Origin of the sequence: Salinimicrobium flavum, from assembly GCF_042684505.1 — a bacterium.
Classification (GTDB): Bacteria; Bacteroidota; Bacteroidia; order Flavobacteriales; family Flavobacteriaceae; genus Salinimicrobium; species Salinimicrobium flavum.
Window position 1 is genome coordinate 461,370 of record NZ_JBHULT010000005.1, and the last position, 115,343, is coordinate 576,712.

113 protein-coding genes (2 of these 113 cut by a window edge) are annotated in these 115,343 nt (G+C 42.4%); 43 read left to right on the top strand and 70 right to left on the bottom strand.

What is annotated here, in order from left to right; genetic code table 11:
- Window positions 1-390, top strand: partial view of a pyridoxal phosphate-dependent decarboxylase family protein gene (locus ACFSTG_RS02510; RefSeq protein ID WP_380748424.1) — the 3' end only. It extends 987 nt beyond the left edge of the window; only the last 390 of its 1,377 coding nucleotides appear in the window; its start codon lies off the left edge, out of view; it ends in the stop codon at window positions 388-390.
- Here the strand turns inward: ACFSTG_RS02510 and ACFSTG_RS02515 are convergent, their stop codons facing one another.
- On the bottom strand, window positions 391-924 hold the full coding sequence (locus tag ACFSTG_RS02515; protein WP_380748129.1) for a DUF2071 domain-containing protein: 534 nt from the start codon (window positions 922-924) through the stop codon (window positions 391-393).
- Window positions 908-1,057, bottom strand: a complete 150-nt coding sequence (locus tag ACFSTG_RS02520) for a DUF2071 domain-containing protein (RefSeq protein WP_380748130.1) — start codon at window positions 1,055-1,057, stop codon at window positions 908-910. Before ACFSTG_RS02520 ends, ACFSTG_RS02515 begins: the two co-directional genes overlap by 17 nt.
- A gap of 223 nt (window positions 1,058-1,280) precedes the next feature.
- Here ACFSTG_RS02520 and ACFSTG_RS02525 point away from each other — a divergent pair, with 223 nt between their 5' ends.
- Entirely contained in the window at window positions 1,281-1,427 is a 147-nt protein-coding gene (locus tag ACFSTG_RS02525; RefSeq protein WP_380748132.1) for a hypothetical protein, read from the top strand.
- 42 nt (window positions 1,428-1,469) lie between these two features.
- On the opposite strand, the gene ACFSTG_RS02530 is transcribed toward ACFSTG_RS02525, so the two are convergent.
- Window positions 1,470-2,195 (bottom strand): SIMPL domain-containing protein, encoded by a 726-nt coding sequence (locus ACFSTG_RS02530; protein ID WP_380748133.1) that lies wholly within the window; start codon window positions 2,193-2,195, stop codon window positions 1,470-1,472.
- 85 nt (window positions 2,196-2,280) lie between these two features.
- Here ACFSTG_RS02530 and guaA point away from each other — a divergent pair, with 85 nt between their 5' ends.
- Genes guaA through ACFSTG_RS02550 form a run of 4 tightly spaced genes read left to right on the top strand, consistent with a single transcriptional unit; the run spans window position 2,281 to window position 6,736 of the window.
- The gene (guaA, locus tag ACFSTG_RS02535; protein WP_380748135.1) at window positions 2,281-3,810 is read left to right on the top strand and encodes a glutamine-hydrolyzing GMP synthase; all 1,530 of its coding nucleotides are present in this window, start codon (window positions 2,281-2,283) and stop codon (window positions 3,808-3,810) included.
- A 10-nt stretch (window positions 3,811-3,820) separates the two neighbouring features.
- Window positions 3,821-5,752, top strand: a complete 1,932-nt coding sequence (locus ACFSTG_RS02540; protein WP_380748137.1) for a LysM peptidoglycan-binding domain-containing protein — start codon at window positions 3,821-3,823, stop codon at window positions 5,750-5,752.
- Complete coding sequence (locus ACFSTG_RS02545; protein WP_380748139.1) at window positions 5,753-6,154, top strand: OsmC family protein; 402 nt, start codon at window positions 5,753-5,755, stop codon at window positions 6,152-6,154.
- Window positions 6,155-6,184: 30 nt separating this feature from the next.
- Entirely contained in the window at window positions 6,185-6,736 is a 552-nt protein-coding gene (locus ACFSTG_RS02550; RefSeq protein ID WP_380748141.1) for a DUF922 domain-containing protein, read from the top strand.
- Here the strand turns inward: ACFSTG_RS02550 and ACFSTG_RS02555 are convergent.
- From ACFSTG_RS02555 to ACFSTG_RS02575, 5 genes are all read right to left on the bottom strand, one after another.
- On the bottom strand, window positions 6,733-7,674 hold the full coding sequence (locus ACFSTG_RS02555) for an NAD(P)H-dependent flavin oxidoreductase (RefSeq protein ID WP_380748143.1): 942 nt from the start codon (window positions 7,672-7,674) through the stop codon (window positions 6,733-6,735). The two genes, ACFSTG_RS02550 and ACFSTG_RS02555, sit on opposite strands and share 4 nt — an antisense overlap.
- A gap of 13 nt (window positions 7,675-7,687) precedes the next feature.
- Window positions 7,688-8,875 carry a tRNA 2-thiouridine(34) synthase MnmA gene (gene mnmA, locus ACFSTG_RS02560; RefSeq protein ID WP_380748145.1) on the bottom strand — a complete coding sequence of 396 codons (1,188 nt, stop codon included), beginning with the start codon at window positions 8,873-8,875 and terminating at the stop codon, window positions 7,688-7,690.
- Window positions 8,876-9,049: 174 nt separating this feature from the next.
- Window positions 9,050-9,439, bottom strand: a complete 390-nt coding sequence (locus tag ACFSTG_RS02565) for a lipocalin family protein (protein ID WP_380748147.1) — start codon at window positions 9,437-9,439, stop codon at window positions 9,050-9,052.
- 370 nt (window positions 9,440-9,809) lie between these two features.
- Window positions 9,810-10,208 (bottom strand): lipocalin-like domain-containing protein, encoded by a 399-nt coding sequence (locus ACFSTG_RS02570; protein WP_380748149.1) that lies wholly within the window; start codon window positions 10,206-10,208, stop codon window positions 9,810-9,812.
- Between the two features lie 45 nt (window positions 10,209-10,253).
- Window positions 10,254-10,961: a toxin-antitoxin system YwqK family antitoxin gene (locus tag ACFSTG_RS02575; RefSeq protein WP_380748151.1), complete on the bottom strand. Its 708-nt coding sequence runs from the start codon at window positions 10,959-10,961 to the stop codon at window positions 10,254-10,256.
- Between the two features lie 119 nt (window positions 10,962-11,080).
- Here ACFSTG_RS02575 and ACFSTG_RS02580 point away from each other — a divergent pair, with 119 nt between their 5' ends.
- Entirely contained in the window at window positions 11,081-12,058 is a 978-nt protein-coding gene (locus tag ACFSTG_RS02580; RefSeq protein WP_380748153.1) for a fasciclin domain-containing protein, read from the top strand.
- 96 nt (window positions 12,059-12,154) lie between these two features.
- Here the strand turns inward: ACFSTG_RS02580 and yidC are convergent, their stop codons facing one another.
- From yidC to ACFSTG_RS02595, 3 genes are all read right to left on the bottom strand, one after another.
- Entirely contained in the window at window positions 12,155-14,008 is a 1,854-nt protein-coding gene (gene yidC / locus ACFSTG_RS02585; protein ID WP_380748154.1) for a membrane protein insertase YidC, read from the bottom strand.
- An 83-nt stretch (window positions 14,009-14,091) separates the two neighbouring features.
- Window positions 14,092-15,729, bottom strand: coding sequence for a CTP synthase (locus tag ACFSTG_RS02590; protein ID WP_380748156.1), 1,638 nt, complete (start codon window positions 15,727-15,729; stop codon window positions 14,092-14,094).
- Between the two features lie 145 nt (window positions 15,730-15,874).
- The gene (locus tag ACFSTG_RS02595) at window positions 15,875-16,108 is read right to left on the bottom strand and encodes a DUF3820 family protein (RefSeq protein WP_380748157.1); all 234 of its coding nucleotides are present in this window, start codon (window positions 16,106-16,108) and stop codon (window positions 15,875-15,877) included.
- A 144-nt stretch (window positions 16,109-16,252) separates the two neighbouring features.
- Here ACFSTG_RS02595 and ACFSTG_RS02600 point away from each other — a divergent pair, with 144 nt between their 5' ends.
- Window positions 16,253-17,785, top strand: a complete 1,533-nt coding sequence (locus tag ACFSTG_RS02600; RefSeq protein WP_380748159.1) for a GH3 family domain-containing protein — start codon at window positions 16,253-16,255, stop codon at window positions 17,783-17,785.
- A gap of 59 nt (window positions 17,786-17,844) precedes the next feature.
- Here ACFSTG_RS02600 and ACFSTG_RS02605 read toward each other — a convergent pair whose 3' ends face one another.
- Entirely contained in the window at window positions 17,845-18,441 is a 597-nt protein-coding gene (locus tag ACFSTG_RS02605; RefSeq protein WP_380748160.1) for a hypothetical protein, read from the bottom strand.
- A 222-nt stretch (window positions 18,442-18,663) separates the two neighbouring features.
- Here ACFSTG_RS02605 and ACFSTG_RS02610 point away from each other — a divergent pair, with 222 nt between their 5' ends.
- From ACFSTG_RS02610 to ACFSTG_RS02640, 7 genes are all read left to right on the top strand, one after another.
- Window positions 18,664-19,449, top strand: a complete 786-nt coding sequence (locus ACFSTG_RS02610; protein ID WP_380748162.1) for an Fpg/Nei family DNA glycosylase — start codon at window positions 18,664-18,666, stop codon at window positions 19,447-19,449.
- Window positions 19,446-20,165 carry a DUF72 domain-containing protein gene (locus ACFSTG_RS02615; protein ID WP_380748164.1) on the top strand — a complete coding sequence of 240 codons (720 nt, stop codon included), beginning with the start codon at window positions 19,446-19,448 and terminating at the stop codon, window positions 20,163-20,165. Before ACFSTG_RS02610 ends, ACFSTG_RS02615 begins: the two co-directional genes overlap by 4 nt.
- 266 nt (window positions 20,166-20,431) lie before the next feature.
- Entirely contained in the window at window positions 20,432-21,202 is a 771-nt protein-coding gene (locus ACFSTG_RS02620; RefSeq protein ID WP_380748166.1) for an outer membrane lipoprotein-sorting protein, read from the top strand.
- Window positions 21,202-22,422, top strand: coding sequence for an ABC transporter permease (locus tag ACFSTG_RS02625; RefSeq protein ID WP_380748426.1), 1,221 nt, complete (start codon window positions 21,202-21,204; stop codon window positions 22,420-22,422). The genes ACFSTG_RS02620 and ACFSTG_RS02625 overlap by 1 nt, the downstream gene beginning before the upstream one ends.
- A gap of 2 nt (window positions 22,423-22,424) precedes the next feature.
- Entirely contained in the window at window positions 22,425-23,642 is a 1,218-nt protein-coding gene (locus ACFSTG_RS02630) for an ABC transporter permease (RefSeq protein WP_380748168.1), read from the top strand.
- Window positions 23,643-23,646: 4 nt separating this feature from the next.
- Window positions 23,647-24,345 (top strand): ABC transporter ATP-binding protein, encoded by a 699-nt coding sequence (locus tag ACFSTG_RS02635; RefSeq protein WP_380748170.1) that lies wholly within the window; start codon window positions 23,647-23,649, stop codon window positions 24,343-24,345.
- A gap of 4 nt (window positions 24,346-24,349) precedes the next feature.
- On the top strand, window positions 24,350-25,498 hold the full coding sequence (locus ACFSTG_RS02640; RefSeq protein ID WP_380748172.1) for a hypothetical protein: 1,149 nt from the start codon (window positions 24,350-24,352) through the stop codon (window positions 25,496-25,498).
- Window positions 25,499-25,694: 196 nt separating this feature from the next.
- On the opposite strand, the gene ACFSTG_RS02645 is transcribed toward ACFSTG_RS02640, so the two are convergent.
- A complete protein-coding gene (locus ACFSTG_RS02645; protein WP_380748174.1) occupies window positions 25,695-26,381 on the bottom strand; it encodes an MBL fold metallo-hydrolase in 687 nt (228 codons plus the stop codon).
- A gap of 10 nt (window positions 26,382-26,391) precedes the next feature.
- Window positions 26,392-27,705, bottom strand: a complete 1,314-nt coding sequence (locus tag ACFSTG_RS02650; RefSeq protein WP_380748176.1) for an erythromycin esterase family protein — start codon at window positions 27,703-27,705, stop codon at window positions 26,392-26,394.
- Between the two features lie 140 nt (window positions 27,706-27,845).
- Here ACFSTG_RS02650 and ACFSTG_RS02655 point away from each other — a divergent pair, with 140 nt between their 5' ends.
- Complete coding sequence (locus ACFSTG_RS02655; protein ID WP_380748178.1) at window positions 27,846-28,817, top strand: potassium channel family protein; 972 nt, start codon at window positions 27,846-27,848, stop codon at window positions 28,815-28,817.
- A gap of 47 nt (window positions 28,818-28,864) precedes the next feature.
- On the opposite strand, the gene ACFSTG_RS02660 is transcribed toward ACFSTG_RS02655, so the two are convergent.
- Window positions 28,865-29,332: a DUF4168 domain-containing protein gene (locus tag ACFSTG_RS02660; RefSeq protein WP_380748180.1), complete on the bottom strand. Its 468-nt coding sequence runs from the start codon at window positions 29,330-29,332 to the stop codon at window positions 28,865-28,867.
- Window positions 29,333-29,508: 176 nt separating this feature from the next.
- Window positions 29,509-30,744, bottom strand: coding sequence for a diaminopimelate decarboxylase (gene lysA / locus ACFSTG_RS02665; protein ID WP_380748182.1), 1,236 nt, complete (start codon window positions 30,742-30,744; stop codon window positions 29,509-29,511).
- Window positions 30,745-30,957: 213 nt separating this feature from the next.
- On the opposite strand from lysA, the gene ACFSTG_RS02670 reads away from it, so the two are divergent.
- The 4 genes from ACFSTG_RS02670 to ACFSTG_RS02685 all read left to right on the top strand — a co-directional run bounded on the left by ACFSTG_RS02670 (window position 30,958) and on the right by ACFSTG_RS02685 (window position 33,929).
- Window positions 30,958-31,611 (top strand): LON peptidase substrate-binding domain-containing protein, encoded by a 654-nt coding sequence (locus ACFSTG_RS02670; RefSeq protein WP_380748184.1) that lies wholly within the window; start codon window positions 30,958-30,960, stop codon window positions 31,609-31,611.
- Between the two features lie 107 nt (window positions 31,612-31,718).
- The gene (sucC, locus tag ACFSTG_RS02675; protein WP_380748186.1) at window positions 31,719-32,912 is read left to right on the top strand and encodes an ADP-forming succinate--CoA ligase subunit beta; all 1,194 of its coding nucleotides are present in this window, start codon (window positions 31,719-31,721) and stop codon (window positions 32,910-32,912) included.
- A gap of 170 nt (window positions 32,913-33,082) precedes the next feature.
- Window positions 33,083-33,427: a hypothetical protein gene (locus ACFSTG_RS02680; protein ID WP_380748188.1), complete on the top strand. Its 345-nt coding sequence runs from the start codon at window positions 33,083-33,085 to the stop codon at window positions 33,425-33,427.
- A gap of 172 nt (window positions 33,428-33,599) precedes the next feature.
- Window positions 33,600-33,929 (top strand): hypothetical protein, encoded by a 330-nt coding sequence (locus ACFSTG_RS02685; protein ID WP_380748190.1) that lies wholly within the window; start codon window positions 33,600-33,602, stop codon window positions 33,927-33,929.
- A gap of 50 nt (window positions 33,930-33,979) precedes the next feature.
- Here ACFSTG_RS02685 and ACFSTG_RS02690 read toward each other — a convergent pair whose 3' ends face one another.
- Entirely contained in the window at window positions 33,980-34,669 is a 690-nt protein-coding gene (locus ACFSTG_RS02690; RefSeq protein WP_380748192.1) for a phosphoadenylyl-sulfate reductase, read from the bottom strand.
- 5 nt (window positions 34,670-34,674) lie between these two features.
- Window positions 34,675-34,938, bottom strand: coding sequence for a DUF1456 family protein (locus ACFSTG_RS02695; protein WP_380748194.1), 264 nt, complete (start codon window positions 34,936-34,938; stop codon window positions 34,675-34,677).
- A 218-nt stretch (window positions 34,939-35,156) separates the two neighbouring features.
- On the opposite strand from ACFSTG_RS02695, the gene ACFSTG_RS02700 reads away from it, so the two are divergent.
- The 3 genes from ACFSTG_RS02700 to ACFSTG_RS02710 all read left to right on the top strand — a co-directional run bounded on the left by ACFSTG_RS02700 (window position 35,157) and on the right by ACFSTG_RS02710 (window position 38,270).
- Window positions 35,157-35,600: an Hsp20/alpha crystallin family protein gene (locus ACFSTG_RS02700; RefSeq protein ID WP_380748196.1), complete on the top strand. Its 444-nt coding sequence runs from the start codon at window positions 35,157-35,159 to the stop codon at window positions 35,598-35,600.
- Between the two features lie 432 nt (window positions 35,601-36,032).
- Window positions 36,033-37,646, top strand: coding sequence for a thiamine pyrophosphate-dependent enzyme (locus ACFSTG_RS02705; protein WP_380748198.1), 1,614 nt, complete (start codon window positions 36,033-36,035; stop codon window positions 37,644-37,646).
- Window positions 37,647-37,670: 24 nt separating this feature from the next.
- Window positions 37,671-38,270 (top strand): indolepyruvate oxidoreductase subunit beta, encoded by a 600-nt coding sequence (locus tag ACFSTG_RS02710; RefSeq protein ID WP_380748200.1) that lies wholly within the window; start codon window positions 37,671-37,673, stop codon window positions 38,268-38,270.
- A gap of 224 nt (window positions 38,271-38,494) precedes the next feature.
- Here the strand turns inward: ACFSTG_RS02710 and ACFSTG_RS02715 are convergent, their stop codons facing one another.
- A complete protein-coding gene (locus tag ACFSTG_RS02715; RefSeq protein WP_380748202.1) occupies window positions 38,495-39,712 on the bottom strand; it encodes an aminotransferase-like domain-containing protein in 1,218 nt (405 codons plus the stop codon).
- Window positions 39,713-39,836: 124 nt separating this feature from the next.
- Here ACFSTG_RS02715 and ACFSTG_RS02720 point away from each other — a divergent pair, with 124 nt between their 5' ends.
- Window positions 39,837-41,891, top strand: coding sequence for an acetate--CoA ligase family protein (locus ACFSTG_RS02720; protein WP_380748204.1), 2,055 nt, complete (start codon window positions 39,837-39,839; stop codon window positions 41,889-41,891).
- Window positions 41,892-41,916: 25 nt separating this feature from the next.
- Here the strand turns inward: ACFSTG_RS02720 and ACFSTG_RS02725 are convergent, their stop codons facing one another.
- From ACFSTG_RS02725 to ACFSTG_RS02740, 4 genes are all read right to left on the bottom strand, one after another.
- Window positions 41,917-43,131, bottom strand: coding sequence for a hypothetical protein (locus ACFSTG_RS02725; RefSeq protein ID WP_380748206.1), 1,215 nt, complete (start codon window positions 43,129-43,131; stop codon window positions 41,917-41,919).
- A gap of 95 nt (window positions 43,132-43,226) precedes the next feature.
- Window positions 43,227-45,230 carry an excinuclease ABC subunit UvrB gene (gene uvrB, locus ACFSTG_RS02730; protein ID WP_380748208.1) on the bottom strand — a complete coding sequence of 668 codons (2,004 nt, stop codon included), beginning with the start codon at window positions 45,228-45,230 and terminating at the stop codon, window positions 43,227-43,229.
- Window positions 45,231-45,343: 113 nt separating this feature from the next.
- The gene (locus ACFSTG_RS02735) at window positions 45,344-46,180 is read right to left on the bottom strand and encodes an ABC transporter permease (RefSeq protein WP_380748210.1); all 837 of its coding nucleotides are present in this window, start codon (window positions 46,178-46,180) and stop codon (window positions 45,344-45,346) included.
- A gap of 1 nt (window position 46,181) precedes the next feature.
- Window positions 46,182-47,084, bottom strand: a complete 903-nt coding sequence (locus tag ACFSTG_RS02740) for an ABC transporter ATP-binding protein (RefSeq protein ID WP_380748212.1) — start codon at window positions 47,082-47,084, stop codon at window positions 46,182-46,184.
- 91 nt (window positions 47,085-47,175) lie between these two features.
- Between ACFSTG_RS02740 and ACFSTG_RS02745 the strand changes: the two genes are divergently transcribed.
- Window positions 47,176-48,237, top strand: coding sequence for a hypothetical protein (locus ACFSTG_RS02745; protein WP_380748214.1), 1,062 nt, complete (start codon window positions 47,176-47,178; stop codon window positions 48,235-48,237).
- A gap of 122 nt (window positions 48,238-48,359) precedes the next feature.
- Here the strand turns inward: ACFSTG_RS02745 and ACFSTG_RS02750 are convergent, their stop codons facing one another.
- From ACFSTG_RS02750 to ACFSTG_RS02780, 7 genes are all read right to left on the bottom strand, one after another.
- Complete coding sequence (locus ACFSTG_RS02750) at window positions 48,360-49,418, bottom strand: nucleoid-associated protein (RefSeq protein WP_380748216.1); 1,059 nt, start codon at window positions 49,416-49,418, stop codon at window positions 48,360-48,362.
- A gap of 106 nt (window positions 49,419-49,524) precedes the next feature.
- A complete protein-coding gene (locus ACFSTG_RS02755) occupies window positions 49,525-50,034 on the bottom strand; it encodes an IS1096 element passenger TnpR family protein (protein WP_380748218.1) in 510 nt (169 codons plus the stop codon).
- A 49-nt stretch (window positions 50,035-50,083) separates the two neighbouring features.
- A complete protein-coding gene (locus ACFSTG_RS02760) occupies window positions 50,084-51,097 on the bottom strand; it encodes a COX15/CtaA family protein (protein WP_380748220.1) in 1,014 nt (337 codons plus the stop codon).
- Between the two features lie 48 nt (window positions 51,098-51,145).
- Window positions 51,146-52,558 carry a CCA tRNA nucleotidyltransferase gene (locus tag ACFSTG_RS02765; protein WP_380748428.1) on the bottom strand — a complete coding sequence of 471 codons (1,413 nt, stop codon included), beginning with the start codon at window positions 52,556-52,558 and terminating at the stop codon, window positions 51,146-51,148.
- A gap of 70 nt (window positions 52,559-52,628) precedes the next feature.
- Window positions 52,629-53,198 (bottom strand): L-threonylcarbamoyladenylate synthase, encoded by a 570-nt coding sequence (locus tag ACFSTG_RS02770; protein WP_380748222.1) that lies wholly within the window; start codon window positions 53,196-53,198, stop codon window positions 52,629-52,631.
- Window positions 53,182-54,297, bottom strand: coding sequence for a glycosyltransferase family 4 protein (locus ACFSTG_RS02775; RefSeq protein WP_380748224.1), 1,116 nt, complete (start codon window positions 54,295-54,297; stop codon window positions 53,182-53,184). Before ACFSTG_RS02775 ends, ACFSTG_RS02770 begins: the two co-directional genes overlap by 17 nt.
- A gap of 10 nt (window positions 54,298-54,307) precedes the next feature.
- Entirely contained in the window at window positions 54,308-55,336 is a 1,029-nt protein-coding gene (locus ACFSTG_RS02780; RefSeq protein WP_380748226.1) for a glycosyltransferase family 4 protein, read from the bottom strand.
- A gap of 151 nt (window positions 55,337-55,487) precedes the next feature.
- On the opposite strand from ACFSTG_RS02780, the gene ACFSTG_RS02785 reads away from it, so the two are divergent.
- Window positions 55,488-56,441 (top strand): hypothetical protein, encoded by a 954-nt coding sequence (locus ACFSTG_RS02785; protein ID WP_380748228.1) that lies wholly within the window; start codon window positions 55,488-55,490, stop codon window positions 56,439-56,441.
- On the opposite strand, the gene ACFSTG_RS02790 is transcribed toward ACFSTG_RS02785, so the two are convergent.
- A complete protein-coding gene (locus ACFSTG_RS02790) occupies window positions 56,438-57,538 on the bottom strand; it encodes a glycosyltransferase (RefSeq protein WP_380748230.1) in 1,101 nt (366 codons plus the stop codon). The two genes, ACFSTG_RS02785 and ACFSTG_RS02790, sit on opposite strands and share 4 nt — an antisense overlap.
- Window positions 57,539-57,642: 104 nt before the next feature.
- On the opposite strand from ACFSTG_RS02790, the gene ACFSTG_RS02795 reads away from it, so the two are divergent.
- Window positions 57,643-58,407 carry a lipopolysaccharide kinase InaA family protein gene (locus tag ACFSTG_RS02795; RefSeq protein ID WP_380748232.1) on the top strand — a complete coding sequence of 255 codons (765 nt, stop codon included), beginning with the start codon at window positions 57,643-57,645 and terminating at the stop codon, window positions 58,405-58,407.
- On the opposite strand, the gene ACFSTG_RS02800 is transcribed toward ACFSTG_RS02795, so the two are convergent.
- From ACFSTG_RS02800 to ACFSTG_RS02815, 4 genes are all read right to left on the bottom strand, one after another.
- Entirely contained in the window at window positions 58,404-59,459 is a 1,056-nt protein-coding gene (locus ACFSTG_RS02800) for a CDP-glycerol glycerophosphotransferase family protein (protein ID WP_380748234.1), read from the bottom strand. The genes ACFSTG_RS02795 and ACFSTG_RS02800 overlap by 4 nt on opposite strands.
- A gap of 1 nt (window position 59,460) precedes the next feature.
- Window positions 59,461-60,141, bottom strand: a complete 681-nt coding sequence (locus tag ACFSTG_RS02805) for a phosphocholine cytidylyltransferase family protein (RefSeq protein ID WP_380748236.1) — start codon at window positions 60,139-60,141, stop codon at window positions 59,461-59,463.
- Window positions 60,138-61,226: a glycosyltransferase family 9 protein gene (locus ACFSTG_RS02810; protein ID WP_380748238.1), complete on the bottom strand. Its 1,089-nt coding sequence runs from the start codon at window positions 61,224-61,226 to the stop codon at window positions 60,138-60,140. Before ACFSTG_RS02810 ends, ACFSTG_RS02805 begins: the two co-directional genes overlap by 4 nt.
- A 91-nt stretch (window positions 61,227-61,317) precedes the next feature.
- A complete protein-coding gene (locus ACFSTG_RS02815; RefSeq protein WP_380748240.1) occupies window positions 61,318-62,133 on the bottom strand; it encodes a 2,3,4,5-tetrahydropyridine-2,6-dicarboxylate N-succinyltransferase in 816 nt (271 codons plus the stop codon).
- Window positions 62,134-62,452: 319 nt separating this feature from the next.
- Between ACFSTG_RS02815 and ruvX the strand changes: the two genes are divergently transcribed.
- The 5 genes from ruvX (at window position 62,453) to mazG (ending at window position 65,333) form a co-directional block, all read left to right on the top strand.
- A complete protein-coding gene (gene ruvX / locus ACFSTG_RS02820) occupies window positions 62,453-62,860 on the top strand; it encodes a Holliday junction resolvase RuvX (protein ID WP_380748241.1) in 408 nt (135 codons plus the stop codon).
- Between the two features lie 60 nt (window positions 62,861-62,920).
- Window positions 62,921-63,280, top strand: a complete 360-nt coding sequence (locus ACFSTG_RS02825) for a four helix bundle protein (RefSeq protein ID WP_380748243.1) — start codon at window positions 62,921-62,923, stop codon at window positions 63,278-63,280.
- 53 nt (window positions 63,281-63,333) lie between these two features.
- Window positions 63,334-63,924, top strand: coding sequence for a peptide deformylase (def, locus tag ACFSTG_RS02830; protein ID WP_380748244.1), 591 nt, complete (start codon window positions 63,334-63,336; stop codon window positions 63,922-63,924).
- Between the two features lie 60 nt (window positions 63,925-63,984).
- Window positions 63,985-64,419 carry a DUF5606 family protein gene (locus ACFSTG_RS02835; protein ID WP_380748246.1) on the top strand — a complete coding sequence of 145 codons (435 nt, stop codon included), beginning with the start codon at window positions 63,985-63,987 and terminating at the stop codon, window positions 64,417-64,419.
- Window positions 64,420-64,559: 140 nt separating this feature from the next.
- Complete coding sequence (gene mazG, locus ACFSTG_RS02840; protein ID WP_380748247.1) at window positions 64,560-65,333, top strand: nucleoside triphosphate pyrophosphohydrolase; 774 nt, start codon at window positions 64,560-64,562, stop codon at window positions 65,331-65,333.
- Window positions 65,334-65,407: 74 nt separating this feature from the next.
- Here the strand turns inward: mazG and ACFSTG_RS02845 are convergent, their stop codons facing one another.
- The 10 genes from ACFSTG_RS02845 to ACFSTG_RS02890 all read right to left on the bottom strand — a co-directional run bounded on the left by ACFSTG_RS02845 (window position 65,408) and on the right by ACFSTG_RS02890 (window position 77,647).
- The gene (locus ACFSTG_RS02845) at window positions 65,408-67,804 is read right to left on the bottom strand and encodes a DUF349 domain-containing protein (protein WP_380748248.1); all 2,397 of its coding nucleotides are present in this window, start codon (window positions 67,802-67,804) and stop codon (window positions 65,408-65,410) included.
- 108 nt (window positions 67,805-67,912) lie between these two features.
- The gene (locus ACFSTG_RS02850; RefSeq protein WP_380748249.1) at window positions 67,913-68,653 is read right to left on the bottom strand and encodes a shikimate dehydrogenase family protein; all 741 of its coding nucleotides are present in this window, start codon (window positions 68,651-68,653) and stop codon (window positions 67,913-67,915) included.
- The gene (locus tag ACFSTG_RS02855) at window positions 68,646-69,668 is read right to left on the bottom strand and encodes a DUF368 domain-containing protein (RefSeq protein WP_380748250.1); all 1,023 of its coding nucleotides are present in this window, start codon (window positions 69,666-69,668) and stop codon (window positions 68,646-68,648) included. Before ACFSTG_RS02855 ends, ACFSTG_RS02850 begins: the two co-directional genes overlap by 8 nt.
- Entirely contained in the window at window positions 69,646-70,593 is a 948-nt protein-coding gene (locus tag ACFSTG_RS02860) for a DUF368 domain-containing protein (protein ID WP_380748252.1), read from the bottom strand. The genes ACFSTG_RS02855 and ACFSTG_RS02860 overlap by 23 nt, the downstream gene beginning before the upstream one ends.
- A 32-nt stretch (window positions 70,594-70,625) precedes the next feature.
- Entirely contained in the window at window positions 70,626-72,026 is a 1,401-nt protein-coding gene (locus tag ACFSTG_RS02865) for a tetratricopeptide repeat protein (RefSeq protein ID WP_380748253.1), read from the bottom strand.
- 100 nt (window positions 72,027-72,126) lie between these two features.
- Window positions 72,127-73,308, bottom strand: coding sequence for an aspartate aminotransferase family protein (locus ACFSTG_RS02870; protein WP_380748255.1), 1,182 nt, complete (start codon window positions 73,306-73,308; stop codon window positions 72,127-72,129).
- A gap of 6 nt (window positions 73,309-73,314) precedes the next feature.
- A complete protein-coding gene (locus ACFSTG_RS02875; protein WP_380748257.1) occupies window positions 73,315-75,159 on the bottom strand; it encodes an OstA-like protein in 1,845 nt (614 codons plus the stop codon).
- A gap of 210 nt (window positions 75,160-75,369) precedes the next feature.
- Entirely contained in the window at window positions 75,370-76,329 is a 960-nt protein-coding gene (locus ACFSTG_RS02880; RefSeq protein ID WP_380748259.1) for a hypothetical protein, read from the bottom strand.
- Window positions 76,330-76,382: 53 nt separating this feature from the next.
- Window positions 76,383-76,970 carry a GNAT family N-acetyltransferase gene (locus ACFSTG_RS02885; protein WP_380748261.1) on the bottom strand — a complete coding sequence of 196 codons (588 nt, stop codon included), beginning with the start codon at window positions 76,968-76,970 and terminating at the stop codon, window positions 76,383-76,385.
- Between the two features lie 71 nt (window positions 76,971-77,041).
- Window positions 77,042-77,647 (bottom strand): hypothetical protein, encoded by a 606-nt coding sequence (locus ACFSTG_RS02890; RefSeq protein ID WP_380748263.1) that lies wholly within the window; start codon window positions 77,645-77,647, stop codon window positions 77,042-77,044.
- A 461-nt stretch (window positions 77,648-78,108) separates the two neighbouring features.
- On the opposite strand from ACFSTG_RS02890, the gene ACFSTG_RS02895 reads away from it, so the two are divergent.
- Window positions 78,109-79,503, top strand: coding sequence for a glycosyltransferase (locus ACFSTG_RS02895; RefSeq protein WP_380748265.1), 1,395 nt, complete (start codon window positions 78,109-78,111; stop codon window positions 79,501-79,503).
- A gap of 174 nt (window positions 79,504-79,677) precedes the next feature.
- Here the strand turns inward: ACFSTG_RS02895 and ACFSTG_RS02900 are convergent, their stop codons facing one another.
- The 8 genes from ACFSTG_RS02900 to ACFSTG_RS02935 all read right to left on the bottom strand — a co-directional run bounded on the left by ACFSTG_RS02900 (window position 79,678) and on the right by ACFSTG_RS02935 (window position 89,265).
- Window positions 79,678-80,679, bottom strand: coding sequence for a hypothetical protein (locus tag ACFSTG_RS02900; RefSeq protein WP_380748267.1), 1,002 nt, complete (start codon window positions 80,677-80,679; stop codon window positions 79,678-79,680).
- A gap of 26 nt (window positions 80,680-80,705) precedes the next feature.
- The gene (locus tag ACFSTG_RS02905; protein WP_380748269.1) at window positions 80,706-81,773 is read right to left on the bottom strand and encodes a hypothetical protein; all 1,068 of its coding nucleotides are present in this window, start codon (window positions 81,771-81,773) and stop codon (window positions 80,706-80,708) included.
- Window positions 81,727-82,665 carry a hypothetical protein gene (locus ACFSTG_RS02910; protein WP_380748271.1) on the bottom strand — a complete coding sequence of 313 codons (939 nt, stop codon included), beginning with the start codon at window positions 82,663-82,665 and terminating at the stop codon, window positions 81,727-81,729. Before ACFSTG_RS02910 ends, ACFSTG_RS02905 begins: the two co-directional genes overlap by 47 nt.
- Before the next feature lie 370 nt (window positions 82,666-83,035).
- Window positions 83,036-84,307 (bottom strand): adenylosuccinate synthase, encoded by a 1,272-nt coding sequence (locus tag ACFSTG_RS02915; protein WP_380748273.1) that lies wholly within the window; start codon window positions 84,305-84,307, stop codon window positions 83,036-83,038.
- Window positions 84,308-84,319: 12 nt separating this feature from the next.
- The gene (locus tag ACFSTG_RS02920; RefSeq protein ID WP_380748275.1) at window positions 84,320-84,775 is read right to left on the bottom strand and encodes a Fur family transcriptional regulator; all 456 of its coding nucleotides are present in this window, start codon (window positions 84,773-84,775) and stop codon (window positions 84,320-84,322) included.
- A gap of 24 nt (window positions 84,776-84,799) precedes the next feature.
- A complete protein-coding gene (locus ACFSTG_RS02925; RefSeq protein ID WP_380748430.1) occupies window positions 84,800-87,004 on the bottom strand; it encodes a RelA/SpoT family protein in 2,205 nt (734 codons plus the stop codon).
- Between the two features lie 44 nt (window positions 87,005-87,048).
- Window positions 87,049-88,281, bottom strand: a complete 1,233-nt coding sequence (locus tag ACFSTG_RS02930) for a M48 family metallopeptidase (protein ID WP_380748277.1) — start codon at window positions 88,279-88,281, stop codon at window positions 87,049-87,051.
- A gap of 177 nt (window positions 88,282-88,458) precedes the next feature.
- Window positions 88,459-89,265, bottom strand: a complete 807-nt coding sequence (locus ACFSTG_RS02935; RefSeq protein ID WP_380748279.1) for a TrmH family RNA methyltransferase — start codon at window positions 89,263-89,265, stop codon at window positions 88,459-88,461.
- A gap of 162 nt (window positions 89,266-89,427) precedes the next feature.
- On the opposite strand from ACFSTG_RS02935, the gene ACFSTG_RS02940 reads away from it, so the two are divergent.
- Entirely contained in the window at window positions 89,428-89,853 is a 426-nt protein-coding gene (locus ACFSTG_RS02940; protein WP_380748281.1) for a hypothetical protein, read from the top strand.
- Window positions 89,854-89,955: 102 nt separating this feature from the next.
- Here ACFSTG_RS02940 and ACFSTG_RS02945 read toward each other — a convergent pair whose 3' ends face one another.
- The 3 genes from ACFSTG_RS02945 to ACFSTG_RS02955 all read right to left on the bottom strand — a co-directional run bounded on the left by ACFSTG_RS02945 (window position 89,956) and on the right by ACFSTG_RS02955 (window position 95,420).
- Complete coding sequence (locus ACFSTG_RS02945; protein WP_380748283.1) at window positions 89,956-91,293, bottom strand: amidohydrolase family protein; 1,338 nt, start codon at window positions 91,291-91,293, stop codon at window positions 89,956-89,958.
- A gap of 7 nt (window positions 91,294-91,300) precedes the next feature.
- Window positions 91,301-94,273 (bottom strand): amidohydrolase family protein, encoded by a 2,973-nt coding sequence (locus ACFSTG_RS02950; RefSeq protein WP_380748285.1) that lies wholly within the window; start codon window positions 94,271-94,273, stop codon window positions 91,301-91,303.
- A 73-nt stretch (window positions 94,274-94,346) separates the two neighbouring features.
- Window positions 94,347-95,420, bottom strand: a complete 1,074-nt coding sequence (locus ACFSTG_RS02955) for a DUF3810 domain-containing protein (RefSeq protein ID WP_380748287.1) — start codon at window positions 95,418-95,420, stop codon at window positions 94,347-94,349.
- Window positions 95,421-95,807: 387 nt separating this feature from the next.
- Here ACFSTG_RS02955 and ACFSTG_RS02960 point away from each other — a divergent pair, with 387 nt between their 5' ends.
- A complete protein-coding gene (locus ACFSTG_RS02960) occupies window positions 95,808-97,271 on the top strand; it encodes an aminoacyl-histidine dipeptidase (protein ID WP_380748432.1) in 1,464 nt (487 codons plus the stop codon).
- 198 nt (window positions 97,272-97,469) lie between these two features.
- Here ACFSTG_RS02960 and ACFSTG_RS02965 read toward each other — a convergent pair whose 3' ends face one another.
- The 3 genes from ACFSTG_RS02965 to ACFSTG_RS02975 form a co-directional block, all read right to left on the bottom strand.
- Entirely contained in the window at window positions 97,470-98,591 is a 1,122-nt protein-coding gene (locus ACFSTG_RS02965; protein WP_380748289.1) for a peptidylprolyl isomerase, read from the bottom strand.
- A gap of 7 nt (window positions 98,592-98,598) precedes the next feature.
- Window positions 98,599-99,153, bottom strand: coding sequence for a gliding motility-associated peptidyl-prolyl isomerase GldI (gldI, locus tag ACFSTG_RS02970; RefSeq protein ID WP_380748291.1), 555 nt, complete (start codon window positions 99,151-99,153; stop codon window positions 98,599-98,601).
- A gap of 68 nt (window positions 99,154-99,221) precedes the next feature.
- The gene (locus tag ACFSTG_RS02975; protein ID WP_380748293.1) at window positions 99,222-100,238 is read right to left on the bottom strand and encodes a DHH family phosphoesterase; all 1,017 of its coding nucleotides are present in this window, start codon (window positions 100,236-100,238) and stop codon (window positions 99,222-99,224) included.
- Window positions 100,239-100,389: 151 nt separating this feature from the next.
- On the opposite strand from ACFSTG_RS02975, the gene ACFSTG_RS02980 reads away from it, so the two are divergent.
- Window positions 100,390-100,809, top strand: a complete 420-nt coding sequence (locus ACFSTG_RS02980; RefSeq protein WP_380748294.1) for a nucleoside-diphosphate kinase — start codon at window positions 100,390-100,392, stop codon at window positions 100,807-100,809.
- Window positions 100,810-100,890: 81 nt separating this feature from the next.
- On the opposite strand, the gene ACFSTG_RS02985 is transcribed toward ACFSTG_RS02980, so the two are convergent.
- The 4 genes from ACFSTG_RS02985 to recF all read right to left on the bottom strand — a co-directional run bounded on the left by ACFSTG_RS02985 (window position 100,891) and on the right by recF (window position 103,498).
- Window positions 100,891-101,535, bottom strand: a complete 645-nt coding sequence (locus tag ACFSTG_RS02985; protein WP_380748296.1) for a protein-L-isoaspartate(D-aspartate) O-methyltransferase — start codon at window positions 101,533-101,535, stop codon at window positions 100,891-100,893.
- Window positions 101,536-101,701: 166 nt separating this feature from the next.
- Window positions 101,702-101,998, bottom strand: a complete 297-nt coding sequence (locus ACFSTG_RS02990) for a DUF721 domain-containing protein (protein ID WP_380748298.1) — start codon at window positions 101,996-101,998, stop codon at window positions 101,702-101,704.
- Window positions 101,982-102,422, bottom strand: coding sequence for a lipocalin family protein (locus ACFSTG_RS02995; RefSeq protein WP_380748300.1), 441 nt, complete (start codon window positions 102,420-102,422; stop codon window positions 101,982-101,984). Before ACFSTG_RS02995 ends, ACFSTG_RS02990 begins: the two co-directional genes overlap by 17 nt.
- Complete coding sequence (gene recF / locus ACFSTG_RS03000; protein WP_380748302.1) at window positions 102,419-103,498, bottom strand: DNA replication/repair protein RecF; 1,080 nt, start codon at window positions 103,496-103,498, stop codon at window positions 102,419-102,421. The genes ACFSTG_RS02995 and recF overlap by 4 nt, the downstream gene beginning before the upstream one ends.
- A 148-nt stretch (window positions 103,499-103,646) precedes the next feature.
- On the opposite strand from recF, the gene ACFSTG_RS03005 reads away from it, so the two are divergent.
- The 7 genes from ACFSTG_RS03005 (at window position 103,647) to ACFSTG_RS03035 (ending at window position 109,868) form a co-directional block, all read left to right on the top strand.
- Window positions 103,647-104,417, top strand: coding sequence for a tetratricopeptide repeat protein (locus ACFSTG_RS03005; RefSeq protein WP_380748304.1), 771 nt, complete (start codon window positions 103,647-103,649; stop codon window positions 104,415-104,417).
- Between the two features lie 3 nt (window positions 104,418-104,420).
- The gene (ribH, locus tag ACFSTG_RS03010; RefSeq protein WP_380748306.1) at window positions 104,421-104,918 is read left to right on the top strand and encodes a 6,7-dimethyl-8-ribityllumazine synthase; all 498 of its coding nucleotides are present in this window, start codon (window positions 104,421-104,423) and stop codon (window positions 104,916-104,918) included.
- Window positions 104,919-105,027: 109 nt separating this feature from the next.
- Complete coding sequence (locus ACFSTG_RS03015) at window positions 105,028-105,321, top strand: hypothetical protein (RefSeq protein ID WP_380748308.1); 294 nt, start codon at window positions 105,028-105,030, stop codon at window positions 105,319-105,321.
- The gene (gene mutL, locus ACFSTG_RS03020; RefSeq protein WP_380748310.1) at window positions 105,322-107,172 is read left to right on the top strand and encodes a DNA mismatch repair endonuclease MutL; all 1,851 of its coding nucleotides are present in this window, start codon (window positions 105,322-105,324) and stop codon (window positions 107,170-107,172) included.
- On the top strand, window positions 107,173-107,916 hold the full coding sequence (locus ACFSTG_RS03025; protein ID WP_380748312.1) for a rhomboid family intramembrane serine protease: 744 nt from the start codon (window positions 107,173-107,175) through the stop codon (window positions 107,914-107,916). It abuts the gene before it with no gap.
- On the top strand, window positions 107,917-108,831 hold the full coding sequence (locus ACFSTG_RS03030) for a rhomboid family intramembrane serine protease (RefSeq protein ID WP_380748314.1): 915 nt from the start codon (window positions 107,917-107,919) through the stop codon (window positions 108,829-108,831). It abuts the gene before it with no gap.
- Window positions 108,831-109,868, top strand: a complete 1,038-nt coding sequence (locus ACFSTG_RS03035; protein WP_380748316.1) for an endonuclease/exonuclease/phosphatase family protein — start codon at window positions 108,831-108,833, stop codon at window positions 109,866-109,868. Before ACFSTG_RS03030 ends, ACFSTG_RS03035 begins: the two co-directional genes overlap by 1 nt.
- Here the strand turns inward: ACFSTG_RS03035 and ACFSTG_RS03040 are convergent.
- The 7 genes from ACFSTG_RS03040 to ACFSTG_RS03070 all read right to left on the bottom strand — a co-directional run.
- Entirely contained in the window at window positions 109,854-110,486 is a 633-nt protein-coding gene (locus ACFSTG_RS03040) for a WbqC family protein (protein WP_380748318.1), read from the bottom strand. The genes ACFSTG_RS03035 and ACFSTG_RS03040 overlap by 15 nt on opposite strands.
- 9 nt (window positions 110,487-110,495) lie before the next feature.
- Complete coding sequence (lepB, locus tag ACFSTG_RS03045; RefSeq protein WP_380748320.1) at window positions 110,496-112,064, bottom strand: signal peptidase I; 1,569 nt, start codon at window positions 112,062-112,064, stop codon at window positions 110,496-110,498.
- A 48-nt stretch (window positions 112,065-112,112) separates the two neighbouring features.
- Entirely contained in the window at window positions 112,113-112,808 is a 696-nt protein-coding gene (dapB, locus tag ACFSTG_RS03050) for a 4-hydroxy-tetrahydrodipicolinate reductase (protein WP_380748322.1), read from the bottom strand.
- A complete protein-coding gene (locus tag ACFSTG_RS03055; protein ID WP_380748324.1) occupies window positions 112,808-113,395 on the bottom strand; it encodes a DUF5683 domain-containing protein in 588 nt (195 codons plus the stop codon). The genes dapB and ACFSTG_RS03055 overlap by 1 nt, the downstream gene beginning before the upstream one ends.
- Entirely contained in the window at window positions 113,385-114,284 is a 900-nt protein-coding gene (locus ACFSTG_RS03060; RefSeq protein ID WP_380748326.1) for a ParB/RepB/Spo0J family partition protein, read from the bottom strand. The genes ACFSTG_RS03055 and ACFSTG_RS03060 overlap by 11 nt, the downstream gene beginning before the upstream one ends.
- A 6-nt stretch (window positions 114,285-114,290) precedes the next feature.
- On the bottom strand, window positions 114,291-115,055 hold the full coding sequence (locus ACFSTG_RS03065; protein WP_380748328.1) for a ParA family protein: 765 nt from the start codon (window positions 115,053-115,055) through the stop codon (window positions 114,291-114,293).
- A gap of 205 nt (window positions 115,056-115,260) precedes the next feature.
- Window positions 115,261-115,343: the 3' portion of an SDR family oxidoreductase gene (locus ACFSTG_RS03070; RefSeq protein WP_380748330.1), read on the bottom strand. Its footprint extends 799 nt past the window's final position; the window shows 83 of its 882 coding nt (coding positions 800-882); its start codon lies beyond the right edge, outside the window — the gene reads right to left on this strand; its stop codon occupies window positions 115,261-115,263.

Here is a 115,343-nt window from a genome sequence, read left to right on the forward strand (position 1 = left end):
AATCCGGCAGATTACCAGATACAGTTGACCCGCAGGTTGCGTGGAATGCCTTTGTGGTTCTCGCTCGCCATGCATGGAACCGATAAATACCGGGATTCTATTGAAAGAGGAATTCAGCTGGCACAACTGGCCGCCAAAAAAATAGAGGCTGCAGAGAACCTTGAATTGGTGAGGCCGGCGAACTTGTCGGTGGTACTGTTCCGAAGAAAAGGATGGACTGCCGAACAATACCGGGACTGGACCTACCGAAACCATAAGAGCGGATTGGCATTGGTCACCCCCACAAAATGGAAAGGGAAAAAGGGTGATGAAACCATATCACGCTTCTGTTTTATCAATCCTGAAACCACCGAAGAAGATATCGATCTTATATTAGATACCATGAAATGATCAGGAAGGGATGCGGTGACTCTTGTGGATCTTTACTGTTGAGCCTTCGGCAAGGATCACAGAATGAAGAACCATGTTGTTCAGGATGTTGAAAACGGGGTCGAATTGCCTGGAGAAATCAACATCTATCGAATATTCGTGTACCTTATTGGTATGCCAGGAAGAATGTGAGACCTCAGTTTCATTTGATTCCTTTTCATCTATTTTTCCGTACCCGTATGGCCGGTCGAGAAAGAACGCTGTTTCAGTATTTTCATCATAAGGCGAAGGAATGTTGTTTGTTTTTACCTGCAGGTGTTGCCATTCATTCTCAAACTGCCATGAATACTTTACGTCAAGTTCGGCTTCATTCTCTTTAATTTCCTGTTTTGTGGTATGCAGCCGGTAATCTTCGGAAAGAACGGTATTAGCGAGGAGCTTGAGTGCTACTTTATCAACAATCTCTGCTATGGAAACCACACCTTTCCTCCATTTTGCACCGTCAAATCGCTTCCCGTAGAGCCGCAGACTAATCTCTTCAAAATCTGAATACAAAGGAACTTTGATCCGCAGCTTCCAGATCTTTGAACTGAAATCCTACCAGGCTCACAAAGCAATTCCCGTTCAAATGACCTGGCTTTGTATGTGCCGGTAAATATTTTTCGAGTATTTCATCCTGTACCCGCATAATTGGCAAAAGCCAGTTTTCCCCATTCGCAGTTTAAAGGTGTTTCTATGGGCGGGTTTTTATATCGCAACCGGAATTGATGTTAATAAATTTGCCGCCTTCCGGAAGCTAATTAATTCATAAAGCCGAAATGTTAATAAGTATTTGTGTATTTCATCGATTAAACTTTGCTTCTTGTCGGTTTTAACCGACATTTGAGAGGTTGTAATTTAAATAACTTTCTTTGGAAATATTTTTGCTTGTCCTCTCTTTTTTTCTCTGTATGATCGCCATTGTTTTATTGGTAAGGTCAAGGAAAAGTCTTAGAAGTACCAGGCAACTTATAGCCCGCGAAACCAAAACCCTGGAGAGGATCAAAAAGGCTGCCTGATCGATCGTGCAGCAAAAGAAGGAAGGATTAATTCTTTGGGATCTAATCTATTTCAAACTCCAGCCTCATAGTTACCGAAGCCGTTTTCTTTTTATCGGCAGTATTGTATGCCCCGCCCCAGGTAAAATCTTCCCCACTGTTCTGGCCAATGATCTGGAAGACCCCCAGATCAGCACTTCTAAGGGATCCAAGTTCGCTACCGCTGTTCTCAGCGATCCTTTCAGCGCGTATTCTTGCATCTTCTGTTGCCGCAGAGATCATTTGAATTTTCAGGTCGGCCAGTTTTGTATAATAATACCGTGGGGGAGTAGAGTTGAACTGCACCCCTTTTTGCAAAAGTTCAGTTATTTCACGGGATACCTGTTCGACCAGGGGAACATCTTTTGATTCGATCTTAACAGTTTGCTGCAGTTCATATCCTTTAAAGATATTTCCTACATAATTCCCATTCTGGTACTGCGGTTCACTTTGTTCAAGGGTCTGAACAGAGTTAAAAACGAAATTACCTTCATCAATTCCCTTGGAGATCAAATATTCCCTTACTGTTTCCTTGTCTTCATTAAGCCTGTCATAAGCCGTCTGCAATTCGAGATTCATTTGAGAAAAAGTGCCTTCCCATACAATAAGATCTGAGGTGAAATCTTCACTTCCGGAACCCGTAACAGCGATAACTCCCGGAGGGGTTGCTCTCTTTACATAGGAACTGCCAAGGATATAAGCAGCCAGAACAATGGCTACCGAAAAAACTATTGCAGCAACATGTTTCATAAGACGGGATTGAAAGAGAATTTACTTAAAGATATAAAATAAGTGAGAGCAGGGATAAATTTACCTCAAATTCTTACTTTTGCGCATGCACAACAACGTACTCATTTTAGATTTTGGCTCGCAGTACACGCAATTAATTGCAAGGCGGGTAAGAGAACTCAATATTTACTGCGAAATCCATCCTTACAACAAACCCCCGGAGGATATTACCAACTACAAAGCGGTGATCCTTTCAGGAAGTCCTTTTTCTGTAAGAGGGGAGAATGCGCCACACCCTGATCTTTCAGAGATCAGGAAAAAAGTACCGGTCCTCGCAGTGTGTTACGGGGCTCAATACCTTGCCCATTTTAACGGAGGGAAAGTGGAAGCTTCAGAAATACGGGAATATGGCCGGGCTAACCTTAGTGTTATAAAAGACGAAGAGGCGCTTTTTGAAAACATCAGGGAGAATTCTCAGGTTTGGATGAGCCATAGTGATACCATAAAGGAGCTTCCGGAAAACGGGGTAAGACTTGCCAGTACCCCCGATGTTTTGAATGCGGCATACCGTATAGAAGGAGAAGATACTTATGCCATTCAATTCCATCCTGAAGTTTACCATTCTACAGACGGGAAACAACTACTTGAGAATTTTCTGGTGAAGATCGCCGGGGTAGAGCAGGAGTGGACACCCGAGGCTTTTGTAGATATGACGGTTGCTGAACTCAAAGACAAGATAGGCGATGAGAAAGTGGTTCTTGGTTTAAGTGGAGGAGTAGATTCTACTGTTGCTGCCGTTTTACTTCATAAAGCAATAGGTAAAAATCTCTATTGTATCTTCGTGAACAATGGATTGCTCAGAAAAGGGGAATTTGAGAGTGTTCTTGATCAATACAAGCACATGGGACTCAATGTAAAAGGAGTAGATGCTTCGGCACGTTTCTTGGACGCCCTTGCCGGGATCTCAGATCCTGAAGGCAAACGGAAAGCAATTGGGAAAGCCTTTATCGAAGTTTTTGATGATGAGGCTCATTTGATAAAGGATGTGAAGTTTTTAGCACAGGGAACCATTTATCCTGATGTTATTGAATCTATTTCGGTGAACGGACCTTCTGCAACCATTAAATCCCACCATAATGTGGGAGGTTTGCCAGATTTTATGAAGCTTCAGGTTGTAGAGCCACTTAGGATGCTCTTCAAGGATGAAGTGAGAAGGGTGGGAGCCGAACTTGAGATCGATAAGGAATTGCTGGGAAGGCATCCTTTTCCGGGTCCCGGTCTTGCGATCAGGATCCTGGGGGATATTACTGCTGAAAAGGTGCGTGTTCTTCAGGAGGTAGATGCGATATTTATAAACGGACTCAAGGAATGGATGTTATATGATAAGGTATGGCAGGCAGGAGCTATCCTTTTACCTGTAAACTCAGTAGGGGTGATGGGAGATGAGAGGACCTATGAAAAAGTAGTTGCCCTTCGAGCAGTTGAATCAACAGACGGTATGACCGCAGACTGGGTGAACCTGCCGTATGATTTTTTACAAAAGACCTCAAATACAATAATAAACCGGGTTAAAGGCGTTAATAGAGTGGTGTATGATATTAGCTCCAAACCTCCGGCCACAATTGAGTGGGAATAAAATTTTTTCTATGAGAAACTTACTTGTTCTTTTTCTGTTCTTTCAGATGATGACTACCTCTGCCCTTGCGCAGCAGTACAAATATCACGTTGTAAAGAGTGGTGAAACATCTGCAGAGATAGCAAGGATGTACAATACCACAGTTGAAACCCTTTACCGGTACAATCCCGATGCCCGCAGTGGCATCAGGCCCAATGACAAGCTGGTGGTACCAATAAGTGGACCGGAAAATACCGCACAGGAGAAGGCACAGGAGAAAAACATCAAATTTAAAACCCATCGCGTAAAGCGAAAGGAGACCCTTTTCAGCCTATCCCAACAGTATAATATAAATATCGAGGATATAAAAAGGTTTAATAAACATTTATATTCTGAAGAACTTCGCAGAGGCGAACACATCAGGATCCCGTTGAACCTCCCACTGGAAGTTAAGCGACAACCTGAAGCTGTGGTGGAACGATCTACGTCAAATCCGCTTGACCTTTCTGTAAAAGAACACGTAGTGCTTCCCAAGGAAACCCTTTATGGTATTTCAAGAAAGTACAATATAACCATTGCCGAGTTGCAACGGCTAAACCCGGGGATGGAAACCCTGCAACCGGGAATGATCGTTAAGGTTAGGAATGGCGATGTGGAAAAAGTAGTGGATGTTGAAGGTGATCTGTTCAAGTATTACCTGGTCCAACCACAGGAAACGGTTTTCAGCCTTACCCGCCGCTTCAATATTAGCCGGGACTCGCTTATTACCTTAAACCCTGCTTTGGCTGAGGGATTAAAATCTGGCATGGTTCTGAAAATTCCCAACCTGGAAGGAACTGAAGTGACAGCCTATTCTGAAGCAGCGTTTGTCAATCTTGAAAAAAGGATCAAAAACTATAATACCAAAAATATTGCTGTGATGTTGCCTTTTAACCTGCACAAGGTTGAAAGGAGTGACACCTCATCTAACGCGGCCGAGACCATTAAAAAGGACCAGGTAATGCAGATCTCGCTGGATTTTTATAGCGGGGTATTAATGGCAGTTGATTCTGCCAAATCATTGGGGATTTCTACCAACCTTTCTTTTTATGATACCCAAAGGAATGCAGGTAAGGTGCATGCGATCGTTAATTCGAATGACTTTAGTAATGTTGATGCCGTTATAGGCCCATTATTGCAGTCAACGGCAGAAGCTGCAGCGTCTGGTTTGCAATCAAGGAATATTCCTGTGATCTCACCCCTTACCAAAAGACAGGTGGGTTCTATGCGTAACTTTTTGCAGGCAAGACCTTCAGATGATATGCTGACCAGTGCCATGATCTCTTATATCTCTGAAAATTCTGCCGGAAAGAATCTCATCGTCATAGCAGATGCCGGTTCCGCAGATAAAAAGAGACAATTAATGTCAGCTTTTCCGTCAGCCAGAACAGTTAACCCAAAAGAAGGAAGCTACATTGACCAAAAACAACTTGCTAATACATTGGTGGAAGGACGCCCGAACTGGGTGATCATAGAAAGTGACAAAATTGGGGTGCTAAGCAATGCCACATCCTATCTGAATTCCCTGGCAGGGAAGTTTGATATTACCTTGTTAACGACTGACAGGAACAATTCCTTTGACAGTGATAACATTTCCAACAGTCATCTGGGAAATCTAAAATTTCATTTTCCATCTGTAGACAAGACGGTTTCTGAAGAAAACTCAGGTTTTATCAGGAAGTATGCCGAGAAGTATGGGGTTGAACCAAATACATACGCCGTACGCGGGTTTGATGTGACTTATGATGTGCTGTTGCGCCTGGCTTCATCTAATGATCTGTATACTTCCCTGGAAGAGGAGGGGACAACCCAATATGTGGAAAATAAATTTGATTATATAAGCAGGGCCAATGGTGGGTATGAGAATAAAGCCATTTATATCATGGCTTATGATAAAGGCTTGAATTTAAATGTGGTGCGCTAAATGATCTCAAAAGTAACCTACTTAGGAGATCTCAGAACAGAATGTGAGCACCTTGGCAGCGGCTCAAAGATCATTACAGATGCCCCTCTTGACAATGAGGGAAAGGGAGGATCTTTTTCACCTACAGATACTGTCGCCACTGCTCTGGCGAGCTGCATGTTCACCATAATCGGGATCAAGGCCAGAGATCACGAACTCAATGTGGAAGGGGCTTTTGCCGAAATCACCAAAACCATGGCTTCAGATCCCCGGCGCATTTCAGGGATAAAGGTGGTGATCATTTTTCCTGCGGCATATTCCCAAAAAGAACAAATCATCCTGGAAAGAGCAGCCAGGACCTGTCCTGTGCTATACAGCCTGCACCCCGATATCGACCTGGAGATCAGTTTTGTGTATCCCTAGAAATTGGAACGTTTCTTGTTTGTGGCTGGTATGAGCATAAAGATATTCATTACCTTATTATTCTTTTTCGCAGCCTTTACTGCGGTGGCACAGTTGCCCGACAATCGGATCTCCTGGCAGAAAGATGCCTTGACCTGGGATGATTTTTTGGGCCCGATTGATGGCACAAGTCCTTTTCACGCCAGTACCAATTCCGGGTTATCCTATTCCTGGTCTATGAAGTCCTCTAATGGAAATATTGATTTTAATTACATAGTGGAAACATTTTTTCTGCCCGATAATTCCTGGGTGATCACAGACAAAGCCACCCCGCATCTCCTCTCTCATGAACAGCTTCATTTTGATATTACCGAGTTGCACGGCAGAAAACTTCGGCAAGCAATGAAAGGTTTCGATCCCATGAAGACCAAAGATGTGAAGGTCCATCTTAAAAAATTGTATACAGCCACTGAAACAGGCCGGAAACAAATGCAGGAAAGGTTTGATTTGGAAACAGACCACAGCCGGGACAAAGCCGTCCAGGAAAAGTGGCAGAAATTTTTAGATGCCGAGCTGAAAAAACTGGAAGAATTTAGCGGTTAGAGAAGAGCTACTTCCGCTTTTGCCTGTTCAAATTCGTTTATCATATCCTGCAGGATGATAGCTGCAGGTTTAATGTCGTGGATCAGTCCGGCGATCTGTCCTATTTCCAGTTCCCCTTCTTCAAGATCTCCTTCAAACATACCTTTTTTAGCACGGGCCCTTCCCAGTAATTTTATAAGATCTTCTTTAGACGGGTTTTTGGTGTACAGTTCAGAGATCTGTTCAAAAAACGGATTTTTCAGCAGTCTTACCGGAGCGAGTTCTTTTAAGGTAAGTATAGTATCGCCTTCTCCTGCTTTTACCACCATCTCTTTAAAGTTCTGATGGGAAGATGCTTCATCACTTGCCACGAACCTGCTGCCTACCTGTACCGCATCGGCTCCCAAAACCATAGCTGCCAACATTCCGCGTCCTGTAGCGATCCCCCCTGCGGCAATAAGCGGGATATTTATCTTCTCTCTGACCATTGGAATTAAGGTGAAGGTGGTAGTCTCATCACGGCCGTTATGACCGCCGGCTTCGAAGCCTTCGGCAACCACCGCATCCACTCCTGCCTGCTCTGCTTTTAAAGCGAATTTAACGCTGCTTACCACATGCACTACCTTGATCCCGTTCTCCTGTAAATGAGAGGTCCATGTTTTTGGATTTCCGGCAGAGGTGAAAACGATCCTCACATCCTCCTTTATAATGATCTGCATGATCTCTTCTATATTGGGGTATAGCATGGGAACATTGACTGCGAAAGGTTTGCCGGTAGCTTTTTTACATTTTTGAATGTGCTCCCGTAAAACTTCAGGATACATCGATCCTGCACCAATGATTCCGAGTCCCCCGGCGTTGCTAACTGCGCTGGCCAGTCTCCAGCCACTTGCCCAGATCATTCCCGCCTGGATAAGGGGGTATTTGATATTAAAGAGTTGAGTAATCTTGTTTGCCATGTAAGGGTTTTAATCAGGATATCACGCCGGAGCCTATGAGCTCATCTTCCAGATGCCAGGCCACAAACTGGCCTTCGGTGATAGATGCCTGGGGTTGGTCAAAAACTATATAAAGTCCGTTCTCTTTTTGGTAAAGTGTAGCCTCCTGCAGCGGCTGGCGATAGCGTATGCGCGCCTGTACTTTCATTTCAGCACCTACTTCGGGTTGCAGGTCTGGTCGTACCCAGTGGGTCTCTTCACGGGAAACAAGCAAGGCACGACGGTAGATTCCGGGATGATCTTTACCCTGTCCCGTATAAATAACATTGGTCTCCACATCTGTCTCGATCACGAATAAAGGCTCGGGTGTTCCCCCCACTGCAAGGCCTTTTCGTTGCCCCTTGGTAAAGTAATGAGCCCCCTGGTGTCTTCCTACTATTTTTCCTTCGGAAGGTTCATAAGTATATTTACGGGAAAGGAAATCAAGTTCTTCTTGTTTATTGGTGAAATCAGGTATCAATGTGCTGTATTTTTCTTCGGAAGCCGAAATTTCAACTATGGCACCTTCCTTCGGCTGAAGTTTTTGCTGAAGGAACTCGGGAAGCCGTACTTTTCCTATGAAACAAAGTCCCTGGGAATCCTTTTTTTCTGCAGTGACCAAAGCTTGTTCGGCAGCGATCTTCCTCACCTCGCTTTTCTGAAGTTCACCAATAGGGAAGAGGGTTTTTGAAAGCTGGTCCTGTGATAATTGACAAAGAAAATAAGACTGATCTTTATTCTGATCTTTTCCGGCCAGCAGCCTGTAAACCGTTTCTCCTTCAACGACGGTTTCCCCTTTTCGGCAATAATGGCCTGTAGCCACAAAATCGGCCCCTAAAGAAAGGGCGATCTTCATGAAAACATCAAATTTTATTTCCCGGTTACAAAGTACATCGGGATTGGGGGTGCGTCCTTTTTCATATTCATTGAACATATAATCTACAATGCGCTCCCTGTATTCCTCACTAAGATCAACCGTCTGGAAAGGGATTCCAAGTTTATCGGCCACCAGCATGGCATCATTCGAGTCGTCCAGCCATGGGCATTCCTTAGAAATGGTCACCGAATCGTCATGCCAGTTCTTCATGAAAAGGCCAATAACTTCATATCCCTGTTCCTTCAGCAAATATGCCGCGACACTTGAATCTACTCCCCCCGATAATCCTACAACAACTCGTTTCATAAATCTTCAACAACGCCCTTTTTTGGAGGGCTTTAATAAAGCGCAAAAATACATAAAATATAGTATTTCAAAGAAATCCAAAGGATATAGAAAGGTGAGCTTTAAAGGCGACCGATGGGAAAAAAAGAGGCGACCAAACCTGGCCGCCCTTTGAATCTATTAATTAAACTTTATTTACAACTGTCTTTGGAAAGTAAAGACCACATTTGTCTCACTGGTGAAGACCATACGGTCTGAGCTGGGATAAGAAACGGTTCCTGTGATTGGATCAAATCCGGGGAAATCAAGCGTATAGGATGAAGTTCCCGTTTTCTGCCAGGTGCCATCATCGGTGGAGCCTTCGCATTCATTTTCCGGAAAATAGAAAGTAGCCGTTAAGGTATTGTCACCTTTTATATCCACAATGGAATCAAAGGTACACACCGTAGGGTCAAAAATCTCATTTGGTGCTACACTCTGAAGGATCCATGTGCCTACGATTCGTTCCCCTGTGTCATCATCGTCGCTGCATGATGTAAAGCCCGCGAGGGCAGCCATCATGAAAAGGATAAGATATTTTTTCATAATATATTTTTTTGGTTTCTATTAAAGATAGTGAAAAATAGAATGTTTAAATAACTGGAAAACAAAATATTGAAGCGATGTTTTAAGATTTGGAATAGAACTAATTAAAAATAAGTTTTCTTTATGGGAGGGGGATTTATTGAATTCGAAACCCTTATATAAAATAATAACTTTCTTAGTATGGTGCTATTGCCACCCCTTATAAGGATGTTTCAAAAGATGTCTTACTCAGATATTGCTCTATGTTCATTTGGCGTCAGGAGATCTTTATGATGAGGTCTCTTCTTCAGTAAGGACCGGGTAACGACCTTCTTTCCCTTAAAAACAAAAAGGTGGCCCGTGGCCACCTTTTTAAACAGGATGTTTAATACTATTCCTGGAAAGTGAAGGTCACCGGTACTCCCTGGATGGAAGTAAGAAAGGTGAATTCATTTTGGTTCTTGAAATCAACTGTTCCGTCAAAGCTCTCAAAGCCAGGGACAGATACACTGTATTCTGTAGCAGAATTCTTTTCCCATGTTCCTGATGCTTCTACTGCAGTACAGTCGTTATCTGCATCGTAAAGTGTCCAGTCTGCTGTCCCATTAGCGTTAAAAGTTATAGTGGGCTTTTCAGAACATTCGTCCAGGTTCAAGACAGGTGGATTGATCGATGTAAGGTTCCAGGTGGCCACAATTGAGGCCTCTGCTCCAGCATTATCATCATCATCACTACAGGAGCTAAAAGCGAATAAACCGGCTACTAAAAGTAAAATCAGGTGTTTTTTCATAATATTTTTTTTGGGTTGGAGTAAATATATAAAAATAAAGAGGTATTAGTGGCCGGAGAAGTCTTTTTCCTCTTTCAATTTCCCGTTCTCATAATACTTCCATATACCATGATGCCGGTCTTTTTTGTAATTGCCTTCTGTAAGAAGTTCCCCTTTCCCATTATAAAATCTGGCCGGGCCGTGTAATTCTCCGTTTACATATTGTAAATGTTCCAGCACGACTCCTTTTTCAGAATAAATGATCTTTTCACCCTGCAATTTTCCGTGGGTGTAATTCGCTTTCTCTGCAATATTTCCGTTATCGAAATAGGTGACTTTGGGACCGTGAAGAGAATCGTTCTCGTAGTGTTCGGTCATCATGATCCTGTCAGAATTGTTATGGTAATAGATCCATTCTCCAACTCGCTGTCTATCCATCATTTTACCTTCGCTGATGGTTTTTCCGTTCTGCGCCAGGTATTTCACCTCCACAGTATCTGAACCGGGCCTGAAGAATCTCGTCGCCACCGGATTTTTCTGCTTAGGTTGATAAAATTTGAAGAGGCCTGTTTCTTTGCCGTGTTCAAAGGTTCCTTCATACTTAAGGCTACCGGAATCATTATCATAATAACCTTTCCAGGAGCCATGTCTTTTACCGTTGGCATCATAGGCGTTAAGTCCTTCCTGAGCTATACTCTCTATACTGAACAACACAAAGACTGTCAGAATAAAGGTATTTTCAATGAAGCTGTTTAAATTTAAACTGTATTTCATATATATTAGTTTGGATAATAAGGTTAAAAATTAAATCTGTTTAAATAAGTTTAACTAAATTTAAACAAAATTGAATTGAGTTATGGTGTACATTTGCTTTATAACAAAAATTTATTAATATGAAAACTTATTCAAAATTAGCAAAAATGGCAGTAGTAGGACTGTTGTTTTTCGGATTAACAGCCTGCAGTGATGACGATGATGTGGCAGCAATGCCACAACCAGTGGAAACCAATACCATTGCAGACTTTGTAGCTTCCAATGAGAATTACTCTTCTCTGGCGGCCGCTCTCGAAGTAGCAGGTTTAACTGCCACACTTGACGGAAGTACTAATTATACGGTCTTTGCTCCCGATAATGATGCTTTTGCAGCGTTTCTGACCACCTATGGTTTCGCCGGACTTAATGAAGTACCTGTAGCATTGTTGACCCAGATCCTGATGAATCATGTCCAGGCCGGAGAGATCACCTCAGGAGATCTTACTACAGGTTATATTGAAAGCATGGCTGTAGGGCCAGCTTCTGAAGAAAACCTGAGTATGTACATCAATACCTCAGACGGGGTGAGGATCAACGGGGTAGCCTCTGTTGAAACTGCCGATATTGAAGTAGATAACGGGATCATTCACGCAGTTGATGCTGTCATTGGTTTACCCGATATTGTGACTTTTGCCACCGCAGATCCCACTTTTGAGATCCTGGTTACCGCGCTTTCCCGGGAGGAGGACTTTACATTCGTACCGACTTTAATGATGACAGAAGATCCTGCACCTTTCACAGTTTTTGCACCAACAAATGAGGCATTTATTGCCCTGCTTGGTGAATTGGGGGCAGATAGTCTTGAGGATATATCCTCTGAAGTACTGGCTGCAGCCCTAAGCTACCACGTAGTTACCGGAGCCAATGTAAGGTCCGGAGATCTTTCTGACGGAATGGAAGTAGGAACTCTCCAGGGACAGGACTTTACCGTAAATCTTGGTGATGCGGTTACCATTACAGATGCCAGGGATCGAACTTCTACCGTAGTTGTTGCAGATGTACAGGCTGCCAATGGAGTGATTCATGTTCTGGATACCGTTTTATTACCCCAATTGTAACAGGTTTTCATTTTTAATAGTTAGGTTGGTTAGAAGAGAAAGGCCCGGGATATCCATATCCCGGGCCTTTCATTATTATTCCTTTCAAGAATCAGATTATTTCTTGCCTTTCTTCTGTTGTTGCTCTGCCTGCTCCATCATCTCCTGCATCTTACGGGCAAATTTACCTTGTTTTTTCGGCTTTTGTTTGTTTTCCTGGATCTTCGCATGGATCTTCTCTTCATCAAGAATGAAGTATTTGATCACCAGCATGATCCCTATGGTAATGATATTAGAGGTGAAGTAATATAAGGACAGTCCACTCGCATAGTTGTTAAAGAAGAACAACATCATAAGAGGGGACAGATACATAATGAACTTCATATTTGGCATTCCCGGTTGCTGCGCGTTTTGCATGGTCTGGCCGGTGGTCATCATCATATAAATGAAGATAGCAATAGAGGCCAGGATAGGGAATAAGCTCACATGGTCACCATAGAACGGGATGTTAAAGGGAAGGGTCGCGATGGTGTCATAGCTCGAAAGATCATCTGCCCAGAGAAAACCTTTTTGCCTCAACTGGAAAGCACTAGGGAAGAACTGGAACAGTGCATAGAACACCGGCAGCTGCATTAAAGCCGGTATACAACCGCTCATTGGGCTGGCTCCCGCTTTGCTGTAAAGCTTCATGGTCTCCTGCTGCTTTTTCATTGCGTTGTCCTTATACTTCTCGTTAAGTTCATTGATCTCAGGACGCAATACTTTCATCTTCGCCTGAGACAGATATTGCTTATACTGTACGGGAGAAAGAACAAGTTTGATCAAAATGGTCATCACAATGATGGCGATTCCATAGTTTGGAAGGAATCCGCTTAAAAAGGCAAATAAAGGAATGAAAACATACTGGTTGATCCATCCAAAGATTCCCCAACCCAGTGGCATTATCTCATCCAGGTTCCTGTTGTAGTCATTAAGGATCTTGTAATCACTGGGACCATAGTACCAGTTCATATTGTAGTTCAACTCACCACCTTTTAGCTCAAGCGGAAAAGTAGAGGCAAAGGACTTCGTGTATACGGTATCAACTTCCTCGTCATCCACAAGGTTTTTGGCCCTGAAATTCCCGGTTTCGAAAGGGGTATCTGTAAGAAGGATTGAAGTGAAGAAATGCTGCTTGTAAGCTACGTAGGTAATATCGGTTTCATCGTCTTCCCCGTCCTGCAAGGAGCTGTCACTGCCGCCGTCATATTCGTAAATAAGGTCTGTATACCTATTCTCATATGAGATACTTTTGGCGTGACGGTAACCTTTCAGATTCCAGTTCATGGAGATACCTCCGGAAGGATTGAAAACATCGCTAAGACCCTGAGACCTTATGCTGAAGTCCATCATATATTCCCCGGGCTTCAAAACATAACGGTACTCCAGAAATTCATTTTCAGAAACCTTAAGACGCATGGTGATAATCGTGTTCTCCCCGCTTTCGGTTACCGTTGGTTCAAAATAGAGGTTTTGGGTATCAAGCGTACGGCCGTCTGTTGTGCTGAATTTCAGGTTGAAGGAAGCGTTACCATCCTTTATCATGTAAACAGGGATGGAGTCAAAGGTTTTGAATTCCTTTAAGCGGGCTTCGGTAATATAACCTCCTTTATTGGCAATTTTCAGCTCGAGAAGGTCATTGGAAACAGTAGTGATCTCATCTTTGGCTGAAGCTAAGGTGGCTGAATATCCAAAGGCCCCGAGGCGGCCTTGTGCCTGTGCTATTGCTGCAGAATCTGATGCCTGCAGAACATCTTCCTGAGGCTCACGGGGTTCAATTTGATCAGGAATGGTTTCAACCTGTTCTGTGGTGGTCTCTTCGGGTTCCACTGCATCAGGAGCAGACTGGTTCAGGTATAACATCCATATCAGGATCGCTCCAATTAAAAGGAAACCTATCAGGCTATTGATATCTAATTTTTTTTCTTCCATTATAAGGTGTAAATAATAATCGCGGAACCTTCCGCCTCATTTCCATTAGTCAATTTGGTAGTCAATTTTTCGGCCAATGGGTCTTAATGTGCCAAGGTGGCATTATTTTTTTCTTTAGAATATGTTTTAGCAGCTTTTATAAAGGCAACGAACAGAGGGTGAGGATTTGCCACCGTGCTCTTGTATTCGGGATGGTATTGAACCCCTACAAACCAGGGATGTTCTGGAATTTCCACGATCTCCACCAGTTTTGTCTCAGGATTGATCCCGGTGCTCACCAGTCCGTTAGCTTCCATTTGTACAGCATACCGGTTGTTATATTCGTATCTGTGCCTGTGCCTTTCATGAATGGTGGCAGTCCCGTATACCTCCCGTGCTATAGATCCTTCTTTGAGTTCACACTCCCAGGATCCTAATCGCATGGTGCCTCCCTTATCTGTGATCTCTTTTTGTTCCTCCATAATGTCAATGACAGGATGAGGTGTTGCAGGATCCATTTCAGTGGAATTGGCTTTTTTGAGTTTCAGGACATTTCTGGCAAATTCGATCACCGCCATTTGCATTCCAAGACAAATTCCCAGGAAGGGTAATTTATGCTCCCGGGCAAACTGCACTGCATCTATCTTACCTTCTATACCGCGTTCACCAAAACCTGGTGCTACAAGAATGCCGTCAAGATGTGCTATCTTTTTATTGATGGTAGTTTCGTTGATGAATTCAGAATGTATACTTTCAACTTTCACCTTGATTTCGTTGGCCGCTCCCGCATGTATGAAAGACTCCAGGATGGATTTATAAGAATCCTGAAGCTCCACATATTTGCCAATCAGGCCAATGGTCACTTCATGTTTTGGATTCTTGTGTTTTTTCAGGAATTCATTCCATTGAGTAAGATTGGGGGCAGAGCCTTCAGGAAGGGCCAGTTTTTTAAGGGTAACAATGTCCAGACCTTCTTCGAGCATCATATTAGGAACGTCGTAAATTGTGGAAGCATCGATCGACTGGATCACAGCTTCCTGCTTTACGTTGCAGAAAAGAGCAAGTTTCCTCCTGATGTCATCAGAAAGCTCATGTTCTGTACGGCAAACCAGGATATCGGCTTTGATACCGCTTTCCATCAAGGTCTTTACACTATGCTGGGTGGGTTTTGTCTTGAGTTCCCCTGCCGCAGAAAGGTAAGGAACCAAGGTAAGGTGGATCACCAGGGCATTGTCATCGCCAAGCTCCCATTTCAATTGTCGAACCGCTTCAATATAGGGAAGGGATTCAATATCACCTACCGTTCCCCCAATTTCGGTGATCACGATATCATAGTCGTGGTTCTTACCTAAAAGCTGAATGCGCTCTTTGATCTCATTGGTAATGTGGGGCACCACCTGTACAGTCTTTCCTAGGAATTCCCCTCTGCGTTCTTTCTCGATCACACTTTGGTAAATACGCCCGGTGGTCACATTATTGGCCTGGGAAGTATTCACATTAAGAAAACGTTCGTAATGGCCAAGGTCAAGATCTGTTTCTGCACCATCTTCAGTAACATAACATTCCCCATGCTCATAAGGATTCAAAGTACCGGGATCAATATTGATATAAGGATCGAGTTTCTGAATAGTGGTCTTGTAGCCACGCGCTTGCAGCAATTTCGCCAGAGAGGCAGCAATGATGCCTTTTCCAAGGGAAGAGGAAACGCCGCCGGTGACAAAAATATACTTGGTTTCAGCCATTTCAATAGGGTGTTTGGATGCGTGTTTTATTCAGGGCGCTAAATTACAAAGAAGAATAGAAAAAGAAACCATCTAAGAGGGAATATGTTAGGAAAACTTTAGGCTTTTGGAACCTCTCTTCGGAAGGTTTTTATGTGTTATCAAACTATCGTGGATACTTTTGCCTGATGGTTCGCAGGAGCGGCTCAATACCGTTAACCTTCATTTCCAGAACCTGTTTCAGCTGGTCTCCCAGCTTTCCCTTCGGAAAACCTTTCTGGCTGAACCACACCAGGTAGAACTCCGGAAGTTCAGAAAGGTACCTGCCCTTATATTTTCCGAAGTGCATCTTGGCGTGAGCCAGTTCCAGTAATGCTTTGTAATCTGGTTGTACCTGCATGTGGCGAATTTCAGAAAAAACCCTGAAAGAATGGAGAAACCGGTCACTAATTTACCGGAATTGTAAAGGTTAAATTCATACTAATTCAAAAAGTGCATTCTTGGATGTTTTACCTTTTAAGTATCTTCAGAAAAAATAAAATTTATGGCCGTAATAGGTTCGATCATCAAAGGATTAATTCATGCCAGGGATGCTGTAGTCTCAGACCCGGACCCTCTCGAGGCCCAGGAAAAAGTACTTAGGGGGCTGTTGGAAAAAGCACGGGATACAGCATTTGGGAAACACTATGAATTCAATAAGATCCTGCAGGCTGAAAATATCCGTAAAGAGTTTGCCCGTAAAATTCCATTTTTTGACTACAATAAGCTCAATGACGAGTGGTGGAGCAGGATGCATGAGGGGGAAGAGAATGTCACCTGGCCTGGAAAACCTCCCTATTTCGCCTTATCATCGGGGACCACAGGAAAGTCGAGCAAACGCATTCCGGTCACAGATGATATGGTGGAAGCCATAAGACAAACAGGAATAAAACAGGTGGGAACACTGGCGAATTTTGATCTGCCTTCAGATTTTTTTACGAAGGAGATCATGATGCTGGGAAGCTCCACAAACCTGGCTGAAAAAGGGGACCACCAGGAAGGGGAGATAAGCGGAATTAGCGCAAGTAATATTCCTTTCTGGTTCAGGAATTTCTATAAACCCGGGGTAGAGATCGCAGAGATCGATGACTGGGACGAAAGGGTTCTGGAAATCGCCAAAGAAGCAAAGAACTGGGATATTGGGGCCATCACAGGCATCCCGTCATGGACCGAACTCATGATCAAAAGGATCCTTGAATTCCATAAAGCAAATAACATCCATGAAATTTGGCCTAACCTTATGGTGTATTCTACCGGGGGTGTGGCCTTTGAGCCTTATGAAAAAACCTTTGAAAAATTACTTGCCCATCCTGTGATCGTGATTGACACCTATCTGGCTTCAGAAGGTTTCATGGCTTTCCAGTCGCGGCCGGAAACTATGTCAATGAAACTGGTGCTTGATAATGGGATCTATTATGAATTTGTGCCATTCAAGCCCGAATACATCGAAGAAGACGGTTCTTTAAAACCAGATGCTCCTGTAGTTTTGCTGGAAGACGTTAAAACAGAGCAGGATTACGTGCTGGTCATTAGTACAGTCTCAGGCGCCTGGCGCTATATCATTGGGGATACCATCAAGTTTACAGATGTTGAAAAAAAGGAGATAAAGATCACGGGGAGAACAAAGTTCTTTCTCAATGTGGTAGGCTCACAGCTTTCTGTTAATAAAATGAATGATGCGGTAAAGGAACTGGAGCAAAAGTTTGGTATCACCATTCCTGAATTTACCGTGGCTGCGGTTAAGCGGGGCGAAGATTACATTCACAAATGGTACCTTGGGGTAGAGGGGAAGGCAGACGAAAAGGAGCTGGCCGATGCGCTTGACAATTCTTTGCAGGAAGCCAATAAAAATTACAGGGTGGCCCGGGAAAAAGCTTTAAAAGGAGTAGAAGTAGTGAGTATTTCGCCAGATGTTTTCTATGAATGGAGCGCCGCTAACAAGAAAAAAGGCGGGCAGGTGAAAATGGAAAAAGTCATGAAAGAGGATAAATTCGCTGAATGGGAAAAGTTCGTTCGATCAATGATCAATGATCAATAAAAATTAGCAATCAATAAGCGTTTCCATTATACAATATACATTATTCAATATACATTTACCTAGCTTCCTTCCTGTTCGGCTTTTTCAAGGTCTTCTTCAAGTTTGTTGACCAATACAAGGATCTCTTCGGGAGAAAGATAAAGGCGGGCGATCCTTTCTTTGTAGGTATCGGAGAGATGGGAATGGTTTAGAATAAATTCTTTGGTAGCTAATATATAATCACTCATCCCGGCATTAACCGCATACGTATCGGCGGCTCTTTCAGCTTCTTTGATGTAGTTTGAGGAGGTGACATAACGAAACCCGAAGATCACCAGCCCAAAAGCAGATTTCTCCCGGTAATCCATGATGTGCCCAAGTTCATGGCCCAGCCATCCTGTAATTACTTCTGAAGGAACCTCTGATAAAGTGAACTCTTCCTCCTCGATAAGGAACCTGCTGCTTATGTAGATATTGTAACTGCGGTTTTCCTTCCCCTTAAATAGATTACTGAATTCAGGCTGGGCCTGCATAAATGATTTTTTTATATTGTCCTTATATTTGAATTCGATATGGACGTCCTTTAGTTCGGGGTAGAACGAGAGGGCTTTTTTTGCTTCTTTAAGGATCGAAACGGGAATAACTTTATTGTCTTCTAAAATTACTGTTTCACTCATAGATTTCTTTGCTCCACATCCCCCTAAACCTAACATCAAAGGGACGGTAATTAATAATATAAATATTTTTCTATGCAAGCTGCCTGTTTTAAAATTTAAAATAAAGCTGCCTTTCTTCGGAATATAAAGAAAACCTCAGAGGATCTTTACATCCGAAACAAAAAATTTGGTATAGCAGCTTGTTTTTAAGTAAATTAATGTTCCAAACTTAATTCAACCACTATGCCAGAACTACCTGAAATCGCCCTTTTTAAAGAATATACCGATTCTACTTCCCTGCACAAAAAGATCACCGCAGTAACTTTCCCTGATGACAGTCTGCTACAGAATCCCGCAGCAGATTTTCAAAAGGCACTAAAAGGAAAGGAATTCAGTGAAACCAAAAGACTTGGAAAATACCTTTTTTTGAAGACCTCAGGAAAAAAGTGGCTTGTGCTGCACTTCGGAATGACAGGAGAACTGGAATATTATAAAGACAGGGAGCAGCCTAAGTACACCAAAATGTTGATAGGCTTTGAAGATAATTACCATTTAGCATACACCTGTCGGCGTAAACTGGGGAAGATCTGGTTGACCGGTAGTTACGACGACTTCAGAAAGGAACATGAGCTGGGAAAAGATGCCCTGGATATTAAAGAGAAAGAGTTTCTTGAGCTGCTGGAGGAAAAGACCGGAAGCATCAAAGGGGTTTTGACAGATCAATCCAGCATCGCGGGTATTGGAAATGTGTATTCAGATGAAATGTTATACCAATGCGGCATCCACCCAAAATCAAAGGCTAATAAATTGGAAGAAAAAGAGAAAAAACAGCTTTTTAAGAAGATGGGGAAGGTGTTATCCATGGCTATTGAAAAAGGTGGTGAAAGATCTAAATTCCCGAAGAATTACCTCATTTCCCACCGCAAGGAAGGGGAAAAGTGTCCTAAATGCTCGGGAAAGATCCAAATGATCAAAGTTTCAGGCAGGAGCACCTATTTCTGCCCTGATTGTCAAAAAGAGAAAAAATGAAAGTTTATATAGGATGTTCTGGATGGAACTACAGGGATTGGCGCGGAAAGTTCTATCCGGAAAAGCTTGCGCAAAAGAACTGGCTTCAATTCTATTCCGAAGAATTCAATACTGTAGAGATCAACAGCACTTTTTACCGTTTTCCAAAAGATGAGACCGTTGCGAAATGGAGAGATACCGTCCCCGATAATTTTCGGTTTACCCTTAAGGGCAGTCGGTACATAACACACATGAAGAAGCTCAATGATGTGGAGGAGAGTGTGTTGAATTTCAACACTACGGCAGGAATAATGGGGAAAAAACTGGGCAGTGTTTTATGGCAGCTGCCCCCAAGTCTGCACCGTGATGATGAAAGGCTTACAGGGTTTATCAACCTGCTGGATCCACAGATCAAAAATGTAATCGAATTCCGCCATGAAAGCTGGTATGATGAGGAGGTATATAGACTCTTGAAAAAACATAAGCTGACCTTCTGTTCGATCTCCAGTCCCCGGTTTCCTGAGGAAATGATCACCACTGCCGAAACAGGCTATGTCCGCTTCCATGGAAAAGGTAAGAAGTGGTATGATTACTATTATTGCGAAGAGGAATTAAAGGAATGGGCAGAGATGATCAAGGATTCAGGTCTTAAGGAGATATTTATCTACTTCAATAATGACATGCACGCCAATGCTCCTGAAAATGCGAGGCAACTACGGGAATTACTTGAAAGTTAAATTTCAATTTCCATTCCGTCGTGAGCGGAAATGATTTCCAGGCCTTCATGTTCCATTGCTTTAAGGGTTTTCCGCGACTCTTTTATGTCCTTGAAGAACCAACTGCCAAAGTGAACAAAGGTGATATTTGAGGTGTGAGGACTGTGGTGGGAGGTTAATTTTAAAGAGGTTTTTTAACAAAGTAAAAACAAAGAAACCCTTGGGATCCAGTTTATTGGGATGATATGTGTCATTTTATTCATCGCTCATATTGGCTAGATTTAGGTATGAAAAAACATTCAATTTTAAATCTGCTGTTTTTAACGTCACTTTTGACCTTTTTCACCCCTTCACTTGAGGCGCAACAGGAACTGACCGCTAAAGAAATCGTTGAAAAAGCCGATGAAAACATGCGCGGCAAAAGTTCTGTAGCTGATGTTGATATACAGATAATCAGACCCACCTGGAAGCGCGATATGAATATGAAAAGCTGGACCAAGGGTGATGATTATTCCATGATCCTGGTGAAATCTCCGGCCAAAGAAAAAGGCACTGCTTTTTTAAAGAGAAAAAAAGAAGTTTGGAATTGGATCCCTTCTATAGAACGGAATATAAAATTACCGCCCTCTATGATGTCTCAAAGTTGGATGGGTACAGATTTTACAAATGATGACCTTGTTAAAGAGGCGTCAACAGTTCAGGACTACGAACACAAGATCCTCGGCAAGGAGAACCTAAATGGCAAAGAAACCTATAAGATCGAGATGATTCCGAAGCCTGATGCTGCTATAGTCTGGGAAAAGGTTATTGTTTGGGTAGACACCAGGGATTTTTTGCAGCTTAAAGCCGAGTTCTATGATGAAGACGGGGAACTGGTGAACGTGATGAATTCCGGGGAAATTAAAATGATGGGTGGGCGTAAGATCACTTCTGTAGTTGAAATGATCCCGGTGGACAAGAAAGGTTACAAAACACTCATTATTTACAATGATATTGTTTTTGACAAAGAGATCAATGACAACTTTTTCACTACCCGTAATATGAAACAATTGAAGTGATGTTCTTAAAGATCGCATGGCTGAATATCTGGCGTAATAAGCGACGAACGCTGATTACAGCCACATCCATTTTTTTTGCCGTGTTACTCGCTATACTCACTAGATCTGTCACAGACGGAGTATATGAAAATATGATCAGGAATATGGTGAGTTATTCTTCGGGTTACCTGCAGGTCCATCAAAAAGGCTATTGGGATGAACAATCTATTGATAACACCTTTGAGTCTAACCCTGAGTTGGACCAAAAGCTACTGCAACAACCCGGCGTTACACAGATAATGCCGCGTCTGGAAAGTTTTGCCCTTGCTTCTTCTGAGGATAAAACAAAAGGGGTAATGATCCTGGGAGTTGACCCTCAAAAGGAAAAAGCAGTCAATAACCTTCATGAAAAAGTAACTAAAGGAAAGTATCTGGAGAAGGAAGATGAAAATGCCGTGGTGATAGGGGAGGGACTGGCGTCACATCTTCACTTGAAAATTAATGACAGCCTGGTTTTGCTTGGCCAGGGGTATCATGCGAGCAGTGCCGCCGGAAAATACAGGATAAAGGGTGTCATAAGTATGGGGTCCCCTGAATTGAATGACAATATTGTCTATATGCCTCTTAAACAGGCTCAGTCAATGTATGGTGCTGAGAATCGCCTCACGGCCATCTCAATTATGCTAAAGAAATCAGCAGACCTTAAAGAATTAAAATCAAATATAGATGCACGTATTGATCCCGAAAAATATGAGATCATGACATGGAAGGAAATGATGCCGGAAATAGACCAGTTTATTGAAGCTGACAGTACCGGGCATTTGATAATAATAGGAATACTTTACCTGATAATCTCTTTTGGGCTTTTCGGAACCCTGCTCATGATGACCTTTGAAAGACTTAGGGAATTTGGGATACTTGTCGCCATTGGCATGAAAAAACAACTGTTAGCCTTTATCCTGTTGTTGGAGTCTGTAATGATCTCCCTGATTGGCTGTTTTGCAGGGGTGATTGGCGCCCGTCTTGTAATCCTGTGGTTCACTGAACATCCTATTTATTTTACAGGAGAACTTAAGGAAGTGTATCAAACTTACGGAATAGATCCAATTATCTTCTTTTCTGAAGATCAACAGATATTTATCACTCAAACCTTAATTGTGTTGTTGCTGTCTGTTATACTGGCGTTATATCCGGGAATAAAAGTAATGAAGCTGAAACCTATAGCTGCTATAAATAGTTAAAGATGTTGGTTCAAATTGCCTGGCGGAATATTTGGCGCAATAAAACTCGCAGTCTTATTGTAACAAGCTCTATTGCCATTGGTTTATGGGCAGGTATTTTCATTCTCGCCTTTGCCTGGGGCATGTATAAGAACAATATTGACGAAACGGTCTATAAGCAACTTTCTCATCTTCAAATTCACCATCCTTTATTTTCAAAAGAGAATGATGCGAAGCTTACTGTTCCAGAATCAAACAGGATTTTAGAAAAGCTCAAGAGCCAGCCCAAGGTGGCAGCGGTAAGCTCCCGGGTAATTACTTCTGGAATGATCTCTTCAACCACAACGGCAGGAGGGGTGAAGATCATAGGGATAGACCCTGATTCTGAAAAGCAGCAGATAAGACTCAATGAAAATGTCAGGCAGGGAGGTTATTTTGAATCAGGAAAAGAAAATGAGATTTTGATTGGGGAAAAACTGGCGAAAAAACTAAAGGTTAAATTGAAAAGCAAAGTGGTGCTCACCTTCACTGATGTAAATTCTGATATTATTTCAGGTGCTTTCAGAGTTGGGGGGATATACCGGTCTGGGAATCTTTCTTTAGATGAAGTGAATGTATATGTATTAAGACCTAAGTTGAGAGAATTTTTAGGATTGAGACAAGATGAGACTAATGAAATCGCGATACTTCTGAAAAGTGAAGAAAACCTGGGTTCCATAAAGGAATATGCAAATAGTATTGCACCCGGTTCAAAGGTGGAGGACTGGAAAGAAATGGCCCCTGAACTAAGACTGGTCATAGAATCCTTTAATCTCTACACCTACATTATCACTGGAATAATTTTGTTAGCCCTCACATTTGGGATCGTCAACACTATGCTCATGTCAGTCCTTGAGCGTATTCGGGAGTTGGGAATGCTTATGGCAATTGGGCTCAATAAGTTGAAAATATTCCTTATGATCATGCTTGAAACCCTTTACCTGTCATTAATAGGCTGCCCTGTGGGTTTATTGATAGGTTGGCTGACTATAAAAATACTCGGGAATTATGGGATAAATATTTCCATGTTTTCTGAAGGACTATCTTCTTATGGATTTAGTCCTGTGATCTATCCGGCTTTAGATGATCAGAAATACGGAATAGTAGCCATTATGTGTTTGATCACTGCACTGCTTTCGGCTATTTATCCGGCGTATAAAGCTCTTCAATTAAATCCTTCAGAAGCGATCAGAAAAATATAAGATTATGGCCAGAACTATAATAGACGCGCATAAGATCAGTAAGATATATAATCAAACCATGGTGCCCGTGAAAGCGCTACAGGATGTTCATGTACATATTGAAGAAGGTGAATTTGTGGCTTTAGTGGGGCCTTCAGGTTCGGGAAAATCTACACTGCTTAATATGATGGGGGGGCTGGATAAACCTACGTCGGGCAGTGTGATAATTGATGATGTCGAGATCACCAAACTTTCAGAAAATAAGCTTATTGATTTCCGGCTTCACAATATAGGTTTCGTATTTCAATCCTTTAACCTGATTCCCGTGCTGACTTCAAAAGAAAATATAGGTTTCGTACTGCAGCTTCAGAATGTTCCGAAAAAAGAAAGAAAGGAGCGGGTAATGGAGTTGCTGAAGGAAATAGGACTCGAAGATAAAATCGACAATAAGCCCGGAGAGCTTTCAGGGGGGCAACAACAAAGGGTGGCAGTGGCAAGGGCCCTGGCTTCTAAACCTCAAATTGTTCTGGCTGATGAACCTACTGCAAACCTGGATTCGAAATCGGCCAATAAACTGATGGATACCATGGCAAAACTGAACCGCGAGGAAAATATAACTTTTCTTTTTTCAACTCATGACGCCCGTGTCATTAAGAAAGCAAGAAGGGTGATCACCCTTGTTGACGGTCGGGTGGATTCAGATGTGCAGCAAACTCCAATCTAAGGTCATGGAAAAATGGAGCCTATACCTGCTTTTGGTAATGTTGGTGCCATTCAATATGAATTCACAAGACACGCCAAAGGTCTCTGTAGACGGATATATTAAAAACCTTCATGAATTCAGCTTTATTGACAGGCTGGAACAACTGGAGTGGACAAGCCTTATTCACAACCGGCTTAATTTTAAATACCTGCCAAATGATGAATTTAGCATCAGACTGGAAGTGAGGAACAGAATCTATTACGGGGATCGTATAAGATCTTTCCCGGTTTTTTCTGAAATGATTGATTATGATCCCGGCCTGGTAGATCTTTCCGTTAATTTAATTGAAGAAGATAACCTGATCTTTAATACCCTTATTGACAGGGCGCTGGTGAACTATACAAAAGGTAATTGGGATATAAGCCTCGGCCGGCAGCGGATTAATTGGGGGATGAATTTGGTGTGGAACCCAAATGATATCTTCAACACTTATAATTTCCTGGACTTTGATTACGAAGAACGTCCCGGCAGTGATGCTGTAAGGATACAATATTATACCGGAGACTTTAACAAGATCGAATTAACAGCGAAAAAAGGAGAGCAAAATGATGATCTTATTGTCGCTGGAATGTACAAATTCAATAAATGGACTTATGATATTCAATTTTTGACCGGGGTGTACCAAAAAGACTGGGTAGTTGGGACCGGATGGGCAGGAAACCTGAAGGATGCCGGTTTTAAAGGAGAGATATCCTATTTTGTGCCTTACGAAGATTACCCCGGGGATGAAAATGTAATGAGCGCCTCTATTTCAATAGATTACGCATTTGAGAAAGGCTTGTATTTAAATAGTTCGGTGCTCTATAATAGTTCTGCTGATAATTCTTTTTCAGCAATAGAAGATCTCGCGCTGGCCAGGATCAGCGCCAAAAACCTGATGCCCTTTAAATACTCTTTTTTCCTTCAACTTTCAAAGGAGTTCACCCCCATTTTTTCGGGTACCGCTAATTTCATCTATTCTCCCACGAGACATTCCGTAATTGTAATGCCCTCTCTTAATTATTCTTTGGCCACCAACTGGGACCTGAACTTTACCGGGCAGTCATTTTTCGAATTTGAAGATTACAAAACTTTGGGGAATAGTTTCTTTTTAAGACTTCGTTATAGTTTTTAAAATTAATTCTAATAAAGGTCATTTTCGGTATTCCCTTCGGTCTGAAATAAACTTTAGAAAATTCTAATTGGCTGCAGGAAAATTTTAAGAAGGTTTTAATTAATTCAGGAAACATGCAGACGCACAGATCATTACAGGAATTGCAATTATAAGCTGTCGCTCATAAAGAAGAAAAACTCAGGGACCTGCTGGACGGTTAAATTTCCAGTTCCATTCCGTCATACCCGGGGATGAGTTCTGTCTCTTCGGTTTGCAGTTCCCTGATCATTTTCTTCGACTCATTGATATTTTCAAAGAACCAGGTGCCGTAATGGGTGAAAACCATTTTATTTGTATAGGGACTCAGCAGCCTAATCAGATCGGGTACTCCTGTATGGCCAAAAATGCGATCTTTTTTCCTTCTTATCATTCCGCCCTTTCTAATGAAGGAGGCTTCTGTGATCACTAGATCTACCCTGGGAAGTTCAGCGAGATTGGCTTTTTCGATCCAGGCCACATCCCCAGTAATGAATAGTTTTGTTCCGTCCTTTTCGATCAGATAAGCGAGAGATTTTAGTTTAAGAGCGTGGATCACAGGAATGGGAGTAAACTTGTATCCATTGACGTGAAATTTTCCCGTGATGATCTTCAGGTTAGGCACCAGCTCGTGCTCCTCTGGCCCGAACAGAGGGATCTTTGGGGAGAAAATTTCCTTTTCGGGAACGAAATATGCATGATCGGGATGAAAATGGGTAAAGATGATTGCTTCCGGCTTGTGATCCATATAAACGGGTTCGCCAACGTCTATCAGGATCCTTTCGTCCAGTAAAAATCCGGTGTGATTGGTGTAATGAGGCGCCTTGGGTTCAATTTTTCCCCTGGTGCCCAGGATCTTGATTTTCATGGAAAAGTTTTTAAATTCCGAAGGGATAAGTATCTGGGGTGAGATGTCCGTCTGGAGTAAGATGTAGCGGGTGCAATCCTTTGGTCTTATCTATATAGAGGAAAGCGTCATACCGTTGAGACATTATTGACTGGACATAATTCCCTCTTTCCCTGTGAGGGTCATAAACAACCCCAACTGCACGATGGCCCATACGAGAACTGAAGATCTCCGTTATCGGCGAGTCCTCATCAAAGATCAGTAATTTATTCTTTTTTCCAAGCTGGTGCAGTAGCTTTTCCACGCTTCCTTCAATGGCCTTCGGCAATTCCATTTTAGTCATCTTTCCTCCCCAGAATTCCCCTGCGATCACAGAGCCTTCATAAGAACCGAATCCAACCAGCACCACGCCTTCATCATTGTGCTGTTGTCTTACTAACTGGCCCACATTATGCATACCGTGGGCAGCCATATCTGTCGCCCGGGCATCGCCGATATGTGTATTGTGTTCCCAGATGATGACCTTGGCAGCATCCCCGTGGTAGTCCATAAGGGTATTAAGGGTTTCCACCATATGAGAATCTCTGACATTCCAGGAGGAGCTGTTGAAATGGGCCATAGCTTCATAATATTTTTCAGCATTTTTCATGACCAGGGAATTCAGCTCTGCATTCAGCCCTGCTTCAGATTCGTGGTCATAGCGATGTGTTTGCAGCCGTACTTCAGAAAGTAACTGTACGACTTCATTCCTGCACCTGGGCTTCATATTGCGGTAGGCAGTGACATAGGAATCATTTTTCCGGTAAGGCTCGAAACAATCTGCTGCCTGTCTGGCAAGGACAGCCGTTTCCGGATCCTCCTTTTCAAGATACTTTACAATGGTTTCCATAGATTCCCATAAGCTGTAAACATCCAGTCCGTAAAAACCTACTTTCTCAGGATTTTCGAGATTCTCGTTGTGCTTCCTCATCCATTTGGCAAAAGCAGCTATCTCCCAGTTCGCCCACATCCAGGTAGGCCAGCGTTTGAATTCCTGCAGCACTTCCTTAATGCTGTTTTCTGAACCCGGAAAGTTCTTTACCCAGCGATTGATCTTAAAACAATCTGGCCAGTCACCTTCTACCGCTACAAAAGAAAACCCTTTTTCTTCAATGAGACGCTTAGAGATCTCTGCACGCCAGGTGTAATATTCATGGGTGCCGTGGCTGGCTTCCCCCAGCAAGACATATTTTGAATCTCCTATCCTTTCGAGTAACGGGTCGAGATCGCCGGCATTTTCAAGGGGACGAATATGTTTGTTAGACAGATCTGGTTGCGAGGTGAAATTACTGATCATATTTGCCATAATAGTTTGTTTTTAAGGGAAGTCCTGTTGATTTAATTTACAAATATTATTTTGGAAAGTTGCCGACAGGAGGAGTGGCTTTAGAAAAGTTTAAGTCCTTATTAAATAATTTTAAGGGGGTTTTAATTAAATTGGGACTCATGGAGACATTACAGATCATTCTAGGTTTAGCGATCATCATAATCACCTTTCTGGACTTCTTTCATACCACCCTTTCAGGAAACGGATTTGGGTGGATCTCAGAATGGCTCAACAGAACCCTGAACCGACTTATCATTAAGAACAGGAGCAGATCTATTTATAATTATTCCGGAGTAATTCATCTGCTGCTTACCACCTTTGTTTGGATGGCATTACATTTTTCGGGGACATATCTCATTTTTACGGCGGGAGAGAATATGGTCATTAACGGAACAACCTTTGTTCCCGCAACCTATGCCGAGAGATTCTATTTTACCGGTTACATGCTATCAACGCTGGGGATTGGAGATTTTACTCCGGGAAATGATACCAGCAGGATCCTGGTGGGAATTTTGTCCTTTTCCGGTTTTATTCTCATCACCACGGGATTAACCTACCTACTTAGTGTGGTAAGTGCTGTATTGTCGAAAAAGGAACTATCCTTCTATATTTCCACGGTTGGAAAAGATTATGAAGGGTTATATCATTATTTTAAAAAGCAGGATGAGCTGGAATTCCTCATGTCAGACAGCAGTGACCTGCGGCAACAGATCCTTAAAAATGCCAGCAGCTATCTGTCCTTTCCCATGGTCAACTACTTCCTTACCAAAAAAAGGAACTCTGCCCTTATTTTACAATTGGCCAGGCTTCATGAGGTATTGACCGTACTGCAACTGGATTGGGGGGAGGATACTATTCAACGGGCAAAGATCCAAAAGATCCTTAATGCCATAGAAAAATACCTCAAGATTGGGATTGAAGGGCCTGAGTCTGCCATTCATAAAGAAGAAAAATTAAGGACCCTGCGAGGTTCCTGGAAGAAGTACGGCTATGACTTTCCTGACGGAAAGGAAATTGACCCGTGGTTCACTTCCAGTCTTAAATATGCCGGATGGGATTGGGATGATGTCTATAAGCTGGACCCGGAATAATAAAAAAGCAGCCGAAAGGCTGCTTTTTTAGTTCTTAAATTATATTGTTACTGCTGAAAATGGTCTTTCAGCCGTTGTTGTAATTCAGGATCTGTTTCCAGTTGAGTTGCGATCTCCTGATATCGCTCTACTGTGAGACCTGACTCCTGAATGATTTCCTCCATGTCTTCCTGAAAATCAAGTTGAATTTTTTCCACTTCTGAAACTATTTCAGAATATTTTTCCTGTTCCTTTTCTGTAACCTCCACTTCTACGGAAGGGTCCAGAGTTGCCATATGGATCTCGTTAAAGCGTTTTATTTCCATCTCTTCTTCGGAAATAACCTGGGTCATTTTGACCTGAACCTCCTGGTTCATCATTCTCATTTGCTGAAATGTACCTGCGAACCTGGTGAGTTCATCCTCGCTTACTTCTGTCTGTACTGCCTGGGTCGCGGGTGCGGTTTGAGCAACTGCCCCTGATCCTGTCACCAAAAAAAGAAGGATGGCGGCAATTTGTTTTGTCCTTAAGATCATAACTGTAATTTTCGGTTAAACCCCAAACCTAAAAAACGAGGGATAAGAGACAAAATAATTGGGAGGCTGTTCAGTGAGTTTTTTAAAACAATTAACTAATACAACCCTATCCGGAAGGTCTTAAAGTATTATCGGGATTTACAAATTTATTTCTTGCGGAAAAAGATCCTGATCTTCTATTTGGACATTTTCTTAGCCTTTTGAGTTTCAAATTGGAATGGGACCTGACCATGCACCAGGTCTTCAAAGGTCTCTCTTTGTCTTATAAGATGGGCTTTACCTTCATGCCATAGCACTTCTGGGGGGCGAAAGCGGGAATTATAATTGCTCGCCATGGAGAAGCAGTACGCCCCGGCATTGTCAAAAGCCAGAATATCTCCCTCTTTTATCTCGGTTATGCGTCGGTTGCTCGCAAAAGTGTCAGTCTCACAAATATATCCCACCACCGAATAGAAGCGTTCTTTTCCACCCGGATTGGAAATATTGTGGATCTCATGCCTTGACCCGTAGAGCATAGGTCGTATGAGGTGATTAAAACCACTGTCTACCTGTGCAAAAACAGTGGAGGTTGTTTGTTTGATCACATTTACTTTTACCAGGAACTTTCCCGATTCGCTTACCAGGAACTTTCCTGGTTCAAAAGCGAGGGAAAGATCCCTGCCATATTCCTTACAAAATTTGTTGAAACGCGCGGAAAGTTTTTCTCCCAGTTCCTCGATATTGGTCTCTATATCCCCTTCTTTATAAGGCACTTTAAAGCCGCTTCCAAAATCAATGAATTCAAGATCCTTAAAATTCTTTGCAGTATCGAAAAGGATCTCAGAGGCATAAAGGAAAACTTCAATGTCGAGGATATCACTACCGGTATGCATATGGATGCCGTTAATGTTCATCCCGGTGTTCTCTACAATGCGCATTAAATGCGGGATCTGGTGAATGGAGATCCCAAATTTGGAATCTATATGACCTACAGAGATATTGGTATTTCCACCGGCCATTACGTGGGGATTGATCCTGATGCATACCGGCACCCCAGGGTGTCGGGAACCAAACTGTTCCAGGATCGAAAGATTATCTATATTGATCTGTACGCCCATTTCCGCAACTTCCTCGATTTCTTCAAGAGATACTCCATTAGGGGTATAAATGATCTTTTTGGGATCTACTCCGGCTTCCAGCCCCAGCTTCACCTCCTGGATAGAAACAGTATCCAGCCCGGCTCCCAGACTGTTGAATAATCGCAGGATGCTAAGATTGGAAAGGGCTTTCACGGCATAATTGATCTTCAGGTTCCTAACCGGTTTAAAAGCATTAATAAGTCTTTTGTACTGAGAAATGATTCTTTCGGAATCATAGATGTAGACGGGACTACCAAATTCTTTAGTGATGTTTATAAGATCCTGATTGTTCATGGTAATAGATTTAAAAATGCAAAAGTAAAGCAGATTTCCCTGACGGCAGTACAGCCGGTTTAAAATTAACCAATTCTAACAATTTGTTATTTTTAAAGATATTAGATCCGAACAGGAAAATGTTCAAATTGAAAGTAAGGTTTAAAAAACCGACTTTCATCAGGAAAATAAAGAAAAGATTTTTGTATTTTACATTTTGTAAATCAGTCAGTTATGACCTCTCGATTAGCATTGTTCCCTCTGCAAAGTGTAGTCTTTCCTGGTGAAAAATTACCATTGCACATCTTTGAAGAACGTTACAAGCAGTTAATTAATGATTGTGAAGCTACCGGCCTCACTTTCGGGATCCCTGTATACCTCAATGACCGTCTTGAATATGGCACCGAAGTAGAATTATCTCAGGTGGCAAAGACTTATCCTTCCGGGGCCAGGGATGTGATCTGCAAAGGCCTTAGGGTATTCAGGATCACCGAGTTTGATCACAAGGAAAAAGGAAAGATCTATGCAGGGGGCAATGTGGAATTCATTGAAGATATTGATGATCCTGAAGAGGAACAAACCCTGCAATTGATCGACCTGATAGGAGAACTTTATCTTCATCTCGAAGTACCTGCACCTGTAATGGACCGTAAAACCTTCCGAAGCTATACTCTCGCCCATAAAATAGGCCTATCCCTTGAGCAGGAGTATACCCTCCTGAAACTGCGGTCAGAAAAAGATCGTCTTTCCTATTTAATAAACCACCTCTTGATCACCATACCCATTGTGCAGGAAATGAACCGTACAAAATACATCATCGAACTCAATGGTCATTTTCGGAATTTTGATCCCCTGGATTTTACTGAATTCCGGCTTCGCCAGAAGTGAAATAAACCTTGTTTCAAAGGCCTTTCTGCAGAAGAAAAAAGATTGGCAGAATCCTATAATGTTTGTTACTTTTGTGAACCTAATAAACACAGAAGAAACACCTCATTATGAACATACACGAATATCAAGGAAAAGAGATATTGAGCAGCTTTGGCGTACGCGTACAAAGAGGTATCGTTGCACAAGATGCTAAAGAGGCAGTAGATGCTGCAAAAAAACTTACTGAACAAACCGGAACCGGATGGCATGTAATCAAAGCCCAGGTTCACGCAGGTGGTCGTGGTAAAGGCGGGGGAGTGAAACTTGCAAAAAACCTTCAGGAGGTAGAAGAGATTGCAGGACAGATCATAGGGATGAACCTTGTGACTCCACAGACTTCTGCGGAAGGTAAAAAAGTGCACCAGGTATTGGTGGCTGAGGATGTATACTATCCGGGAGACAATGAGCCGGAAGAATATTATATGTCAGTTCTTTTAAACCGTGCTACGGGTAAGAACATGATCATGTACTCCACTGAAGGAGGAATGGATATTGAGACTGTGGCAGAGCAGACACCACACCTGATTTTTAATGAAGAGATCGATCCCGCAGTTGGACTGATGCCTTTCCAGGCAAGAAGGATCGCTTTTAACCTTGGACTAAGCGGTGCTGCTTTTAAGGAAATGACCAAATTCGTTATGGCTCTTTATGAGGCTTATTCTAAATCTGATTCGGCGCTGTTTGAAATCAATCCTGTTCTTAAAACAAGTGATGATAAGATCATGGCCGTTGATGCCAAGGTAACTATAGATGATAATGCCCTTTTTCGTCATAAAGATTATGCAGAGATGCGTGATGTGCGTGAAGAGAACCCGGTTGAGGTCGAAGCGAGAGCTGTTGGGCTTAATTATGTAGACCTTGACGGGAACGTAGGCTGTATGGTAAATGGGGCAGGCCTTGCAATGGCAACTATGGACCTTATCAAACAGGCCGGTGGAGAACCAGCTAACTTCCTTGATGTTGGAGGTACAGCCGATGCGAAGAGAGTAGAGGAGGCATTCCGATTGATCCTTAAGGATGAAAAAGTAAAAGCTATCCTCATCAATATTTTTGGAGGTATTGTTAGATGTGACCGTGTTGCCCAGGGTATCGTAGATGCTTATAAGAATATGGGAGACGCGATCAAAGTACCTATTATTGTTCGCTTACAGGGAACAAATGCAGATATCGCAAAAGAAATCATTGACAACAGTGGACTTGATGTTCATAGTGCCGTTGAGTTCCAGGAAGCTGCAGACAAAGTACACGAAGTACTGGCGTAACACAGTTTTTCTATATAGATTTAAAAGTCCCGGTCTTGCCGGGACTTTTTTTATGCCTGAAGTTTATGCTAAAAATTTGTTAAATATAAATTAGGCCTGTAACCTAATGGTGGCTCCTCAGTCTTTGAAGTATATCATCAATCAATCTAAAAACTTTAAACTTTAGTACTATGAAAACTTTAAAAACTGTATTTGTCGCCTTAGCTATCTGTTTGACCACTTCAATGTTCGCAGATTCCAATCCTGTATCCAAAGAGGTTAGCACCACCTCTATTTCTCAGGAAATTGAAAAAATGCTTTTTGATTCTCAACTGGTAATTGAGGAGGAATTTAAAGTAACCGTCATTTTTCAGGTTACCGGAGATAAAAGGATAGAAATCCTTTCTGTTAATTCCCCGAATCAGGAAGTGAATACCTTTATTCAAAGAAGATTACAAAACAGAAAATTGCACAGTGAATGTTTGTCTTCAGACCAGATTTATGCATTACCTATCAATATGCAGTCCCTGGAGTAGAAAAAATTTCAGCTTTTAAACCCGGCCAATGAGCCGGGTTTTTTTATGGTGTTCCATTTCAAATTTTTGTAATCTATTAAAGATCAGTTAAAAAAGTGTGGAGTAGTGTAACGAAAGAGATTTGGGAAAGTCTATTAAGTATATCATCAATCAATCTTAAAATCAGACTGTTATGAAAACTTTTGTATTATCTCTCGTATTGACAATCTCACTGAGTATTAACTTTGATAATGCTCCTGCTTTGAATTTTATTAATCCGGATTCTCTTTCTGCGGAAGTTGAAAAATTGCTTGACGAAGCCACTTGTGGGGCAGAAAAGGATCTTACCGTAATCTTGTTCTTTTCAGTTTCTGAAGATCAAAAAATTCAGAGCTTACGTGTAGCTTCCACAGACCTTGAACTTAATGACCTGATTCAGAAAAAGTTCGAAAATACAGAACTTCCCGGGGATTCCTGGCGAATGGATAAGATCTATGAGCTTAAGGTCGAACATAAAGCATGAAAAAATTCTGTGTGCAATTCAGATCCCGGGTTTTTATACCGGGATCTTTTTTATAGGTGCAGGCCGCACTCTGTTTTTGGGTTGTTGTTCCACCTGCCGTTACGTGCATCTCCGGCAACGGTACAATGAGTACAACCTATAGAATTATAACCTTTGGCCACCAGCGGGTGATACGGCAGGTCATGTTCTTTAATAAAATTGTCGCGCTCCTCTTTGGAAACATCCAGTAAGGGGTAGAATTTAAGGATCTCTCCACGGTGTTCAAAAATGTCCAGGCTGGCCCTGTGATCACTTTGCCATTCCATGAGTCCGCTCACCCATACATTATACTTTGATTTAATGCGGTCAAGCGGCTTCACCTTATTGATATAGCAACAAAAATCGGGGTTCTTTTTCCAGGTTTCGTCTGCGGTGGTAAAATCGTGTTCTTCCTTGATCGCGCTGACAGATATCACCTGCAGGCCATAACGCTCACTTAGTTCCCCCTTATACTTCAGGGTTTCTTCGAAGTGATAACCTGTATCTATAAAATATACGGGTTGATCTCTTTTGATATCAGAGAAGAGCTTCAGTAAGAAAGCCGAGGTGGCAGCAAAGGAACTGGTGAGCATGATCTCATCCTGTGAAAAGTCGTTATATAACTCCCTGATACGTTCGTCTAAAGTAAGATCCTTGTATTTCTTGTTCAGGAGGGTAATTTCGTGTTCCGTGAAAATTCTTTTTTCTGCGGTTTCGTTCATAGACCTTATTTCTTTTCCTCCTTTTTCTTCTTATCCTCCTTTTTTGGAAGTGGCCCCCGTTTGTAGATAACCAAACCGTTAAGGAAATTCCTCAGAAACTGGTCTCCGCATTCCATATACTTGGGGTGATCCTCACTTCTGAAAATGGCACCAATTTCACTTTTTGTAACCTTGAAATCTACCAGCGAGCATATATGTACTATATCCTCATCGCGAAGTTTTAAGGCGACCCTTAATTTTTTAAATATATCATTGTTGGAAAGAGGCATACTTCAGTGTTTTGTTTGTCGGGAATCGCGGGTAAAAATACATAAGTTTAATAACCCACTGAAGCACTTCAATAAATTTAACCACCAATATTAAGATTTTTTTGTCTTAAATGCCATAAAGTCATGAATAACATCTTGATTTAAGACATAATGTCTTATTTTTTGCGGTGGTATTTTGTTTGCTAATGGATAAATGAAAAACCTTAAAATTTAAAAATATGAGCTTAATAAAAAGAAATGAGGCCAATTGGCTGCCATCAGTTTTTGACGATATGTTTAAGACTGATTGGTTAGGAGGAACAACCAATGTGAACAGTATAGGAACCAGTATTCCTGCTGTGAATATTCAGGAGAGCGATGACAACTTCATGGTTGCAGTAGCGGCTCCCGGTATGACCAGGGAAGATTTCCAGATCGAATTGGACAATGATGTGTTAACCATTTCTTCTGAACAGAAAAAAGAAGAAGAAAAGACTGAAAAGAACGGTAGGTTTACCCGAAGGGAGTTTAGTTACAACAATTTCAAACGGTCATTTAGCCTTCCTGAAACCGTAGACAGTGAAAAGATCTCAGCAACTTATAACAACGGAGTTCTTGAGATCATGCTGCCTAAAAAAGATGAGGCTAAGGTACAGCCAAAGAGAATGATCGAGATCGGGTAATCAAAGGTCTCAGAAATGATGAAAAAACGCTCCTTTCCCTGGAGCGTTTTTTTATTGGGTTAAAACCCCGGGGAGGGGCAGTATTTAAGTCTCCACCTTTAGGTGGAGGTGATTCAATAAGCATTTTATCTTAAATGGAAAATGAATTGCCTCCCGATGGATTCGGAGGTTAACAATATTTACTTATAAAAGGGCTTTAGCCCAATATCTCTCAAAAATGTCATTTGTTAAACCTGTTATCTGGGGGTAATAATTTATCGTTGAATGCACTTTGGAAAGGTGAAAATTTTCCGGTTTGTAATAGATCACCGCATGATGAAGATCATACTCTAATAATCCTGATCCTTTTAAATTAGTTGCACAACTAAATAGTTTAAGGGATGTCGATGAAGATCAGAACATACCTACCATATAAAAACAAAATTCCAACAGATGAAACGTTTACTTTTAGGTAATGAAGCACTTGCTCAGGGAAGTATCGACGCAGGTTTGTCAGGGGTGTATGCTTATCCCGGCACACCTTCAACTGAAATAACCGAATATATTCAAAAGTCAAAACTTGCAAAGGAATTAAAGATACACACGACCTGGTCTGTTAATGAAAAAACCGCCATGGAAGCTGCTTTAGGTATGTCCTATGTAGGCAAGAGAGCTATGGTGGTCATGAAGCATGTAGGTTTAAATGTGGCATCAGATGTTTTTATGAATATGGCTGTTTCCGGGGTAAATGGCGGTCTTGTAGTGGTAGTAGCAGATGACCCTTCAATGCATTCCTCGCAGAATGAACAGGATTCGCGTTTTTATGGAAAATTTGCGATGATCCCTATCCTGGAACCCTCAAATCAGCAGGAAGCCTATGATATTATGGTATATGCCTTTGATCTCTCTGAAGACTTGAAATTACCTGTATTGGTAAGAATGGTCACCCGTTTATCGCATTCCCGCGCAGGTATAGAAATAACGGAAAGGCGTAAACAAAACGATATAAATTTACCTTCAGATACGTCCCGATTTGCTTTACTACCTATGAATGCTAAAAAGCAATTTGATCTGCTGGTCAGGAAACAGGATGAATTGATCGAACATTCTGAGAATTCTAAATTAAATAGCCTGAAATTAAGTAAGGACAGAGGCATAGGGATCATAGCATGTGGTTTAGCCTATAACTATGTGATGGAAAAAATCGAAGAGAATGAATCTTCTTATTCTATTTTAAAGATCTCTCAATATCCTTTGCCCAGGGAAAAAGTAAAAGCCTTATACGAACACTGTGATAAAATTCTGGTTATAGAAGACGGCTATCCTGTTGTAGAAGAGTTATTACACAACTATTTTGATGAAAATGATAAAATAAAAGGAAAGTTATCCGGTGACCTACCGCGTACCGGGGAACTGAATCCTAACATCGTTGGTAAATCTTTGGGGCTTTTCCACAACAATATTGACCCTATTCCTTCTATAGTTACCCCAAGGCCACCACAGCTGTGTGAAGGTTGTGGTCATACAGATCTTTTTAATACTATAAATGAGTTAATTCCTGAAATTGGGAACAAAAACGTGTTTGGAGATATTGGCTGTTACGCCCTGGGGGCTTTGCCACCTTTGAACACCATCAATACCCTGATAGATATGGGCGCTTCCATCACAATGGCAAAAGGAGCTGCAGATGCCGGGCTGGAGAATGCTATTGCAGTTATTGGGGATTCCACATTTACACATTCGGGTATGACAGGGCTTTTGGATGCCGTATATGAAAACACACCTATTACGGTTATTATTTCAGACAACTCTGCTGTTGCCATGACGGGAGCCCAGGAATCAACTGCAGTAGGAAGATTGCACAAGATCTGTTTAGGGCTTGGAGTCCATCCTGAACATCTGAAAACAATAGTTCCGCTCAGGAAGAATCACGAAGAGAATGTAGAATTATTGCGAAATGAATTGAAATATAAAGGGGTTTCTGTCATTATTTCTGAAAGACCCTGCGTGAGACTATCAAGAGATCAAAAAGAAGAAATTAAAGCTAAAATTGCGGCATTAAACTGATCTATTAAAATCAAAACTTAGAGAATGAAAACAAATATAATATTATCAGGTGTTGGGGGTCAGGGGATTCTAACCATTGCTGCGGTTTTGGATACAGCTGCTTTAAGCCAGAATTTGTTCATTAAACAATCTGAAGTTCACGGGATGAGCCAGCGCGGTGGTGCCGTTCAATCCCATGTGAGAATATCTGATAAGGAAATATTCTCTGATCTCATTCCGGAGGGAAGGGCTGATTTAATTTTATCGGTAGAACCAATGGAATTATTGAGATATCTTCCCTTTTTGAAGAAAGATGGCTGGCTGGTTACAGATTCAGAATCATTTATCAACACTCCGAATTATCCTGAAAAAAATGATCTGTTCGATCAGATCAAAAAACATCCGAATCATGTCATTGTTAATGCAACAGAAATTGCGAAAACCATCGGGAATTCAAAAGTTGCCAATATAGTATTGCTGGGAGCGGCTTCTGCAATTATACCTTTACCGGAAGACAGCATGATCGAAGCCATTAAGAAGTTATTTCAGCATAAAAGTGAAAAGATTATAAGGTTGAACCTGGAAGCTTTTTATGAAGGAAAGAAAGTTGCGGAAGGGATCACTAGTTTGGCTCCCAGTAAATAATTTGGAAATGAATTCTACTGAAAAGGTTTTCATTGACCTTTTCTTTTTCAGAGAATTTTCTTTTTCACCAGATTCTCCTTATGAAGGTTCTTTTTTTTGGACAAGCAAAAAAATGAACAATCATGAAACGGAACGAATTTTTTATGACCGAAGGGAAATTAATTTTTCTAAGCTAGAATATTGAAAGAATTTTGAAGTAACTTTTATCCAGGTTTAAGAACCATTTATGAAAGAACCACTTTAGAATTCTGAAGTACTTCTTTAATTGCTTCAGATAAGATAATCACCCCTTTTTCAATTTGATCCTTTGGCATATTCGAAAAGGAAAGTCGCAACCTGTCATCTTTTTTACTTGCCGGATCAAAGGTTCTGCCGGTTACGAAAACGACACCTTTTGTGACACTTTCATTGAATATATCTGTCGAACTGATATTAGGCGGTAATTTAAGCCAGACATAAAATCCTCCTTTTGGTTCGTTCCAGGTGATTTCTTTCGGCATATGGGTTTTCAGGTGTTTCTGAAGCAAATCTCTGCGTTCCTGATATTCACTTCTCAAAAACTTCAAATAAGGTTCCAATTTGTTTTGTACTAAAAATTCATTTCCCAGGATTTGCATGAAATTAGAAGTACAGGCATCCAGGGCTTGTTTAACTGTTTCTGCTTTTTCGAAAATTTCTTCCGAAGACAACATAAAGCCCAATCTAAAACCCGGACCAAGTATTTTTGAAAATGAACCTGTATAAATTATTTCCACATCCTTGACACCAAATGATTTCATGGCTTTTGTCAGGTGTTTTTCATCTTCATTAAAATACAGGTCGCTGTAGGCATCATCTTCCAGTAATATTATTCCTGTACCAGATAAGGCTTCCAGAAGCTCTTTTTTTCTTTCAGGAGAGTAAATGATCCCGGCGGGATTATGATAATTAGGAGTAACATATAAAAATTTAGGCTTTCGTTCTAAAGACTCAATTTTGCTTTTTAAAGCCTCTATATCAATACCATGCTTATCAATTGGTATACTATGTATTTCAGCTCCAAAAGTTTCAAAAACCGTTAAAGCTCCCACGAAACATGGGTTTTCTGTCAATATAATATCTCCTTCGTTAACAAATTCCTGGGTAATAATAGAGATGGCCTGGAGTGACCCGGTGGTGACTAAAATCTTATTATCGCCAACAACCACACCCTTATTTTCCAGATAGTCTTCTAATGACTTGACCAGAGGAGGATAACCGGAGGTCGGGCCGTATTGGAAACACAATTTTTTTACAGTTTCAGGCAAAGAATTATAGATCTCATCAATTTGTTCTACGGGAAAGAGATGATTGTTCGGCATCCCACCGGCAAATGAGATCAGATTTTTTCCGGAAGCCTGTTTCATTAATTGTTTAACGTCCTCAGAATGCATGGAATTAACTGCGTTCGAAAATGCATACATAGCGTGAAAAGTTTTGACTGGTTTCTCAAATTAACAAAGAGAAAATCAAACAGATTGTGATGAATGTCAGCTAATGTCCTATTTTAAATTTATTTCTTTACCGTGAGTAAATCCTTTATTTCTTATGCTTCATTCGAAATTGATCCATCCCGAAAGTATTGTCGTTGTTGGAGGTTCTGATAATATTCATAGTCCCGGTGGCAGGGTTTTAAAAAACCTGATCGATCATGAATTTAAAGGAAAACTATTTGCGGTCAATCCCAAACAGGAGCTTGTTCAGGGGGTGAAATCATACAATATCATCAATGATATTCCTGAAGTTGACCTGGCTATTATCGCGATCCCGGCAAAATATGTTCTTGAAACAGTGAAGGTTCTTTCTCAGCAGAAGAACACGAAAGGATTTATAATCTTCTCGGCCGGCTTTAGTGAAAAAGATGAAGCAGGAGCTAAGCTGGAAAGTGAAATTGTCAAGTTGATCAATGAAAAAGGTGGAAGTTTATTGGGTCCCAACAACATTGGATTGATAAATAAATATTACACAGGAGTTTTTACGACACCCATTCCTCAACTCGATGATCACGGAGTTGATTTTATTTCGGGTTCAGGTGCAACAGCAGTTTTTATCATTGAAGCCGCCCAGAGTATGGGGCTGACGTTTTCAAGCATTTATAGCGTTGGGAACAGTGCTCAAATAGGAGTGGAAGAGATCCTGGAATACTTAGATCATTCCTTTGAAAATGAATCGGGTTCAAAAGTAAAACTGCTTTATATTGAAAGTATTAAGGATCCACTAAAGCTTTTAAAACATACGGCCTCATTGATACGTAAAGGCTGCAAAATAGCGGCTATTAAGGCCGGAAGTTCAGAAGCTGGAAACAGGGCGGCTTCCTCACATACGGGAGCCATAGCCAATTCAGATGTTTTTGTTGATACCTTATTCAAAAAAGCAGGAATAATACGTTGCTATGGCCGAAACGAACTTATTACAGTTGCGGCCATACTTCAGCAAAAAGATTCCGAAGGAAAGAACATAGCCATCATTACCCATGCCGGAGGCCCGGCAGTAATGCTGACAGATGTCTTGTCCAGGAACGGACTGAAAATCCCTCATCTTAAAGGAAAAGAAAGCGAAGCTTTATTAAGCGGGTTGTTCGAGGGGTCTTCAGTATCAAATCCCATTGACTTTTTAGCGACAGGAAACGCTCAACAATTAAGTGACATTATTGATTATTGCGAAAATTGTCCTGAAATCGATGCCATGGCAGTCATTTTCGGGAGTCCGGGCTTAACCGCAGTGGATGATGTATATGAAGTATTGAATGCAAAGATCAGGACTTCCCAAAAGCCTATCTATGCCATATTACCATCAGTGGTGAATGTGAAAAATGAAATCCGTGAGTTTATAAAGAAAGGAAATATCGCTTTTCATGATGAAGTCTTATTCGGAAATGCCCTGACGAAGGTTTACAACCACACCTTAATTGGTGATGAAACTAAGGATCCTGACTTTCCGTTTTTTGAAAATATAAGAAAACTGGTAGATGCGCTTCCAGACGGTTACATGCCTACAGAAACAGCTATTACCTTATTGGAATATGCAGGACTAAATTTTGCAACTCCGTATCATATTGAGAATAAAGAAGAACTAAACAAGATCTCAAAGTCTGTTACGTATCCTGTAGTTCTAAAAGTTGAGGGACCTTTACACAAATCTGATGTAGGTGGGGTCATATTAAATATTTCCAATGAAACGGTATTATATGACAGTTTCAATAAGTTGATGAAAATTGAAGGAGCAGTTGGTGTTATAATTCAGCCTATGATGAAGGGAATGGAACTTTTCATTGGGGCAAAAAAGGAAACTAATTATCCTCATGTAATTCTATGCGGACTGGGCGGAATTTTTGTGGAGGTGCTGAAAGATATAAGTGCTGCAATGATCCCTGTTTCAGAGGATGAGGCCTTTAATATGGTCACTGATCTTAAAGCCTATCCTATATTAAAAGGCGTAAGAGGTCAGGCGGGAATCAACATTCGATTATTTGCTGAAACTATCGTAAAAATTTCAGACCTGCTGACTGTGGTTCCGGAAATTGCAGAAATAGACCTTAATCCTCTTATGGCTACTGAAAAAGACCTGATCGCTGTGGATGTAAGAATTCGATTAGAAAAATAGATAAAGCTCTTTTTTGAAGGTTTTATTATTTGTCCAGAAGTATCCATCTGTTGCCCGCACTCTGGATCATCATTTTTTGAGAACCGTTGATTCCACTAACCGTGCTGTTCGTGGTCACGTCAAAAAGATCATTTCCGTTTAAAAAAGTAAAAGTCTTGAAGGAATTTCCCGGCCAGTTGATCAAATAAATGATCCTGCCTTTGTTGGTGGCGGCATCTGGAATGGTTATACTGCTCACCTGGTCATTGATCCTCAGGGTATATGTTTCATCAGGGATAAGGTAGGAGCCGGTTGAAGAAGTGGTGGAGGTGTAGGTTTTGGCATTTGGATGTCTCCAGGTTACCAGCCCATTCCCGTCGGTCATCAGCACCTGATCCTGAGTTCCCCTTACATCGGGGAGTATATATTCCTCTGCAGGGGTGGCACCTATTCCCAGTCTTCCGGCAAAATAACCGGCAAATACCTTTCGGGGGTCATTTCCTGCTGCCGTGCTGTAAATACCATAAACTGTTCCATTACCTTGTATGGTACCTATCTTATTATAGATCCCATAGTGGTTTTTGGTGGCGCCAAAGGTCTTTCCAACATCATTATAGATCCCGTAGATCTCCTCATTCGTATTCTGATAGGTTTCGTTGAAGATCCCATAGTGAATGCCTGTTCCATCTGCACTTACCAGGTTCTTAATCCCATACTTTTTATCGGCTGTGACAGAGCGATTGCTGCTTATGATCCCATAAGTAACGTTTTTTGGGGAGCTGCTAGCGTTTTCCACTTCAAATCCGGTCCTGATCGCATGATCTTCAGAAGAGGGAAGGATCACCTTTAATTTGACATTTTCAGCCTCCCCGCCAATATTGACGTTTCCAGTTCTGAAGATAGATTCCTTCTTACTTGCAGCAGCACTTGTTGTGCCTACCCTGTAAAAATCTGAAGAGGCTTCCTGGCCTATCCCTTTCCATTCCTTACCTGTTGAATTCCAGTAGTAGAATCCCACCGGGAAATTTTCCGTAGAAGTATCAAGGAAAACCATCATCCCATTCTGGGCTACTGTTGGTTGTGCAGCGGGGAACCTGGATATCCGGGGGATAAGGATCCCGTCGGTAGCTCCAGGAGCTCCGGGGTCTTCAATAGCTATATCGAGCTGGGCTTTAGGATCTGTAGTATTGATCCCCACCTGTGCCGTAGCAGGAAACAAGGTCACAAGAAATAGTGCTCCAAAAAAGAAGTATTGCTTCAAAACTTTTTACCAAATTAACGGGGAGACACCAAAGAATTGAATAAATGTAAAAAATTAATCGACTGGCATACAGAACAATATAATTATTTTAACACTCAGGAAGCCTCCTGGACCTTCTCCTGCAACATCTTGATCTCGTCACGTAGTTTGGCAGCCGTCATAAAATCCAGTTCTTTAGCAGCCGATTCCATTGCTTTTCGTTTTTCCCTTATCCTTTTTTCCAGCTGGGGTTTGCTGAAGAATTCCGTCTCAGCTTCCGCAGCTTTAAGATCGGGAGCAACTTCATACTGGTAAGGTTCCGGTTTCTTTTTGACCAACATGTTTTCAAAAGATTTTTTAAGGGCAGTGGGAGTAATATTATTCTCGGCGTTATACTTCAGCTGTTTTTCCCTTCTGTATTCGGTTTCATCAATGGTCTTCTGCATACTGGCAGTGATCCTGTCAGCATACATAATAGCTTTACCTTCCAAATGTCTCGCAGCTCTCCCGATGGTCTGGGTCAGGGATCTGTTACTTCTCAGGAAACCTTCTTTATCAGCATCCAGAATGGCTACTAAAGAAACTTCGGGAAGGTCAAGCCCCTCCCTTAAAAGATTCACCCCAACCAGCACGTCAAAAATTCCTTTTCTAAGATCCTGCATGATCTCTACCCTTTCCAGGGTATCAACATCACTATGAATATAGCGGCAACGAATATTAATACGGGTCAAATATTTTGTCAGCTCCTCGGCCATACGTTTGGTAAGGGTGGTCACCAAAATACGCTGATCTTTATCAATACGTAGCTGCATTTCTTCTATAAGGTCATCGATCTGGTTTAGACTGGGTTTTACCTCGATCACTGGATCCAACAAGCCTGTGGGTCTAATCACCTGCTCAATATAGAGTCCTTCGGTCTTCTGAAGTTCATAATCTGCCGGAGTTGCACTCACGTATATTACCTGGTTTTGAAGGGCTTCAAATTCTTCAAACTTCAAAGGGCGGTTATCCATAGCTGCCGGGAGACGGAAGCCGTAATCCACCAGGGTTTCCTTTCGGGAACGGTCTCCGCCGTACATGGCGTGTACCTGCGGAATGGTTACGTGACTCTCGTCTACTACCATCAGGTAATCATCAGGAAAATAATCCAGAAGACAGAAAGGTCTCGTACCGGGTAACCTTCCATCCAGATATCGTGAGTAATTTTCAATTCCGGAACAGTAGCCAAGTTCCCTGATCATCTCAAGATCAAAATTCGTGCGCTCATCCAGCCGCTTTGCTTCAAGGTGTTTCCCAATATCTTCAAAATAACCTACCTGTTTCACAAGGTCATCCTGGATCTCCCTGATCGCTCCCTGCAAAACATCAGGAGAGGTCACGAACATGTTGGCCGGATAAATATTCAGGCGCTCATATTTCTCCAGCACCTCATTGGTTGCCGGATCAAAGGCTTCTATTTCTTCGATCTCATCTCCGAAGAAATGCACCCTGAAGGCATTGTCGGCATAGCTTGGGTAAATATCAACGGTATCCCCTTTTATTCTGAAATTCCCGTGGTTGAACTCTGCTTCAGTCCGGGAATAAAGGCTTTGCACCAGTTTGTGAAGCAGCTGGGTACGGGAGATCACCATATCCTTCTCAATAGAGATCACATTCTTCTTGAACTCTACAGGGTTTCCTATACCGTAAAGACAGGAAACAGAAGCTACTACGATCACGTCCCTCCTTCCCGAAAGCAGGGAAGAGGTGGTGCTTAAACGCAATTTTTCGATCTCCTCATTGATGGAGAGATCCTTTTCAATATAAGTTCCCGACGAGGGAATGAAGGCCTCAGGCTGGTAGTAGTCGTAGTAGCTAACAAAATATTCCACCGCATTATCGGGGAAGAATTGCTTGAATTCCGAATAAAGCTGGGCAGCAAGGGTCTTATTATGTGCCAGGACCAGGGTGGGTTTTTGAACTTCCTCAATAACATTCGCAACGGTGAATGTCTTTCCTGAACCTGTCACCCCCAAGAGGGTCTGGTATCTTTCGTTTGTATTTATTCCATTTACCAGCTGGCTTATGGCGCCAGGCTGATCTCCGGTGGGCTTAAAATCTGATTGAACTCTAAATTTCATAGGGCATTTTTCGAACCTGCAAAAGTAACTATTTAATATGCGTAATCAAAAAAGAGGCCACACCTAATTATCTTAAAATCAGGTTAATTGCAGTTGCCGTAATGAAGGTATAATTACAGGTCGCGTTTCTTCAAAAGAGCATAAGAGAGGTAAACAAAAATGGCGATCCATACACCCACCACCAGTAACTGGTACCAGTGAATGGCATAATCCTTTGTCATCTCAGAGCCCAGTTGGGTAGCTGCCGATTGTACGACGTTCAAACGGGTAAAAGGTTCCTTTACCAGGAGGCTCATAGATTCCAGAGGAAAGAACTGTGCGATATTCTCGGCAGTATCACTATCTCTGAATAACCGGTATTTCATCACTCCAAAAGCTATGCTTTCAAGGATCCACCAGATGAACAGAAACCCAAGGGCGAATGCAGAGCGCTTTACCAGCACTCCCAGGAACATACAGAAAGCGAAAAATCCGGTGAGTTTAATGAAATAGCCCAGTAAATATTCCAGGTCGGAAAATATGATGGAAACCTCGGTATAATCTGAAAATGAAAGCCCCAGGATCATGGATACAATGAACAGGAAAACCGTAGATAGTAAAGCAAAAGAAGTAACCGTAAGGAATTTGGATAGTATAAACTCTTTCTTACTAAGCCCGTCGATCAAATTTTGCTTCAGGGTACGGTTGGTATATTCGTTTGACATCATCGAGACGATAACGATCGCCAAAAACAACTTAAGGGTGGCCGCTATATAGGAGTTAAAGTGCCAGATATAGGGAAAGTTAAAGATCCCCTGATCGGCAACCCTTAGTTCCACACCTCCAAATTTGAATTCAATGGAAGCTATGAGGGCGATGAAGGTAATGAGCACAAAATAGGTAGTGACAAGGATCTTCGCAGATTTACTGTAGCGAAGTTTATGGAATTCTATGGTGAGGAGTCGTAACATTTTAAGCGGAAATTTGGTTGGTTAACTGCAGGAATTGCTCTTCAAGACTTTCTTTTCTTTTCACCAGCTGTGAAAGGATAAGACCATTCTCAAAGAGATAAGTGTTCAGGGCTTCTGCTTCCAGAGGTTCGTTCAGAAAAGCGGTTAAAAGATCCTCTTTTTGAACCAGTTTCCCGAAGGAAGGATGCTTCTCCAGCAGCGAATACAGTTTTGCCTGATCTGCAGCTTTAAGCTCGAAAAATCCGAAACTCGCGTTCATCTGATCCACCGGTCCGCTGTACAGTTTTTCACCTTTCCTGATGATCACCACATGCGTACATACCTTTTCCACCTCATCAAGCAGGTGGGAGGCAAGCAAAATTGTAGTACCGTCTGCAGCGATCTTTTTTATGATGGCCCTTATCTGGTGAATTCCCTGCGGATCGAGTCCGTTAGTAGGTTCATCCAGGATAAGGATCTCGGGATCGTTGAGCAGGGCAGAGGCAATGGCAAGTCGCTGCTTCATTCCCAGGGAAAAAGTTCTGAACTTACTGTCTTTCCTGTCCAGAAGACCTACCAGCTCCAGTTTCTCGTCGATCTTTTCGGGAGAGACATTTTTTATCTTACACACCAGGCCCAGGTTTTGCGCCGCCGTCATATAAGGATAGAAATTGGGTCGTTCTATGATAGCCCCTACCTTTTTTAAGGCTTCGTGGGTACTTTGTGTTCCGTCAAACCACTGGAAATCTCCGCTGGTCTTGTTCACTACATTCAACACGACACCCAGGGTAGTAGATTTTCCACTCCCGTTGGGGCCGAGAATGCCGTAGACATTTCCTTTTTCAATGGTAAAAGAAAGGTTTTTGACCGCTGTTATAGGACCAAAGCGTTTGGTGAGGTTGTTAATGCGAAGTATGGTGTTCAAAATAAGGAAGCTTTTAACATTCGACGCCTAAGTTAACGTTTTGTTACATGGCCATCCCAAAAGAAGTTTTATTTTTGGGGAAATCCTAGGTATGCAAGAAAAACTCATGTCAAAAAAGAAACCTTCATTTCCCGTGAATGAAAGGTTCCATAAATACCTGGCGAAATATAACAGGAATATCAAGATCCCTGTATTTTATGAAGATCTGTTAAGATTCTCAGGTTCTATTGTAGTTTATGACCAACATGAGGAAGATACTTTTTGGGTAAGATGCTATTATGCAGATCACGAAAGGAACGACATTGACACCAGTTTAAAAAAGGTGTATACCATCCTGCATTCAGATGGTAGTGATGACTCCCTTGAATATCTAAATGTGGATGCCATTGATTACTGCACCTTTGGAAACTCCAAACCTTTCCGGATCAAAATAAGGAATGTCCTTAACGACAGTTTCACCTATTTTTATGTAAAGAAAGCAGATGCCTCACGCATCTATGGGCTGGAATTTGAACACATTCTCTCCCCGCACAGGATCAATTTCCTGGTTTACCGTGACACGCTCATTGAGGAACATATTGCAGGGATTCCCGGCGATGTTTTTATCGAGGATGAGCTGCCCCTTTGTGATGAACGGGCAAAGACACAGATCGCCAAGCAATTCGTGAAGTTCAATGAGCGATGTACCATCAGGCTTTTGGGCGATATGAGATCGTATAATTATGTGATCATCCCTACTCACGATTTTGACCATGTGGAATATCAGATAAGGGCAATAGATTTTGACCAGCAATCGTACGAAGGCAACCTGAAAGTATACCGTCCCCAGTTCTTTAAAGAGAATTTTAAAATGGTGCAGCTGGTTTCTACCAAGCTTCAGGAATCTTCTATAGAACAATACCGGAAGGAAGAACGGTCCCTCCTGGCAAAAAGGATCATAAATGCGCAGAGCAGGTACAAAGAACTTATGCGCTGTATCCTCAATGACCAGATCTCGAATGAACCTAATGTAAGGCAATTGAGAAAAGAACTATATGAATTCTCCAACGATATGAAGTTCAAAAGGGCCCGATCTATGGGGCAGATCCTTCGTACGGCACTCGAATTCGTGAAAAGAAATTATGAAGATGTCAATATGAAAAGACTCATTTAATTCAAAGTTCAAAATTTAAAATTCAGGATAAGTCTCTTAATAAAGAAGCCTCTAAAATGACATTATAGAGGCTTCATGTTTATTAAGAATTTTGAATTCTGAACCCGGAATCTTGAATTTATTTAGCTTTTCTGTTCCTTATTGAAGTACACCAGGTAATAATACATCTGTTTCTCTTCGTCCCATCCTTTTTCGATAAATTTTTCAGCAGACTCAGGATTAATAAAATCCATTTTTATCTGGATATTGGTATCAAGGTTAATGGTATTCTTGATCGATCTTCGAGCTGCAGTGACCGCAGTGTTTGAAATAGGGAAATTGGTTAGGTCCTCGATCTTATATTTTGGTGCTTTCTCAGTCTTATAGTTCTGGAATTCGGGGAGCAGATCAGGGTTGTCAATAACAGAGTTCAGAAAAGCTGATTCTTCAAAGTCATCATTTTTCGCAAAGTAGTCCACACTTCGGTTCATGAACATTACTTCCTCTTTTTTATCTTCTGCAGGAAGTACCACATCCTTGGCAAAATTCTGGCAAAACTTGAGATACTTTTTGGTATTGAAGTTTTCATCTGCCAGGATATCCACTCCCAGGAAATTCTCCAGCCAGTATTTTGTATCGTATTTGTTTGAATCTACAGAAAGTATCTTGTAACCTTCAGCGCTGTCCTTATTCAGGATCAAAGCACCTTTATCTAATTTGTTCAGATTGATCCCCTGCTGAATGATCATTTCAAGAATACTTTCCTTTTCCTGGAATTGAAGGAAATCGTGTTTTAATTCAGATTTAAAGATCCCTATGGCCGATGTCTTATTATTGTCAAGCATCACGTTGTCAAAATACACTACGTAAACTTCTCCGCTCTTGATGTGAGGGTGGGAGGATTGTTCGAAAAGTAGCGTGGTGATCTTTTTTGAATATTCATGGATATTCCTTGGGTTCTCAAAGATCTTATTGGCGATCTCAAACAAAGGGTTGAACTCTACATCTACCTCATTACTGAAGTGGTAATAATTTTCCTCTTTTTCCCTGAAAGGTTTCAGGAAATATTCTTTGATCAAAGGGGTGATCTCATCATTCAGCAGAAAAGGTTGGGCAGAAAGGAAAATGTTCTCATTTCGGCTTTTGTTGCCAACCCTGTGAATAGACAGGGATTCAATTTGGGTGTTATAAAGATTGATCATAAAAGTATGGATTTGCTCGTTTAGGCCGGGCACAGGATCTCCGGGCCGGGCGGCAAGATATTAAAAAGAAAAGAAAAATTTCAGCTAAAAAATAGTCCGGAATAAGTTAATTCCAGTTCTCGTCAAACGAAAGATCGTCGTAATCATCAATGTCAAAGTCTTCATCATACTCACCTCCCAGATCATCATCCTCTGCCTGGAATTCTTTCTCGGGTGCAGCTGTGGGCAATTGACCGTGAACAAACATTAGGTTGGGGTAATCCATCTGGGGATCCGGTTCGGCGATCTCTGCCAGTTCCACAAGAAAGGTCCACATGCTCAAAAAATCGTAGATATAGATAAGTTTGGTTTGGGTTTCAGAAACCACATCATCAAGGGTGGTCTCATTCATGAGTCTCACCGAATTTTCCTCCTCATCCATATCAAACTGGGAGACCTCTTCTCCCTGGTTCCAGTCGTCATCACTAAGGTAGAAGGAAGCCATTTCGGTACCGTCAAAACCAAAGGATTGTAAAATAACGTTATGCAGATCTTCCAAAGTGTTATCGGCCATTATTTCAATGTCACGGAACACATCCTCTTCAGCATCAAGTATAACTCTAAATCTGTATAGCATAGATCATAAAATTGGAATGCAAAGATACATTTTTACATGAGAAATCCATCTATCGGCTAAATCTGTGGAGGGTGAAGGTCATTGCGGTGAGCAGGAAAAATGCTCCTACCTGGTGCGCTACCCCCAGCCATAAAGGCACAGCATAGATGAGTGTGAGCACTCCCAGGACGAACTGCAGTACCACTAGTCCAACCATCCAGTTTATTCCCTTTTTCTGCGGAAGGGTGAGCGTCATCTTTCGTGATCTGTACCAGATGTAGATGATGTATGCAACCACGGCATAGGCCAGGTATCGGTGAACGAATTGTACCCCGCTTTTGCCTTCAATGAAGTTTCTCCACAGCGGATTTTGTTCGATCCAAACGGTTTCATGAATAAGCTTCCCATCTGTCATCAAAGGCCAGAAATTGTGGATCCAGCCTGCATCCAGGCCGGCCACGAAGGCTCCCCAGATGATCTGGACCAGCAGCAGGATCATACCGCCCCAAATAAAGTTCCTGAAATTCTTATTTATCGCTTTCTTTTTAGGGTAAAGCAGGTCCATGGCCACCCAAAAGGCGTAGGCAAAGGTGACAAAGGCTATAGTAAGGTGGGCCGCCAGCCTGTAGTGGCTAACTGCCGGCATATCAACCAGTCCGCTTTTCACCATGTACCATCCCATAAATCCCTGGAAAGCTCCCAGGGCCAGAAGCACTAAGGATTTGTAGATGGTGGGACGGGTCATTTGTTTGGTGAAGAAGAAATACAGGAATGGAATTATAAATACAATTCCTATCAATCTTCCAATTAACCTATGGAACCATTCCCAGAAATAGATCCCTTTAAAATCTTCTAAATTGAAATGATAATGCAGTTTTTGATATTCGGGATACTGTTTGTAAAGCTCAAAGGCTTCTTCCCATTCCTGCTGGTTGAGCGGGGGAATGGTACCCGTAATAAGTTTGTAATCTGAAATAGATAAGCCGGAGTTGGTGAGTCGGGTGATGCCGCCTACCACAACCATGATGAAAATAAGGAAACAGCCGGTAAACAGCCAGTACACAACTTTTTTATTGTCTTTCATTGCGTTAAAAAAATAAGGAGGTCCATAAGGGAAGGCTTAAAAGCCGGGTTATTGAGGGTTTAATCCAAGTTCTTTTCCTTTTTTAAGCATATATTCTTTGGCAGCTTCATACTCATTGGGGATCTCTCCTTCAAGGATAGCTTCCTTGATCGCGTCCTTTATGATCCCTATTTCTCGGGAAGGCTGTACATTAAAAGTTTTCATGATCTCCTGACCAGATACCGGTGGTTGAAAATTGCGCACATGGTCACGCTCTTCCACCTCTTTGATCTTTTGCCGAACGAGTTGGAAATTATTATGGTACTTTCTGAAGCGCCGTGGATTCTTGGTAGTGATATCGGCCTCGCACAAGGTCATGAGATCTTCTATATTTTCTCCTGCGTCGAAAATGAGCCTTCTCACTGCAGAATCGGTTACATCCTGTGCCAGCACGATAGGTCTGGAACTCATTAATACCATTTTTTGCACGAACTTCATTTTTTCATTAAGAGGCAGCCTGAGGCGTTTAAAAAGTTTGTAAACCATTTTTGCTCCTACGAATTCATGGCCATGAAAGGTCCAGCCTATCTTTTCATCAAACTTTTTGGTGGGGGCTTTACCTATATCGTGCAGCAGGGCCGCCCATCGTAACCAGAGGTCATCTGTACTTTCTGAGATATTATCTACCACCTCCAGCGTGTGCCAAAAATTGTCTTTATGGCGCTGCCCTTCAATTTCATCTATACCTTCAAGCGCAGTAAGTTCGGGTAAGATCAATTTAAGCAATCCTGTTTTGTGCAGCAGTGCAAATCCTTCCGAAGGTTTTTTTGACAGCAGGATCTTGTGTAGTTCATCTACGATACGTTCGCGGGAAATGATCTTGATCCTGTTCTTGTTTCGGCTTATGGCCCGCAGGGAATCTTTTTCGATCCTGAACCCCAGTTGCGAAGCAAAGCGAATAGCCCTCAGCATCCTCAACGGGTCGTCTGAATAGGTGATGTCAGGATCAAGCGGGGTGCGAATTACACCTGCATTCAGGTCTTGTAATCCGTTAAAGGGATCCAGCAGGTCCCCGTAAGTTTCTTCGTTAAGACTCAGGGCCAAAGCATTGATGGTAAAATCCCTTCGGTTCTGGTCATCTTCCAGGCTTCCGCTTTCCACTTCAGGATTCCGGCTTTCTTCAGAATAACTCTCCTTGCGTGCCCCAACAAATTCAATTTCCATATCATAGGCCCGCAGCATTGCGGTGCCATAGTTCTTAAAAATCTGTACTTTGGGTTTATGCGGAAGGAGTTGAGAAACCTTTTGAGCGAGTTCTATACCACTTCCCACAGCTACGATATCAATGTCTTTGTGATCTCCCCGCTGAAGAATGTGATCCCTTACAAAGCCACCAATCACATAACTCTTTAATTGAAGTTCTTTTGACGCAAGAGAAATTACTTTAAAAATAGTATTGGTCAGGGATTGCTTGTAATTGATCACTGGGTATAATTTTATTTATGGCCTCTGTTAAGGCTTTGGTCTTTCGGGATTAATCGGTGTTCCTGAGTTATTTCCTGATCACCTGAACTTTTCCATCATTGCTCAGCTTAATGATCGCCGAGGGTTTTGGTGTCTTTTTTGACCGGTTCAAATTTACTACATAGTCCACACCTTTTAAAATTTCCGGAGAGATTTGCGCGAAGGATTCGGGAGTTGGTCGCCCGCTGATATTTGCCGAGGTAGAGACCAGCGGTTTTTTTAATTTTCTGATGAGTTTTGAACAAAAATCATCCTTGGTGACCCTAATTCCCAGGGTGTCATCTTCCCCCACCAGGTTCTCTGCTATACGAATAGGCCGATCATATACTATGGTAGTTGGCTTTTCTGCATATTTGAGGATGTCATAAGCCACTTCGGGCACCTCTTCCACATACTGGTTGAGCATTTTGAAGTCTGATACCAGGCAGATCATTGCCCTGGTCTCACTGCGCTTTTTTAGCCGGTAGATCTTATCGATGGCATCTGCATTGGTAGCATCACAACCAATTCCCCACACGGTGTCTGTAGGATAGAGTATGATCCCCCCTCTTTTAAGAACCGTAAGGGCATTGTTTAATTCTTCATAAAGATTTTCCATAGATCACTTTTTTGTATTCCGTATAGGTTTTTTCGGCCATTATTTCACTGGTACATTCCCTGTACAGTTTTTCCCGGGAAATTTCGGCAAAGGTCGGGATTACCTCTGGATTTTGCATTAAAAACCGAATGTTTTCCCCCAGTGCGATATGATCATAAGCCGGTGCTAAAAGTCCGTTCACTTTATGTTGGATTACCTCGGGTATACCGCCCACGTTGGTACTTACCACGGGAATGCCATGGTAAAAGGATTCATAGATCACCTGCGGAATTCCTTCTATCTCTGAGGTCATGAGCATCGCGCTGAACTGGGGGATCAGGCCGGATGCATCAGGGATGTATCCCAAAAAGGAGAAATAAGCTTCCAGTTCCAGGTCATTTACCAATTGCTTCAGCTGTTCAGTTCTTTTACTAAAGTTCCCAATCTGAACAAAATGTAACTTCGTATTTTCCTCCTTTTTCAGCCAGTGTGCGGTCATAATGAAAGTCTCGAGGTTTTTGGCTTCTATATGATTGGCGATATTCCCAATCAGTAAAGTTTCAGATGGAAGTTTCAGCTTTTCATGTATCAAAAAAGGGGCTTTTCTTTCTTTATTATCGGTTCTCGTACCGTGGTATATGACCTCCAGTCTGTTACCCCCATTTATGGTTTGATCACTTATGGTTTTGGTCGCTTCAGAAACGCACAGGATCTTTTTGACCTTAGGATAATTGTATTTGTATAGGGTCTGTTTCCTGGTCCTTATTGGGAAAGAGGTCTTTTTGCTGAGAATGAATGGGGGCAGGTCTGCCAGGTGATCTGCCATGACCGTATGGGTTAGGGCCGTACTGTCATGAATGTGCAGCAGATCAAATTTGTGTTTCTTAACCACACCTAATAACCTGCTCATAAACCGGGGGTCGAGCTTATTGGCCAGGGGTGCATCGTAAAGTGGAATTCCGGTTTTTTTTAATCTCTTGTGCAGGATGCCATTCTGGACACAAAGTACATGATTTTCAACCAGGTCTTTCTTTTCCAGTTCAAAGCAAAGATTTTCCAGGTGGTTTTCACCACCACCCCAATTTTGTGCTGCAGAAAGATGTAGGATCTTCAACTTCATTCTTTGATTTTCAAGTCAGCTGGCGATATAGATCAAGATATTCCTTTGCGGTGGTATCCCAGTTAAACCGGGAACCTCTTTTTTTTAATTCTGCTGTATAGACCTCCGGGTTAGCTTCAAATTCTGCCATTCCTTTATTAAAGACCTGTGCCATAGAATGAGGATCGAAGTCATCCCAATAAAAAGCATATTCCCCTCCAATTTCGGGAAGAGAAGTTCTGTTGGCAAGGAATACAGGTTTTCCGTAGGCCATGGCTTCAATTGGCGGTAAACCAAAACCCTCGAAAAGAGAAGGGAAAACAAAAGCTGAACAATTCTTTAAATAATAATGTTTTTCTTTTTCTGATATTTTGCCGGCCAGGAAAACCCGGTCTTCCAGGTTAAATTTATTAATCTCCTGCATTACAACCTGACCATAAGGTTTATCATTGTTGCCTGCAATGATTAACTGGTAATCTTCAAGATAATGTAGCATTCCAACAAGGGAATGGAAGTTTTTCATTTCCAGGAATTGACCAATGCAAAACAAAAACGGTTTTTTGAGTGAAAAAGAAGTTTTAGGGGCCGGTATTTCTTCCTCAATTGGAACAACAGGATTGCCGTTGTAAATTACAGTTTGAAAGATTGAAGGTGGAATATTAAAATACTGATTGGCCGATTCTCGTGAGTGCTCTGAGATAAACGCAATCGCATCACACCGATCAATCTTTTCTTTCAGAAGTTGAATTTTTTCGGGATTTCTATCTTCAGGTTTATCCTTTTCCATGAAAATAACGTCGTGGAAGGTAAGTAGATAAGGTTGATCGTGGAAAGGTTCTATTTTGGAATTTTGATTAAGTGAATGCCATAGGTCGTACTTTTTTCTTATTCTGAAAGATTTATATCTATTCAGGTCGTAATACTTATTATAGGTTACATCCTTACCAAAATCTTTAAGAGATTTTCTGGAAGCTGCATTGACTACTAAATTAAATTCTTCATTGTTGTTAACCAGGTTCTTTATCAACCAGTAATTGAACTGACCAAAGCCTGAGAACATATTTTTTATATTATGGGCTTCTAAGAAAACTTGCTTGCGTTGCGACATTTAAACGTAATGGTCCTGTTATGTTTGCAAATATATGGAATGAGATAAGGTGCAAGTGTGTAGTTTATTATATTTTTAATGGCTGTAACACTAAAGAAGAAGCTTGAAGATTACCATTATTTCTCCGTTTTCGTTCGGTTATATAAATGCCCTGGTAGAAGAATTACAAAGCTATCCTTCTGTTGAGGTCAGTTTTATTCAACTGGATAAGTTTAAGCTCGAATATTCAGGTGTTCCGCAGAGGGTTAAGAATTTCTTTTCAAAAACACTTCTTTGCAGGAATATAAAGCAAAAATATCTTGAAGATCAAATTAAAAAAGAAATATTAAGCTGCCCTCCTTCAAATTATATTCTTGTGATCAGACCTGATAAGTTAAAAGGTGAGACACTCCTCTTTCTAAAGGAACATACAAAGCAATTAATTTCCTATTACTTTGATGCTATTGTCAATATACCGAAAATGAAGGAAAGGCTTCCTTATTTTGATAAGGTCTATAGTTATGAAAAGGAAGATGTAGAAAAATACGACCTGGGTTTTATCACAAATTTCATTCCTGTCGATCACTATATTAAGAATAAAGAAAATAATATTGTCTTCAATATATCTTCTTATGATGAAAGATTTCCTGTCATCGAAGCTGTGGCCCGGCAATTAAATGAGCAAAACCATCCATATAATATATTGATAAGGCAAAGGAAAGGGCTAAAATCAAAATATGTTAAAATGCTCAGGGATTATCTTCCCCTATCCGAAACCAAGAAGATGATCGAGCAGGCCGGAATTCTTTTAGATATTCAAAAATGTGATCAAAAGGGTCTTAGTTTCAGGGTTTTTGAGGCTCTTGGTGCCGGTAAGAAGTTGATCACTACCAATTCAGCTGTTGTGGATTATGACTTTTTTAATCCTGATAATATTTGTGTGATAAACAAGAAGAAGCCTGTGATCTCAAAAGAATTTTTGAACAAACCTTATGTTGACATTCCCGAATCAATAGTGGCCAAGTACCGGCGCAGAGCATGGATCAAAGAGGTCTTTGGGATTGAAAAGAGGAATTAAGCTTTTTCGAGACCTTTGTAAAATTCATAGTATTCCCTTTCCATCACTGTAAGGTTAAATTTCCTTTGCACCAGTTCTAAAGCATTCTTTTTTACCTTTTCTCTAAGTTCTTCCTCTTCCAGTAATCTAATTACATTATGAGCTAGTGATTCAGGTTGTTTTACGGGAGAGATCATCCCGGTGATTTCATTTTTCACAGCTTCTCCCGTACCTCCTGCTGCAGTTGCAGCCACAGGCACTCCGGCAGCAAAAGCCTCCATTATTGAAAGAGGCAGTCCTTCGGTATCTGATGAAAGCATGAAAACATCAAATTCAGGGAGAATTTCAGGAATATCATTTCTAAAACCTGCAAAAATAACCTGATCGGAAATCCCAAGTTGGGTAGAACGTGATTTCAATTCCTGTTCTAAAGGTCCCTGGCCAACGATCACAAACCTGACAGGTTTCTGAGTGTTTTGTAAAATGATTTCCGCTGCCTCTAAAAAAGTAAAAAGGTCTTTTTGTTTGGTAAGTCCCGCGATGTTTCCCACGATAAGCGTATCGGGAGGCAGATTATAATCCCGGTGTAGTATTCCTGTATTACGAAATTTAGAAAATTTTTCAACTTCAATTCCGTCGTAGATCACTTTCACTTTACTTTCGTCCTTAAGAACAGGTTTCAAAACCTCCTTTACAGCTTCGGAAACACAAATGATTTTGTCTATACGAGGACTGTTATATTTTCTAACTTTAAAGAAGTTCTTGTGGACTTTATTATTTCTTTTCCTGGAGTAAACAAATCGCAGCTTCGGAAAAAATTTCACTGCCAGTAAACTTAATGTAAAAGCTTTTGAGTCATGAACATGCAGAACATTTATCTTCTCCTTTCTTATTACTTTAATCAACTCAGTGAGGAATTTTAAGGAGTACTTCGACTTTCTGGAAGCTGAATAGAAAGAGATATCTTGTTCCAGGCACTTTTTCTCCAGGACAGAATCTTTTGCACAGAAGATGATCTGCTCGAGGTCCCTATGAGTCTTTAATATATGATAGGTGGTCAACATTTGGTTATCCCCACCACGCCATTCTATTATGGTTGAAACATGCAATATCTTCATTTTACAATATTAGGATTAAAAAATGAGATTTTTCAGGCATTAGCTTTAGGTTCTTTTTTGCAACTCCTTTGTAAAAAACTCCTTCTTTATTGTAGCTTTGCCTAATGAAGCTGGTGATCTCAGAAAATTTTGAAAGTTCACGGAAAGAGATCCTGGACCTGTTAAACCATTTTGATGGGAAAGGGGAGCAGTTTGGTCCGGGTTTGCGTAATACCATTAAATTGTTTGAATTACAGGGGATGAGGGTGAATATCAAAGCTTTCAGGATCCCTAATCCAATTAATAAAGTTGCCTACAGGTTTCTGCGAAAGTCAAAGGCTGAACGTTCTTTTAATTACGCCCTGAAACTTTTGGAAAAAGGAATAGGAACCCCAAGACCCGTAGCCTATGCAGAAGAGACCTCCCCGGTTTCCTTTAACCGAAGTTTCTATGTAAGCGAACATCTTCCTTATGATCTTACCTACCGCGAGCTGGTAAATGATACAGCCTTCCCGCAACATGAAGAAATCCTCAGGGCCTTTACCCGGTTTACTTATGAGCTTCACGAAAAACAGGTGCAGTTCCTGGATCATTCCCCGGGTAATACTTTAATTCAGCTCAACAATGGGGATTTTAAATTCTTCCTGGTTGATCTCAACAGGATGAACTTTAAACCGCTGACTTTTGAAGAAAGAATGCAGAATTTTTCGCGGTTAACCTGTAAAAGGGAAATGGTGAGAACCATGGCTTCTGAGTATGCCCGACTCACAGGAAAACCTGAAGCTGAAGTATTTGAGAAAATGTGGTCGTATACGGTAGAATTCCAGAAGACTTTTAGACGCAAGAAAAAACTTAAAAAGAAACTTAAATTCTGGAGAAAACAGACTTAGAGTCTGAACCGCTTCTTTTTCCTTTTGAACATGCGGTTGATCTTCTTTCTTCTTAAGAGAGGAAGTTTTCGTCTTTCGGGGACCCCATTCCTTTCTATGTAATCTTCTACAGCATTGACCATTCGCTCTGCCGACTTGCCATCATTATAAGGATGATAGTTTTCAATGATCAATTGACGATCTTTTTTAAAGAGATCTCTGGTAAGATTCTGTTCTACCTTTCCTGTGAGCCCCGAATATTCTTTTGAATCATCCCATAAGATCAGCTCAGAATTGTTTCTGAAGGTGATCACCGGTTTGTCAAGTAGCAGGAATTCATAGACCACAGATGAGGTGTCGCTTATCATCAGGTCTGCCATCAACAGGAATTTCACGATGTTAGGCTCCTTTTCAAGGATCACATTCTCCCGGTTTTCGGCTAATTTGCGGTAGGTGTCAATTACACCGGGCGCCATGAGGTCATGGAACTTGATAAGTATAAGGTATTCGTTGTTCTCAGACAACCGCTCAATTTCTCCTCTTAACGCAGGAGCAGAGGTAAGGGAGGGTGAAAAAGTGGGGGCGTATAAAATGATCTTTGAAGCCTTGTGCTGCTCTAAAAGACGTTTTTTCTCGGCTTCATATTTTTTCGCATCCTTCCCGTAGATGTCCAGTTTAGGCCACCCTGTTTCCATCACTTCAAAATTTCTGTGCCTTCTTTTCAGCCGGTTAAACCGGCGGGTAAAGTATGGCCCCTGGGTAAGATAGAGGTCAAAATAGTGACGAATCTTAAAATGTCCTTTCTTCTCTCCCGCCAGTCCGTGGAAGACCTGTGTCTTGACGCCACGAAGGTAATGAGGAACTTCATTGCCGGGACAAAAGATGGCATCACTCTCATAGTTTACCAGTTCCTCGAGGTCAAATGTGTGGCGTTCTTCAGGAAAAGGAAATTTTTCCCTGAGATTTTCGGTAAGGAACCATAGGTATTCGTGGTTTTTCTCTTTTAGCACCTGCATTACAGGTTCTAAAATTCCGAAGGCGTAGGGATTCTGGCAGAAAAGTATGATTTTCATCTTAGAACATATTATTGGCAACTTCGAGATCCTCCTTAAAATCAACTTCCATACACCTGAAATCAGAAATATCTACCGCTTTTATTTTTAAATTATCCTTTTCAATAGCCGTTTCGATCCCTTTTTCAAAGTAATCGTTGTCATCACAATTCTCCAAATGGTCTATAAAAACCGGCATATCATCTTTGCTGATGAAATTGATGCCTACTGCTTCTCCAAGCCCGTTCGTAACCTGTTTGGAAAGTTCATGGATATAACCATTTTTAAGGGTGTATTTCACTTCTTCTTCCGCTACTCTTGAAGTATTTACAGAGACAAAGGAATTCTTTTGTCCCATTTCTTCTTTCAACATGGTAAAAAGTTCGGCATCAAAGATAACATCCCCGTTTAGCCACAGTACATCTTCATTCCGGTACTTTTTCAAAGCCTTTAAAAGGCTTTTGGAAGTATTGGTGGCGTCAAAGAACTGATTGTAAATATAGGTGAGATCAGGGAAACGTTCCATGATCAGGTCTTTTTTAAATCCCACTACCACCGAAATATCATGTTCATTAAAGTTTGCCGAGAGGTTCTCTATTTGCAGTTCCATGATGCTTTTTCCTCCATTTAGCGGGGTCAAAGGTTTTGGAAATGGATTTCCAAGTCTTGAGCCTATGCCTGCTGCTAAAATGATGATCTTCATATAATTTGTTTATTCGGGTCTTGTTTAATCGTGTTTTTCAGGAATTTATCCAGGGGGGCGAAGATAAGGTTTGGAGTGAGGAGTTCATAAAATTGATAAGATTTTTTTGCTATCTCCTTCTTTTTGAGTCGGTTTAAGGCTTCCGGATTAAAATCATTAAGATGCACCGATACATTTTGTTTTCCGTCTTCATAGATGCTCCAGTTCTCCTTTTTTATCTGAGGTGAAAAGATGGAAAAGGTAGGGACATTCATGGCCTTGGCCATGTTCACCGCCCCACCTTCGTTCCCTACCAGCGCATCGCAATGGGAGGTGATCGCCATAAATTCTCTAAGGCTTTTTCCAAAGACCTCAAAAAAGATATTTTTCCGGGTTTTCGGTTGGCAAAGCTTCAGAAGATCTTCGGCTTCCTTTTTTTGCTTCGGAATGTAATTGAGCAGTAACCTGGCTTCGGTTTTCTCTACCAGGTGATCCAGCACCCTTGCCATGTAAGGCAAGGGATAGGTCTTTGCCGGGGAACTGCCCAAAATACCACACATGATCAATGGCTGCCCGGGTTCTATTCCTGCCTGCTGCAAAAGCACCTGTGCCGAGTTTTTTTCAGCTTCGGTAAGATAGATCTTAGGTTTGATCTCTTTCGGAAATTTTGAAGACAGTCCTTGCAAAAGCAGCATTCGGTTTTCTATGGCGAGTCCGGCACCGGTTTCTGCTGATTTTTTTAGACGGAAGGTGTGGGTGTAGAAATGTTTGGTGTACCACTTTTTATAGGAGATCCTTCTTTCGGCGCCCGAAAAAGCAGTAATGACAGCCGAATTTATCTTGGAATACACATCTATTACCACCGTATAATTTTCTGCCCTCACCTGTTTCAAAAAGGAGAAAAGTCCGGGGACTTTTTCATCTTTTTCGGGATCGAATAAAATGAACTTATCAATGTTCACATTATGCTCAACTACAGGGAGGGTATGCTTATGAATAAGGTAGTGTAGTTCGGCCGTAGGATACCTTTTCCGAAGTGCTTCAAAGAGGATGGAGGAGGTGAGCACATCTCCTATCATTTTTTGCTGAATGACCAGTATTTTCATTCTCCCTCTTAACGCTTCGATTATCCGAAGCTTTTAATTTTTAAAAAGGGGAGTTGCCGGTCGACTTCTCCCCATTAGATCTAACATGGGATTATACCGCCACGTTATACTCCCTCAATGCGTCATTGAGCGAGGTTTTCTTATTGGTGCTCTCCTTGCGTTTTCCAATGATCAGAGCACACGGCACCTGGTATTCTCCAGCAGGGAACTTTTTGGTATAGCTACCGGGAATCACCACAGATCTTGCCGGTACAAGACCTTTCATTTCTACCGGTTCTTCCCCGGTCACATCAATGATCTTGGTTGACGCGGTAAGGACCACATTAGCTCCCAGAACCGCTTCTTTTTCAACTTTTATACCTTCTACCACAATGCTCCTTGAGCCAAGGAAGGCATTATCTTCAATAATAACGGGTGCAGCCTGCAGGGGTTCCAGCACTCCGCCAATTCCTACACCACCACTTAAATGTACATTCTTACCAATCTGCGCGCAGCTTCCTACGGTTGCCCAGGTGTCGACCATCGTGCCTTCATCAACATAAGCACCAATGTTCACGTAACTCGGCATCATGATCACTCCCTTGGAAATATAGGCGCCATGTCTTGCAACTGCGTTAGGTACCACCCTGATGCCTTTTTCTTTATATCCTCTCTTTAGAGGGATTTTATCATGGTATTCAAAGATACCTGCTTCCAGGGTTTCCATCTTCTGGATGGGGAAATACAGCACCACGGCCTTCTTTACCCATTCGTTTACCTGCCAGCCGGAATTTACCGGTTCTGCGACACGTAGCTCTCCTGAATCCAGGAGTTCGATCACTTCCCTTATGGCCTTGATAGTGTAGCTGTCAGTCAGCAGTTCCCGGTTTTCCCAGGCGTTTTCTATAGTCTTCTGAAGTTTTTCCATATCTTCTAATATTATATTCTAATTCTTATCTTCCGGTCGCTCCACTTTGCTTAGCCCGGTAAAAATTCCGGAGGTGCAAAAATAAAGATAGTTTTCTCTGCAGTCCATAGTTTTCAAAGCTTGTCAAAACAAATACCTCGGGAGTAATCTTTTATTTCACAAGGGGCTGGTTAGTTCTGAAAAAAAAGGGGTCAAACCCAAAGTGCCGGATCTTTTGCAAAGAAACAAAATTTATAAATAAAGTGGTGTCCGTCTCCTGCCTTGAGCTTTCCGCTTAATTTTTCATCTCGCATATAAAAACTATCTTTGCAAAAAAATAATGGGAAGGATTCTGGCACTTGATTTTGGACAAAAAAGGACGGGGATCGCGGTTACCGATGAGCTGCAGATCATCGCCTCCGGTCTTACCACTGTACCCACCTCTGAACTTTTGCCTTTCCTGAAAAAGTATTTTTCCGAAGAAAAGGTGGAAACCGTTTTGCTGGGAGAACCCAAACAAATGGATAACACCGCCTCACAAAGTGAAGTGCATATTCAGGAATTCCTGAAGAAATTTACCGAAGCTTTTCCAACAATGAACCTCGTAAGAGTAGATGAACGTTTTACTTCCAAAATGGCCTTTCAATCCATGATCGACAGCGGACTCAAAAAGAAACAGCGAAAGAATAAAGCGCTGGTAGATGAGATCAGTGCGACGATTATATTGCAGAGCTATCTTTATAGATGAATTTAGGATTGAATATTTTTTATTGAATATTGAATATTGTCTCAATTGAATGAAACCAATATGAAAGAATTACTCAAGAAGCGTTCAAATGTTTTTGCTCACAAATGTGTAAAATTAGCAATTGAACTACCTAAAAATAAATTAGGAGTTCATATTGAGGGGCAATTGATAAGATGTTCAACCTCAGTAGCAGCCAATTACAGAGCTGCATGCTTAGGACAATCTAAAAGAGCTTTTATTTCAAAATTAGGAATAGTAATTGAGGAAGCTGATGAGAGCATTTTTTGGCTGGAGTTTTTAAGGGATGAAGATCTTGCGAAAAATGAAAAATTTTCAGAGATCCTTCAGGAAGCAAAGGAACTAACGTCAATTTTTATCGCCAGCAGAATAACTGCTTTAAAAAATCTCAACAGCAAATAAAAAATATTCAATATTCAATATTCAATTTTCGTTACACATTATACATTTAAGAAATGATACTTCCAATAATAGCATACGGAGACCCGGTTTTAAGAAAGAAGGGAAAAGAAATTTCCCGGGATTACCCAAAACTTGATGAATTGATCGCAAACATGTGGGAGACCATGTACAATGCCTTTGGTGTTGGGCTTGCAGCGCCCCAGGTGGGATTGCCTGTAAGGTTGTTCATGATCGATACTTCCCCATTTGCTGAAGATGAGGATCTTTCCGAAGAAGAAAAGAAGGAGCTTGAAGGACTTAAAAAGGTCTTTATTAATCCGGTCATTACAAAAGAAGAAGGTGATGAATGGGCTTTCAATGAGGGCTGTTTAAGTATTCCCGATGTAAGGGAGGATGTTTTCAGGAAACCGGAGATCACCATCGAATACTTTGACGAAAACTTCAATAAGTATACAGAAAATTACAAGGGACTTGCCGCACGTGTGATACAGCACGAATATGACCATATTGAAGGGATTCTTTTCACCGATAAGCTCAGCAGTCTGAAAAAGCGGATAATTAAAGGGAAACTGGCAAATATCTCAAAAGGGAAGATCACTGTAGATTACCGCATGAGATTTCCCGAACTCAAAAAAGCGCGCTAATTAGTTTTGTTATTTAGAGCAGACATGTGATATTTGCTATCCAAAAAATTAAATCGACCTATGAAATTAGATAAAGTGATGTCAATTTCCGGGAAACCGGGACTTTATGAATTAAAAACCCAGACTCGCGGCGGATTTGTAGCTGAATCAATGCTTGACGGAAAAAAGATCACCGTGAACCTGCGTCACAATGTGAGCCTGCTAAGCGAGATCGCCATTTATACCTATACCGAAGAAGTGCCTTTACGCGAGGTGTTTCAGAAAATCCAGGAAAAGGAGAACGGGGAGGAGGCCATAAGCCACAAGGAATCTAAAAACAAGCTGGAGGAGTATTTCAGCGATGTGTTGCCAGATTACGACGAGGACCGGGTCTATACCAGTGATATCAAAAAGATCATCCAGTGGTACAACCTGCTGGTGAGCAAAGGTGTTACCGACTTCACCAAACCTGAGGACGAAAAGAAAGACGAAAAGGAATCTGACGAGGAAGAATAGAACTTCATAATTTTTTTGGTCCGGCTGCAAAGATGAATGGTCTCTACTAAAAAGGTTCTTCAGCATCTTTCCAGCCGGATCTTTATTTAAACAAAGTTCTCAAAAAAGCTTCTTACCTTGCCTTTTTTAAAATATAATCTATGAATTCCCGCCAAGATCAACTCAAAGCTTTTGACCGTCTACTTACCATAATGGATGAACTTAGGGAGCAGTGTCCCTGGGACCGGAAGCAGACCCTGCAGTCGCTGCGACACCTTACTATTGAGGAGACCTATGAACTCGGTGATGCCATCCTTGACAATGATCTGCAGGAGGTGAAGAAGGAGTTGGGTGACCTGTTGCTACACATTGTTTTCTATTCCAAAATAGGCAGTGAGACGAATGATTTTGACATCGCCGATGTGGCCAACGAGATCTCCGAAAAATTGATAAGCAGGCATCCTCATATTTACAGTGATGTAAAGGTGGAGAATGAAGAGGATGTAAAACGCAACTGGGAACAGCTAAAGCTTAAGGAAGGAAAAAAGAGCGTTCTGGAAGGAGTGCCTGCTTCATTACCTGCACTGGTGAAAGCAAGTCGTATACAGGATAAAGTTGCGGGAGTAGGATTTGACTGGGAAGAGCCACAACAGGTTTTTGAAAAGCTGAAGGAAGAACTCGCAGAACTGCAGCATGAAATAGAAGAGAACAACAGGGAAAAGATCGAAGCAGAATTTGGCGACGTTCTTTTCAGTATGATCAATTATGCTAGGTTCCTAAAAGTGAACCCGGAAGACGCCCTGGAGCGTACCAATAAAAAATTCATCAAACGTTTCCAGTACCTTGAAGCAAAAGCAAAGGAACAGAACAGGGAGCTACGGGATATGACCCTGGGTGAAATGGATGTATTCTGGGAAGAGGCGAAACGCTTGTAAACCCTCCATAAAAAGCTATAAAAAAAGCCCTTTGACCTAAGACCAAAGGGCTTTTTTGTTCCGCAGAAAAAAAGTTAATCTTCGTAAAGTGATTTTACCTTCTGCAGTTTCTCCTTCCAGATCCTGAGCTGTTCGCGGTGATCTGCTATGTTCTTATGTACTTCCTGTACCAGGGGATTGTCATCATCAACATTAGAGAAGAACTGCAGGTTGTTCTCCAACTGGCGTATCTCTGCTTTGGTTTCTTCTACCTTCTTGGTAAGGAAATAATGTTCATTGTCGAGCTTGCGGTTATCATCAGACTCTTCGAGGGCCTGTACCTTGTTCTCATATTTGAGCATCTCGGTCTGCTTCTTGTCCATATCCAGCTTGTCAAAAGCCTGGTCAAGCGCCTTATTGAATTTGCCTTCAATGTATCGCTTAGTTTGAGGAACCCTCCCAATCTTCTTCCATTCTTCAATGTAATTCTTGATAGTTGGCAGGTCTTTTTTTCGGTCCCCGGAAAGTTCGGTGCTTTTTAATTTGTCAAGAAGGTCTTTTTTCTTGTCAAAAGCTTCGTTCTCTTCCTGATTTTCTTCGCTTTTTGAAGCATGGAACCTTTCAAAGTAATGATTACAGGCAGCCTTGAATTGCTTCCAGATCTTGTCGCTATCCTTTCGGGGTACATGACCAATGTTTTTCCAGTCATTCTGGATCTTCTTCATGAGTGGGGTTGTAGCCTTGAAATCCTCACTGTCTTTATTGTCTTCGGCGATCTTAACCAGTTCCAGCTTTTTCTCCAGGTTTTCATACTGGTCTTTTTTCTGGTTCTTGTAGAAAGAATTCTTGTTGCGGTTAAAGGTTCGTACCACCTCCTTGAATTTCTTCCAGGTTTGATCGTTTACACTGCGCGGTACTTTTCCTGCCTGGAAGAACTGCTCCCTTAGGGCCTCAACTTCCTTGATCTTTTGCTGCCATTGCTTGTGCGCGCTGTAATTGGCCTCAGCCAGCTGACTTAATTGTTCAATGATCTCCTCTTTTTTCTCAAGGTTCTTCTCGAAATCTTTTTCCAGCTGTTCAAAATATTCCTGTCGCTTATCATGGATCTTTCTGGTGGCATCACTAAACTTCTGCCATATCTCATCCCTGTATTCCTTTTCTACCGGGCCAAGGTCTTCCTTCCACATTTTGTGGAGCATTTGAAGTTCCCTGAAGGCCCTGTTGGTGTCCTGCTCCTGGGTGAGTTCCTCTGCACGGGAAATGATCTTCAGCTTTTGCTCAAGGTTGTGTTTAAAGTCAAGGTCTCTGAATTCGCGGTTAAGGTGCAGAAAGTCGTAAAAATTTTCTACATGGTGGTGGTAGGTATTCCAGACGGTATTGTACTTGTCCCGCGGAATGGCGCCGGCAGTCTTCCACCTGTCCTGCAGGTCCTTGAAATGTTTATAGGTAGTATTGATGTTTTCTTCCACATCAATAAGACCTTTAAGTTCCTCGATGATCTCCAGTCTTTTTTCAAGGTTCTGGTTGAGGTCTTGCTTTAACTGCTGGTAATATTTATTCCTTTTTTCCTTGTAATCGAAATACAGGGAATTAAAGCGTTTTTTGAGGGGAGTGGAGTAGTGGAAGTCAATGATATTGCCACCTGCTGCCAGGAATTCTTCCTTTTTCTCCTCAACTTCTTCATCAAATTTTGCATTGAACTCTGCACGAATTTCTTCCACGTGTTCCTTGAGAGCCTGGACCTTTTCTTTTTTAACGAGTTTTTCAAGCTCATCTGTCAAAGCTTCCTTGCTCATGGCGTGGTAGTCCTTCTTTTCGATCCCATGACGTTCCCCGGCACTCTCATCTTCACTGTCTTCGGCTACTGCGTCATCCAGTTCGGTTTGAGCATCTTTCGGTTTTTTCGGAGATGACTCTGCAGAATCATCTTCTTCCTCTGCGTCTTCTTCTTTTTCGTCCCCATCTTCGCCGTCTCCCGGTTCCTTGCTGGCGCTTTCTTCTGGCTTCTGAGAAATTTTTTCTTCCTCTTCACCTTTTTCTGCGTCAACTTTTTTGGTTACCGCTGCGGGTTTTTCCTTTTCGTCTCCTGCGCTGTCTTCAGGTTTTTGAGAAATTTTATTTTCCTCTTCACCTTTTTCTGCGTCAACCTTTTTGGTTACCTCTTCGGGTTTTTCCTTCTTGTTGTTTGCGCTATCTTCAGGTTGCTGAGAATCTCCTTTTTCCTCTTCACCATCTTCATCACCTTCAAGTCCTGCTTCAGGAGAGGATACGGCACCTGCACTATGACGGCCTTCCCCGGCTTTGGCTTCATCTACCATTGCATCGCTTATAGGGTCATCATTGTTATCCTCGTCTTTTCCACCGGTAGGTTGCTCCACAATATTTTCTGCCGGCTGCGCGGTTTCCGGTTGTTCCTTTTCACTCTTGTTCACAGGGTTCTGATCTTCATTTTTCGGAAGGTCTTTTTCCGGCAGGTTCTCTTTCTCAGACATATCTTTCAATGTTAGGGTTCGTCAATCTTTTTATAATCCTGAAAGATAATAACTCCCGTAAAACCTAACAAGGGTTTGGAAGTATTTGTGAACCTAATAACTGCCTGTTTAGCTGCTGCTTTTATTCCAGATCTCCCAGGCCTTTTCAGCCTGAAATTCCAGCATTTTTTGTCCGTTAACTACGGTAGCACCCTGTAAAAGGGCAAGTTCCATTAGTTTTGTTGTAGGCGGATTGTAGATAAGGTCAAAGACCAAATGTTGTGTAGTAAGGAATTGTATCGGAATATCGGGGTATTCTTCGGTCTTGGGGGAAGTGCCCAGGGGAGTGGTGTTGACCACTACGGTGTATTCCTGCAGGATCTCTTCGGAAAGATCTTCATAGGAAATTGTATTTCGGGAAGCTGTTCTTGAAACGAAAGCTGGTTGAAGCCCCAGGCTTTTTAATCCATGATTCACTGCTTTTGAAGCCCCGCCGGTTCCCAGAATGAGCGCTTTTGTATGCGCAGGCTTCAGGTGTGGCCCAATGGCTTCAATAAAGCCCCAAAGATCTGTATTGTAACCGGTGAGGGTGCCGTCTTGATTTACCTTTATTGTATTTACCGCCCCAATTTCCGCAGCAATGGGATCCATAGAGTCCAGATAAGGGATTATGGCTTCTTTGTAAGGGATGGTGACATTAAATCCTACCGGCTGAGGATTGGTCTTCAGGACGTCGGGAAATTCAGAAATATCCTGCAGGTCAAAATTCTCATAAATGGCGTCGATCTTTTCCCGGCTGAACTTTTTGGTAAAATATCCGCGGGAAAAAGAGTAGGAAATATTCCTGCCAATAAGTCCAAACCTACGCATTGAGTCTTTTGTTTCTGTGTTCATACCAGCCCAGCCACATCACCAGCAGGGCTCCTAAAATAATAAAAATCGTGGCGATCCAGGTTTCCATTGCCATAAGGTCCGGCCAGTAACGGTAATAATTATCAATGATCTGGTTGCCGCTCTTGTCCAATAAAACAGTGCCGTCTGCAGCTTTTCTGTAGATCTCATCCTTCCAGGGCCACACCACCCCCAAAGAACCGGTAATGAAACCTATGATCACAGCGAAGGTCGCATTCTTGTAATGTTTCAGAAGATATCCCAGAATATGTGAGAGGCTTACCAAGCCTGCCAGCGATCCCAGGGTAAAGACCGCCAGGACCTTGAGCATTCTGATCCTTTCTTCATCCTGAAGAAAGGAGAAATCCCAGGCCGTTATATCTACCATAGATTCATAAAGCGCGTTGACAGAATCTACCAAAAGGAGTACATAGTTGCCCAGCAGGATCAGGATAAAAGATCCCGATAAACCAGGTAAGGTCATACCCGAGACCCCTATGATCCCACAGAGAAAAACGAACCAGAGATTGTCATTTTCGGCGGCCGGCTCCAGCCAGCTTATGCTCGCCCCGGCGATGATGCCCAGTACGGCAAAAGTGATATATTTTTTATTCCAGCCTTCAAAATCCTTACTAATGTAAAAGATCGATCCCAGGATCATTCCGAAGAAAGAGGCCCATACGTAGAGTTCATACTGGGTGAGCAGGTAATCCAGCAGCAGGGAGACCGAGAAATAACTTATGAGCATCCCCAGGATAAGTAGGAGCAGGAACTTCGCGTTGGTATAGTAGTAAAGGCTTCGAAAACGGCCGTTGATAAGGAGTTTGAAGGAGTTGTAATTGATCCTTTTGAGGGAAAAAATGAATTCTTCGTAGAAACCCGCCACGAATGCGATCACTCCTCCTGAAACTCCGGGCACTTTGTTGGCTGCGCCCATGGCAAGGCCTTTTAAGACCAGAAAGAATTTATCACTAAACGTCCTGGTTTTCTCCATTTTCGTGCACAGGTTTTTTAACGGCTATGCCCTCTAAGATAAGAATTACCGCAAAGCCCGCAAGCATCAGGAAAAAGGCCTGCATAGCATGGGGTTCTCCGGCGAAGTTCCAGGGCATGACCGATTCTTCCCTGATCACCACCGATTTCTCTCCGTAAGTAGCGGTTTCCAATACCTCTTTCCAGGGCCATATCTTGTTCAGTGATCCTGCAATAAAGCCGGTAAGCGTGGCCAGGGTTAGGGTACTGTAGTTAAGAAACAGCCATTTCAACAACCTGGAAAAGGAGAGCAGTCCAAAAACGGCTCCCAGGGCGACGATCCCCAGGGTCTTAAAGTCAAATTCATGAGTGGCTTCACTTATGGTCTTATAAGCTCCCAGCAAGACCAAAATAAAAGCACCTGATATTCCCGGAAGTATCATTGCGCATATAGCGATGGCACCGGCCATGAACAGGTACAGGTCACTTGAGGCTGCCGCCAGCGGGGGCAGGGTAGTGAGGTAAAAAGCAGTGGTTGCGCCTATGAGAAGAAATATGAAGACGTTTAAGCTCCATTTGGGGATCTGTTTGCCAACATAATAGATACTTGCAAGAACAAGCCCGAAAAAGAAAGCCCAGATGAGAACAGGATGGTGCTCCAGCAGGTAATTAGCCAGTCGCATCACCGTAAAAATGCTTAACAGGATACCAGAGAGTAGGGCAATAATAAAATTACCGTTCAGCTTTTTCCACATCACCGAAAAACCTTCCTCCTTCCAGATCCTTAAAAGGGAAATATCAACCCCGCTTATGGTGTTGATCAACTCTTCATAGATGCCCGAAATAAAGGCAATGGTCCCGCCGGAAACTCCGGGAACGACATCTGCCGCTCCCATTGCCATTCCTTTTACTGAAATTAAGAGGTAGTCACGTAAACTTCGTCGCATGGTCGTTTTTTGGAGTGCGCAAAGTTACAGAATTAACTGCAGGATTTCTGGTGGGTCCTTATTTTATCTTTTACAGATTTACGGGCAAAGATAGACGGGAAGAGCTCTTCAATGATAATACTGTGCTCATGATCCAGTTTTAGCCCCTGGTTAAGGTGATAATATCCTTTTTCTGCTTCGTGAAGCATGAAATACAATCCGGCCAGCCTGTACTCGATCTCAGGCGTCTCAGGATAAAATTCAATGGCCTGCAACAGGTTTTGTACAGCAGCATCAAATTCTCCCAGGTCAATTAAGATGTCACATCTTTTTACCCAGGTTTCGAGTTCATAGTTACCTAACTCCAGGCTTCTTCTGTAGCCTCTTTCGGCTTCCTCGAGAAGTTGCAGCTTGTTGTTGATACGGGCATAGCGCTTCCAGTACAGCACGTTCTCGCCGTCAATATTGATGGCCTTATTGATATAGTAAAGGGCTTTCTTGAAATTACCTTTCTTGTAGAAGAAATCGGTGATGGCGATCCAGCCTTTGTCCAGTAAAGGATCTTCGTGAACGGTTTGCCTGTAGTTCTTCAGGGCCAGTTCTTCGGCACCAAGTTTTTCGTAGCATTTACCAATCCGCAGGTAGGCGAAAGAAGTAGGATCGTCCAGGTCAAGGGTGATCTCGTAGTTCTCTATCGCTTCATTGAACCTTCCCAGTTTCTCCAGTACCTTTCCTTTTTCCAGGTAGGCACCTATGAAGTAATCATCGCTTATGATGGCAAAATCAAATGCTGAAAGTGCCTTTTTGAAATCCTTCAGGTCGAAGTACTGTTTTCCAAGCTGGTGCCACCCCACCTCAGAATAAGGATTGCGGTCCAGGAAGGAGTTCAGGTATTCAATGGCTCCGTGTTTTTGTTCCAAAAAGTCAAAGCAGTACATGATATTATAAAGTGCAGAATAATCTTCTTCATCTGCCTCCAGGCACTTCATGAAATTTTGCTTGGCATTCTCAAAATCTTCCAAAAACAAGTATTCCATTCCCAGCAGGGAATAGACATCTGCCTCGTCCATGGTGATCTCCAGGGCCAGGTCAAGCATCCTGATAGCTTCAGCATGTTGATCTTTCTTGGAAAGTATGTTGGCTTTCTGAATATAGATCTCTTCGTTTGAAGCTTCAAGGTCAAAGATCTCGTCAAGTAAACCTTCGGCCATTTCAAGCTTATCTTCAAACACCAGTATCTCTACCTTAAGCAATCGCAGGTTAATGGAACTGGGGTGTTGAGAAAGACCCAGTTTTATAGCCTTTTTGGCAAGTGCAATTTTTCCGTTCTCTAAGTAGTAATGAATGATGTTCTCAAACTCATTCGAGTCAAAGAACAGTACATCATTAGTCTTTAGCATCGATTCAAAACGAGTAAGGGAGAAACTATTTTCTTCGTTATGGCTTAATTGCATAAGCAGTTTGTTACTGATTTACAGTATTAAAGTTAAAAATTGTCTAAAACGGCAGGGTTGAAATCTAAATTTGTTGTTAACAAAGTAATTAACAGCCCCGTCATTCGTTTAGTTCGTCTAGTATAGCAAGAACAATGCCGCAACCTTTTCTTAGTTCCTCTTCAGTGATGGTGAGGGGTGGCGTGATCCTCACAGCCCTGGTTTCAAATAATAACCAGAAGAGAATAAGGCCTTTATTCTGTGCTCTTAACACCAGTTCATTCGCTATTTCTGAGGAAGGGAGGATAGGTGCAAGCATTAATCCCCTCCCGCGAACCTCTTTTATGAGCGGATGCACGAGTAATTCCCGTATTAATTTCTCCTTCTGAAGTGCCTGTGCCATAAGGTCACTTTGTGTGATCTCCTGCAGGGTAGCCAATGCCGCTGCGGCGATCACGGGATTTCCTCCAAAAGTAGTAATATGTCCCATTTTAGGGTCGTTACTCAGGGTATCCATCATTTCTGCGGAAGCCGTGAAAGCGCCAATAGGGAGCCCGCCGCCCATGCCTTTACCCATCACCACCACATCTGGTACCACATCAAAATGCTGAAATCCGAAAAGTTTACCCGTGCGACCGAAACCCGGTTGTATCTCATCAAGTATCAGTAAAGCTCCTGTTTCCTTGCAGCGCTCCTTAACCTTTTTCAGGTAGTCATTCTTCGGAAGGATAAAGCCTGCACCACCCTGGATGGTTTCCAGAATTACCGCAGCTGTTTTTGACGTAATCTTGTCAAGGTCTTCAAGTTCATTGAAATTGATGAAATCAACATCTCCTATTAGTGGCCGGAAGGGTTTTTGTCTTTCCTCGTAGGTCATAAGGCTCAACGAACCCATGGTATTGCCGTGGTAGGCATTTCGTGCTGCAAGGATCTGTGTGCGGCCGGTAAACCTTCTGGCCAGTTTCAGCGAACCTTCAATTGCTTCAGTACCCGAATTGGTGAGGTAGGTCTTTTCAAGCGGGGCGGGGAGGTTTTCTGCCAGCAACCGGCACAATTCCACCGCCGGGCCCTGAACATATTCGCCGTAAACCATTACATGCAGGTACTTGTCCAGCTGCTCCTTTACTGCCTTCACCACCCGCTCATGCCGGTGTCCCAGGCTGCATGCAGAAACACCTGCCACAAAATCAAGGTAAGCCTTTCCTTCTGTGGAATAGATATAAGAACCCGTAGCATGGGATACTTCCATTGCCAGCGGATAGGGCGAAGTCTGCGCCTGATATTTAAGGAAATCTTCTTTCAAATCTTTTTACTGCCGTTCTTTTTGCTGTCGCTCTTCCCTACGAGTTCCTTGAAGGGTATCCTGTACCGGAACATTTTGAAGGGTGTCCCGCAGTTCCCTGAATTCCTGCGGAATGGTATCCCCGGCCGGGCTTATTGTGTCACGGGTTTGTAAAATACCGCGAAGGCTGTCTGTGGCCACAGGAGTTATTGTGTCTGTTGCCCGCTCCTTAAGGTCCTCCGGCCGCAACCTCGACCTTTCGTTTAGAAGAAGGTCATCTTCATCTCTTTCCTCAAAGAAATCTTCTTCATCTACGGGTAAAGGGATTCCCTTGATCTTCAAGGGTTCATAGGGTTCTTCTCCCGCAAAAAGATCTTCCATGCGGTTTAATTTTTCATCTCCCCGCCATATGAATCCTTTCAGTTGCCTCGCATTGGGCGGCAGGTCTTCTTCGGGATAGAGGGTACCGTCTACCTGTTTGAGGTAGAATATATCCTGCACCTTGCGGTCCTCCAGCAGCACTTTTATTGAACTTGACAATGTCTTGTTGATCCCTATAAGTTCCCCCGGGTCATTCCGCATATAATAGAGGGTTTCGGTGTTCTTGATGAGGTTCACCTCGTAGAGTTCATTATCTTCAAAAAGGCCATACATTTCCTTGCCTTTTATTTGGTTGAAGCCTCCAATACTGTCCTGTTGTATCATAAAGGCATTGTCGAAGACCTTGAGGGAGTCCAGTTTTTCGGTCTCGGGGTTGTTCAGCAGGTGAATGGTATCACCGGTGAGCTGGTTCTCGCCCGACCAGATAACCGGGTTTCCCAGCATCTGGGTAAGACCGGTGCTCTGCCGCACATGAATGGAATCGCTCTTCCCGCTCATATTGCTTTTGAACATGCGCACATCATAAAATCCGCGAATTACCCTGTTCTCGGGTTTGCCCGTAACCATGAGGGTGTCACTGTGTATATAAACCGAATCCTTTTCCTGCAGGGCGACGGCTACGGCTTTCCTGGTGATGAAGACAGAATCTTTATCCCTGAAGACCTCTGCATAATGACCTCTAATAATGCTTTTGTTGATGGTATCGGTTACCTTGATGTTGTTGGTGGCCGAGGCGAAGTTCCTGCTCCGGTTGAAATACAGGCTGTCGCCTTCCAGGATGCGATTATCGTAATCTATCCGGGAGTTCTTTACGAAGTAGCCATTATCCCCGCGGGTATCGTAAAATCCCCTTTCGGCATAAATGACAGAAGCGTCACTGGTTATGGTAGAGGGGCCATACATATAGGCGTGACCGGTATCTGAATAAAAGTCGAGCTGGGAAGATTTCAGGACGTATTCGGGGTTGGTAAGTACAACCTCTGAAGAAAAGGAGTATTTCTCCTCCTCCAGAAAATATCTTCCAATACGGCTTTTCAAGACACTGGCCGTATCCTGAACCGTCCCGCCGCTCCTGTAGTATGCCTGCTGTTTGGTCCTGTCAAAGAATAAAGTATCTGTGCGAAGGCTGGATTGAGGGTTGCGCATATGCACATTTCCGCTGGCAAAGGCAAACTGGGTGGTTCCGTTATATTCGGCGTAGCGGCTGGACATGGTGATGGTGTCCCCCTGTTCCATACGCACATTTCCGTAGGCCTTAAAGAAATTCTCCTCTGCGTAGTGAATGGCCTGGTCGCACCAAACCTCGATCCCTTCATGTGTAAAATGCACCTGGTTCTGTACCTTGCTCAGGATGAACGCCCCGGGATACTTTTCTTCATTCTTTATCGTCCTGTCACTTTCATACTCGATCTTTCTTGACTCTTGTGCAAAAGCACCAAAAGTCCAGGCGAAGAGGAGCAAGAGAATACAGATAGACCTTTCTTTTTTCAATGAAAAAAATTTTGACAAAAATAGTGAAACTTCAGCGATTTAACGGGGAAGGGGAAATTGTTTTGGTTCCTGAAAATACAAACCTCCGGGATGTATGGTGATCCGGAGGTAGAGTTGAGTTTGCAGATTTACAAAATGAGCCTGAACCCAAAAACCGGAAGTGTACCCTGCATGAAATCCAGGTCTTTAGAACGTTTAAATCCCATTCTTTCATACATTTTCCAGGCTACCTGCATATACGATCCAGATCAAAGTGAAAGCCGGTATTATTTTATAAAAATAATTAAATGAATATACCGCTGAGGTGAAGAGGAGTATCAGTAGAGAATCCTTGATTTTTACCTGCTCTTTTGAATACCTCCACACATGCAATTTATTCATCCTGGCTATCCTTTTCAGGTGATCCTGGTCAAAAAAGCTGTTTTTTGAAGGTATGTAAACCGCAACCATTCTGGCGTTCTGTATCATATAGATCAGGGAAACCCCCAGGAAAAAGTATTGAATGATATTTAATGAAGAGTCAATAACAAAGTCCCCTATGAAATAATTGAAATGGTAAACCCTGTTGATATAAACAAATGAAAAGACGGTCATGATCACAGCGCTCCAAATGCTTAATATAAGTCTGAAGCTTGCGGTTAATTTTCTGTATGAGAACGCATTATAAAAAGAAATAGCGCTGAAAATTAGTCCTGATATCAGCACCAAAGCTTCAAGGAAATTGGAAAAACTCAGATAATTATAATGAATGATCCAGTAAATAATCGATATGGACTGAAGCAAGGTTGTTCCCTCGGTGATGACGGGAGTGACTTTTTTATGGTGATAAACTGCCGAGAACAAGGCAAAAAAGAAAATGAACAGGTATGGCCAGAGCGCAATTTCCCTGGAGATATCGGAGTCCAGATTTCTAAAGAACGAGATCACCGAGGCACATATAACCGCCAGCATTATTTTTAATGTCAGTATCTTCCAATCCCTTTCCAGACGCCGGTTCTCCATGATAAGTCCAAAAATTAATGGTAGCGTTAAGTAGGGTAACAAACCAAAATCTGTCTTCGTAATGAACCAGGTAAGATACCCAAGGAAAATGACCGTAAATGCGCCACAAATTATTAATGTGACGTTTATATTCTCGATCGTAAAGTCTCCCAGTTTTCGTTCCTTCATATTTATCTTTAATGAACCTTTGCCGTGGTCAAATCAGAATAGCCATGGATGCCTCAAAAAAGCAGTTCACAATCTGTTTTTAAATGGGTTCTTTGATGCCACAGATCTTTGGTTATTGCATAACAAATAAATTTCTCATAATCAGGATGTTCCTTTAATTTCGGATGATTAAAACTTCCCTTTTTCACCATTCCGATTTTCTTCATAACATTCTCAGATCTGGCATTCTTTTCTGTACAGGTGGAAATAACCTCGTCCAGGTTTAACTCCCTAAATGCGTATTCAAGACATTTTCTTGCACCTTCGGTTGCATAGCCTTTTCCCCAGGCACTTTTTTTGAGTCGCCAGCCAATATCAACTGCAGGAGTAAATTCAGATTCATATTCCTGCCTGGCCAAACCTATAAATCCTATGAATTCTCCGGTTTCTAAAATTTCTGTCGCGAAATAATTATAGCCGTGTTTTTTAAAATGATTTTGAAGTCGTTCGAAAAATTCTTCTGTTTCGGGTATGGTTAAAGGTTTCAGAAAATATTCCATCACCTCCGGGTCGGCATTCATTTTTGCAAACTCGTTAAGGTCTTCTTCTGACCATTCACGAAACCCAAGTCTTTCCGTTTTAAAAATATATTCCGTTTTCAATTTCCTATAGTTTATAAGGGCTGTTTAAGGAAGCTTAATCAAGTTGCCGCCTGTCTGTGAATGAACAAATTTTAATAGATGCTCAAACTATCCCACATCATCGAGATCAATTTCCTGCTTTCAGGACTTAATTCTGCACTCATTGACATGGTCACCAAAATTAATCCTTCGTCTTTTTTCCCAATAGACATTAATTCATAGATGTTGGTATCCTCCTTATATGTTAGAACAGCTTTATTAACTTTAACCTCGTGACCCGAACTAAGTTTTTTTGAATAGTCTTTTCTTTCCATCTTAAATCCATAACTGATACTTTCCTTGGTGAGTTCATTCAACATCATCTCATTCATCATAGTGGGACTCATGGAAGTATATTTCTGTATCATAAACCCTGTTCCTTCTGCGGTCATTATTACGAACTGGGTTACGCCGTCCCCAAGATCAATCTCTGAGATCTTATAATTTTTCGGATACTTAAAACTGAACATCTCATCCTTATAGGTAAGGGTGTCTTTGGCAGAAATACTGAAGTTTATTTCTTTTCCGTTCAAATTCAGGGAATATTCCTGATCAAGATCGACTTCCATTTTTTTATCATTAATAGTAATGATGAAGTCTTCCTGGCTGTAAGTAGTCACGGAAAAGAAAAGGGCGATTAAAAAAGTAATTTTTCTCATTTTGATTAGATTAGGTTGACACCTATGTTTATAATAATTTCAATTCAGTTGCACCCGTTAAGACAGTAAATATAAAGCCTTAACGTTTCCTTAACTTATGCAAGATATTGAAAAAAATGGGATACAATTATGGAAATCCGTAATCTACGACGGTTTCAGAATTGAGTAAAATTCCCTGTACCAAACCTGTGCAATTCCCCACTAAGATTTTTATACAAAGAACTGACACGCAATGCTAAGGCATGTCAGTATGACCTACGGGTGCTGTCACCTGTAGCGTAATGGGGTAACTGTCTTATGGAAGTGGGGAAAAATTCCACATTTATTTTCAGGGGCTTTTGGTATATGCCTCTGTTTTAGGACTTTGACGGATTGGTACATGGATTGCTAAGGCAGGCAGGGACAGGTGATGAATGAACCACCGTCCAGGAAGGGTCAAATAAAAAAACAATACAATAAGAATGAATAGTAATACCATAACCTCAGATCAATTAATTTCTTCCGCAGATCAACCTGCCTTTAACCAAAAAAAGAATCCCAGAAACCTTAAAGGAATAATGGTCCGTGCCAGTAGTCTGGCACTGCTAATGGGTGCTGCTTACCTGGTTTATGCCTTACAGGGGGATTTCAGCCGGTATAATCTCGCCGGGTTGGATTCTACCTGGGGGATAGTTTTTTTAGCGATCACGGGATCATTGCTCCTGTTTAGAGCCGGGTTCTTTTTCTATAACCTGTACCTGTATTTTCGCTACAAGCCGATTACCTCTGTAACCAATGAAAATCTGCCAACCTGTACCGTAATAGTGCCTGCCTATAATGAAGGGAAGCAGGTTTGGGCTACCTTGATGAGCCTGGCAAAAAGTGATTACCCCGCTCATAAATTGCAGTTACTTGCCATTGATGACGGGAGTAAGGACGATACCTGGGAATGGATGCAAAAGGCTAAACAAGACCTGGGAGATCGTGTGAGCATTTACCAGCAACCCGAGAACAAAGGAAAGCGCCACGCTCTCTACCGCGGATTCAATCTGGGAACCGGGGAGGTTTTTGTAACCGTAGATAGTGATTCCGAAGTTTCTACAGATACACTTCGCAACCTGGTGAGTCCTTTTGTGGTGAATGAAAAATGTGGAGCGGTAGCAGGGAACATTCGTGTGCTTAACAGCGGAGAAAAAGCTTTGTTGCCTAAGATGCTCGATGTGAGCTTTGTATTGAGTTTCGAATTTGTTCGTTCTGCGGAAAGTAGCCTGGAATCTGTACTGTGTACCCCGGGTGCTCTTGCTGCCTACAGAAGGGAAGCTGTCTTTGCCTGCCTCCCTGATTGGATCAACCAGACATTTATGGGGAAACCATCAGATATTGGGGAAGACCGTGCCATGACCAATATGATCCTTAAGCAGGGGTACCACGTTCTTTTTCAGAGAAACGCTTTCGCCTATACCAACGTACCCGAAAAATACACCGGACTCTATAAAATGTTCATCAGGTGGGGGAGAAGTAATGTTCGGGAGAATATTGCCATGGCGAAATATGTCTTCACAGATTTTAGGGAAGGTTCCAAGATTGGATCACGTGTTCTGTTCATGAACCAGGTTTTGAAGCTGGTGATGAGTTATCCTACTATTCTGCTCATGATCTTCTTTATCTCCATGGATCCTCTTTTATTTATAAGTTCAACCCTTTTAAGCATTTTGATATGGTCCAGTTTCCCGGTACTGTTCTATGCGAAGAAATACAAATTATCTGAATCTTTTTGGGCATATTCATACAGTATTCTCTACACCTTCGGGTTGTTCTGGATCACTCCTTATGCGATTGCCACGGCAAGTAAAAGGGGATGGCTTACCAGAGGATAGATCGCTACGCTTCCTAGAGACAAGAGCCAAGACTAAAAAAGGCGCTGAAATTTTCAGCGCCTTTTTCTATATGGATTTTGTAAGGATCTATCTTTCCATGGTCTGCAGCCAATCCCAAAACGGTATTTAGAAAAAGAAAATAATTTTTTGAAAAACTTCCAGATATAATTTAGATTATGGAGTGGTTAGGTCGATATACTGCTCAAGCATTTCCTCTCCAAAACTTATTGAAAAACCACCATTAGAAGTCTCACCGGTAATTTCGGGTGACATATCGATTACAGTCATCATGTTCCTCGTTACAGTTATAAAATCATCAAAAAACAATGTGTAATGGTCTGGGGTACCAATACTAAGATGAACTTGTTCCTTATACTCTCCTAAAACCGCCCGATCTAGAGAATTAAGGTATTTCTCAAATGGATCATAGTCAGGAAAACCTAAGGTTATATAGGGTATTTCAAGGCTGCCCTTTCCATCAGTCAAAGGAAAAATGTATTCTCGAAGGTCATGATGTTTTCCATTAATTGATAAATAAATACTATCAAGAAGTGGATCTGTAGAATCTATATTTAAGGTGAGACCAAATACCAGTCTTTTCAGTTCAATGGAAAGATTTTCCTCATCTTCAAATATTTCAAACTTTTCAATCACTCCATGATACCTATCTATTTCCACTAATGTTCCTCCATCCCCATTTTTTAGGTTAATGTGAGGGGAAGAAATCGTTTCTAAAGTTATTCCCGAAGAATAGTAAACTTCATTCAAAACAGGAGTGCCATTATCGGTAACTCGAAATGGCTCACCCCATCTACCTCCAAAATTATTTAACGTATCCTTACCATCTCGGAGGTAGGTCATTTTCATCATATACACCTGGCCTGTTCTAAAATTGACCTGGATGTCAGAAATCTTATCACCCACGACATACGCATAGGGTTTTTTAGTTTCAACTTCAAAAAATTGCATTCCAAATAGATCTTTCTCACTATCATTCTGTTTCTGTTGAAGCTTTTGAGCAACAATCTCACCTGCAATACTAAATTTTGCAGTACTATAACTTTCCTCTTCTTTAGTTTCTTCGGAATTCTTTTGTCCCCCTTCCTCTTCAGAGCATGAAAAGAGAAGTAGGATCAAAAGTATTGGCAGTCTGAAAATTATCCGCATCAATGTCATAATTTTATTATTAAGAATCGAAAATGTTATTTTAGAGAAACCTCAATTTCCTCTAATTCTCCTTCTTCCAACGTCAGAGTTACATTACTTTCAGAATTATCTGTTGCTTGTTGTTGTTGGAAATTCATTGTCACCATAACATTTCTATTGATATCCACGGCACCATCATAGAAGCGAATATAGTTTTCCGCAGTACCTAAACTTATGTGAACGGGTTCATTATAATTCTCTACAGTTCCATAATCAAGATGAGGTTCATTACTAAAATAGTGGCCCGGGAACCCAAGACTCAGAAAGGGGATATATAAATTTCCTCTACCCTCAGTAAGGGGTACAAAATATTCCTGTTGATGCTGGGTTCGGTAGTTGATGGAAAACCGGATTTGATCAACATCCGTTTCTTTCAATTCGACATTCAGATTTACACCGAATACCATCCTTTTTAAAGGGATTAACACTTCTGTAGAATCTAGTACCGAGGAAATATCAACAATTCCATGATAGCGGTCAATTTCCACATATCTTCCAACAGAGAGTGAATCATGTATGGAATGAATATATGCAGAGGAAATTTCCGTCAATTCTGTAGCTGAGGAGTAGTATACTTTATTTAGTTGTGTGTTTGAACCATAGGTAGTAAAAGGAGCTCCCCATTTATTTTCTTCTGGTGTTTTATATATGATCTCCTTTCCATTTTTTAGATAAGTCATTTTCAGCTTATAATCGAGATCTTTTATAAAGTCCACTTTAATTAGTGATATATCATTTCCCACTACATAAGCGTAGGGCTTGCTACTTGCATTATAAATCTGAAGTGCAAAAAGATCTAAGGGTTCTGTTTCCGACGCCTTTAGGGGGTGTTCAGAAAACTTAAAATCCCCTCCGGTTTTGAACTCTACACTTACAAGTTCCTTCTTGTTCTGTTGAAATATTTCATCTCGCACATCAGTAGAACATGATATATTAATCAATGCTAATATGATTGAAGAGATGAATGGTATTTTTTTATTCATAGTACGAAATGATAAATTGCTCACTATTATTCTGTTAACTGCCAAAGCCTCCACCAACGGTTTCTTCCTCCTCCAGGACATGATCAATGACCATCATTTTGTTTCGCTGCACGGGAATAAGTCCATCATAGAATCGTGTATGATTATCAAAGGTTCCAATACTTATAGAAATATTTTCCTTATAATCTTCATTCAAGGCAAGGTCAAGTGCTATCACGCAACTCTCACATTCAGGAACTGCGATTGTTAAGTAAGGAATCTCAAGGGTTCCTAATCCCTCTACGACGGGAATGGAATATTCCCTCCCTGCGTCATGAGTATTAACTGAGAAACGAAGTGAGTCAATACTTGGGTCATTGATATTTTTCAAATCAAATTTTAACTTTAATCCGAAAATCATACGTTTTAATGCAATAGGAATTACTTGCAAATCATCTATAGCCGTAAATTCCTGGGCACCGTAATATCGATCTACTGCAGCATAAGTGTCTGAATCAAGATTTCGGGTTTGAATGCTTGTATGGGAAATCCAACTCAATTCATTGGCGGAAGTATAATAAACCTTATTTAAAATAGTACCTGACCTTCCCCAACTTTGTAAGGGAACTCCCCATTCCCCCTCATCACTCCAATAATAGAGTAAATCTTTTGCATCCTTTATATAAGTTACTTTCACTTTATAATCCTCACTTTTTTTTAAGTCGACTAATACTTCGGAGGCATCGTCCCCTATAAGAAAAGCATATGGTTTGTTAGAACTGTCGTAAAACTGAATGCCAAAAAGGTCATTTTTCTGGGTTTCTTCAGTCTTTAAAGGGGTTTGTGAAACTAAAAAGTCTTTCTTTAGGTCCAAACCTATTGATATAAACTCTTGTTCATCATTTTGAGTCTCTAGCTCCAATTGTTCTTCTGACGTACATGAGAACATTAGAAGAGTTAGAAACAAAATTGTAAAGTTCTGTATTTTAATCATGAATATGTGCGTTTTAAACTTAAAGAGATTTTATACTTTTTGTATACACGGGTTTTTTTAAATTGAGATAAGGTAATAAGACATTCGGAATACAAGATATGTTAAATTCTGTTAATATATAATCTAAAACTTACAATATTAAAAGCCCTTATTTTATACTTGGATATATTGTGGATTCAAAAGAGTGCTGGAATTTTCAGCGCTCAGTATCTGGAAATTTAGAAGTAAGCTTGTACCCTAAAAATATTTGAATTTTTTTGTAGTACAAATATCAAAAAAAAGCAAGACCTCACAGGTTTCCGAAACCTGTGAGGTCTTTATCATTTTGAAAAGGATTGAACCAAGTCCTGGTTCTGGTCTCCTGACTCTTTTATCTTTCGATGGTCTGCAGCCTGTCAGGTCCTACAGAAACCACTTTAATCGGGATCTCCAGTTCGTCTTCAATGAATTTGATGTACTCGCTCAACTGTGACGGGAACTCAGCTTCTGAAGTTATTTTTGTAAGGTCTTCTTTCCAACCTTTGAAATGCGTGTAGATTGGTGTCACATTCTCTGCCTCGATGTTGTAGGGCAGGTGAGTGATCTCTTCTCCTCGGTAATTGTAGGCGGTACAAACCTTCAGGGTTTCGAACCCGCTCAATACATCCCCCTTCATCATGATCAACTGCGTCACCCCGCTCACCTGTACGGCGTACTTAAGCGCTACAAGGTCCAGCCAGCCGCACCTTCTTGGCCTTCCGGTAGTGGCACCAAATTCCCGGCCAATGCGTCCCATTCTTTCCCCATCCTCATCAAAAAGTTCGGTAGGGAAGGGGCCGCTTCCAACTCTGGTAGTATAAGCTTTAAAAATTCCGTACACTTCCCCAATTTTATTAGGTGCTACCCCAAGCCCGGTGCAGGCACCTGCGGCAGTGGTATTAGAAGAGGTGACAAAGGGATAGGTTCCGAAGTCAATATCCAGCAATGATCCCTGGGCACCTTCCGCAAGGATGGTTTGTCCTTTTTTCTGGGCCTGGAATATATATTCTTCACTGTCAATGAACTTCAAAGATTTAAGCACTTCAATGGCTTCAAAGAATTCCCTTTCCAGTTCTGCCAGGTCATACTGCACATCTACATCATAGAATCGTATCATGGACTCGTGCTTGTTGGCAAGGCTGCGGTATTTTTCTTTCCAGTCGCTCAATTCCAGGTCTCCAACTCTTATTCCGTTACGGCCGGTTTTGTCCATATATGTAGGCCCGATCCCTTTCAGGGTGGATCCTATCTTGGCTTTTCCTTTTGAAGCTTCGCTTGCAGCATCCAGCAGCCGGTGCGTAGGTAGAATGAGGTGGGCTTTTCTGGAAATAAGAAGTTTTTCTGAATAATCAACATCAGACTTCGTCAGGTTATCCAGTTCCCTTTTAAAGATCACCGGGTCAATCACGACTCCGTTTCCAACCACGTTCTGTGCATGGTCATGAAAAATTCCCGAAGGAATGGTGTGGAGTACGTGTTTTCTACCATCAAATTCCAATGTGTGACCGGCATTTGGCCCTCCCTGGAAACGGGCGATGATGTTGTATTTTGAGGTTAGTACATCTACAATTTTGCCTTTTCCTTCATCTCCCCATTGCAATCCAAGTAGTAAGTCTACTGCCATAAAATTTAAGAATTATTCGGTTGTTTTTTTGTTTCCGTAAAAGTATAAGGAATGATTTTTAATCTCAATGTCAAAGACCTCCTCGATCGTCTGTTTGATGGACTGGATGCGGGGGTCGCAGAATTCGATCACCTCGCCGGTATCGGTAAGGATCACATGGTCATGGTTGCGGTCAAAATAGGATTTCTCATACTGTGCCTGGTTGTTCCCAAACTGGTGTTTGCGTACCAGACCACATTCCAGTAAAAGTTCGATCGTGTTGTAAAGGGTAGCCCGGCTTACTCGGTATTTCTTGTTCTTCATCTTGATATACAATGACTCGATATCAAAATGTTCTTCACTGTTGTAGATCTCCTGAAGAATAGCAAAGCGTTCAGGGGTTTTCCTGTGGCCCCTGTCTTCCAGGTATTTGGTAAAGACATTCTTTACCACAGCCTGATCGTTCTTGTTGACTACTTTTTTGCTCATGATGTTGGGTGCAAAGGTATAAGATTATTCACGTGAGACCTTATCTATACCGTTTATTTTTTTGAGGTGGTCCATTAATTTCTTGAGGATTTGGTTGTTCTTTACCACTACTGTGATCCTTCCCGTGAACACCCCATCTGTACTGTCAAAATTGATGTTACGTATATTGACGTTCATGTTATTGGAGATCTCTTTGGTCACATCGTTCACCAGTCCCAGGTTATCTATCCCGGTCAACTTAATGACCGCTTTGAACTCTTCCTGCGAAGAATCTTTCCACTTGGCCTGGATGATCCTGTAGGCAAAATTGCTCTGCAGCTGTATCGCGTTGGGACAGTCTTTTTTGTGCACCTTGATGCCTTCACTAACGGTCACGAACCCAAACACGCTATCACCGGGAATAGGGTTACAGCAGTTTGCCAGTTTGTAGTCCAGGACCTCCTCTTCTTTACCAAACACCAACTGGTCATATTTGGCTGTGATCTCGTCCTTGTCAATATCCTGTACCGGGTTGGGTTTCCTTATTTTGCTTTTAAAGAAACTCACCAGGGCATTACTTCGCGAAGCCGCGTAATCCTTTAATTTCTGGTTGTCTATGGTACCCACCCCAACGCGGTAGAACAGGTCAAGGCTGGTCTTTAATTTAAAGAAGATCACCAGCTCATTGATGGTCTTTTCATTGAACGGGATCTTTTGAGCACGTAGTTTACGGGTAAGGATCGCTTTTCCTTCTTCGGCGATACTTTTCTTCTCCTCCTTTAGGGAACTCTTTATCTTAGCCCGGGCACGGGCTGTGGTGGCATAATCAAGCCAGTTGGAATTGGGTTTTGCCTTATCTGAGGTGATGACCTCCACCTGGTCGCCGCTGTTAAGTTCTGTACTTAAAGGCACCAGTTTCCCGTTCACCCGGGCACCCCGGGTCTTTAATCCAACCTCTGTGTGAATACTGAAAGCAAAATCAAGCGGGGTCGCGCCTTTGGGTAATGATTTAAGATCTCCTTGCGGAGTAAAGACAAAGATCTCTTTGGAATACAGGTTGAGCTTAAACTGCTCCACGAAATCTACGGCATTCACTTCCGCGCTTTCCAGGGCTTCCTGCAGTTTGTTTACCCACTCCTCCAGTCCGTCTTCCTGGCTGCTGCCCTGCTTGTATTTATAATGAGCGGCATAGCCTTTTTCGGCGATCTCATTCATTCGCTCAGAGCGTATCTGTACTTCCACCCATCGGCCTTTGGGACCCATCACCGTAATGTGCAGGGCTTCGTAACCTGTTGATTTAGGTGAAGAGATCCAGTCACGCAGGCGGGTAGGGTTAGGCCTGAAGTGGTCTGTCACGATCGAGTAGATCTTCCAGGCCAGGAACTTTTCATTTTCGGGATTGGTCCTGTAAATGATCCTTACCGCGAATTTATCATAGACTTCATCAAAACTCACGTTTTGATTCTTCATTTTACGGCGGATGGAATAAATGGATTTTGGCCGGCCTTTGATACTGTAATCTATATTTTCCTTATCCAGGGAATCCTGAATGACCTTTGAAAATTCTGCAATGTACTTATCCTGTTCCTCCTTGCTCTCGCGTATTTTTTTCAGGATGTCGTGGTAGACATCGGGTTCGGTGTATTTGAGTCCCAGGTCCTCCAGTTCGGTCTTGATATTGTAAAGCCCAATCCTGTGAGCGAGAGGAGCGTAAATGTATAGTGTTTCTGAAGCGATCTTTTCCTGTTTGTCTGCCCGCATGGAATCCATCGTTTGCATGTTGTGCAGCCGGTCTGCGATATTGATGATAATCACCCGCACATCATCGTTGAGGGTAAGCAGCATCTTACGGAAGTTCTCTGCCTGCAGCGACACATCTTTGTCGTGTTCCAGGTGGGAGATCTTGGTGAGGCCGTCAACGATTCGGGCTACGGTGTTTCCAAAGTCCTTTTCAATGTTCTCGAGGGTATAGGGAGTGTCCTCGACCACGTCATGCAACAGGGCGGCGGCAATAGAAGTCGCATCCAGCCCAATTTCCGCAGCAACGATCTTTGCAACGGCAATTGGGTGGAAAATGTATGCCTCGCCCGACTTTCGTCGCTGGTCCTTATGCGCATCTACTGCCACATCAAAGGCCTGCCTTATCAGCTTCTTGTCCTCGTCTGTAAGCGTTTGGTAACTTATGCGCAGTAACTCCTTGTACTGGTGGGCAATTTCCTTATTTTCTTTTTCAATAGCGGCTTCCGTCATCATGAACTAAAAGTACAATTTAGATTGAAAACAAACAATAAAAATCATGCCATGAGATTTTGGAAACGCTTGTACAGTGGCGGATGGGAATAATGCACAAAGACATAGGCAGGATGCGGCGTGAGATTACTGAGGCTGTTGGCCGAAAGTTTTTTGAGTCCGGAAACCAGAGGTTCCGGGCGGTATGTGGTACCGGCGAAATCATCTGCCTGGTATTCAAACTTCCGTGAAAGATAGTTCATAAGGATCCCGGTTACCTCTGAAATAGGACTGTACAGGATCCCGAAAGCGATAAGACCTATATGGAATCCCGGTTGCTCCACACCCATAGCTTCGGAAAGTACCGGGTTACCCACGAACAGGGAAAGCAGCCAAAGGGTAAAGCCGGTCGTAAGGATGCTGATGATCATGTTGATGATGATATGGTGTTTTTTGTAATGGCCCACCTCATGGGCCAGTACAGCCACGATCTCCTCTTCCTCCAGGTCGTTGATGAGGGTGTCATAAAGGGTCACCCTTTTTTCATTTCCGAAGCCCGAAAAATAGGCATTTGCCTTGGTGCTCCTTTTGGAACCGTCTATCACAAAGATTTTCTCGAGGTTGAAACCTTCTTTTTGGGCGTAAGATTCGATCTTTTCCCGAAGGCTACCTTCTTCCAGTGGAGTTTGTTTATTGAACAGCGGCACGATGAGCCGGGCATAGAACATGTTCAGGAAAATACTGAAAACGGCAACCAGGATCCAGGCGTACCACCAGAAGTTGTCACCGGCAAACTGGTAGAACCAGATAATGAGTGCCAGGATACCACCACCCAGGACGATCATCATGCCCCAACTTTTTAATTTATCGAGAAAGAACGTCTTTCTGGTGGTTTTGTTGAACCCAAACTTCTCCTCGATCACAAAGGTGCTGTAGTAGGAAAATGGCAGGGATAGAATATCACTGGCAAGAATTATAATACCAAAAAAGATCAGCCCAATGACGATCGCATTGTCTGAGACTGATCTTGCGATCCCGTCTACAACATCAAATCCGTCGGCAAACAAAAACGCCAGCAGCAAGGCCACCGAGAAAGAGGAGGAGAGGAGCCCGAACTTGTAGCGGGTCTTTTTATACTCCTGCGACTTCTGGTATTCCTCTTCTTTATAAACATCTTGCAAAGATGGGGGCACGGGGTCATTGAAATGCGCGGCATTCAAGGCATCAAGCACTTTATCGATCACGAAATCGAGCACTATGATCGCGACGATGATATAAAAGAGGATTTGTGGAGTCAAAATATTTATTTTTCAAATCAATTCGGGCTAATATAATTAAATAATTGCCAGGTAAAGCCGGGAAAATAGGAGGATTATCTCAGCGGGATATTGGTTGACAGGAAAATGCTCCTGTTTGATATTCTTGTCAGACCGCGCCTGACCGGAGGGAGGAAAAATGGAAGTCGCTAATACCTATTATTTAAATCCCCTTTGCCGTTTGGCCTCAAAGATAAGGATGCCGGCGGCCACAGAGACGTTCATGGAATCGATCTCCCCCTGCATAGGGATCACGATATTTTGGGTTGTATTTTCCAGCCACTCTTCACTGAGGCCAGTAGCTTCTGTCCCTACCACAATTGCACTGGCCGGTTCATAATCGATGGAGTCATAAGGGACCGAAGCCTGGAGAGCAGCACCGTAAATGGCAATTTTGCGGTCTTTTAAAAACCGGATAATTTCCGAAGTTGTGCCCGTGGCGACCGGAGTGGTAAAGACACAGCCCACGCTTGAACGTATGATGTTGGGATTAAACATATCTGTTCTGGGGTTAGCGATGAGAATGGCATCTACCCGGGCTGCATCGGCAGTTCGCAGTAAGGCCCCGATATTTCCTGGTTTTTCAGGTGCTTCAGCTACCAGGATCAGAGGGTTTGGACCCAGGTTGAGGATATTTTCTAAAGAAAGGTCTTTGGCGGCTGCCACTGCCATGACACCTTCAGTACTTCCGCGGTAGGCCACCTTTTCATAAACGTCACCAGTCATCTCTGTGATGTCTACTGCGGAAGGGATCCTGCCTTTTAAGCTTTGTAACTCTTCCGAAGAAAAAAGCGCAGGACAAAAATAGAGCTCCCTTATCCTGAAGCCGCCTTTTACGGCCAGACCAATCTCCCGCTGCCCTTCAATTACGAAGACCCCTTCTTTTTTGCGGGAGCGTGATTTCTCCTGTAGCTGTAACAGCCTTTTTACGGCAGCATTCTGTAAACTCGTGATTTGTTTATGCATCCTGCAAAGATAGAAAAGTAAGGCTTTTGACACCTTCCCTGAAGCTGTGGCTGCACTTTAGTTAAACTTCATTTAAAATTGCGTTATAAATAGGTGGCAATGAAGCAGATATTTCAGGATCTACCGGAAAATTTTTAAATTATAGATCAAATCATTGAAACTATGAAAAAGAAACAATTACCCATAAAAAACGCTTTCAGGATACTCAGTTTTATTTTTGCTGCCATCCTCATAAGCGCATGTTCAAAAAAAGTCGTTTTTCCCACCTCTGAAGTTGTGCCCGCGGCCAACGCTGTGGTGCAGGTCGAAAAAAAGGACTACAATTATCAGGTGAAACTGGAAGTGGAAAACCTTGCCGATCCTGGAAGGCTTACGCCCTCAAGGAATTATTACACGGCATGGATGGTGACCAAAAAGCACGGTACGATCAATATTGGGAATTTAAAGGTAAGCAGGAAGAACAAGGTGTCGCTGGAAACCATGACTCCTTATGAACCCATAAGGATCTTCATCACCGCAGAAGATGATTCCCGGGCAGTACTGCCTTCCACCCAGGTGGTCCTTGATTCTGAAGAATTCAAGGTATAAAAAAAGCTGCCTTAAAAAGCTCATAAATTATCCCGGGTTTGGATAGCCTGAGGAATTTATTCTTTTTAAGGCAGCTTTCAGTTTAAAGCAGTTTTCAATGACCTACTGCTGTTCTGCAACTTCTTCTGATTGCTCAGACTGGGATTCAAATTTTTTGCTGTAGCGGTCAGCCAGTTCGGTTTGATGACTTTCAAGACTTATCTGTCTTCCCTGGATGAATGCATGGGTCACCTTGTTGGTTCGCATGTCAAGAGCGTCCCCTTCACTAATAAATAGAGTGGCGTCTTTTCCGGTTTCCAAAGTACCCATGAAATCATCAACTCCAAGGATCTTTGCAGTGTTGGATGTGATCATCTTCAGCGCTTCTTCTTTGTCTACACCAAAAGCGGCTACCGTACCTGCATAAAAAGGCAGGTTCCTGGAATTCATTCTTTCCATGCTTCCGCTGGTCTCAAGAGCTACTAAAAGACCTTTTTCATGCAGAAGTCCGGCCATTTTGTACGGCAGGTCATAATCCTGGTCCTCCAGGTTGGGGGTGTTGTGCACCCTTCCTACCAGCACGGGAACATTTGCAGCCTTCAATTCGTCGGCAACCTTGTAAGCATTGTAACCTCCTACCAGTACGACGTTTTCCAGCTGATGTTCTTTCGAGAAGTTAAGAATGTCGATGATCTCTTTTTCGCCGTCTGCATGGATGTAGATCTTCTTTTTACCTTCAGAAAGACCCTGCATTGCTTCAAAAGGCAAATTCTTCTGGTCTTTTGGACCGGCAAGGTATGCTTTGGAATTCCTGAAGAATTCACTCAGGTTTTGGACCTCTTCTGCATACTTATCATTAGGTTTTACGCCCGGATCTTCGCCCATCCACCAGCGACCGCGTTTAATACTGTTGGGCCAGTTGATGTGCAGGCCGTCATTTTCCTTCAACACCGCATCTTCCCAGTTCCAGGCATCAAACTGGACCAAAGATGAAGTTCCCGAGATCCTGCCACCCCTTGGGGTGATCTGACCCGTTAAAACGCCATTGGGTCTCATACTTTCTACCACCTGACTTTCGGCATTATAGGCGATAATACTGCGCACGTGTGGCAGCATTTCCCCTAATTCGTCCTCATCGTCACTCTGGCGAATGGCATCTATCTCTACCAGGCCAAGAGTGCTGTTGGGGGAAATGAACCCGGGATAGACGTGCTTTCCTTTAGCTTCAATGACTGTTCCCCGGTAAGGCATCTTAGTCGAGTTGGCATCGGTAACGGTTCTTATTTTTCCATCCTCCAGGATGATAAGGCTGTTCTTTATCACCTCCCCGTTGCCAAGGTGCGCCGTGGCACCTACTATGGTCACGGGAGTGGTTTGTTCAGGCGCCGGGGTTTGCTGTGCAAACAGGCTTCCTGCCATAAAAAGCAGGACCGGCAAAAATGTTATTTTTAACTTCATCATTTTCAAATTAGTTTAGGTGAAGGGTGTCACAGTGCATTTCTTCTTTTTTCGAATCTTTTACCGGCTGCGTCTTAAGACCGTTGTTCTTGGCCTTTAGCATTTGAGCGGTAAGCGTGTTCTTTTCTGCCGCAACTTTCTTTCTAAGTTCGGTATCCCTTTCCAGGTCAAAATAAACAGTACCTTCAATAAGGGTCTTTTCCGGAACCGCATAAACTGAAAGCGGATGGTCTGACCAGAGTACGAGGTCTGCATCCTTCCCTTCCCTGATGCTTCCTACCCGGTCATCAATATGGAGTAGTTTCGCCGGATTAAGAGTTACGAATTTCCACGCATCTTCTTCAGAAATACCTCCGTATTTCACACTTTTTGCGGCCTCCTGGTTCAATCTTCTTCCCATTTCGGCATCATCACTGTTGATGGCTACGGTCACCCCTGCGTTATGCATAATGGCCGCATTCTGAGGGATAGCATCCTTAACTTCATATTTGTACGCCCACCAGTCTGAGAAGGTAGAGCCTCCCACGCCGTGTTCCGCCATTTTATCGGCTAGTTTATAACCTTCAAGGATATGGGTAAAAGTGTTGATGTTGAAGCCAAACTGTTCGGCTACTTTCATCAGCATATTGATCTCGCTTTGCACATAAGAGTGGGCAGTAATGAAACGCTCGCCGTTCATGATCTCGACCAGGGCCTCCATTTCAATGTCCTTTCTGTACGGTTTTCCACTCTTTTTAAGTTGCTCGTATTCCTGAGCCCGGGTGAAATAATCCACAAATACCTGTTCCACACCCATTCTTGTTTGTGGGAAACGTGAATTACTGTTCCAGTTCGCCTGCTTCACGTTTTCCCCCAGGGCGAACTTGATGAATTTAGGTGAATCATCAAAGATCATTTCCTGTGGAGTAGCACCCCACTTCATCTTCAGAATAGCCGATTGTCCGCCAATAGGGTTGGCAGATCCATGTAGTAACTGCAGGGTGGTTACACCTCCCGCAAGATTTCTGTAGATCCCGATATCATCTGGGTCTACCACATCCTCCATTCTTACTTCTGCAGAAGAATTGTGTCCGGCCTCATTAATAGCCGAAGCTGCAAGGTGTGAATGTTCATCAATGATCCCGGTCGTAAGGTGCTTGCCGGTGGCGTCAACCACGGTGGCACTGCGCGCATTGAGATCTTTCCCTATGGCTGCGATCTTACCTTTTCTCACCAGTACATCTGTATTTTCGATGATCCCTGCATCCTCATTGGTCCAAACCGTGGCATTTCTGAATAAGATGTCCTGTTGCTTCGGAAGGCTCTCAAATCCATAGGCCATGTTCGGGAAGGTTACGGGAAGTACTTCATGCACCTCCTTTTTCTTCGCGTCTTTATCTTTTTCTGCGGAAGCATCTGAAGTCCTGGTGGCGGTGAAGGTTGTTTCTGTACCGTCACCTAAAACAGCTTTTCCACTGAAGGTTTTTGCTTCCTCCTGAATTTTGGCTGAAAGTCGGGTATATTCGGTTTTTGTAGTATCTGGTGCAGATAAAAGTACGTTCAGCCAGTTATTCTTATAGGCAAGTTTAGAACCTATCTTGTTGTTGTTGAAGGTCACTTCTGCTTTAGGTTTTGCAGGTTCCCCGGTTACCTTCATGGTATAGGTGTTTCCTGCAACCTTTACCTCATAGGTGCCTTTAAGGTTTACAGTTCCCATGTCTTCTATCACAGATCTTCTTCCCTGTACCCAGTTCTCATAAAGAGTGGTTTCCTTGTCGAAGTAATCTCCCGAGGTTATCAGGAAGTTCGCCCAGGAACCTTCCTTAAGAGTACCTAAATTATTTTCCTGTCCCAGTACCTTTGCCGGTACCGTAGTAAGGGCTGCAAGTGCGGTCTTCTTGTCAAGACCATATTCAATGGCTTTTAAAAGATTATCCCTGAAGCTTTTTTTAGCTTCATTAGTGGTAAGGGCAAAGGGAATCCCTTTTTCAGCCAGCATCTTAAGGTTAGCCGGCGCCTGGTTCCATTCCTTCATATCCCCAAGGCTGGCATAATCTGCCAGGTAAGGGTCTTCCATATCAAAAGGCTCAGGGAAGTTGAGGGGAACTATATAAGTTGCACCGGTGGCCTTGATAGCATCAAGCCTTTCAAATTCCTTACCGGTTCCCACGATCACGTATTGTACGCCAAATTCATCCCCAACCTTGTCTGCCCTTAATTCATCCAGAAGGTTATCTGCCTTAAAGATCTGCAGGAGGTTTCTGTTCTGGTTAAAGGCTTCCAGGGCAAGATCCTTGTTCTTTAAATTGCCTTTTGAATACCAGTCGGCATCCATGTATGTTTGTCTTAGTAATGCAATAGCCCCCATAATGGAAGTAGGGTATACCTGCTTGCTTTTTGCGCTTTTTTCGAAGGAAAGATACTGGGCAGACCGCTGACTGATGATTCGGTCCCCTTCAGTTCCTTCAGAATTAAGGGCAACCAGCATCCCGGTTCCTCTCACAATCCCGTCGGGCATATGGGTATTCACAACGCCAAAACCAAACTTTCTGAGCTCCTCTGCATCAGCAGTGCTGTATTTAAAAGTTTCTAGTGCAGAAGTTTCAGGCCGAATATGGTCGTTCCAGTAATAACCTTCCCGGGAAGCATCATACTGCGGATTCCCGCTGTAGGGGCTTCCACCTTCACTCTTAGGTTTTTCAATTCCGAAGTGCGTGTAAAGATCAATAAAGGAAGGGTAAACCTCTTTTCCTTTAAGATCATAAACTACAGAGTTGGCAGGAACCTTTACAGATTTTCCAACCGCGGTGATCTTACCGTCCCTCACCACCAGCATACCGTTCTCGATAATAGTGGAGGGATCTACATGGATCTTTGCATTCTTGAATACCGTGTAATTGGTATTCACCCCGGCCTTGACGGCGTCATTCTTTGGAAAGTACTCCTGTGCCTGCACGCCAAGAAAGCTGCTGAACAGGAGACAAATGAATAATTTGATTCTCATAGATAAATTTGAATAGGGTGATTTGGAAAAATTTAAAACCGGTAAGTTAACAAAAATTTGACAAGAGCAAAGTTTAAAGCAGGTGATCGCGGTCTTTAAAATAATTCACCAGGAGGGCGACCACATAGCTGTAGCTTTTCATTCCCTCGGGCTGATTGTTGGCGCGCAGAAAACTGTTATAGGTATACATGAAAAAAGGCTCAAATGGGTTGGCGTGCCTGGCCCAGAATTCCCTTACCTCAAGATAATTCAACCTTATTCCATGATTGACCTCTCCCAGAAGAACATCGGTAAGTTCAGGGTTTCTTACATATAATTCACTAAGACAGTAACTTAGGGCGAAGGTATACCCTGAATACCTGAAATATTCATCGGGATGGTTCATGGTGGTGAGGCAGGCCAGGAAGTTGGCTTCATTCTCTTTGGCAAACCCCAGTTGGTGGCCAATCTCATGGCTGGCGGTAGTAGGGATCTTGTAAGGAAGGATCACTGTATTCACCTGTCCTTCCTGGGTAATAGGATTAAGGTAGCCGTTAAAACCCATATAGGTGAGAGGCAGGCTGTACAGGGACCTTTTTAAACTCACCCGGTCATATTCCAGTTCAGGAAAAGTATCGTCAATGTTTTCATAGCCATCCCTCGTCATTTTGAGGAGCTCCCCTTTAGTGTAGGGCATCTCTACCTTTAACGAGTCATCACCGGTAATAGCAAAATGGATTTCATTCGACCTGTTTATGAGATGTCGGGTGAGGGTTTCCAATTCTTCAGTGGTGTAGTCATTATCGATCTCCAGCGTTTGGTGCAGGGGAATCCTGTAATAATTGAAGCCCCAGAAGATGTTGAAACAGGCATAAATAATAGAAAGAGAGGCAAGGGCCTCCAGCCCCCATCTCCTTGGATTGCGAAAGCGTTGCCTGAACCTGAGGAACAACCACCTTATAAGGAGAATGATGAATACCCCGTATAACAAGTCCCCCACAGAAAAAGGTAAAAACCCAAGCCCCATTCGCTGCAGGGAAGAGGTGACAGGGTAAATACCCGTGCTGTACCAGTCCTCCACATACTGCGGAAACATCGCCACGATCTTCACCAGGGCGATCTGAACGGGCAATAAAAGCGCCAGAATGAGGGCAGTTCTCTTTTTCACCTTTCAAAAATAGAGAAATGAAATGAGAAGTCAGTTAATTGGTTAATTGGGGATTGGTTAATTCGTTAATTCGGGAATCGGTAATTTGGGATTCGGTTAATTAGTTAATCGGGTTTGGTTAAAATAAGATTGAGTCCAATTAGTTTCTGGTATTTTCTTTTTGAAAATTAATTGGCCGCTTTCCACTGACCACTTTTTAACTTCATATAGAACGTCTTTGCGAGGGAGGTGATAACCGACCGCAGCAATCTCCTCCTTCGGAAATCGTTCATTCCTCAAATAGTTTATTCATTAATCGGAGATTGGTTAATTCGAATTGCTTAATTGATTATTGGGATATGTTAATTGACAAAACTTATATTTGTGGTAAACACAAAAATCAACACGATGAATGAAGAAATAAGGGCTTTGGAGCCAAAGCCACTCTGGAATAAATTTGCTGATCTAAATGCTGTACCTAGACCTTCCAAAAAGGAGGAACGCGTGATCGAGTTTATGAAGAACTTTGGGAACAACCTGGGATTAGAAACCGAAGTAGATGAGGTTGGGAATGTGATCATCAGAAAGCCTGCAACCCCGGGAATGGAAAACAAAAAACCCGTTGTGCTGCAGTCGCATCTGGATATGGTGCATCAAAAGAACAATGACTCAAATTTTGATTTTGACAACCAGGGCATCGAAATGTATGTTGATGGCGACTGGGTTCGGGCAAGAGGCACCACCCTGGGAGCCGATAACGGACTTGGCGTGGCGACCATGATGGCTATTCTTGAAAGTAAAGATATTGAACATCCTCCCCTGGAAGCGCTGTTCACTATCGACGAAGAAACCGGAATGACAGGAGCAATGGGTTTGAAACCGGGTGTGCTTAAGGGAGACATCCTTCTTAACCTGGATACCGAAGAAGATAACGAAATAGGTATCGGCTGCGCCGGGGGAGTGGATATTACCGCTACCAGGACCTACAAAGAAGAAAAGGTGCCCAAAGATTCCCTTGCCTATAAGATTAAGGTCACAGGGCTACAGGGCGGACATTCGGGTATGGACATTATCAAAGGACTGGGAAATGCCAATAAGATCATGAACCGCGTTCTTTTCGGGGGTTATGAAAATTTCGGAATGAGGATCGCAGAGATCAACGGCGGCGGTCTACGGAATGCCATTCCGCGGGAAAGTGAGGCAGTGGTCACTATAGAGGATATTCAGAAAGAGGATTTTTCGGCTGAAGTCGGGAATTTGATCCAGAACATTCAGCAGGAGTTTAAATCATTGGAGCCCAAACTTCTCATTGAGATCGATGAAACCGAAATGCCTTCCAAAGTGATGGAGCTGGGTGCACAGGAATTGCTGCTGAAAGCAATTTATGCCGCTCACAACGGAGTGTACAGAATGAGCCCCGAAATTGAAGGCCTGGTAGAAACCTCCAATAACATTGCCAGAGTAACTGTCAAAAATGGCAAAATTGAAGTGCTATGTCTGACGCGTTCTTCAGTGGAATCAAATAAAATTGATCTTGCCAACTGCATTCGTTCGGGATTTGAACTGGCAGGGTTTGAAGTGGAACTATCGGGCGCATATCCCGGATGGGCGCCAAATATGGCATCCCCCATCCTAAAAGTACTGGATGAATTGTACCAGAAGATGAATAAAGATAAACCGGATATCGCTGCCTGCCACGCGGGACTCGAATGCGGGATCCTGGGCAAGAACTATCCAGAAATGGATATGATCTCCTTTGGACCCACAATCCGCGGTGCGCACTCGCCCGATGAAAGAGCAAGTATATCTTCTGCACAGAAGTACTGGAAATATGTGCAGGAAGTGTTGAAGAATATTCCGCAGAAGAATTAATTCTTCGGAAGCCTTAAAAAAGAAACCTCCCGGAAATTACTTTTTCGGGAGGTTTTTTATGTGTTATCTTTTCTCTGATCTATTATTGATCATTTTTAAGCCGTGGCTTTCAGCATCTATAGCCCTGGAACTTCAGCAAATTTCAGAAATAAAAAAGCCCCGCTATTAGCGAGGCTTCTAAAATACCTTTTAAACAGTTTATTTTTTGATTTCTACCAGTTCAACCTCAAAGATAAGATCTGCAGACGGAGGGATCACCGGTGGCTGACCTCTTTCCCCATACCCTAAATGTGCAGGGATGTACAAAACTGCCTTATCGCCAATCTTCATTTGCTGAACACCTTCCTTGAACCCGGGGATCATTGGTGCTTCAGGGCTGTACAATACCGGCATTGGATCATAACCTCCCATTTCCTTTCTACGCGGATTAAGGATTCCGGCTTCTTCAGCTACTTCTTCCCTGTTCGTGTCGAAAATGTCACCGTCACTTAAATAACCCTGATAATAAACAAGAACCGTATCTCCCAGGTTAGGCTTAGGACCTTCTCCTTCTTCGAGGAATTTGATCTGCAATCCGCTTTCCAGCTGCTGCGCATCTGCTTTCAGTTCTTCATAGCGTTGCTGGTTCTTCTGTCTTTGTTCGTTCATTCTTTCTTCCTTTGCAGCAGTCTCTGCTTTAAAGTCTTCCAGCTCAGTGGTAAGCACATCCGGGGCTTTGAAGTTTTTGGCATTATTCCCCTTTCGAATAATGTTTACCTCCTCCATCTTTACTTCTTCAACAGGTTTGTCTGCCTGTTCTGTCTCTAAAGAACCTATTTTATCAACTACATCCTGGCCCTGGACCACTTTTCCGAAAACAGTATGCATTCCGTCAAGCCACGGGGTTTCTTTTAAAGTAATAAAGAACTGGCTCCCGTTGGTATCGGGTCCTGAATTGGCCATGGAAAGAATTCCTTTCGAATCATGTCTTAGGGTATCCACGATCTCATTAGGGAATTTATAACCGGGTCCACCACTTCCGGTGCCCGATGGGTCTCCTCCCTGTATCATAAAATCTTCAATGACCCTGTGAAAGGTAAGGCCGTCATAAAACTTCTTGTCCTTATATTCCTCTCCTGCCATGGTGCTTTTTCCTTCTGCAAGAGATACAAAGCTGGCCACGGTCATAGGCGTGGCTTCATAATATAGTTCTGCCACAAAGGTACCATGGTTGGTCTTGAATTCTGCGTACATCCCGTCCTTGAGATCAGGATATTCTTCATTACATGAGGTAAACGCCAGCACCAGGCTGCATAAAACTAAAAAACTGATTTTTTTCATTCTGAAATTAATTGTTTTGATTGTTGTTTTCTTGAGTGATCTTCTTTAATGTAACTGTGGAAATGACCGGTACATCTGTCCCGATTCTTTTTTTGTCACCATAATAACCGAAGGCTTTATGGGAAGGGAAGAGAAAAGTTACGGTCTCTCCTTCCTTCATTAATTTTAATCCTTCCCTGAGGCCACTGAACAGTTTTTCCTTATCCATAGCGTATGACTGTACCGGGATCTCTTCATCTGAATAGATAGCCCGTCCATCAAGGGTTCGAAGGTCGTAATCAAATTCTACCACATCCCCGAATTGTGGAGTGACGGTAGAAGCTGTATCTTTTGTATTGTAGTAATACCAGAACCCGTTAGGGGAAGAAAGGTATTCACGGGTTGAGTCCTCTTCGATGATCTTCATGATCTGCTCTTCTTCTGCGGCAACTATTTTTTTATTCCTTTCAATAGATTCATTGATATAGTCGCCCGATCTTTGGGTAACCGGTTTACGGGCTTCGGGAGATTTGCAGGAAAACATGAGCAGTATGGCCAGGAGTGAAAACAGGGTCTTTTTCATAAGTTCGTTCTTTCGTTAAGGACCTTCAGCAGCAGCTAATTGCTTTGCTGCAGAACATCCTGTCCTTTTCATTTTGCTAAACTGGTTTTGTATTGAGGTAATATACTGATAAATTTTGCAACCGTTTCTTCCAGGGTAAGATCGCTCTTTCCTCCCGCAGCATTAATGTGGCCCCCTCCTTCAAAATGTCTCCTGGAGAAATCATTGACCGAGAATGTCCCCTTCGACCTTAAGGATATCTTTATTATATCATCTCCCCGATTCTCAATGAATATCGCCGCAAATACTATTCCCTCAAGCGATAATCCATAATTGACAAAGCCTTCTGTATCTCCTTTTCTGAAATTATGACGGTCCAGTTCTTCCTGGGTAAGAGTGATGTAAGCTGTTCTTAATCCTTCCACCACAGTAAGGTTTCGAAGGGCGCACCCCAGTAACTGGAGCCGGCTGTAAGAATTGGTATCGTAGACATTTTCATGGATGTTGGTATTATCAGCACCCTTTTCAATAAGATCTGCGATCACCCTGTGGGTAAGACTGGTTGTAGACCGGTACCTGAACGAGCCGGTGTCGGTCATGATTCCCGTGTACAGGCAGGATGCGATTGGAGCGGTAATGTGATCTTCCAGACCAATGTTCTCTATGAAATGAAAGACCATTTGCGAGGTGGAGCACATAGTGACATCACTGTAAGTTACCACAGCATAATCATCGGGCTGCTGGTGGTGATCTATCATGATAAAACTACCTGTTGCTTCCTCCAGGATCTTCTTCATCTCCCCCGCACGTGACAAATGGTTGAAATCCAGAGTAAAGATTATATCTGCCTCCAGGATGTAACGATCACTTTTCTCCTGTTCTTTCTCATAAATAATAATCTCTTCCTGATAAGGCATCCATTTAAGAAAATCGGGGTACTCATTTGGGGAAATAAGTTGCACGTGGTGGTGTTGGCCCTCCAGCAGAAGTTTAAGTGCCAGGGTGGAGCCCATGGCATCCCCGTCTGGCCCTTTATGCGGAACAATAACAATCTTTCTGGGTTCTGCAAGTAATTCTTTGACCCTCGAAATATCTTTGTTTGTCATAGAGGGCGAAGATACCTAATATTTGAAGATCATAAAACTGAGGAGGCTGAAAATATTGCCCGGCGGCGGAGCGTAAGGGGGTATTCCGGAATTAGTTATTGGATTTGGAGAGGAAATGACTATTTTTGCAGCCAAATTAAAAATTGAAGTAATGGCAGGAAACAGAACTTTCACCATGTTAAAGCCCGATGCAGTTGAAAATGGACACATTGGAGCAATTTTAGACCAGATCACAGCATCAGGATTCAGGATCGTAGCCTTGAAACTAACTCAAATGACCCGCAGGGATGCAGAGAAGTTTTACGAGGTTCATAGCGAACGGCCGTTTTATGGGGAACTGGTTGAATTTATGAGCCGCGGACCAATTGTGGCTGCCATTCTTGAAAAAGAGAATGCAGTAGAAGACTTCAGAACCCTTATTGGGGCAACAAACCCTGAAGATGCTGCGGAAGGTACAATCAGAAAGAAATATGCTGCTTCTGTTGGCGAGAATGCGGTTCACGGTAGCGATAGCGATGAAAACGCCGGGATCGAAGGAAACTTCCATTTCGCGGGAAGAGAAATGTTCTAGAACTTTTCGATATTAATAGTAAAAAAAACCACCTTTTTCAGGTGGTTTTTTGTTTTTATTTCTTTGAAAATTCAGCTTCGGTCACCTGCCATAAGATCCTCCTTTGTCTGTCTTGCCTGTCATAGGGACAAACCGCACCGGGAGCAGGGTCTTCTCCTGAAATTTATCTTCTCCGGTCTTGGTTAAAAGGATAAGTTTCTGGTTCATTCTTCCCACAGGAGCGAGAAGTCGTCCTCCCAACTTTAGCTGGTCTTTTAACGGGGGCGGAATTGCCGGAGGGGCAGCCGTAAGTATAATGGCATCAAAAGGAGCTTTTTCGGGCCAGCCGTTGTAACCGTCGCCCTGTTTTACGCTAATATTTTTAAAACCTGTTTGTTTCAAATTCTCTTTGGTGAGATCTGCCAGCCAGCCAATGATCTCCAGGCTGTAAACGTGGGCTACCAGCCGGGAAAGTACCGCAGCGTTATATCCACAGCCGCTGCCAACTTCCAGTATCTTATCCTTTTTATCAAGGTGAAGCTGCTCAGCCATGTAAGCAACAATGTATGGCTGACTAATGGTCTGGTTCTTTCCAATGGGCAGGGGAGAATCGTCATAAGCCCTTTCCCGAAGATCGGAAGGAACGAATAGCTCCCGGTCAACTTCCTCCATAGCCTTCAACACGGCAGGATCTGAGATATCGCGTGCCCTGAGATGTTCTTCGATCATTTCCTCCTTTGTGGTCATGACAAAATACTTCGATACTAAAAGGTAAGGAAATTTGGGCTTTCTGAAAAGAAGATGGTTGGATTTTCAGTTTTTACAGGGAGCAGAAGGTTTCCCCTGTAGTGAACCGGTCGAGAATGAGAATTTTGTTTTTTAAAAACCGGGTCTTTCCGAAGAATAAAGAAGACTATCTTAAAATAAGCTTTTTGACAAGATCTCTTCCCAGTTCTTCATTGAGCATTTTGATGATCTTTTCTTTCCCATATCCCAGTTCTTCCCGCAACACAGAGGAGCTGAGCTGTACATACAGCACATCCTTCTCCAGTTTGATCGCAGTGGTATATTTTTCTATGGCCGGTCCCATCTGGCTGTTCCAAACGTCTTTTACGTTCACTTTGTCCAGACCTTTTTGAAGCTTATTGTCTGTAACAAACTCTTTGAGGGCTTCGCTAATGCTAAGGTGATCGTTAATTCTCCTGGCCATAATCTGTAGAATAAGGGGTAAATCTTTTATAGGTGTAAATGATCCCCCGGGGGTTCAATATTTTTATCTTGTCTTCTTCGGAAGAAAGCAGGGTTTCTTTGTATGAGGTGTAGGGAGTAGTATAATACAAATTAATACTGTCGTTTTCAACTTTTACGGTAAGATTTTCCTGATCTTCTGAAGAGATGAACCCTCCACCAAGCTGGGGGCGCACCTTTTTCCGCAGACCTTTATTATCTTTTACCTGAATATAATCAACCAGTTCACTGTAATTGAATTCTTTTTCGATGCCTTCGGGCAATTTGGCGTTCTGGATCTCCCAGTAACCATTGAGGTTTGCAATCTTTTCTTCTGAAGACTGGCGGTTACAAGCGATGCCGGTTAACAAAGAACCAAATATTAATACAAGTACAAATCTTTTCATAACCTGAACATTTTATAGCTTTGGCCGGTTTCTTTAACTACCTTTTCGGTCCGGTCGCCATGGGTGTCACTTATAAAGAGTTGCCCCAGTTCATTGGTAGCAACAAGATCCACGATATGGGCCACCCGGTTCTCATCAAGTTTGTCAAAAATATCATCCATAAGCAGAATCGGAGAAACCTTACTGAGATTTTTTATAAAATCGAACTGGGCGAGCTTTAAAGCGATCAAAAATGATTTTTGTTGCCCCTGTGACCCGAATTTTTTAATTGGATGCCCTTGTATCTCAAAACTGAGGTCATCTTTATGAGTACCTACGCTTGTGTATTGCAATGCCATGTCCTTTTGCAGGTTTTCCTCCAGCAAGGTCTTGAGATCTTTTTCGTCCAACTGACTTTTATAGATCACGTCAACTTCCTCCCGCTCATTGCTGATTGTGGCATAGCGTTTTCTGAAAATGGGAATGAAAACCTCCATGAACGCTTTACGTTTGCGGTAAAGCACCTCTCCATATTCTTCCAGTTGTTGATCATAGACAGAAAGAGTATCCCGGTCAAAACTGTTGTTGGCTGCAAAATATTTCAAAAGTGAATTTCGCTGGGCCAGGATCCTGCCGTAATTAATAAGGCTGTTGAGGTACCGGTTGTCACTTTGTGAGATCACACCGTCCATGAATTTTCTGCGGGTTTCGCTGCCTTCTATGATAAGATCACGGTCTGCCGGTGAAATGATAACGGTAGGAACGAACCCAATGTGGTCACTGAATTTTTCGTAGGCTTTATTGTTCCTCTTTATCACCTTCTTCTGTCCCCGTTTGGCGCTAACTACTATGTGTTCCTCCCGCTCATTCTTTTCAAGACTGCCTTCAATGACAAAGAATTCGGCATCATGCCTTATGTTTTGACTGGTAATAGGATTGAAGTAACTTTTTCCGAAGGAAAGGTGGTAGATACTGTCCAGCACATTCGTTTTTCCAACTCCATTATTGCCTACCAGGCAATTTATTTTGGGATCAAATTCAAAATTAGCTGACTCAAAGTTCTTGTAATTTAATAAAGAAAGTGATTTTAAAAACATAAACAGCTGTTATTCAGCAAGATGATTTTTAATGATGGTGTGGATTTTCCTGTTCCTTCGGCTGTGCAAATTAGAATAAATAAACAAATTAATTCCCTTTTAATTTTAAAGAAATATTCTATTTTTGCCCTTCAATTAACGTTTATTTATGGCAACTTACAAGAAGAGAGGATATAAACCGAATACCAAAGAGGAACAACAAGCCTCTGTTGAAGATAACTCGACAACAGCTGAAGTGTTTAACACCCTCGATGAAGGGGCCGGTAAAACGGAGGCATGGGTTGCCCGCAATCAAAAATATATCTTTATCATTATAGGTATTGCTGCATTGATCATACTTGGATACCTTGCTTATGAGGAATTCATCCAGGAGCCAAGGGAAGCTGAGGCTGCAAACGAGATGTTCCAGGCACAGCAATATTTTGATACCGCACTTGAAAGCACCGCTGCAAGTGATTCACTTTACAACCTTGCCTTGACCGGCGGTCAGGGTAAATACGGTTTTGAAGACATCATTGACAACTACGGAGGCACAAAAGCAGGGAACCTTGCCCGCTATTATGCAGGGATGGCTTATCTTCATACCAACCAGTACCAGAATGCTATTGATCGTCTTGATGACTTCAAGAGTGACGATGAGATCCTTGCTCCTTTGGCAAAAGGTGGAATAGGTGACGCTTTCATGCAGCTGGGACAGCCTGAAGAAGCTTTAGTTTACTATGAAGAAGCTGCCAAAATGAGAGATAATAATTTTACAACTCCGCGTTTTCTTTTGAAAGCGGCGATTACTGCGATAACTTTAGGTGAGGGAGAGTCTGCTGAAGACTACCTTAACAGGATCAAAAATGAGTTCCCTGACTCCCCGGAAGCCAATAAAGTATCGGTTTACCTTGGGCAGGCAGAGGCAATGAAACAATAATATATGGCTACCGAAGGAAAAAATCTTTCAGAGTACGATAAGAACACAATCCCAAACGCGAAGGAATTCAGGTTTGGGATTGTTGTTTCTGAATGGAACAATAATATTACCGAAGGCCTCTACGAAGGAGCCAGGCAGGTATTACTGGAGAATGAGGTTATGGAACGCAAGATCGTGCGCTGGAATGTTCCCGGAAGCTTCGAACTTATCTATGGCTGCAAGAAAATGCAGGAAAGCTATGATATGCTTGACGCCATTATTGCCATAGGTAGTGTGATAGAGGGGGAAACCAAACATTTTGACTTCGTTTGCCAGGCAGTATCTCAGGGGATAAAAGACCTGAACCTGCAGAATGATATCCCGGTTATCTTCTGCGTACTTACAGACCAGAATATGCAACAGGCCATTGACCGCTCTGGCGGCAAGCATGGCAACAAGGGAGCTGAGGCTGCTGTTGCAGCCATCAAGATGGCCCAGCTTCGCAAAGATGCCCGCCTGTAGGCAATTCTCACGGCACTGTTTTTGTAGATGATACTTTGCATAAGGAAACTTCGGAATTCTTAGGCTTTTTGAGTAAATTTGAGTTTCCGGAAATTAAAGACAAAGTAGTTTGAAAATCAATCTCTACAAGCAGCGAAAGAACCAGCGTTATAATTACACCCCGCGTTATTATAAAGGAAAAGACATTGGGAACCCTTACAGCTTTGATTCCCGTTTCAATAAGTACAGGGATACCTCCAACGCTATAGATTTTGGTTCTCACTGGGCCGAAGCCCGTGCCAGCAGCCGCAACAGGGGCAATAGGGAGATCAACCTGAGGGTGCTTGTGATCATCGCTATTCTTGTGCTTATCTTTCTCTGGATCATCGACTTCGATTTATCTATTTTTTCCAATTCCCAGTAAATGATTGATGTTATACATCTACTGCCAGACCATGTCGCGAATCAAATTGCAGCTGGTGAGGTGGTGCAGCGGCCTGCTTCGGTAATTAAGGAATTGCTGGAAAATTCTATTGATGCCGGGGCTTCCAGTGTAAAGGTCCTTATCAAAGAAGCCGGAAAAACTTTGGTACAGGTGACAGATGATGGGAAAGGCATGAGCCTTACCGATGCCCGACTTTGTTTTGAAAGGCATGCTACTTCTAAAATAAACTCAGCCGAAGATCTTTTTAGCCTTAAAACAAAAGGCTTTCGGGGTGAAGCACTGGCCTCTATAGCGGCTATTGCCCATGTGGAGCTTAAGACAAAGCAGGACGGTGACGAAGTGGGAACCTGTATTAAAATTGAAGGTAGTGAAGTGATCTCCCAGGAGGCCTGCGTTACCCCGGTAGGAAGCACTATCTGCGTCAAGAACCTTTTTTATAATATCCCTGCACGCCGAAATTTCCTCAAGAGCGACACGGTTGAGATACGCCATATCATTGATGAATTTCAGCGGGTTTCACTCGCCCATCCCTCCATTCAATTTTCCCTATTTCATAATGGGAGTGAGCTCTTTCAACTTCCGAAGAGTATTTACCGGCAACGCATCGTCAATATTTTCGGCGGAAAAACCAATGAAAAGCTGGTTCCGGTAGAAGAGGATACAGAGATCGTGAAGGTTCATGGCTTTGTAGGGAAACCTCAATTTGCAAAAAAGAGTAGGGGAGAACAGTTCTTCTTTGTGAATGACCGGTTCATAAAAAGCCCGTACCTCAATCACGCAGTGACAGCGGCTTTTGAAGGTTTGTTGAAAGAAAAGGCTTATCCAAGTTATTTTCTATTCCTGGAGGTCGATCCTAAGAGTATTGATATCAATATTCATCCCACCAAGACAGAAATCAAGTTTGACGATGAACATTCACTGTACACCATTTTGCGCAGTGCGATCAAACACAGCCTGGGACAGTTCAACGTAGCCCCGGTTCTTGATTTTGACCGTGATGCCACTTTAGATACTCCCTATGAATTCTCTCAAAGGGGAATAACTGCTCCTAAAGTAGAGGTAGACCATAATTTTAACCCTTTTCAAAGTGAAAAACAGGGAGGAGGCTATTCCGGTTTTAGGAGGGATAAACAGGGCGGCAGCTGGGAAAGCCTGTACACGGGCTTAGACCAGAAAGATTTCAATGCGTCTTCGGCTATCAATCAAATAGAATTTGAAAGCGATGCGGTTACCGGGAACCTTTTTGGTAATAGTGAAGATAAGGAAGCCGGCAGTACTACTTTTCAGCTCAACAAAAAATATATTGTAACTACCTTAAAGAGCGGGATCCTGGTAATAGATCAACACCGTGCCCATTCGCGAATTCTTTATGAGGAGTTGCTGAAGAATATCACCGTAACCTCGGCAGTTAGTCAGCAGCTGCTATTTCCTCTGTTGCTTCAGTTTTCAACTAATGAGATAGAAATGTTGAAAGAAGTAAAGGAGTCCCTGGAACAAACGGGCTTTATCTTTTCTGAATTCAAAAAAGATTCGGTAGAGATCACCGGTATCCCCACCCTCATTTCTGAGAGTGAGGTTGCAATTCTACTGGAGCAGCTACTATCAGACCTGGAGAATGAGGTGCCGGGAAGCAGTTTTTCGCAGGTAGATGTACTTTCAAAATCCTTGGCGAAGGGTATGGCCGTAAAATCGGGAATGCACCTGAATTCTGCCGAACAACAAAATATTGTTAATAGTCTTTTCGCCTGCAAAGAATCATCATTATCTCCGTATAATAGGCCTATATTTATTACTTTAACTGTAGACGAATTAGATAAAAAATTCATGTAAATGGGTAGAATGTCAGAAACCGTAAAGGTTCTATTGATCATTAATGTTATATTCTTTATTGGTACGATGAGTTTGGGAGATGCTGCTTATCAGTATTTTTCCCTCTGGTTCTTTAAAAACGAGAATTTCGGCATCTGGCAGGTACTAACCCATATGTTCATGCACGGTAGTTTCATGCATATACTTTTTAATATGTATGCGCTGTGGGCTTTTGGAAGCCCCATTGAACAGATGCTTGGAAAAAATAAGTTTATTTTCTTTTATTTTTCTGCCGGTCTGGGTGCGGCGATAATACATTCTTTGGTAAATTACTATCACTTCCAGGCAGGCTTTTCTGAGCTTCTGGAGGCAGGAATGGACCCTGAAAGTATCCAGAGGCTTCTGGAGACCGGCCAGTATTCCACTGGCATACTTAACTCGGTCTCACAGGATATGCTGAGGGAATTTTACACGGCATACAACACCCCGGCAGTAGGTGCATCGGGGGCAATATATGGGATACTCGTGGCGTTTGGAATGCTGTTTCCAAACGTGGAGCTGTTTCTGTTATTTGTGCCGGTACCTATAAAGGCAAAATATTTTATCCCGGCTTTAATAGGTCTTGACCTGTTTTCGGGTTTTACGGGATATTCTATATTTGGGGGAGGAATAGCGCATTTTGCTCACGTGGGTGGTGCACTGTTCGGTTTTATAATGATGTGGTACTGGAAAAAGAACCAGTTCAACCAAAACAGATGGGATTAGATGAGAAGAGGGGGCAACTTCAGGTATAAACTGCAAACAGCTACGGTGACCGAAAAGCTGATAGGCATCAACCTGCTCGTTTTTATCCTGTTCTTTCTTTTCAAGACCATTGCTTTCCTGTTCAACCTGCCTTCAGATTTCCTTCTTGAATGGTTTGTATTTCCTAAAGAGCTCGGGGAATTTATTTTTAAACCCTGGTCTATTATCACCTATGCATTTTTGCATAGCGGCATATGGCATATTCTTTCAAATATGCTCATCCTTTATTTCTCCGGAATATATTTCCTCACCTACTTTTCACCCAAAAAACTGTTGAATTTTTATTTTCTGGGAGCCATTTTCGGAGCCCTGGTCTATATGGCCAGTTATAATCTTTTCCCGGCATTTCAGGGCACGGGAAGATCGTATCTTTTAGGGGCATCTGCAGCGGTTATGGCAGTACTGGTGGGTATCGCTACTCATATACCTCAAATGAGGGTACGTCTTTTACTTATTGGCAGCATTAAATTGTGGTGGATCGCAGCACTCCTGGTGGTGCTTGACGTGATCCAGATCCCAATTAGCAATCCCGGCGGACATTTGGCACACCTTGGAGGTGCCGGCTTTGGATATTTTTATGCGAAACAGCTGGGAAAAGGAAATGATATTGCCGGAGGGTTCGAAAGAATGCTCGATTGGTTTGCTTCTCTGTTTTCAGGGAAGAAAACCACTTCAAAAAGAAGTAATTTAAAAACGGTTCATCGCCGTGATAAGGCTGCAGGATCTACTTCATCATCATATACGTCACGGTTAAGGAACAAAAGAGAGGAGCAGGAGAGGATCGATGCTATTCTCGACAAGATCAGTAAAAGCGGTTATGATAGTCTTACCAAGCAGGAAAAAGATTACTTGTTTAACGCAGGAAAAGATAACTGATGAAGGACCTGAACTGGTTTGAGAAATTCCTATTCTTCCTTAACTCCCTTTTTGCAGTAGCTCTGCTGTTCTCGTACCTGCTGCCGTACATTCCACCGGGTACCTTTGCTTTGCTGTCTGTATTTAGCCTGGGAGTACCTTTTTTGATCATTGTGAACCTTATCTTTTTTCTGTACTGGCTCTTCCGGCTGAAAAAGCAGGTTTTGTTGTCTTTTTTAGTTCTTCTGCTGGGGTTCAACCACCTTAGTTCCATCTATGAAATTTCCTCTTCCGAAGATTTGAACAGTCACGAGAATGTGATCAGGGTTCTTAGCTACAACGTGCGCCAGTTCAACCAGTACGGATGGAGTGGTGATGGTGAAATTCCGCAGAAAATAGCACAGTTTGTAAAAGAACAGGATCCGGATGTAGTGGCCATGCAGGAATACTTCAAGGGGGAGCTCGACATCGCCAGCAGTTTTGACCATCGGTATATTAAGCTCAAAGAGGAGAACTCTGAATTTGGACTGGCAATTCTCTCCAAATTTCCTATAATCAATTCAGGATCGCTTGATTTCCCGACCAGAAGTAATAATAACGCCATTTATGCTGATGTGGTAAAGGGGAAGGACACCCTTAGGATCATCAATGTACATTTGCAGTCCTTTAGTGTGAAACCCAACATGGACCGGCTCGAAAAAGACGAAACCAAAAAGGTATTCCTGGGCATGGGCCAAACCTTTGTAAGACAACAACAGCAAATGGAGATGGTAATGGAGCTGATACAACAATCACCCTATCCCATGGTCATCCTTGGTGATTTTAACAATACGGCATATTCCTATATCTATCGTGACCTTAAGGATCAGGGTTTCTATGACTCATTTAAAGAGGCGGGAAACGGGTTCGGGAAAACCTTTGATCTGAGTTTTTTTCCGCTTCGTATAGATTTTATTCTTGCGGAAGATTCCCTGGAAACGCTGGAGTTTGAAAATTTTGAAATTCCGTATTCAGACCACTATCCTATTAAAGCGACCCTGGGGCTAAGGAAGAAATAATTCCTGATTTTCAAGGTAGTTCAAAGCATTGGGCCCCTCGTTAAAGATGAGATCCACTATACTAAGATTTGGGAGGAAACCCAGTTTAGGTTGGAAAACCTGTGGGTACTGTTCGGGTTCACCGGTAAATCGTGATTTTGCATCGATTAGTGGCCTGGCATCCTGCACTCCTTCGGGACTTTTGAAATATTCAGAAGTTTTTGAAAATTCGCGCCCGGTCTGCAGGCACTCCAGAGCGAGTTCCAGACAGTCATAATTAAAATCCATCAGGTACTCGTACTTCTTCATGTACAGCGGCATGAAATCGTCTTCATAAAATTCAAAAAAGGGAGAGGTGCGGTAGGCGCTTTGTAAAGATTTCCAATGCTGGTCCTGCCATGGAAAATCATTTTCCACTCTTACCTCCCTGTATTTTTGATGGTTTGATTTGTCTCCTGTATGTTTAATGGGAATGTTAAGCAGCAGCTTTCCGTTAGCCCCATAAATGTACATCCTGTTGCGGTAGGTTTGCTTCTGGTAATTATCCTCATTTTCAAAGAGAACAGAATCAGCTTTTATCAAAGCCACAAACTGAGAAATAGGTCCAAAATAGGCCGGATGTAAAAGTATGGTTTGCATCGTGGGGTTTTATCCTTTTTTCTTCTTCTTACGGAAGAAGCTGTATCCAATCAAGCCCACAAGGATCACCAGAAAATATGGGAAATAGGAGACAGGCTCCCCCTTTCCTCCCACGGTGGTGAACATACGGTCCCATCTAATCTTGCTCATTCCTGAAGCATTAGGATCAAGGCTCAACCAGATGAAAACCGGTTTTCCAACCACATGGTTTTCGGGGACAAAGCCCCAATAGCGACTGTCTTCAGAGTTGTGGCGGTTATCCCCCATCATCCAGTAGTAGTCCTGTTTGAAGGTGTAGCTATCCAGCGGTTCCCCGTTAAGAAGAACCTGGTTGCCGTCGACAGAAAGTTTGTTGTCGATGCCCAGTTCCAGTCCTTCGTAAGTCTCAATGACCATTCGGTATAGGGAGAAATTCTCGGGGTTCATTTTTATTGTTTCCCCTTCCTTAGGAATGTAAATGGGACCCATATTATCTCCGTTCCAATCCTTTTTCCGGTTATTGGGGAAAATCTTCTGATCCTTACCTCCCGAGGGAGCGATCTCCCGCTCAATAGAAGCCACATTGGGATGGTTCTTCAACCGTTGATAAGATTCCTCAGATAACGCCTGGATGTAAAATTGATTGGTGTTTGGGTCGTAATAGAATCCATCTGTGATATCATACATCTTGTAAAGGACGTAGGGATCGAAGCCCTGACCTTTGCTAGTTCCGCTATAGGAATATTGTGGTTTTGCCCTTTCCGGCAACTGCAGTAGTTCATTGTCTATGTAAATACGGCCGTCCCTTATTTCCAGTGAATCTCCCGGAAGACCCACCGCTCTTTTTACGTAATTCGATTTTTTGTCTATGGGTTTGTCATATCGCCTCCCAGATTGATCCCGGAACTTCCTAACCGTATCAATGGGCCAGTTGAAAACAACTATATCATTGCGTTCAATTTGCTCAAACCCGGGTACTCTGAAGTATGGAATGGACGGCTTATTCAAATAGGATTTCACTCCCAACACGGGGATGGTGTCATGCACCATAGGAAAAGCTATTGGCGTTATAGGGGTGCGGGCCCCGTAATGGAATTTGCTTACGAACAGGTAATCCCCTACCAGTAAGGTCTTTTCCAGTGAGGAGGTAGGGATGGTAAAGGGTTGCAGAATGTAGGTATGTACAATGGTTGCTGCTACCACGGCAAAAAGGATCGAACTTATCCATTCCCCTGCGGTGCTGCCGGGTTCAAGAGATCGGTCGGGTTTGTAAACGGCATCTGTGGCATAGTTTACGTAATAAATATAAAGTCCGAAGGTAACCAGTACTAATATGGTATCTGTGGTAGAGGTTCTTCCAAAACTTCTTATGGTTTCCACCCATATTACCGGGAACATAATAAGGTTCACCACGGGAATGAACAATAGTATCACCCACCACCATGGGCGGTTGATGATCTTCATCAATACTATGGCGTTATAAACAGGGATGGCTGCTTCCCAGGCTTTTCTTCCCGCTTTTATATACAATCTCCAGGTCCCGAGGAAATGAATGAGCTGGATTATAAAGAAGAACAGGATCCATTGGGTGAAAGTCATGAGCTATGGTTTGATGTTATTGGTATGATAAGCCGAAAATTTGTTACACTAGAACAGCACATCCTTCATGCTGTATACTCCTTTTTTATTTTGAAGCCATTCCGCCGCTATGATTGCTCCAAGGGCAAAACCGTCCCGGGAATGTGCAATGTGTTCTATCTTAATGGTATCTACAGGCGAGTCATATGAAACGACATGAGTACCGGGAACATTTTCAATACGTTTGGCAGTGACCGGGATCTCATTTTCATCTGTACCATCCAGTTTCCAGCCTTTCTTTTCAGAATTTTCCAGGATCTGTTCAGCCAGGGTGATGGCCGTTCCGCTGGGGGCATCCAGTTTCTGGGTATGATGTATCTCCTCAATGGCCACTTTATACTCCGGAAAAGAGCGCATCAATTTTGACAGTTGCCTGTTGAGTTCAAAAAAAAGATTTACTCCAAGACTAAAATTGGAGGCATAGATAAAGGCCGCATTATATTTTCTGCATAAGTCTGCTGCTTCCTCATATCTCTCCAGCCAGCCTGTAGTGCCCGAAATTACCGGAACCTGTTGTTCAAAACAGGTGGTGATATTTTTAAAGGCCGCATCGGGAATACTGAAATCTATTGCCACATCAATGTTGGAAAGATCGAAATTATCAATATTCCCTTTGATCCTGTATACGATCTCATGGCCCCGTTCTTCGGCTAAACGTTCAATGGTTTTTCCCATTTTTCCGTAACCCAGTAATGCTATTTTCATTAGAAATTGAAGTTTAAGGTGAGGCCATAACCGGCCTGTCCGCTATGGCGGTCGAAATCTAATGTAGGTTTAAGGGATAGATCTTCACTTACGTTGAACTGGCTTAGGTGAGCGTCAACATTCGCGTCAATGATATTGAGGGCATACATTCCTACCGTCACCAGGATGGAGATCTCCTTGTTTCGTTGATAGAATTTCTGACCCTGTATCAGGCCATTTGTAGAAACTATAGGTCTCCCGTTCTCATCAGAGAATTCATCTGTTGTTTTGCCTGCGAGCCTGCTTTTGTAGGCATCCCTGTATCGATCATATTGTTTGTCATTATCGAGGTAGAAGTACACCCCGGCGCCCAGAGCAGCATACACGATGGGAATCTTCCAGTACTTCCCGTTATAGGCTTGTCCAAGTCCGGGAAGTACGGCGGAATAGAATGCCGCCCGGGCCGGGGATAGAGGATCATATGGATCATAATCGGGTTCTTCTGCAATGATACGTTCTGTGGTGACAGAGATGGAATCCTGTTGCGCAAAAAGCTGGCCGGCAAAGAGAATAAAAATTACAAGTAGTATGGAAGTTCTACTCTTCACCCTGAATTATTTTTTTCAACCTGTTGAGGTCCTCTTCCGAAGAAAAAGGGATAATTAACCTGCCATTCCCTTTTTTGGCTACCTTGACATCTACTTTGGTTCCCAGGCGTTCTGAAAACTCTTTAATACTTTTCCTGATATCGTTGGGAATAGGTGCGGGAGCAGTTTTTTCTACAGGCTTCCCATCCTGCAGGCTTCTAACCAGTTTCTCGGTTTCCCTTACAGAAAGCGAATTGGCCAGGATCTTTTCATAGATCTCCAGTTGGGTTTGGCTGTCTTCAATATTGATAATTGCCCGCCCATGGCCCATGGTCAAAAAGCCGTCCCTCATTCCTGTCTGGATGATAGGATCAAGCTTGAGTAGCCTTAGGTAGTTCGCGATCGTAGACCGATTTTTTCCCACGCGTTCACTAAGTTGTTCCTGTGTGAGGTTGATCTCGTCTATAAGGCGTTGGTAAGAAAGGGAGATCTCTATAGGGTCCAGGTCCTGTCTCTGGATATTCTCCACCAGGGCCATCTCCAGTGACTCCTGGTCGTTGGCGATCCTGATGTATGCGGGGATAGTTTCCAGACCAATGAGTTTGGAAGCTCTGAACCTTCGCTCCCCCGATACAAGCTGGTATTGATTGTAATCAAGTTTCCTTACGGTAATAGGTTGTATCACCCCGAGTTCCCTTATCGAGGAAGCAAGTTCCCTTAAAGATTCCTCGTTAAAACTGGTTCTTGGCTGGAAAGGGTTCACCTCGATAGACTCGAGTTCCAGTTCCACAATATGCCCAACCAGTTTGTCGGCATTCTTATCTTCGGCCGATCTTATATCATTCTGAGGATCTTTCAGCAGTGCTGAAAGCCCTCTTCCCAATGCTTGTTTCTTGGTCGCCTTCGCCATCTTCCTCTAACTGTTTTTTTTTATGATCTCATGTGCCAGGCTCAGGTAATTACTTGCTCCCTTGCTCCCCGCATCATAGTTAATAATACTTTCCCCGTAACTGGGGGCCTCACTTAAACGCACATTTCGTTGAATGATTGTTTTGAAGACCATTTCGTCAAAATGCTTTTGTACCTCTTCTACTACCTGGTTGGAAAGGCGTAACCGCGAATCATACATGGTAAGAAGCAAGCCTTCTATGTCCAGCTTTGCATTATGGATCTTTTGTACGCTTTTGATGGTATTTAGTAATTTTCCCAGGCCTTCAAGAGCAAAGTATTCGCACTGGATAGGGATGATCACAGAATCTGCCGCCGTAAGGGCATTGAGGGTAAGAAGTCCCAATGACGGGGCACAGTCAATGATCACATAATCGTATTTTTCACGCAGGTGGCCAATGGCCTTTTTCAGCATATATTCGCGTTCCTCCTGGTCTACAAGTTCTATTTCAATAGCTACAAGGTCAATATGGGCAGGAATGATATCAAGATTAGGAGACTCGGTCTTCATGATAGCTTCTTCTGCTTTTATGGAATGTTCCAGCAACTGGTAGGTTCCCAGCTCAACAGACTCCACATCAATTCCCAATCCCGAAGTAGCATTCGCCTGTGGATCTGCATCTATGAGTAAGACTTTTTTCTCTAACACCCCTAAGGATGCCGCCAGGTTTACAGAAGTCGTAGTTTTTCCTACTCCTCCCTTTTGATTTGCAATGGCAATAATTTTACCCATTAAGTGTCTTTGGATTTAAAAGGTAAAAATACAATTATTTATAGGTTTACGAAAGCAAATTTGTTAACAGATTTTTAGTAAGAATTGTGAAGAACTCAGACAGTTAGCTGTGTCGGTTCATTATTTATACCTTATTCTGAAAGGTCTGAGAAGTCAGTTTTCAGAAGGAAAATTATTTCTGTTTTTTCTGCGGAAAGGGGAGGTCCTAGTTCGATTTTTTCGACTTTATCATTGCCTCCAGCATGTCCCACATTTCATCGGGAATTTCTTCCAGAAGATTGAATTGCC

Bases quoted from the DNA above. Each gene is read 5' to 3' on its own strand.
- ACFSTG_RS02915 (WP_380748273.1), bottom strand. From the start codon at position 84,307: ATGGCAGTAGACTTACTACTTGGATTGCAATGGGGAGATGAAGGAAAA.
- ACFSTG_RS02620 (WP_380748166.1), top strand. From the start codon at position 20,432: ATGAAAAAACATTCAATTTTAAATCTGCTGTTTTTAACGTCACTTTTG.
- ACFSTG_RS02795 (WP_380748232.1), top strand. From the start codon at position 57,643: ATGAAGCTGGTGATCTCAGAAAATTTTGAAAGTTCACGGAAAGAGATC.
- ACFSTG_RS02650 (WP_380748176.1), bottom strand. From the start codon at position 27,705: ATGGCAAATATGATCAGTAATTTCACCTCGCAACCAGATCTGTCTAAC.
- ACFSTG_RS02580 (WP_380748153.1), top strand. From the start codon at position 11,081: ATGAAAACTTATTCAAAATTAGCAAAAATGGCAGTAGTAGGACTGTTG.
- ACFSTG_RS02545 (WP_380748139.1), top strand. From the start codon at position 5,753: ATGATCTCAAAAGTAACCTACTTAGGAGATCTCAGAACAGAATGTGAG.
- ACFSTG_RS02540 (WP_380748137.1), top strand. From the start codon at position 3,821: ATGAGAAACTTACTTGTTCTTTTTCTGTTCTTTCAGATGATGACTACC.
- ACFSTG_RS02975 (WP_380748293.1), bottom strand. From the start codon at position 100,238: ATGACAAACAAAGATATTTCGAGGGTCAAAGAATTACTTGCAGAACCC.
- ACFSTG_RS02570 (WP_380748149.1), bottom strand. From the start codon at position 10,208: ATGAAAAAACACCTGATTTTACTTTTAGTAGCCGGTTTATTCGCTTTT.
- ACFSTG_RS02565 (WP_380748147.1), bottom strand. From the start codon at position 9,439: ATGAAAAAATATCTTATCCTTTTCATGATGGCTGCCCTCGCGGGCTTT.
- ACFSTG_RS02600 (WP_380748159.1), top strand. From the start codon at position 16,253: ATGGCCGTAATAGGTTCGATCATCAAAGGATTAATTCATGCCAGGGAT.
- ACFSTG_RS02645 (WP_380748174.1), bottom strand. From the start codon at position 26,381: ATGAAAATCAAGATCCTGGGCACCAGGGGAAAAATTGAACCCAAGGCG.
- ACFSTG_RS02625 (WP_380748426.1), top strand. From the start codon at position 21,202: ATGTTCTTAAAGATCGCATGGCTGAATATCTGGCGTAATAAGCGACGA.
- ACFSTG_RS02610 (WP_380748162.1), top strand. From the start codon at position 18,664: ATGCCAGAACTACCTGAAATCGCCCTTTTTAAAGAATATACCGATTCT.
- ACFSTG_RS02775 (WP_380748224.1), bottom strand. From the start codon at position 54,297: ATGAAGTTGAAGATCCTACATCTTTCTGCAGCACAAAATTGGGGTGGT.
- ACFSTG_RS02755 (WP_380748218.1), bottom strand. From the start codon at position 50,034: ATGCTATACAGATTTAGAGTTATACTTGATGCTGAAGAGGATGTGTTC.
- ACFSTG_RS02575 (WP_380748151.1), bottom strand. From the start codon at position 10,961: ATGAAATACAGTTTAAATTTAAACAGCTTCATTGAAAATACCTTTATT.
- ACFSTG_RS02720 (WP_380748204.1), top strand. From the start codon at position 39,837: ATGCTTCATTCGAAATTGATCCATCCCGAAAGTATTGTCGTTGTTGGA.
- ACFSTG_RS02935 (WP_380748279.1), bottom strand. From the start codon at position 89,265: ATGCATAAACAAATCACGAGTTTACAGAATGCTGCCGTAAAAAGGCTG.
- ACFSTG_RS02845 (WP_380748248.1), bottom strand. From the start codon at position 67,804: ATGTCTGAGAAAGAGAACCTGCCGGAAAAAGACCTTCCGAAAAATGAA.
- ACFSTG_RS02945 (WP_380748283.1), bottom strand. From the start codon at position 91,293: ATGATGAAGTTAAAAATAACATTTTTGCCGGTCCTGCTTTTTATGGCA.
- ACFSTG_RS02810 (WP_380748238.1), bottom strand. From the start codon at position 61,226: ATGAAAATACTGGTCATTCAGCAAAAAATGATAGGAGATGTGCTCACC.
- lepB (WP_380748320.1), bottom strand. From the start codon at position 112,064: ATGACTTTCACCCAATGGATCCTGTTCTTCTTTATAATCCAGCTCATT.
- ACFSTG_RS03065 (WP_380748328.1), bottom strand. From the start codon at position 115,055: ATGGGTAAAATTATTGCCATTGCAAATCAAAAGGGAGGAGTAGGAAAA.
- ACFSTG_RS02735 (WP_380748210.1), bottom strand. From the start codon at position 46,180: ATGTTACGACTCCTCACCATAGAATTCCATAAACTTCGCTACAGTAAA.
- ACFSTG_RS02635 (WP_380748170.1), top strand. From the start codon at position 23,647: ATGGCCAGAACTATAATAGACGCGCATAAGATCAGTAAGATATATAAT.
- mazG (WP_380748247.1), top strand. From the start codon at position 64,560: ATGAATTCCCGCCAAGATCAACTCAAAGCTTTTGACCGTCTACTTACC.
- ACFSTG_RS02760 (WP_380748220.1), bottom strand. From the start codon at position 51,097: ATGAAAGACAATAAAAAAGTTGTGTACTGGCTGTTTACCGGCTGTTTC.
- ACFSTG_RS02715 (WP_380748202.1), bottom strand. From the start codon at position 39,712: ATGTATGCATTTTCGAACGCAGTTAATTCCATGCATTCTGAGGACGTT.
- ACFSTG_RS02880 (WP_380748259.1), bottom strand. From the start codon at position 76,329: ATGAAGGAACGAAAACTGGGAGACTTTACGATCGAGAATATAAACGTC.
- ribH (WP_380748306.1), top strand. From the start codon at position 104,421: ATGGCTACCGAAGGAAAAAATCTTTCAGAGTACGATAAGAACACAATC.
- ACFSTG_RS02520 (WP_380748130.1), bottom strand. From the start codon at position 1,057: ATGCGGGTACAGGATGAAATACTCGAAAAATATTTACCGGCACATACA.
- ACFSTG_RS02695 (WP_380748194.1), bottom strand. From the start codon at position 34,938: ATGCCTCTTTCCAACAATGATATATTTAAAAAATTAAGGGTCGCCTTA.
- ACFSTG_RS02860 (WP_380748252.1), bottom strand. From the start codon at position 70,593: ATGCGACGAAGTTTACGTGACTACCTCTTAATTTCAGTAAAAGGAATG.
- ACFSTG_RS02815 (WP_380748240.1), bottom strand. From the start codon at position 62,133: ATGGAAAAACTTCAGAAGACTATAGAAAACGCCTGGGAAAACCGGGAA.
- ACFSTG_RS02890 (WP_380748263.1), bottom strand. From the start codon at position 77,647: ATGAGAAAAATTACTTTTTTAATCGCCCTTTTCTTTTCCGTGACTACT.
- ACFSTG_RS02745 (WP_380748214.1), top strand. From the start codon at position 47,176: ATGCAAGAAAAACTCATGTCAAAAAAGAAACCTTCATTTCCCGTGAAT.
- ACFSTG_RS02670 (WP_380748184.1), top strand. From the start codon at position 30,958: ATGACCTCTCGATTAGCATTGTTCCCTCTGCAAAGTGTAGTCTTTCCT.
- guaA (WP_380748135.1), top strand. From the start codon at position 2,281: ATGCACAACAACGTACTCATTTTAGATTTTGGCTCGCAGTACACGCAA.
- ACFSTG_RS02750 (WP_380748216.1), bottom strand. From the start codon at position 49,418: ATGATCAATCTTTATAACACCCAAATTGAATCCCTGTCTATTCACAGG.
- ACFSTG_RS02690 (WP_380748192.1), bottom strand. From the start codon at position 34,669: ATGAACGAAACCGCAGAAAAAAGAATTTTCACGGAACACGAAATTACC.
- ACFSTG_RS02660 (WP_380748180.1), bottom strand. From the start codon at position 29,332: ATGATCTTAAGGACAAAACAAATTGCCGCCATCCTTCTTTTTTTGGTG.
- ACFSTG_RS02895 (WP_380748265.1), top strand. From the start codon at position 78,109: ATGAATAGTAATACCATAACCTCAGATCAATTAATTTCTTCCGCAGAT.
- ACFSTG_RS02940 (WP_380748281.1), top strand. From the start codon at position 89,428: ATGAAAAAGAAACAATTACCCATAAAAAACGCTTTCAGGATACTCAGT.
- ACFSTG_RS02825 (WP_380748243.1), top strand. From the start codon at position 62,921: ATGAAAGAATTACTCAAGAAGCGTTCAAATGTTTTTGCTCACAAATGT.
- ACFSTG_RS03025 (WP_380748312.1), top strand. From the start codon at position 107,173: ATGGGTAGAATGTCAGAAACCGTAAAGGTTCTATTGATCATTAATGTT.
- ACFSTG_RS02590 (WP_380748156.1), bottom strand. From the start codon at position 15,729: ATGGCTGAAACCAAGTATATTTTTGTCACCGGCGGCGTTTCCTCTTCC.
- gldI (WP_380748291.1), bottom strand. From the start codon at position 99,153: ATGAAAAAGACCCTGTTTTCACTCCTGGCCATACTGCTCATGTTTTCC.
- ACFSTG_RS02705 (WP_380748198.1), top strand. From the start codon at position 36,033: ATGAAACGTTTACTTTTAGGTAATGAAGCACTTGCTCAGGGAAGTATC.
- ACFSTG_RS02985 (WP_380748296.1), bottom strand. From the start codon at position 101,535: ATGACCACAAAGGAGGAAATGATCGAAGAACATCTCAGGGCACGCGAT.
- ACFSTG_RS02805 (WP_380748236.1), bottom strand. From the start codon at position 60,141: ATGAAGATCATCATTTTAGCAGCAGGCATAGGCTCAAGACTTGGAAAT.
- ACFSTG_RS03040 (WP_380748318.1), bottom strand. From the start codon at position 110,486: ATGCAAACCATACTTTTACATCCGGCCTATTTTGGACCTATTTCTCAG.
- ACFSTG_RS02555 (WP_380748143.1), bottom strand. From the start codon at position 7,674: ATGGCAAACAAGATTACTCAACTCTTTAATATCAAATACCCCCTTATC.
- ACFSTG_RS02850 (WP_380748249.1), bottom strand. From the start codon at position 68,653: ATGCGTAGGTTTGGACTTATTGGCAGGAATATTTCCTACTCTTTTTCC.
- ACFSTG_RS02780 (WP_380748226.1), bottom strand. From the start codon at position 55,336: ATGTTCTCAGGCTTTGGTCAGTTCAATTACTGGTTGATAAAGAACCTG.
- ACFSTG_RS02595 (WP_380748157.1), bottom strand. From the start codon at position 16,108: ATGCAGGTACAACCAGATTACAAAGCATTACTGGAACTGGCTCACGCC.
- ACFSTG_RS02640 (WP_380748172.1), top strand. From the start codon at position 24,350: ATGGAAAAATGGAGCCTATACCTGCTTTTGGTAATGTTGGTGCCATTC.
- ACFSTG_RS02710 (WP_380748200.1), top strand. From the start codon at position 37,671: ATGAAAACAAATATAATATTATCAGGTGTTGGGGGTCAGGGGATTCTA.
- ACFSTG_RS02550 (WP_380748141.1), top strand. From the start codon at position 6,185: ATGAGCATAAAGATATTCATTACCTTATTATTCTTTTTCGCAGCCTTT.
- ACFSTG_RS03060 (WP_380748326.1), bottom strand. From the start codon at position 114,284: ATGGCGAAGGCGACCAAGAAACAAGCATTGGGAAGAGGGCTTTCAGCA.
- ACFSTG_RS02995 (WP_380748300.1), bottom strand. From the start codon at position 102,422: ATGAAAAGATTTGTACTTGTATTAATATTTGGTTCTTTGTTAACCGGC.
- ACFSTG_RS02685 (WP_380748190.1), top strand. From the start codon at position 33,600: ATGAAAACTTTTGTATTATCTCTCGTATTGACAATCTCACTGAGTATT.
- yidC (WP_380748154.1), bottom strand. From the start codon at position 14,008: ATGGAAGAAAAAAAATTAGATATCAATAGCCTGATAGGTTTCCTTTTA.
- ACFSTG_RS02605 (WP_380748160.1), bottom strand. From the start codon at position 18,441: ATGAGTGAAACAGTAATTTTAGAAGACAATAAAGTTATTCCCGTTTCG.
- ACFSTG_RS02655 (WP_380748178.1), top strand. From the start codon at position 27,846: ATGGAGACATTACAGATCATTCTAGGTTTAGCGATCATCATAATCACC.
- ACFSTG_RS02910 (WP_380748271.1), bottom strand. From the start codon at position 82,665: ATGATTAAAATACAGAACTTTACAATTTTGTTTCTAACTCTTCTAATG.
- ACFSTG_RS02630 (WP_380748168.1), top strand. From the start codon at position 22,425: ATGTTGGTTCAAATTGCCTGGCGGAATATTTGGCGCAATAAAACTCGC.
- ACFSTG_RS02900 (WP_380748267.1), bottom strand. From the start codon at position 80,679: ATGACATTGATGCGGATAATTTTCAGACTGCCAATACTTTTGATCCTA.
- ACFSTG_RS02530 (WP_380748133.1), bottom strand. From the start codon at position 2,195: ATGAAACATGTTGCTGCAATAGTTTTTTCGGTAGCCATTGTTCTGGCT.
- recF (WP_380748302.1), bottom strand. From the start codon at position 103,498: ATGTTTTTAAAATCACTTTCTTTATTAAATTACAAGAACTTTGAGTCA.
- ACFSTG_RS02700 (WP_380748196.1), top strand. From the start codon at position 35,157: ATGAGCTTAATAAAAAGAAATGAGGCCAATTGGCTGCCATCAGTTTTT.
- ACFSTG_RS02855 (WP_380748250.1), bottom strand. From the start codon at position 69,668: ATGGAGAAAACCAGGACGTTTAGTGATAAATTCTTTCTGGTCTTAAAA.
- sucC (WP_380748186.1), top strand. From the start codon at position 31,719: ATGAACATACACGAATATCAAGGAAAAGAGATATTGAGCAGCTTTGGC.
- ACFSTG_RS02950 (WP_380748285.1), bottom strand. From the start codon at position 94,273: ATGAGAATCAAATTATTCATTTGTCTCCTGTTCAGCAGCTTTCTTGGC.
- uvrB (WP_380748208.1), bottom strand. From the start codon at position 45,230: ATGAAATTTAGAGTTCAATCAGATTTTAAGCCCACCGGAGATCAGCCT.
- lysA (WP_380748182.1), bottom strand. From the start codon at position 30,744: ATGAACAATCAGGATCTTATAAACATCACTAAAGAATTTGGTAGTCCC.
- ACFSTG_RS03030 (WP_380748314.1), top strand. From the start codon at position 107,917: ATGAGAAGAGGGGGCAACTTCAGGTATAAACTGCAAACAGCTACGGTG.
- dapB (WP_380748322.1), bottom strand. From the start codon at position 112,808: ATGAAAATAGCATTACTGGGTTACGGAAAAATGGGAAAAACCATTGAA.
- ACFSTG_RS02865 (WP_380748253.1), bottom strand. From the start codon at position 72,026: ATGCAATTAAGCCATAACGAAGAAAATAGTTTCTCCCTTACTCGTTTT.
- ACFSTG_RS02835 (WP_380748246.1), top strand. From the start codon at position 63,985: ATGAAATTAGATAAAGTGATGTCAATTTCCGGGAAACCGGGACTTTAT.
- ACFSTG_RS02980 (WP_380748294.1), top strand. From the start codon at position 100,390: ATGGCAGGAAACAGAACTTTCACCATGTTAAAGCCCGATGCAGTTGAA.
- ACFSTG_RS02925 (WP_380748430.1), bottom strand. From the start codon at position 87,004: ATGACGGAAGCCGCTATTGAAAAAGAAAATAAGGAAATTGCCCACCAG.
- ACFSTG_RS03005 (WP_380748304.1), top strand. From the start codon at position 103,647: ATGGCAACTTACAAGAAGAGAGGATATAAACCGAATACCAAAGAGGAA.
- ACFSTG_RS02960 (WP_380748432.1), top strand. From the start codon at position 95,808: ATGAATGAAGAAATAAGGGCTTTGGAGCCAAAGCCACTCTGGAATAAA.
- ruvX (WP_380748241.1), top strand. From the start codon at position 62,453: ATGGGAAGGATTCTGGCACTTGATTTTGGACAAAAAAGGACGGGGATC.
- mutL (WP_380748310.1), top strand. From the start codon at position 105,322: ATGATTGATGTTATACATCTACTGCCAGACCATGTCGCGAATCAAATT.
- ACFSTG_RS02965 (WP_380748289.1), bottom strand. From the start codon at position 98,591: ATGAAAAAAATCAGTTTTTTAGTTTTATGCAGCCTGGTGCTGGCGTTT.
- ACFSTG_RS02920 (WP_380748275.1), bottom strand. From the start codon at position 84,775: ATGAGCAAAAAAGTAGTCAACAAGAACGATCAGGCTGTGGTAAAGAAT.
- ACFSTG_RS02990 (WP_380748298.1), bottom strand. From the start codon at position 101,998: ATGGCCAGGAGAATTAACGATCACCTTAGCATTAGCGAAGCCCTCAAA.
- ACFSTG_RS02615 (WP_380748164.1), top strand. From the start codon at position 19,446: ATGAAAGTTTATATAGGATGTTCTGGATGGAACTACAGGGATTGGCGC.
- ACFSTG_RS02905 (WP_380748269.1), bottom strand. From the start codon at position 81,773: ATGTCCTGGAGGAGGAAGAAACCGTTGGTGGAGGCTTTGGCAGTTAAC.
- ACFSTG_RS02770 (WP_380748222.1), bottom strand. From the start codon at position 53,198: ATGGAAAATCTTTATGAAGAATTAAACAATGCCCTTACGGTTCTTAAA.
- mnmA (WP_380748145.1), bottom strand. From the start codon at position 8,875: ATGAAACGAGTTGTTGTAGGATTATCGGGGGGAGTAGATTCAAGTGTC.
- ACFSTG_RS02800 (WP_380748234.1), bottom strand. From the start codon at position 59,459: ATGAAAATCATACTTTTCTGCCAGAATCCCTACGCCTTCGGAATTTTA.
- ACFSTG_RS03035 (WP_380748316.1), top strand. From the start codon at position 108,831: ATGAAGGACCTGAACTGGTTTGAGAAATTCCTATTCTTCCTTAACTCC.
- ACFSTG_RS02680 (WP_380748188.1), top strand. From the start codon at position 33,083: ATGAAAACTTTAAAAACTGTATTTGTCGCCTTAGCTATCTGTTTGACC.
- def (WP_380748244.1), top strand. From the start codon at position 63,334: ATGATACTTCCAATAATAGCATACGGAGACCCGGTTTTAAGAAAGAAG.
- ACFSTG_RS02790 (WP_380748230.1), bottom strand. From the start codon at position 57,538: ATGAAGATATTGCATGTTTCAACCATAATAGAATGGCGTGGTGGGGAT.